The organism is Azospirillum sp. B2RO_4 (genome assembly GCF_051124815.1).
In the GTDB taxonomy this organism is placed as follows: domain Bacteria; phylum Pseudomonadota; class Alphaproteobacteria; order Azospirillales; family Azospirillaceae; genus Azospirillum.
Map to the genome: position 1 here is coordinate 846089 of NZ_CP118485.1, position 112760 is coordinate 958848.

Sequence of the window (112760 nt, forward strand, 5' to 3'; positions counted from 1 at the left end):
ATTTCTCGGACGGCCGCTCCTTCAGCACCTATGTCCCGCCCGAAGCGGGTCTGGTGGAGCGCCTGACCAACAAGAATGTCCGGATCAATGCGGTCCCCGACGACAGCAACGTGCCGTCGCTGTTCTCGGTTCTGCTGTCCTGGTTCCCGATGCTTCTGCTGATCGGCGTCTGGATCTTCTTCATGCGCCAGATGCAGTCCGGCGGCGGCAAGGCGATGGGCTTCGGCAAGTCGCGGGCCCGCCTGCTGACCGAGAAGGTCGGGCGCGTGACCTTCGACGACGTCGCTGGCATCGACGAGGCCAAGCAGGAGCTGACGGAAATCGTCGAGTTCCTGAAGGACCCGCAGAAGTTCCAGCGGCTGGGCGGCAAGATCCCGAAGGGCTGCCTGCTCGTCGGCCCTCCCGGTACCGGTAAGACGCTGACCGCCCGTGCGGTGGCCGGCGAAGCCAATGTCCCGTTCTTCACCATTTCCGGTTCGGACTTCGTGGAGATGTTCGTCGGCGTCGGCGCCTCCCGCGTCCGCGACATGTTCGAACAGGGCAAGAAGAACGCTCCCTGCATCATCTTCATCGACGAGATCGACGCGGTCGGCCGCCATCGCGGCGCCGGCCTGGGCGGCGGCAACGACGAGCGTGAGCAGACCCTCAACCAGCTGCTGGTCGAGATGGACGGCTTCGAAGCGAACGAGGGGGTGATCCTGATCGCCGCGACCAACCGTCCGGACGTTCTCGATCCCGCTCTGCTGCGTCCGGGCCGTTTCGACCGTCAGGTCGTGGTGCCGAACCCCGACGTGCTGGGCCGCGAGAAGATCCTCAAGGTCCACATGCGGAAGGTCCCGCTGTCGCCGGACGTCGACGCCAAGGTCATCGCCCGCGGCACCCCCGGCTTCTCCGGCGCCGATCTGGCGAACCTCGTCAACGAGGCGGCGCTGCTGGCCGCCCGCATCGGCAAGCGCGTCGTCGGCATGGCAGAGTTCGAGGCCGCGAAGGACAAGGTCATGATGGGTGCGGAACGCCGCTCCATGGTGATGACCGAGGACGAGAAGAAGCTGACCGCCTACCACGAGGCCGGCCACGCCATCTGCGCCATCCACTGCGTCGACAGCGACCCGGTCCACAAGGCCACGATCATCCCGCGCGGTCGTGCGCTGGGCATGGTGATGCGCCTGCCGGAAGGCGACCGCATCAGCCTGTCGCAGGCCAAGCTGCTGGCCGACCTGACGGTGGCCATGGGCGGCCGCATCGCCGAAGAGCTGATCTTCGGCAAGGAGCGGGTGACCACCGGCGCCTCGGGCGACATCAAGATGGCGACCGAGATGTCGCGCCGCATGGTGACGGAGTGGGGCATGAGCGACAAGCTCGGCCCGCTGCTCTACGGCGAGCCGACGCAGGAGGTGTTCCTGGGCCATTCGGTGACCCAGCACAAGAACATGTCCGACCGCACCGCCCAGTTGGTCGACGAGGAAATCCGCCGCATCGTGGACGAGAGCTACGACCGCGCCCGGACCATCCTGACCGAGAACATCGACCAGCTGCACACCCTGGCCAAGGGCCTGCTGGAGTACGAGACGCTGAGCGGCGACGAGATCAACCGTCTGCTGCGCGGCGAGCCGATCCTGCGCGACGACGACCGCGAGACGATGCCCGTCCCGCCGCGTCCGACCACCGGCAGCGGCCGCCGGTCCTCCGTCCCGCCCAGCAGCGGGCAGGAGAGCGGCGGCATCGGTCCGGAACCGCAGGGCACTTGAGGGCTTTCAAGGGCTGACATGAAGAAGGCGGCGCTGCGAGGCGCCGCCTTTTTTGTTGGGAGAGTTTCTGAGGTGGAGAGCGCTTTGTCCTCCTGACCCTCAGAGCGCGCCCTTCTGTTCGCGGCGACGGTCCAGTGCGACGTCGAACTGGCGCAGCAGCTTCTGCATGCCCTCGAAGTACAGCTTGCGCGAGGGCGTGTTCTTCATGCAGCGGGCGTCCAGATGGGCGACGCTGGTCAGCGCCGAGACGCAGTAGCCGAGCAGCCAGTAGCGCGAGCGGATGCTGCGCAGGTAGTCGCGGAACGGCTCCGGCTGGCCGTTCATGAAGCTGCTGAAGGCGGTCTCGTAGTCCGACAGGATGGTGCGGATGTCGAGCAAAGTGGTTTCCAGCAGCTTGCCCACCTTCTCGATGTGCATCAGCAACTGGGTCTCGTAGGGCTTGTGCATGCGGATGTCGACCGGGATGCACTCGCGCGACTTCAGCCAGGTCAGGATGACGCGGGCGCGCGGGGCGATGCGGCGCAGCTGGTATTCGTAGAAGGTGGTGCCCTTCCAGGCGCTGAAGATGGTGTCGGCCTCCGACCGTTCGATGCCGAAGGCGGAGACGAACAGGCCGGCCTCTTCCAGATTGGGATTCCAGATGGCCTCGAGGAAGCGTTCGATGCTCTGGGCGTTGCCCTGGCTGCCGGACAGCGCCTTGCGAACGATCGGCTCGATGCGGGCGCGAATCAGGCGGCGGAGCTGGTGGTCCTCCTCGTTGGAGATCAGCCAATGGCGCGGATCGATGTTGACCTTTTCCGCCTCGAAACAGGTCTTCAGCAGGAAGGCGTCGAGCGACGGCACGTCGTCGATCATCGACAGCATCTTCATGTCGCCGATGATGCCGTTCTCTTGCGGACCGTGCTTGATGCCGAATTGCTCTTCCAGCAGCGTATCGCTGTTGCGGCCGCGCAGATAGACGGCGACGCCGCCGGATTCGGGCGACCTGGCGTTGTGCGGCACATAGATTCCGGTTTCGACAGGCCGGCTGCCGCCCTCCAGATCCTCATCCTCGGCGATGGGGTCGCCGCCGTCGTCTTCGCGGTCGTCGAAGTTCGGGTATTTGAACAGGATGCAGTTGTTCAGGCCCTGGGCCTTGAACATGCGCTGCTCTTCCGGAATCTCGCGCGTGATGGCGATGAGATTCATCGACACGCTGGATCCGCCATAGAGGATCTGCTCAAGGATCGGAGAAACCGAGTCCATTTTCTTGCGAGCGCGCATGAATATTACCCAAATCCGCGAATATTGCGCAAATCATAAACGCCGTTTTTGCAAACGCAAAGAGGGATCGGCGGACCGATCCCTCTCTTCATCATGCGATTGCGGGCGCCGTTCTCCGGCTCAACCGACCGGATTTCAGCCGGCCTTCGGCGTGCCGCCCAGCGAGCCCAGCAGGCTGGCGACCTCGGCCGCCTCGTCCACCGCGACCATGCCGACGGTGTGATAGCCGCTGTCGACATGCATCACCTCGCCGGTGACGCCGCTGCCCAGATCGGACATCAGGAACAGGCCGGCGCCGCCGACCTCCTGGATGGTGACGTTGCGCTTCAGCGGGGCGTTCAGCTCGTTCCACTTCAGGATATAGCGGAAGTCGCCGATGCCGCTGGCGGCCAGAGTCTTGATCGGACCGGCGGAGATGGCGTTGACACGGATGTTGCGGCCACCCAGATCGACGGCCAGGTAACGCACGCTGGCCTCCAGCGCCGCCTTGGCGACACCCATCACGTTGTAATGGGGCATGACGCGCTCGGCGCCGTAGTAGGATAGAGTGAGCAGGCTGCCGCCGTCCTTCATCAGCGGCACGGCGCGCTGCGCCACCGCGGTGAAGGAGTAGCAGGAGATGTCCATGGTGCGCAGGAAGTTGGCCCGCGTCGTGTCCAGGTACAGCCCGTCCAGCTCGTTCTTGTCGGAAAAGGCGATGGCATGAACCACGAAGTCCAGCTTGCCCCATTCCTGTTCGATGGCGGCGAAGGTCGCGTCGATGCTGGCCTCGTCCGTCACGTCGCAGGGCAGGACGAGCTTGGCGCCGACCTGCTCGGCCAGCGGCTTCACCCGCTTCAGCAGCGCATCGCCCTGATAGGTGAAGGCAAGCTCCGCCCCGTGCTGGGCCAGGGTGGAGGCGATCCCCCAGGCGATCGAACGATCGTTGGCCACGCCCATGATCAGGCCACGCTTGCCGGCCATGAGCGGCATCGGATTGGACATCGGAACCTCGTGAACGACGGATGTGCTGCGGGACGAGCCGCGAAAAGTGGGGCGCATCCTACACGAAAGCGCCCACCGGTCAAACCGACGCGGGTGGTCCCGCCGCAGGAGGCGCCGCATGGCTCACCCTAAGCACAGTGACGGGCGGGAGGAGGAGGAGCGCAGCCGCATCCTGTCCGGCCTGAGGGAGCTTGGCGGCTTCTTCGGCCATTCGATGCTGCGCTTCTACAACGACAACTGTTTCCAGACCGCGGCGGCGCTGACCTATACCTCGCTGCTGGCCATCGTGCCGATGATGACCATCGGCTTCGCCATCTTCTCCGCCTTCCCGGCATTCAGCGCGCTGCAACTGCGGATCCAGACGGCGCTCGTCAAGAATCTGGTGCCGGAGATCGGCGACGCGATCCTGGAATATCTCGGCCGCTTCATGGCGAACGCCGGGCAGATGCCGATCTTCGGCGTGATCGGGCTGGCGGTGTCGGCGGTGCTGCTGATCTGGACGATAGAGGGGTCCTTCGCCACCGTCTGGCGCGTGCGCGAACCGCGATCCTACGTGACCCGCATCCTGTCCTTCTGGGCGGTGGTGTCGCTGACCCCGCTGTTCGCCGGCGCCAGCCTGTCCCTGTCCAGCACGCTGTGGACCGCGCTGGAGGTGGCGCATCTGCAGGGCGTGGTCCATCCGCTGGCGGGAATCGGCATGCTGCTGCCGTTCGGGCTGCAACTGCTGGGCTGCACGCTGCTGTATCTGGTGATCCCGAATCGCGACGTGTTCTGGCTGGACGCGCTGTGCGGCGGCGCCATCGGCTCGATCCTGCTGGAAGGGTCGAAGGCGATCTTCGGCTGGTACATGCGCGAATATCCGGCCTACCAGACCATCTACGGCGCCCTGTCGGTGGTGCCGATCTTCCTGTTCTGGCTCTACATCGCCTGGTCGACGGTGCTGTTCGGCGCGGTGGTCGCCGCTTCCCTGCCGGAATGGCGCGCCGGAAAGGTCACCCGCGGCGGCATGGAGGGGCTGCTGCCGGCCCAGCGGCTGGCGCTGGCGCTGGCCGTCCTGCACGAACTGATGGAGGCCAGCCGGCTGGGGGTCGGCATGCGCCGGCGCACGCTGGTCGGCCGGGTGCCGGTGGGGACGCTGTTGATCGACGGCATCCTGGAGCAGCTGCGCGACGCCCATTGGGTTGCCCACACCACGCGCGACGCCTGGGTGGTCACCCGCGACATGGGCGAGGCGACGTTGCTGGAGCTGATGAAGGCGCTGGGCATCGGCATGCGCGGCTCCGTCCACGGGCTGGGCGGGCTGGACCTGCCGTGGCAGGAGCGCACCGCCCGCCTGCTGGACGCCGCCGAGGCCCGGCAGAGCGACCTGCTGAACGTGCCGCTGAAGAACCTTCTGAATGACGATCTGCCGCCGGAGGGGCAACCGATGGGGCAGGGGGCAGGGCCGGTGCCGCTGCGGGCGGTTAAGAAGTGACTCCCTCTCCCGCCCCGGGAGAGGGAAGGGGCCCAAGCATAGCTTGGGAAGGGTGAGGGGGGGCACGAAGCCATGCGCTTCGGGATTCTTGGATCACCCCTCACCCTCCCCACGCCTTCGGCGCGGGTCCCCTCCCTCTCCCGGGGCGGGAGAGGGCACCTATCCCTCTACTCCAGCCCGGCCTTCTTGCGGACGTCGTAGCTGCGGGTCTTGGCCCATTGCTCGACGAACTTGACCAGTTCGGCGTCGGGCGGGTCGGGCAGGACAACCTTCAGCTTCACATACTGGTCGCCGGGCTGCTTGGTGGCCTGATTGACCACGCCCTTGCCGCGCAGACGCAGGACCGAGCCGGTGTTGGCGCCGGGCGGAACCTTCACCGCCACCTTGCCGCTGATCGTCGGGACGTTGACGGTGGCGCCCAGAACCGCCTCGTTCAGGGTGATCGGCACCTCGACATGGATGTCGCTGTCCTGCCGGGTGAAGTAGGGGTGCGATTCGACATGCACCTCGACGATGGCGTCGCCGTTGGGCATGCCGCCCATGCCGGGCAGGCCCTGGCCCTTCAGGCGCAGCTTCGTCTCGTTCTCCGTCCCGGGCGGGATGGCGACGTCGATGCTCTTGCCGTTGGACAGGTTGATCCGGCGCTTCGACCCGTTCGCCGCCTCGACGAAGGGGACGGTGACGGAATAGGAGATATCGCTGCCCCGCACCCGCGGCCCGGTGGAGCCGCCGGTTCCCGCACCCGCTCCGGCCCCCGCGCCCGGGCCGCCGGGGCGGCGCCGGCCGCCGCCGAACAGGTCGGAGAACCAGTCGTCGCCGCCGCCGAAGAAGGTGTCGTCGGCCGTGCTGCTGTAGGCCCGGCCGCGGCTGCCGGATGAGCGGCCGCGCGAGCCGAAGCCCGCGTGCCGTTCCTGCCCCGACGGGTCGATCTCGCCACGGTCGTAGCGGGCGCGCTTCTCGGCATCCGACAGCAGCGTGTAGGCGGCCGAGATTTCCTTGAACCGTTCCTCGTTGGCGGCGTCGCCCGGCTTCAGGTCCGGGTGATGCTGCTTGGCGAGCTTGCGGTATGCCTTCTTGATGTCGTCGGCACTGGCGGACCGGCTGACGCCGAGAACGCTGTAGGGATCGCGCGTAGCCACGGGCAGAGGGTTCCCGCCCCAGGGGGGCTCAGAGGTTGCGAGTGCGGGGTGCTGGTCGGCGAGTTACGAGTTGCCGATGATCTTCCACGTACCGTCGGCCTGTTTGCAAGCGGTTCCGTACGCCTGCTCCGTCCGGCCCTTCACGACGATGGTCTGCTGGAACTCGCGGCAATAGGTGCCGGCGCTGCTGTAGCCGTCGCGGGTGGTGACGATCGTCCCGGAATTGCCCGACTGCGGGTTGTTCCAGTTGATGCGGTCGCCGATCGGGGCGGCGTAGGCCTGACGGGCCGCGGTCTCGGCATAGCCGGCGTCGGCGCGGTCGAGCGAGCTGCCGATCTCCTTGCCGATGAAGGCGCCGAGCAGGGTGCCGACGCCGGTCGCCACCAGCTTGCCGGTTCCGCCGCCGATCTGCGAGCCGATCAGGCCGCCGGCGACCGCGCCGCCCGCCGTGCCGATCGTTTCCTTCTGGCCACCCAGCTGGCAGCCGGCCAGCAGGCCGGCGACGATCATGGCCGGAACGACTTTCTTCACGAACATCCTTGCGCCTCGAAAAGGTTGGTTGCCGCGGCACCTTATCGGTGGCTTCGCGGTGGACAGTGATATAAGCGACCCTATGCTTGCTGTGAATTGTGATGAGGCTGTGACCCTTACGCTTTTGCACGGAATCCAGCTCGCGCTCCCCCGGCCGGCCGGCGGCGCGGGCCCTATCGATACAGGACCACAGGCATGACGGACAGCACCGACCGCGACCCCTACGACCTCTTCGCCGAATGGATGAAGGAGGCGGAGCAGAGCGAACCGAACGATCCCAACGCCATGGCGCTCGCCACCGCCGACGCCAACGGCATCCCGTCGGTGCGGATGGTTCTGCTGAAGGGGATCGATCCGCGCGGTTTCGTCTTCTACACCAACACCGAAAGCCGGAAAGGCGCCCAGCTGCTGGCGAATCGGAACGCCGCCCTTTGCTTCCATTGGAAGAGCCTGCGCCGTCAGGTGCGGGTGGAGGGGCCGGTGGAGGTCGTCACCGATGCCGAGGCCGACGCCTATTTCGAAAGCCGCCCGCGCGAAAGCCGCATCGGCGCCTGGGCCTCGCTGCAGTCGCGCCCGCTGGAGGGGCGGTGGGAGCTGGAGAAGCGCGTGGCCCAGTTCGCCGCCAAATACGCCATCGGCACCGTGCCGCGGCCGCCGCACTGGACCGGCTTCCGCGTGCTGCCGTCGCGGATCGAATTCTGGCGCGACCGCCCGTTCCGCCTGCATGACCGGCTGGTCTTCCTGCGCGCCGAGGGGACCGACGGCACGCAGACGGGTTGGACCACCGAGCATCTTTATCCGTAAACCGGGGCGCCGCAGGCACACGCCGGCCGTAAGCGACCCGTAAGGATGGGCCGCTACGGTCGCGCGCCGGCCGGGGCGGCCGGACAAATCGATGGGGGGGAGCATTGAGCGACAGTGCGCAAGACGCGGCATCGGCGGACCGGCTGCGCCGCTATGCCACCTATGCCAGCGTGTCGGTGGCTTCCACCCTGATCGCGGCGAAGCTGGCCGCCTATCTGCTGACCGAATCGGTCAGCATCCTGTCGTCGCTGATCGATTCCTGCACCGACCTGATGGCGTCGGTGGTGACGCTGCTGGGGGTGCGCCACGCCCTGCGCCCGGCCGATGCCAACCACCGCTTCGGTCACGGCAAGGCGGAGGCGCTGGCCGCGCTCGCCCAGGCGGCCTTCATCGGCGGCTCCGCGGTGCTGTTGAGCATCGAGGCGGTGCGGCGGCTGATCCGGCCGGAGCCGATCACCGAAGGCACGATGGGCATCGCCGTGATGCTGCTGTCGATCGTGCTGACCGCCGGGCTCATCACCTTCCAGCGCCGGGTGCAGTCGGCCACCGGCTCCGTCGCCATCGGGGCGGATCGGCTGCACTATTCCGGCGACCTGCTGATGAACAGCGCGGTCATCGTCGCCATCCTGCTGACCGAGGCGACTGGGCTGACGGTGGTCGATCCGCTGTTCGGCATCGGCATCGCCCTGTTCCTGCTGAACGGCGCCCGCGGCGTGGCGCGCGACGCGCTGGACGTGCTGATGGACCGCGAACTGGCCGAGGAGGAGCGCGGGCGCATCGTCGAACTGGCGCGGGCCGAGCCCGGGGTGCGCGGCCTGCATGACCTGCGCACGCGCAATGCCGGCACCGGCTGTTTCATCGAACTGCATCTGGAACTGGATGGCGACCTGAGCCTGACCGCCGCGCACGAGATCGCCGACCGGGTGGAGCGGCGGCTGCAGGAGGCCTTCGCGAATTCCGACGTCATCGTTCACCAGGAGCCGGCCGGGCTGGCCGACGAACGGCTTGATCATCGGATCGCCGGCTGAAGCACCGGTGGTTGTGGGCGGTGCAGCCGGCGATACGGGGCCGTAGTGCGGGATAACCCGCATTTCGCGTCGGGCGAGGGGTATCGCACAATCGCCGGGCGTGTCCTCCCCTTAGGGTATCCTACCAAAGGACAGGGGTGCCTGGCATCAAACCGGCACCCCGTTCGTTGCGAATCTGTATCAAAAGCGCAATAATAGTTCTTGGGAGAAAGCGCTCGGCTACAAAACAGCAAGAATGGTGGACAAGATGGATGGTGGCTTTGGGCTTCGTCCGCATCTGATCGCGGACATTGCGCAGGAAGCAGGCAATCTCGGAATCGAGATCGCGGATATCGCCGGCCATATCGAGGATGTGAACGCCCGCGTCACCCACCAGTCGGAGGTGTTCACGCAACTGCGCGACACCGGCGCCAAGATGTCGCGCAGCACGCAGCGTATTTCGGAGGCGTCGGCCGTCGCGCGCTCGGTCACCGAGCAGGCGCGGCAGGAGGTCGACAGCTCCCACGACCGGGTGCAGCAGTCGCTGTCCGACATCCATGCGCTGGTGTCGTCGGTGACGGGGATCGAGGGGCAGATCGCCGGGCTGCGCGAGGCGCTGGACCGCGTCGGCAAGGTCGCCAAGGAGATCTTCACCATCGCCAAGCAGACCAACCTGCTGGCACTGAACGCCACCATCGAGGCCGCCCGCGCCGGGGAGGCCGGGCGCGGCTTCGCCGTGGTGGCGAACGAGGTGAAGTCGCTGTCCACCAAGACCAGCGAGGCGACGACGGAAATCGACTCGACGCTGAAGGTGCTGAACGAGCAGGCCCAGCGCCTGATGGCGGAAAGCGCGGCCAGCGCCGCCAAGGCCCGCGCGGTCAGCGAGGGCACCACCGCGATCGGCACGGTGATCGAGACGGTCGGCCGCGCCATGCGCGAACTGAACGGCGAGACCGACAAGATCGACGCCGCCTCCGCCGAGATCGGCGGCAACTGCGGCGAGCTGGAGCGCGAGATCACCGATCTGGCGGCGGGCGTGAAGCTGTCCAGCGACAATCTGGCGCAGGCGCGCGACCGGGTGAACAATCTGGTCGGCATGAGCGAGCGTCTGATCGGCATCACCGCCGAACTGAACATCGAGACGGTCGATACCCCCTTCATCGCCGCGGTCAAGGATGCCGCCGCCAAGGTGTCCGCCGCCTTCGAGGACGCGCTGGCCCGCGGCGACATCAATGAATCCGACCTGTTCGACCGCAATTACCAGCCGATCGCCGGATCGGACCCGCAGCAGATGCTGACCCGCTACACCCAGCTGTGCGACCGCGTGCTGCCGGGAATCCAGGAACCGGTGCTGGCGGCCAACAGCCGCATCGTCTTCTGCGTGGCGATCGACGAGAACGGCTATCTGCCCACCCACAACCGCCAGTTCAGCCAGCCGCAGGGCCGTGACCCGGTGTGGAACGCCGCCAACTGCCGCAACCGCCGCATCTTCAACGACCGCGTCGGTCTGGCCGCCGGGCGCAACACCAAGCCCTTCCTGCTGCAGACCTATCGGCGCGACATGGGCGGCGGGAAATACACCCTGATGAAGGACGTCTCCGCCCCCGTCACCGTCCGCGGCCGCCATTGGGGCGGGCTGCGGCTGGCCTACAAGGTGTAGCGGCACGCGCAACGCGTACGGCCAGGCTCACGGCCAAGCGAACGGAAAGCCGAACTTCCCTCTTGATCCGTATCAACGCATACGATCAGCCTTGCGGGTGAAATGGCGGGGCAGAGGGAGCGACCATGAAATATGTCGATGAGTTCCGCGATCCGGTGCTTGCCCGCAACGTCGCCGCCGCCATCGCGCGGGAGGTGCGGGCTGACCGCTCCTATCACCTGATGGAGTTCTGCGGCGGCCACACCCACGCCATCTCCCGCTATGGCATTCCCGACCTGCTGCCGGACAATGTGCGCATGATCCACGGGCCGGGCTGCCCGGTCTGCGTCCTGCCGGTCGGGCGGATCGACGACGCCATCGCGCTGGCCCGCCGGCCGGAGGTGACGCTGTGCACCTACGGCGACGTCATGCGGGTACCGGGGTCGGGGCGGCTCAGCCTGCTGAAGGCCAAGGCGCAGGGCGCCGACGTGCGCATGGTGGTGTCGGCCGACGCGGCGGTGCGCATCGCCGCTGAGAACCCCGACCGGCAGGTGGTGTTCCTCGCCATCGGCTTCGAGACGACGACTCCGCCCACCGCGCTGGCGGTGCGGGCGGCGGCGGCGCAGGGGCTGACCAACTTCTCCGTCTTCTGCAATCATGTGCTCACCCCCTCGGCCATCCAGGGCATTTTGGCGGGGGCGGACGAGGGGCTGTCGCTCGACGGGTTCGTCGGGCCGGCCCATGTCTCCGTCGTCATCGGGTCGGAAGCCTACGCCCCCGCCGCGGTCGAACACGGCAAGCCGGTGGTGATCTCCGGGTTCGAGCCGCTGGACGTGCTGCAATCCATCCTGATGCTGGTCCGCCAGATCAACGACGGGCGGGCGGAGGTGGAGAACCAGTTCACCCGCGCCGTCACCGCCGACGGCAACCGCAAGGCCCAGGCGCTGGTGCTGGAGATCTTCGAGACCCGGCCGAGCTTCGAATGGCGCGGCCTGGGCAGCATCCCGCACAGCGGGCTGAAGCTGCGCGAGGCCTATGCCGCCTTCGACGCCGAGCGGCGCTTTCCCATCGCCGGGGCCAGCGTGCCCGACCACAAGGGCTGCGATTGCGGCGCCATCCTGCGCGGGGTGAAACGGCCGGTCGACTGCAAGCTGTTCGACACCGTCTGCACCCCGGAAAACCCGATGGGGTCCTGCATGGTCTCGGCCGAAGGCGCCTGCGCGGCGCACTACACCTATGGACGGTTCCGCGACGCCTGACCGCCGCCGGGCGATGCGTCTCAGCCGTTGCGACCTTTCACCGCAGGCTGGACGATGGCTGCTGGACGAACGCCGCGCGGTTAAACATGATGCATATGAAACAATCCGTTGGGCCGGCCATCCACCCCATGGCATCGGCCCCACGGAAAACGGCAGACGTCGCAAGACTTCGCACTTCATACCGGGAGGACCCGCATGACCTACAAGCATATCCTCGTCCATCTCGACAGCAGCCCGCATGTCGAGGCGCGACTCGACGCCGCCATCGCGCTGGCGCAGAGCCACGGCGCCTTCCTGCGCGGTCTGTTCGCGCAGGGCGACCGCAACGCCAGCAGCGTGATCGCCCGCCGGTCCAGCGACCATCTGGTCGAGGCGGCGGCGCGCAGCGAGGCGCTGTTCAACGAGAAGCTCGCCGCGTCCGGCCTGCAGGGCCATTGGCACGGTCTGACCCACGGCGAATACAACCACGTGATCCGCGAGGTCATCATCTGGTCGCGCTTCGCCGACCTGACGGTGCTGGGCCAGTATGACCGCGAGGCCGGATCGCAGGCCGCGCCGGAGGAACTGAACGAGCAGGTGGTGCTGAACTCCGGCCGCCCGGTGCTGGTCGTCCCCTATGCCGGCCGCTTCCCGGTGATCGGCAAGCGCGTCGCCGTCGCCTGGAATGCGGAGCGCGAGGCCGCCCGCGCCCTGTCCGACGCCATGCCGATGCTGGAGAAGGCATCCGAGGTAACGGTCATCACCGTGTTGACCCAGGCCTCGAACGCCGCGCCGGAAGCGCCGCGGGTCGGGCTGCTCGACCATCTCGCCTTCCATGGCGTGAAGGCGGAACAGACCCACTTCACGGTCAACGACATCGGCGCGATGGACGCCCTGCTGGCCCGTGCCATGGACACCGGCGCCGACCTGCTGGTGATGGGCGCCCACGGCCATTACGGCTTCCCGTTCCTGCATCGCGGCAGCGGGACGCGCCACGTCCTGCGCACCTGCCCGGTGCCGCTGCTGCTGTCGCACTGAGGCATTGCGGGGGGAGGGGCAAAACTCCTCCCCCCAATTCTCCCCTCACGCCGCCTTCACCCCGCTCAGGAAGCTCTCCACCTCCTGACGCAGGCGGGTCGATTCGGTGCTGAGGTGGTCGGCGACGCTGCGGACCTCGCCGGCGGCGCGGCCGGTGTCGCCGGCCGCGCGGGTGACGCCGACGATGTTGCTGGTCACCTGCTGGGTGCCCTGGGCCGCTTCCTGGACGTTGCGGCTGATTTCCTGGGTCGCCGCGCTCTGCTGTTCCACCGCCGAGGCGATGGTCGCCGAGATCTGGCTGATCTCCGTGATGATTCGGCCGATCTCCTCGATGGCGGAAACCGCCTCGCGGGTCGCGCCTTGGATGGTGGCGATCTGGCCGGTGATATCCTCCGTGGCCTTCGCCGTCTGGTTGGCCAGGCTCTTCACCTCGCTCGCCACCACCGCGAAGCCCTTGCCCGCTTCGCCGGCGCGCGCCGCCTCGATCGTGGCGTTGAGCGCCAGCAGGTTGGTCTGCGCCGCGATGTTGTTGATGAGGTCCACCACCTCGCCGATCTTCTGCGCGCCGTCGGCAAGTCCGGAGACGACGCCGTTGGCCCGGCTGGCGCCGCTGACCGCCTGTTCGGCGACGCGGGTCGACTGCGAGACCTGACGGCCGATCTCGGCGATGGAGGAGGACAGTTCCTCCGCCGCGGCGGCGACGGTCTGGACGTTGGCGGAGGCCTGCTCGGCGGCCGACGCGACCGTGGTGCTCTGCCGGTTGGTCTCGTCGGCGGTGCTGGTCAGCATGCCGGCCGACTGCTGCATCTGGGTCGCCGCCCCCGACAGGCTCTGCACCACCGCGGTAACATTGCCTTCGAAGCTGCGCATCAGCTCCTCCAACCGGGCGGCGCGGCGGGCCTTGGCTTCTTCCTCGGCGCGCTGGGCGGTTGCGAGGCTGTCGGCCTCGATGGCCTTGCGCTTGAAGACATCCATGGCTTCGGCCATGGCGCCGACCTCGTCCTTGCGCCCGACGCCCGGGACCTCGACCGTCCGTTCGCCGCCGGCCAGACGGCCCATGGCGGCGGTCATGGCGACGATGGGCGAGGCGATGGCCCCGCGCAGCACCATTCCGGCGGTCACGGCGACCAGAACGGAAACCAGCGCGCCGACGATGGCGGTGAGATAGCCGGCCGAGAAGGCGGCCTTCTGTTCGTCCTTGCGCAGGGTCAGCAGCGCCCGCTCGGTGTCTTCGATCTGCGTGACCAACGCGCGGATACTGTCCATCGAGGCCTTGCCCAGCGCCTTCGCTTCCATCGCGCGGGCTTCCTCGCGCGATTCGGCCTTGGACATCAGGGCGATTTCCTTTTCCGCCACGGTCTGGCGCCAGGTGGCGGCGTGTTTGCGCAGTTCTTCCAGCCGGGCCTGCTGCTGCGGGTTGTTGGAGGTCAGCGACTTCACCTCCGCCAGGGCGCGGTCGAACGCCTGTTCACCCTTGCGATAGGGCTCCAGGAATGCCTGGTCGCCGCTGACCAGATAGCCGCGCAGTCCGGTCTCCTGGTCGACCATCGCCGCCAGCACCGCGTCGGTGGTCTGGATCACGCGGTAGGTGTGGATCGTCCAGCCGATGGAGGATTGGATGGACGACAGCGTGGTGTAGTTGGCAAGGCTGATCGCACCGATGATGACGATCAGGGTGCCGAATGCCGTCAACAGCTTTCCGCCGATGCGGAGATTGGTGAACCAGGACATGTCTTGCGCCTCATGTGACCGGACGAGCTCGATTCTTGCGGACTGCCGCCTCGCCTTGCGGAGGTGCGCTTGATCGGGGGGCACCCAAGCCGTTCCGATGCAGCCATTCGGCAAGGCAGGAAAATCGACTTCGATCATAGAAAATTTCACGCATGGCGAAATCTTCCGTCCGCCACATAAGGCCTATACCTGCCTTGCAAACAAAGCGTTAACGGCGCAAGGTTGTTCTACCGATGGTAACTGAATGGAGCGCCGCAATTGCCGCCGCGCGCATGCGGCTTCGCGACGCAGCAACCTGTGCGTATCGGATGGCCGCTTTTGCGGTCAGCGACGCAGGCGCATGTCGATGTGCGGAATGCCGAAGTCGTCGTAGGGTTCGGTGACCCGAGCAAAGCCGAAGCTGCCGTAAAAGCGCTCCAGATAGAGCTGTGCGCCGATCAGCACGTCGCGGTCGGGCCAGCGTTCCGCCAGCACCGCCAGCGATTCCGCGACCAATGCGCGGCCCAACCCGGTGGAGCGTTGCGACGGGTCCACCGCCAGCCGGCCGAAGGAAACCGGCGCGTCGGCATCTTCGCCATCCGGCTCAAGGCAGCGGGCGCAGCCGACGATGGCGCCGGTGCCGTCCCTCGCGATCAGGTGAAGCGCGCCGGGGTCGCGGCCGTCGATGTCGGGATAGGGGCAGGCCTGCTCGACCACGAACACGCGGCTGCGCAAGGCCAGCAGGTCGTGCAGATCGGTCAGCGACAGGGCGTCGAAAGCGACGCGGCGGATCGGCGGAGGGAACATCCTGGGCGGCTCAGGCGATCGCGTTGCGGATCATGTAGTCGGCGATGTCCTTGGGCTTGACCTTGACCTCGGTCAGCGGCTCGTCGGCGGTCATCGCCTTGGCGACCAGCAGGCTGTTCTGTACGTTGGTCAGGGTGATGCGGTAGACGCCGGCGGCGCCCTTCAGGCGCGGGTAATAGGTGGGGTCGATCACCTTCTCGCGCCGGCCCAGCCGGGCCAGCGCGCCGTCCTCGTCCAGATCCTCGACCTGTTTGGACTGCACCAGCTTCCAGTCGGATTCGCCACCCCAGCCGGCGGCGACGGCGGCCTTCGCCGCGGCCTCGTCCTCCGCGACTCCCAGCTTGTAGATGTGCTTACCCTGGCCGACGTCGGACGCCCATTTGGTCAGGGCGGCGCTGCGCGCGACATAGACGACGGGCATGACGACTCGATCCTCCCGGCACAGGCTGGTGGAGTTGGGTTATTGCAGCGACGACTGGCGGGCGATGGGCGTGATCAGGATGCGGCTGACGACGTCCTTGCCGAACATCGCGATCACCGATTCGTCGATCCGGCGGCGCAGAGCGGGGACGTTCGCGATGTTGCCGCGGACGATCCAACCCTCGTCGATGCCCTTGTAGATGGCGGTCAGGATGGCGTCGTGCAGGCGGGGGATGCTCAACTGCACCTCGCCCAGCTTCAGCGCGTCGCCGATTTCCAGGTTCACTTCGACCTGGGTGTATTTCTCGATCCGGCCGGCATTCACCACCGGGACCATCAGCGGCTTGATCCGCACCGACGGCGGCAGGGCGCCCGGCGCCCCTTCGTTCGCGGCGGCCGGCAGCGCCGACGGCAGGGTCAGGAACAGGGCAAGGCAGAGGGCAGGCAGAAAGCCGCGCATGACAGACACCGCGAAGGACCGGATGGCTGGGATGCTACCGGTCCGACGCGGCGGTTGCAACCGCCGCCCGGGTCTTTTGCCGGCCCGGGGGCGATTGGTCACGGTCTGGCTGGGATCAGGCGGCCTTCCTGCCGCCGGCGGTCATCGCCTTCTTGTTGATGTCGCCGATCGCCAGCTTGTTCAGCAGGGAGTCGGTGTCCTTTTCCTCCTGCAGCGTCTCGTCCAGCAGCTTGGCGACCTTGTCGAGGCCGCAGGCGGTGGCGTAGGCGTGGAGCGTGCCGTAGCTGGCGATCTCGTAATGCTCCACCTTCTGGGCGGCGGCGAGCAGGGCGGCGTCCTGCACCTCGGGCGCCAGACCCATCTCCAGGATTTCCTGCGCCTCGCTGATCAGCCCCTCCATCGCGTCGCAATGCTTGCCGCGGGGGCGGGTGTCCAGTTCCTCGAACACCTGCTGCAGCCGCTCGATCTGGCCGTTGGTCTGTTCCAGATGGGTCTCGAAAGCCTTGCGCAGCTGGTCGGAGCTGACGGCCCTGGCCATCTTGGGCAGGGCCTTCGCGATCTGCTTCTCGGCGTGGTAGATGTCGCGAAGATCCTCGATCAGCAGATCCTGCATCGTCTTGGCGGCCATTATGATGGTCCTTCCTCGCTGTGGGTGTTGGCGGAGCGGGGCTCCTGCGCGCCGAATGGCAGCGGGAACAACAGCGGCGGCCACCGGGCGTTGCGGTCTCGAACGGAGATCGGCCTTCGGACAGGGGAGGGGATGGGTCATGACGGCAGCGGGCGGCGACGGCGAGGTGCTGTTCGAGTTCCAGCGGGTCGGCAGCTATCTGAGGGTCACCGCCATCGACGCGAAGACGGGCGTCGAGGTGACGGTGGCCGGCCCGGCGACCGGCAGCCAGGAACTGCTGAAGCGGACGGCGATCAACAAGCTGCGCTTCGTCCAGAACAAGAACGCGGAAGGCGGAAGCCCGGCCGGTGGTGCGGGCAGGCCGGGACCGAAGGGGCGCGGCGGCCTCTACTGACCAGCCGCCGGAGCCTGCCAAAGAAAACGCGCCGCCGGACGGGGCCGGGCGGCGCGGATCGAAGTCTGGCTTTTGCTGATGGTGAGCGCCGGCATGCCTCCGCCGGCAACCCCGCAGGGGACATGGCCGCAATGGACATGGCCCAAGGCCGGATCGCCGGTCGTAGAGCGAACCGCTCGACCCAGACAGTAGACCTATGCCTGCCCGTTGGCACTGGCGCAGGGGGTGTAACGCTTGTAGAACCGCGCATCTCTGAACGAATGGCGCATAGAAATGGCCCTTCTCCCGTGCCGTCGGGGCGGGTAAGCGAAGAAAGGTTCCGGCCGTTCTCCGGCCGGCTTTCGGACAGAGGAACGAATCACCAGGGGATCGAGGCCATGTTTGGTGTGAGGGCGCTTCGTGTGACGGCTTTCCTGCGCGTGTCGGTGATGTCGGCGGTCTTGACGGCAACCGCCCTGTCGGCGGCCCTTCCGGTGCTGGCCACCGCGCGGACGGCAACCGCCGCGACCTCGCAGAAGCCGGGCCATGGGACGCAGGATCATGGGGGACGGACTGCCGCGCCCGCCGCCCCGTCGCCCGGCACGCCGGCCGGCGGGTCGGCATCGACGGCGCTCCAGCCCACCAGTCCGGCGGCGGGCTGCCTGAAGCCGGGTGTGCCGCTGTGCATGGACGACCAGTCGACCTTCCTCAGCGCCGACAAGATGTCGTCCTGTCAGGGTGAGGTGAAGGAGTATGTCGACAAGTCGATGGCCTACCTGACCTGCCTGAACGAAGAGAATGTGGCGACCGGGCGGGAACTGGGTCGCAATGTCGATCGGTTCAACTGCCGCCTGTCAGGCCGCAAGGGCTGCGCCAACTGAGCCTGGGGCCGTCTGGGGGCGATCGGGGCGGCGCCGCCCGGGACCATGGCCGCCGGGATGCGGCAGGACGGCTGCGATGTTGGCTTTGGTCGGTCTACCGCAACTTGCGAGTGTGGACGGCTTGCAAAGCTTCAATCAATCCGATGGTTTCGCCGCTATTTCCAACGCTTTGCCATCGTTCTGACATGCACACGGGCCGCATCCCATGGGACCGGCCCGCGCTGCATACGGACTTTACGCGATCAGCCGGCCTTGCGGCGGGTCTGGCGGCCGGAGCTGCGGCCGAGGCCGATGCGCTTGGCGAATTCCGAACGCTGGGCGGCATAGTTCGGCGCGACCATCGGATAGTCGGGCGGAAGTCCCCAGCGGGCGCGATACTCGTCCGGCGACATGTTGTAGGTGGAGCGAAGGTGCCGCTTCAGCATCTTCAGCTTCTTCCCGTCTTCCAGGCAGACGATGTATTCGGGCGTCACCGACTTGCGAATCGGAACGGCAGGCTTCAGCGGTTCCGCCGCGACCTCGCGCGGCTGACCATTCAGGCCAGTCAGCGACGAGTAGACCGTATTGATCACATCGGGGATTTGCTGAGCAGGCAACACGTTCTTGCTGACATACGCCGATACGATGTCGGCGGTCATCCGCAGCAGCGCATTGTCCGGTACATCGGCGCGAAGCTGGTCGCTCATTGCACTGTGTCCTGGTTTTTCATTTGTCCGTACGAACCAAGTTGCATACCGTGATTTGGGTGTCAATATAATTTCGGCAAGCTTCAAATTAGTTGCTCTTGGCTGCCAGAACAAAGGAGCGCGGTGCAAATCAGCCTTCGCTGAAAATCGTTGCGCGGTTGTGGCTGTGCCGCGGCTTTTGCGGCGGTCTAGTAAGCCGGGGCTTGTGATTTTCCGCCGAGTCCGCCACGGCAATTGGGCGTTTTCCCACTCCTATAACGAACCGGCTATCTCCCTTGTTTCGGCGTCTCGGCAACGCAGAGGTGAAATCCGTCTCCAAACCTTCGCGGTAGCGGGGTGCCATGGTTCGGCGGGAGCCGGAAGCCGGGAAGGACGGCCTGCGTCACTGCGTCACTGCGTCGTCCGCTGCCGCCGGAGAGGGCGCCGGAATTAACCCCGGAGTTAGCTATGCATCCACGTCATGGTGTGGCAGTGGCGGGCGGCACCGACATCTGGTAGGGTGCGGGCGTCTTTCGCCGCATTGCCGGCGCTGTCGTCGTTTGTGCATCCGCTACCGCACGCACCGGAGTTTTTGCCGTCATGACCGTCCGCACCGTGGCACTCGCTTCCGATCACGCCGGCTATGAGCTGAAGGCCCAGATCGCCCGGCAGCTCGAGGACGCCGGCTACACCGTCCTCGACCTCGGCACCGACGGGCCGGCCTCGGTCGATTACCCGGATTTCGCCGCGGCGCTGGCCGCCGCCGTCACCGACGGCCGGGCGCAGCGCGGCGTGCTGATCTGCGGCAGCGGCATCGGCATCAGCATCGCCGCCAACCGCCATCCCGGCATCCGCGCCGCCCTGGTCCATGACGTGACCACCGCCCGCCTGTCGCGCGAGCACAACGACGCCAACGTGATCGCGCTCGGCGCCCGCGTCATCGGGCCGGAGATCGCCAAGGACTGCGTCGACGTCTTCCTGAAGTCCGGTTTCGAAGGCGGCGAGCGCCACAGCCGCCGCATCGCCAAGATGGGCTGAGCGCGCCGTCGCGCCGCCCTCTCCTGGCCCCTCATTTGGCCGCCAAGGCCCGCAACCGGGACGCGACAGGGCCCGGAAAGACCCAACGCGAGCCGCCGGACCGGGCGTCCGGCCGGCTTCGCGCCCTTCGATCGAGGAACCTTCCGCCATGACCAGCAGCAACACCGCCGAGATCGGCCGCTTCTTCGCCGCCTCGCTCGCCGAGACCGATCCCGAACTGGCCCGCGCGGTGCGCGACGAGCTGGTCCGCCAGCAGGAGCAGATCGAACTGATCGCGTCCGAGAACATCGTCTCGCAGGCGGTGCTGGAGGCGCAGGGCTCGGTCCTGACCAACAAATATGCCGAAGGCTATCCGGGCAAGCGTTACTACGGCGGCTGCGAGTTCGTCGACATCGCCGAGAATCTGGCGATCGAGCGCGCCTGCAAGCTGTTCGGCTGCGAGTTCGCCAACGTGCAGCCGAACTCCGGCTCCCAGGCCAACCAGGCGGTGATGCTGGCCCTGCTGCAGCCGGGCGACTGCGTTCTCGGCATGTCGCTGGCCGCCGGCGGTCACCTGACCCACGGCGCCGCCCCCAACATGTCGGGCAAGTGGTTCAAGGCCGTGCAGTACGGCGTCCGCAAGGACGATCATCTGATCGACTTCGATCAGGTCGAGGCGCTGGCCCGCGAGCATAAGCCGAAGCTGATCATCGCCGGCGGCTCCGCCTATCCGCGCGTCCTGGACTACCAGCGCTTCCGCGCCATCGCGGACGAGGTCGGCGCCTATCTGATGGTGGACATCGCCCACTATGCCGGCCTGATCGCCGGCGGCGTCTATCCGAACCCGTTCCCCTATGCCGACGTGGCCACCACCACCACCCACAAGACCCTGCGCGGCCCGCGCGGCGGCATGGTGATGACCAACAGCGAAGAAATCGCCAAGAAGATCAACTCGGCGGTGTTCCCCGGCCTGCAGGGCGGCCCGCTGATGCATGTCATCGCCGCCAAGGCCGTCGCCTTCGCCGAGGCGCTGCGTCCGGAGTTCAAGGCCTATGCCCAGGCGGTGGTCGACAACGCCCAGGTGCTGGCCAAGACGCTGATCGGCGGCGGGTTGGACATTGTGTCGGGCGGCACCGACAGCCACATCGTGCTGGTCGACCTGCGTCCGAAGAACCTGACCGGCAAGGCGGCGGAAGCCAGCCTTGAGCATGCCGGCATGACCTGCAACAAGAACGGCGTGCCGTTCGACCCGCAGAAGCCGATGATCACCTCCGGCGTCCGTCTGGGCAGCCCGGCGGCGACCACCCGCGGCTTCGGCACCGCCGAGTTCAAACAGGTCGGCGAGATGATCGTCGAGACGCTGGACGGGCTGGCCGCCAGCAACTCCGGCGACAACACGGCCGTCGAGGCCGCGATGCGCGAGCGGGTGCGCGGCCTGTGCCGTCAGTTCCCGATCTATCCCACGCTGTAATTAACGGGGAATCCACCAGATGCGCTGCCCGTTCTGCGGAAACGAGGACACCCAGGTCAAGGACTCGCGCCCGACCGAAGACAACTCGGCAATCCGCCGGCGGCGCTTCTGTCCCAGTTGCAGCGCCCGCTTCACCACCTTCGAACGCGTCCAGCTGCGCGAGTTGACGGTGGTGAAGAGCAACGGCCAGCGCGAAGCCTTCGACCGCGAAAAGCTGTTGCGGTCGATGCGGATCGCGCTGCGCAAGCGCCCGATCGACGCCGACCGCATCGACCGGGTGGTGAACAGCATGGTCCGTCAGCTGGAATCCTCCGGCGAGAGCGAAATCCCGTCGAAGCAGATCGGCGAGAAGATCATGGAGGCGCTGCAGACGATGGATCAGGTCGCGTATATCCGCTACGCCTCCGTCTACAAGGACTTCCGCGAAGCGTCCGACTTCAACGAGTTCGTGGAGCAGCTGGCTCCGGAAGCGTCGCCGGGGATGTGAGTGGTGTGGTGCGGGGCGGATGGTTGTCCTGCCCCGCACCAACCCGTCAGCTGAACTGTGCCAGGATGGCCAGCAGCAGGATCGCCACGATGTTGGTGATCTTGATCATCGGGTTCACCGCCGGGCCGGCGGTGTCCTTGTAGGGATCGCCGACGGTATCGCCGGTCACCGCCGCCTTGTGGGCGTCGGAGCCCTTGCCGCCGTGGTTGCCCTCCTCGATGTATTTCTTGGCGTTGTCCCAGGCGCCGCCGCCCGACGTCATCGAAATGGCGACGAAAATGCCGGTGACGATGGTGCCAAGCAGCATGGCGCCCAGCGCCGCGAAGCCCGCCGCCTGCCCGCCGATGGCCGTGATGACGAAATACAGAACCACCGGTGCCAGCACCGGCAGCAATGAGGGGATCACCATCTCCTTGATCGCCGCCTTGGTCAGCATGTCCACCGCGCGGCCGTAATCGGGTTTTGCGGTGCCCTCCATGATGCCAGGGATCTCGCGGAACTGGCGACGCACCTCCACCACCACCGATCCGGCGGCGCGGCCGACGGCGGTCATGCCCATGGCGCCGAACAGGTAGGGCAGCAGGCCGCCCACCAGCAGCCCGACGACGACATAGGGGTCGTTCAGCCGGAACTCCACCGGGATGTTCGGGAAGTAATGGCCAAGGTCCTGGACATAGGCGGCGAACAGGACCAGCGCGGCCAGACCGGCGGAGCCGATGGCATAGCCCTTGGTCACCGCCTTGGTGGTGTTGCCGACGGCGTCCAGCGCGTCGGTGGTGACGCGGATGTTGGCGGGCATGTCCGACATCTCGGCGATGCCGCCGGCATTGTCGGTGACCGGGCCATAGGCGTCGAGCGCCACCACCATGCCGGCCAGCGCCAGCATCGTCGTCGCGGCGATGCCGATGCCGAAGACGCCGGCCTGCCCATGGGCGATCAGGATGCCGGCGCAGATGACGATCACCGGCAGGGCGGTCGATTCCATCGAGACGGCAAGGCCCTGGATGACGTTGGTGCCGTGCCCGGTCTCCGACGCCTTGGCGACGCTGCGCACCGGGCGATAGGCGGTCGAGGTGTAGAACTCGGTGATCCAGACCAGCAGGCCGGTGACGCCCAGCCCGACCAGGGCCGAGACGAACAGGTTGACGCCAGTGATCACCGTGCCGTCGGTCATCGGAATGGTACGGGTGAAGCCGAACAGGATCGCGGTGACGATCAGGATCAGCACCAGCGACAGGCCCGCCGCGACGGCCAACCCTTTATACAGTGCCTTCATGATGGCGTTGTCGGCGCCGAGCTTCACCGCGAAGGTGCCGGCGACCGAGGCCAGGATGCAGACCGCGCCGATCAGCAACGGATAGACCAGCATCAGCCGCAACACGCCGCCGGTAAAGAAAATCGCCGCCAACAGCATGGTGGCGACGATCGTGACGGCGTAGGTTTCGAACAGGTCGGCGGCCATACCGGCACAGTCGCCGACATTGTCGCCGACATTGTCCGCGATGACCGCAGGGTTGCGCGGGTCGTCCTCCGGGATGCCGGCCTCCACCTTGCCGACCAGATCGGCGCCGACGTCGGCGCCCTTGGTGAAGATGCCGCCGCCCAGCCGGGCGAAGATGGAGATCAGCGACGCACCGAAGCTGAGCGCCACCAGCGCCTCCAGCACGGTGCGGACCTCGACCGGGTCGTTGACGTGGTAGACCAGCGTCAGGATGCCGAAATAGCCGCCGACGCCCAGAATCCCCAGCCCGACCACCAGCATGCCGGTGATCGCCCCCGATTTGAAGGCGATGTCGAGTGCGGGAGCCAGCCCGCGGGTCGCCGCCTCCGCCGTGCGGACATTGGCGCGGACCGACACGTTCATGCCGATATAGCCGGCGCTGCCGGACAGGACGGCGCCGATCAGGAACCCCAAGGCCACCGGAAAGCCCAGCGTCACCCACAGGATCAGCAGCAGGACGACGCCGGCGATGGCGATGGTGGTGTATTGGCGGTTCAGATAGGCGCGTGCCCCTTCCTGCACCGCGGCGGCGATGGCCTGCATCCGCTCGGACCCCGGCGACGCGGCCATGACTTCTTTTCCGGTACGAAAACCGTAGGCCAGCGCGAGCAGGCCGGCGGCGATGATGACGATGAACGCTAGAGCCATCGCATCCCCCGATTGCTTTTAAGGACGCGCCCCGGAAAGGCTGGTCCCACCACGCATTCAAGTGGGGGAGAAGTCGGGCGCAAGTATTTTCCCGAAAAGCATGCGCCCGGTGCCGCCGCTTTGCAACCGCCGCACGGGGAGCGGCGACGCGGCGAAATGGCCGAGGGTGATCCTGACCTTTATGGGTAGTGCAGGGCTTCTGCACCGCAAAATGGGTGCAAGTCGCGGGTGTTGTGCGGTGCGGTCAGAGATTGCGCTGCGTAACCGCCTGAACCAGCACGTCATAGACCGCGTCCTTGCCGACCACTTTGATCGCAGCCTCCTTCAATTTCGCCTTTACGGCAGGAATATTGACCAAAGCGCCGTTCAGGATCGACTTGTCGGCGATGCCGCCATAGAGCGCGGTCAGGAAGGCGTCGGTTAGGCGCGGCTGGTTGGCCTGGACCATCGGCTGCTGCTCCAGAATCACCTCGACCGCCACCACCACGGTGACGAACTGCTCGACTCGGGACGGGCCGATCATCGGCACCACCAACGGGGCCAGGCGGACGAAGGCGGTGGGGGGCTTTGGCGGCGGCTCCACCTTCTTCGGCTCTTCCGGATGCGGGGTGAAGTATTTCTGATAGACGAACCAGCCGCCGAAGCCGGCGCCGCCCAGCAGCACGATGCCGAGCACGAGGACGATCAGGGCCTTGACCACGGCAGCACACCTTACGCAAAAGAATTTCCGCCGCACCCTGCGCCGGGGATGCTTTCGATTGTCTTAAATGCGCGGGATCGAGCCGAGGGGCCTCACAAATGGGACCGGTCAGAAATGGTCCCAGCCGCGCCGGGTCAGCGTCAGGGGCGCATCGGCCGCATCCAGCACGACGACCTCGCCGGGCGTGCCGGGGCGGAGTTCGCCGACCTCTGCGATCGCGACGCCGCACTCGGCGGCAAGATCCGCCAGGGCGTCCCGGGCCGAGGGCGGGGCAGCGAACAGAAGCTCGTAATCGTCGCCGCCGGTGATGGCCAGCGCCAGCCGGGCCGGGTCGCCGTCGATGGCGCCGCGCGCCGCATCCGACAGCGGCACCGCATCGGCCCGCAGCAGGGCGGCGCAGCCGGATTCCTCGCAGAGATGGCCGAGGTCGGCGACCAGACCGTCCGACACGTCCATGGCGCCGCTGGCCAGCCCGATCAGCCGCGGCCCGACGCCCATGCGCGGGTCGGGCCGGCGCATCCGGCGCAGCAGATGGGCTCGGGTCTCCTCGTCCGGGACGTCGAGGCGGCCATAGGCGATCTCCAGCCCCAGGGCGGCATCGCCGATGCTGCCGGTGACGAAGACGCGGTCCCCCGGCTGCCCGCCCCAGCGCGGCAGGGCGCGGCCGGTGGGCACCAGCCCGAAGGCGGTGACCGACAGCGTGATCGGGCCGCTGGTGGAGACCGAATCACCGCCGGCCAGCGCGATGCCGAATTGCCGCTGGTCCTCGCCCAGGCCGGCGGCGAACGCCTCCAGCCAGGATTCGTCCAGGCCGCGGGGCAGGGCGGTCACCAGCGTGTAGGCCAGCGGCTCCGCCCCCATGGCTGCGAGGTCGGACAGGTTGCTGCGCATCAGCTTGGCGGCGATGTCGGCCGGCGCGTCGTCGGGGAAGAAATGCACCCCGGCCACCATGGCGTCGGTGGTGACGACCAACTCCCGCCCCTCCGGCACCCCGAACACGGCGGCATCGTCCCGCAGGCCGCGGGCGCCGGGGAACCCGGCGGCCAGCGGCTTGAAGAAGCGGGCGATGCGGCCGAATTCGCCGAGGGGGGGAGTGGTCATGGGGAGCCCTTGTGCTCCCTCTCCCGTCCCGGGAGATGGAAGGGGCCCAAGCGAAGCTTGGGAAGGGTGAGGGGTGAGGCAAGGATCAGAATCCATGTCCGGATCACCCCTCACCCTCCCGCCTTCGGCGGGTCCCTCCCTCTCCCGGGGCGGGAGAGGGTGAGTTTTGGTTTTACTCCTCAGCCGTGCTACGGCCGGGGTCGGGCTTGGCGAGGTCGTCGGCGCGCAGCGCGCGGGCGACGTGGTCGAGAACGCCGTTCACCATCGCCGGCTCGCGGCCGGAGAAGAAGGCGCGGGCGACGTCGACATACTCGCTGATGAGGATGCGCGGGTGGGTGTCCATATGGACCGCGATCTCGTAGGCGCCGGCGCGCAGGATGGCGCGCAGCAGCAGTTCCAGCCGGTCGAGCGGGAAGCGCGGGTCGAGCGCGGCGCCCAGCACGCCGTCGACCTCGGCCCGGCGGTGGACGACGCCGCGGACGATGTCGGCGAATAGCTGCGGATCGCCGGCAACGAACTTGTCGCCGTCGATCTCCTCGCCCAGCCGGTGGGCGACGAACTCGCCGACGACATTCTCGACCGGGGCCTGGGCCAGATCGATCTGGTACAGCGCCTGGGCCGCGGCCAGACGGGCGGCCTTGCGGCGCGCCTTGGCGGAGCCGCCGCCGGTCTTGTTCTTGCGGGACTTCGATTTGCCCTTGGAGTCGCCGCCCTTGGGGGCGTGATCGGGTGTCACGGGGCTGCCCGCGTCGTCGTTGCTCATGATCTGCAGTCGCTAAAAGAGAGGAGATGTCGGGATCAGCGCGGATAGAGGCGGAATTTGCGCTTCAGGTCAATCATGTCAAGACAGGCCCGCGCGGCACGGCCGCCCATATTGACCGATCCGACATTGGCCCGCGCCCAGGCCTGCTCGCGGTTTTCCACCGTCAGGATGCCGTTTCCGACCGCCAGACTGTAGCGCAAGGCCAGATCCTGCAAGCCGCGGGCGCTTTCGGCACAGATCGTTTCGTACCGCGTCGTCTCGCCCCGGATCACGCAGCCCAGCGCGACATAGCCGTCGAAGCGCTTGCGGGCGGTGAAGAAATCCATCGAGCGGATGGCGTACATGATCGCCGCCGGAAGCTCCAGACAGCCGGGCACGCCATAGCGGATGTGCGTGGCGCCGGCGCGGTCCAGTTCCGCGACGGCGCCGCGCGCCAGCTCATCGGCGATGTCCTCGTGGACGCGGGCGTCCACGACCATGATGTGGGGCGTGTCGGTCATCCGGCGGCGACCAGTCCCTTTCTCAGTCGTCGCCCGGCTCGGCGGCGCCCGGATTGATCGCGCGGTGGCCGACCACGGTCAGGCCGTAGCCCTCCAGCCCGATGATCGGCTTCTTGCGGTTGGAGATCAGCTCCATCTTGCGCACGCCCAGATCCAGCAGGATCTGCGCGCCGATGCCGTAATCGCGCAGCTCCGGCACGCTGCTGCCCTGACCCTCCAGCCGGGCCTTCAGCGTGACCGACAGGCCGTTCGGGTTCGGCTCGCGCAGAAGCACGATGACGCCGCGGCCTTCCTTGGCGATCAGCTCCATCGAGGCGTGCAGGTCGTTGTCGCGGCCGGAGTTGCGGTCGCCCAGCACGTCGTCCAGCACCGATTGGGCATGCATGCGGACCAGCACCGGCTCGTCGCCGGAGATGTCGCCGCGCACCAGCGCGATGTGCTCCGCATACTGGATCTTGTTGACGTAGACATAGCTCTGGAACCGGCCGCCGTAGCGGCTGTCCAGCGTGCCGGCCAGCACCTGCTCGACGATGGTCTCGGTGCGGCGGCGGTAGGCGATCAGGTCGGCGATGGTGCCCACCTTCAGCCCGTGGAACTGGGCGAACTGCACCAGATCCGGCAGGCGGGCCATGCTGCCGTCGTCGTTCATGATCTCGCAGATCACGGCCGAGTTGGAATGGCCGGACAGGCGTGCGATGTCGACCGACGCCTCCGTATGGCCGGCGCGGACCAGGACGCCGCCGTCACGCGCCAGCAGCGGGAAGATGTGGCCGGGGGTGGCGAGGTCCTGCGGGCCCGACGCCGGGTCGATGGCGACGGCGATGGTGCGGGCGCGGTCGGCGGCGGAGATGCCGGTGGTCACCCCCTCGCGCGCTTCGATCGAGACGGTGAAGGCGGTCTGGTGGCGCGAGGCGTTCTGCTGTGCCATCAGCGGCAGGCGCAGCCGTTCGATGTTCGGCCGGTCCATGGTCAGGCAGATCAGGCCGCGCCCATGCTTGGCCATGAAGTTCACCGCTTCCGGCGTGGCGCAGGAGGCGGGGATCACCAGATCGCCCTCGTTCTCCCGGTCCTCGTCGTCGACCAGGATGAACATTCTGCCCTGACGCGCCTCTTCGATGATCTCTTCGGCCGTCGACAGGTACTTGTGAAACTCGGACGTCATTCCTGCCCCGCGAGCCGGGCGACATAGCGCGCCAGCATATCGATTTCGAGATTGACCGGATCGCCCTCCTTCAGCCCGCCGAAATTGGTGGCGGTCTGGGTGTGGGGGATGATGTTGACGCCGAAGCGGTTGCCCTCGACCTCGTTGACGGTCAGCGACACGCCGTCGATGGCGACCGAGCCCTTGGGCGCGATGTATTTGGCGAGGGTGGCCGGCGCCTCGAAGGTCAGGCGCAGCGACTCGCCTTCGGGACGGATCGAGACCAGCCGGCCGACGCCGTCGACATGGCCGGACACGATGTGCCCGCCCAGTTCGTCGCCGACCTTCAGCGCGCGTTCCAGGTTGACGCGCGTGCCGGGTTCCCAGCCGCCGAGCGTCGTCTTCGACAGGGTTTCCCCCGACGCCTGGATGACGTAGGTCCCCGGTCCCTTTTCGATGACCGTCAGACAGACGCCGTTATGGGCGATGGACGCCCCGATCGCGATCGTCTCCGTGTCGAAGGCGGTCTCGATGGTGAACCGGGTGTCGCCCTGCCGCTCCACGGCCCGGACGCGCCCGACATCGGTGATGATTCCGGTGAACATGGCGAGGAATTTAGCAGGTTTCGCGGCCAGGGGAAGCGCGCGCGACACCGCGGGCGGCGCAACGGTCTGTTGCGCGGGCTAGACCGGTGGCCAGACCGATGCTTTGGCGGGGATCCGGCGGTAGCTTTCGGCCAGATCGGCACCGGCGCTGCCGACGGCGGTGCGCTCGAACCGCGCCATCGCGGCCAGCGCCTCGACTCCGAAGCCGGCGACCGCCGGCAGCCCGTCGCCGCCGATCAGCGACGCGGCGCGGAACCATTCCAGCCGGTCGACCAGACCGGCACCGAGCAGGGCGCCGGCGATGGACGCTCCGCCCTCCACAAGCACGCGGGTGATGCCGCGGGCGGCGAGGGCGGCCATCGCCGCGGCTGGATCGATGCGGCCATCTTTACCGGCGGCGACCGGGATCACCTCGACACTGAGAGCGGTCAGTGCCTCGGCACGGGCGGGATCGGGGGTCGGGCCGGTGACGACCCAGGTCGGAATGCGGGAGGCCCCGGTGGCGAGCTTCGCCGTCGGCGGCAGGCGGAGTCTGCTGTCCAGCACCACGCGCACCGGACTGCGGTCTTCCAGGCCGGGCAGGCGGCAGGTCAGCTCGGGATCGTCGGCCAGCGCGGTTCCGATGCCGACCAGGATGGCGTCGTGGCCGGCGCGCAGCCGGTGGCCCCAGGCGCGGGCGGTCGGGCCGGTGATCCATTGCGACTCGCCGGTTGCGGTGGCGATGCGGCCGTCCAGCGTGCTGGCGACTTTCAGCGTGACCAGCGGGCGGCCCAGCGTGATGCGATTGAAGAAGCCCTCGTTGAGCGCCAGCGCCTCGGCTTCGCAGACGCCGGTGACGACCTCTATGCCGGCATCGCGCAGCCGGGTCAGGCCACCGCCGGCGACCCGAGGATCCGGATCCTGGCAGGCCACGACGACGCGCGCCACCTTCGCCTCCACCAGCGCCAGGGCGCAGGGCGGCGTCTTGCCATAGTGATTGCAGGGTTCCAGCGTGACGTAGGCGGTGGCGCCTTCCGCTCCGCCGGAAAGGCTGCGGGCGCGGGCCAGCGCCTCCGTCTCGGCGTGCGGCCGGCCGCCGGGCTGGGTCCAGCCGCGGCCGATGACGGCGCCGTCGCGGACCAGAACGCAGCCGACAGCCGGATTGGGCCAAGTCCGCCCCAGCCCGCGCGCGGCGAGCGACAGGGCGGCGCGCATGTGGCGCAGGTCGGTATTGGCGTCGGTGGGCACTGTGGGCCGCTTTGTCAGCTGCCGGGGCCCTTGCCCTTGGTGTCCTTGGCCGAGAAGCGGCCGACGTTGCCCATCATCTGTTCCAGGAAGCCCATCTCCCGGCCGGCCGTGGGGGTGGTGCGCTCCACCAGATCGACGTCCTGGCCTGCCGACTTGTCGAGCGTCTTGATCTCGCGCAGGACGCCATTGTCGTCGAAATGGGCGACGACGACGCGGCGCTCGGTCACTTCCGGCTCGAAGAAGGCGGTCTTCTCGGTCTTCTGGCCGATGTAGTACCAGACGTTCGGATCGAAGGTTCCGACCGAGGTCGGCGTGCCCAGCACCGCGGCGACGTCGTCGCGCCGGCTCTGGCCCGGCTGCAGCTCTGCCACCAGCTGCGGGTCCGTCAGGTTGCCGCGGGTGGCGACGATGGGCGAGCATCCGGTCGCGGCGAGGCCGGCGAGCAGGATGCTGCCCAGCAGGGCGGTGCGAATGACGGTGCGGGGGGCGGAAAAGTTCGATCTGGTCATGGTGCTCGGGCTATGATGGAGCCGGCGGGGCAGAGAGGCCGTCCACGGCTGTGGACAGTCTCCGGGCGGGACAATCGCACCGGCTGCTTCGCCCTGTCAACGAGACTCCGAGTCGGGGAAGGGCTGCCGTTCGTGTCAGGAAGCTTTATCGGCCGTCTGCTGGCCCCTTTGATGTCCGGCATCGGCGGCGGCACCCGTGTCCGCAACGCCACGGCGGTGGGCGGACTGTTCACCGCCATCGTCGGCCGGGCCCGCGAGCCGGCCTTCTACAGTGCGCTCGCCGTGCCCGACACGCTCGACGGGCGGTTCGAGATGGTGGCGCTGCATCTGCTGCTGGTCATGCGGCGATTGAAGGGGCAGGGCGCCGAGGCCGCCAAATTGTCGCAGCGCCTCTATGAGACGATGGTCGACGATTTCGAGAAGTCGCTGATGGAGATGGGCGCCGGCGACAGCGGCATTGCCCGCAAGGTCAAGACGATGGCGCGCGGCATGGCCGGGCGAATCCGCGCCTATGACGAGGCGCTGGCCGAGCCCGGCGACGGCAGGCTGGAGGTGGCGCTGGACAACAACCTCTACGGCACGGTGGACCCGGTTCCGGACGGGGTGCTGGCGGCCATGACCGCCTATGTCCGCGCCTGCGCCGCGGCGCTCGACGCCCAGCCGCTGGAGTCGCTGATGCGGGGGGAGGTCCGCTTCGCGCCGGTGCCGGCGTGAGCTTCATATAATGCGTGAGGCTCACACTATATATGTTGGGCGCTGAGGGCCGTCCGATGCCAGAGGGCTTGCCTTTCCGGCCCGTCGGCTGCATGTGACTCGAGCAGAAGCCGGTTGCGCGAGCGCGCCGGCCGTTTTGGTTTCCGATCAGAGAGTCTTTCGCCATGAGTCCTGCCAACGGCGCCCTGCCGGCCCCGGAATTCTCGCGCATCGTCCCTGCCGACGCGGTGCGCCGCGCCGACATGACGGAGACCATCGAAGCGACGGAGGCGGAGCGCAAGGCGCTGGCCGAACGGCTTGAGCTGGAGGCGATCGGCAGCCTGACCGCCACGGTGAAGCTGCGCGCGGTGCGCGGCGGCCAGATGATCCGCGTTTCCGGGCAGTTGGAGGCCGACGTGGTGCAGACCTGCGTCGTCACGCTGGAGCCGGTGCCCGCCCATGTCAGCGAAAGCTTCGATGCGCTGTTCGCGCCGCCGTCGATGATCGAGGACCAGGGGCTGGAGATCGATTTCGACCCGTCCCTGTCGGACGAGGACATTCCCGAGCCGATGGAGAACAACCGAATCGACATCGGCGAGCTGACGGCGCAGCACCTGTCGCTGGGCCTGGACCCCTATCCGCACGCCGAAGGGGTGGAATTCGAAGGCTATGACGAGGAACCGGCCGAGGAAGAGGTGGCGCAGGAGCCCGAGAAGCCCAATCCCTTCGCCGTTCTGCAGCAGTTGAAGTCGCGGAACTGATCCTGCTGTTGCTTTCCCTGCCGCGGCTTGTATAAGAGCCGGCATTTCCACCCCCACCAATGAGCGGCGCGGGGTTGCGAAAAGGGGGTTGTTCGGGCTTGCCCTTTGGGGGCATTTGCCTTATTGAATGCCGCTCGCGCTGGGCGGCCCCTGTTCGGGCCGCCCTTTCCAATGAAGAGAGTTTACGGTCATGGCTGTTCCGAAGAAGAAGACCTCCAAGTCGCGGCGCAACATGCGTCGTTCGCACCACGCTCTGCCGACCTCGGCCTACAACGAGTGCCCGAACTGCGGCGAGCTGAAGCGTCCGCACCACGTCTGCGGGTCTTGCGGCCATTACGACCAGCGTGAAGTGGTTCAGAGCGGCACCGCGGCCGCTTGATCCGGATCGCGTTGTCTAAGGTCCCGATGACCGGGGGCGCTGGTCGCCCCTGCCGGGGTCCAAGCCGGGGAGCCTGTTCGCGGTGAGCCAGCGCCTGACCATCGCCCTGGATGCCATGGGTGGCGATCACGGTCCCGACATGGTCGTGGCCGGGGCGGACATCGCGCGGGAGCGCCATCCCGACGTGCGCTTTCTGCTGTACGGCGACCAGCAGCGGCTTGAACCGCTGCTGAACCAGCGGCCTGCGTTGAAGGCGGTGGCGGAAATCCGCCACACCGCCGACTTCGTGGCCGGTGACGCCAAGCCAGCAGTCGCGCTGCGCGCGGGACGCCAGTCCAGCATGCGGCTTGCCATCGACGCCGTCGCGGCGGGCGAGGCTGCCTGCGTGGTGTCGGCCGGCAATACCGGCGCCCTGATGGCGATGGCGAAATTCGTGCTGAAGACGCTGCCGGGCATCGACCGGCCGGCGATGGCCTCCTTCTTCCCGACGCAACGGGGCGAGAGCGTGATGCTGGACCTCGGCGCCAACGCCGAATGCCAGCCGGAAAACCTCGTCCAGTTCGCCGTGATGGGGGCCGTCTTCGCACGCGCCATCCTGGGCCTGCCGGAGCCGTCGATCGGTGTGCTGAACATCGGATCGGAGGACATGAAGGGCAACGAGGTGGTGCGTGCCGCGGCGGCCAGCCTGCGCGACATGCCGCTGCCCGGCCGTTTCCATGGCTTCGTCGAGGGCACGGACATCGGATTGGGAACGGTCGACGTCATCGTCACCGACGGCTTCACCGGCAATGTCGCGTTGAAGACGGCGGAGGGCACGGCCAAGCTGTTCTCCGAGTTCCTGCGCCGGACCTTCGCGACGTCGCTCCTGGCCCGGATCGGCTATCTGCTGGCACGGGGCGCCTTCAAGCGCTTCCGCGAGCGGATCGACCCGCGCCGCTACAACGGCGCGATGTTCCTGGGCCTGCGCGGCGTCTGCGTGAAGAGCCATGGCGGCACCGACGCGGTCGGCTTCGCCAATGCCGTTGCGGTCGCCGTCAATCTGGCGACGCATGGCTTCAACGAACGCATCAAGGAAGAGATGGGGCGCATAGCCGACGCGAACCCTCTTCCCGACACGAAGGCGGCGGCGGGCTGAACAATGGTCATGCGTTCCCGAGTTCTGGGTTGCGGTATCTTCCTGCCGTCCAACGTCGTCACCAACCAAGATCTGGAACAGCGGGTCGACACGTCGGACGAATGGATCGTCCAGCGCACCGGCATCAAGTCCCGCCACATCGCCGCGGAGGGGGAGAAGACCTCCGACCTCGCCATCGCCGCGGCGACCCGCGCGCTGGAGCATGCCGGCGTGCCGGCCTCCAGCATCGACTGCATCATCCTGGCCACCACCACGCCCGACAACACCTTCCCGGCCACCGCCACCAGGGTGCAGGCGGCGCTGGGGACCAGGGGCTTCGCCATGGACATCCAGGCGGTGTGCGCCGGATTCGTCTATGCCATGTCGGTGGCCGACAATTTCCTGCGCAACGGTCAGGCCAAGCGCGCCCTGGTGATCGGGGCGGAGACGTTCTCGCGCCTGCTCGACTGGAACGACCGCACCACCTGCGTGCTGTTCGGCGACGGCGCCGGCGCCATCGTGCTGGAAACCTATGAAGGCAAGGGCGATGCGTCCGACAGCGGCGTGCTGTCGACCCACCTGCATTCCGACGGCAGCCAGTACGACCTTCTCTATGTCGACGGCGGCGCGTCGTCGACCGGCACCATCGGCCATGTCCGCATGCACGGGCAGGAAATCTTCCGCCACGCCGTGTCCAAGCTGTCGGCGGTGGTGGAGGAGGCTCTGGCCGCCAACGGTCTCGAGTCGACCGACATCGACTGGATGGTGCCGCACCAGGCGAACCGCCGCATCATCGACGGGCTGGCCCGCAAGATGAAGCTGTCGCCGGAAAAGGTGGTGCTGACGGTGGACCGCCACGGCAACACTTCGGCCGCGTCGATCCCGCTGGCGCTGGGCGAGGCGGTGGCCGACGGCCGCATCAAGCGCGGCGACCTGATTCTGATGGAAGCCATCGGCGGCGGCCTGACCTGGGGTTCGGCGCTGATCCGCTGGTAAGTCGCCGGCGTCCCTTCCCCGTCTTCCCGTCAGCATGCTGCGCTGCAACCCCGGCCGGACTTCGGCCGGGCCGTTTGCGGCTGCCAAGCTTTTGAATTGACGGACCTTCTTCCCCCGGATTACCGTCTTCGCAATGGTTGCGGGGGGAGGTCGAACAATGTCGCAAAACACCGTCACGCGCGCGCAATTGAGCGAGGCCGTCTATCAGGAAGTCGGTCTTTCGCGCAATGAATCGGCCGACCTGGTCGAAACCGTCCTGGACGAGATTTCCGATGCGCTCGCCCGGGGGGAGATGGTGAAGATCTCCTCCTTCGGCAGCTTTCAGGTCCGCCAGAAGGGCGAGCGAATCGGCCGCAATCCCAAGACCGGGGAAGAGGTGCCGATCCTGCCGCGCCGCGTCCTGGTGTTCCGCGCCAGCCATGTGCTGAAGAACCGCATCAACGAGGTTCAGGAGGGTGGGGCGCCGACGCCCGCGCGGGCGCTGTCCTGACGCCGGCCGTTTCCGATGATCCGGATGTGCCGTCCATCGCCGTGCCGTGCCACCCCGCGGACTGTCGCCGCCGATCGTCGTCGGATGGCGGCCTGATCCGGTCATGAAATCCGCCACGGCCTATCGCACCATCAGCGAGGTGTCGACCGACCTCAACGTGCCACAGCATGTGCTGCGGTTCTGGGAGACGAAGTTTCCCCAGATCCGCCCGCTGAAGCGCGGCGGCGGCCGGCGCTATTACCGGCCGGAGGATGTCGAGCTTCTGCGGCGCATCCAGGCGCTGCTGTACGAGGACCGCTACACCATCAAGGGCGTCCAGCGCCTGTTGAAGGAAGGGCGGATGTCCGATCCGACACCGCCGCTGCCTGAGGACACCGATGAGGGCGGCGACGCGGCGGATGTCGAGGCCTTCGCCGTCGACGAGTCCGATGACGGCGGGGAGAGCGGCGCCGATCATCCGCCGTTGTCCGATGCAGTGCGTCACGAGATCACCATGGTGCTGGATGAACTGAAATCGCTGCGATCGGTGCTGTCCCGCCTCTCCGAAATGGGGGGCAAAAAAAGCTGAAAAATCATCACGGGAGATGTTGCATCGGCAAAAGCCCGCGGCTATAGTCCCGTTCCCTTCCGGAGCCAAGCCGCAAGCACTGCGGTGAAGTTGACGGAGCGTAGCGCAGCCTGGTAGCGCATCAGACTGGGGGTCTGGGGGTCGCAGGTTCAAATCCTGTCGCTCCGACCAGTTCCGGAAGGACCGGAAAAGCCTTGGAACCCAACGGTTCCAAGGCTTTTTCTTTGCCCGCGTCATCGGCTGCTTTCGCCGCTGCTGCCCCGTCCGATTGCGACTCCTGTTTGCGACTTGGGGCTGCCGCAGCGTTGGCGAGGGCCTTCATCGGAATCGCCTCCACCGACTTGCACGGCGCTTCAGTGCGGCACGGGCAACCAGCCGAGATCGCGACATTCCGGACAGCCGCCGCCGTCGCAGGATGGGCAGACGATCCAATCCTCGTTGCGCCATCGGGCAACGACCTCGCCGTCGCATCGGCCGGCAGACGTTCGGGTCCTGCACCCGTCCGTGATCGGTTCCAACCCGAGGTAGGGCGTTCCGCATTCCAGGCAGATCGCCACGGGCTGCGGCTTCTGGGACATCCCGATCCTGCTGGTCCTGAGCATGGCGAATGGCCGGCATTGCAGTGTGCGTTCGGGCGACCAGTGTCGCCCGCCGAAGGCGCGCCGGCAGTGATGGCCGTCACACCTTGAGTATGATTGAAATCGCCGATTCGCGGTTCCGGGTCATCGTCATGGCTGTGGATGTCAAGGTGGGGGAGGTGGCCAAGTATCGGCGCGCGCGGCGGCGCCATGCTCGGCTCCTCCCCCGCCTGATCCAGGGTGCGAGAGGGCGAGACCGGTCAGGCGGCGCGGATGCCGCTCAGGAAGGTCTCCACCTCCAGGCGCAGCAGTTCCGACTGGCGCGCCAGCTCGCCCGAGGCGCCCAGCACCTGGCTGGCCGCGGCGCCGGTCTGGGCCGCCGCTTCGCTGACGCCGCCGATGTTGGCGCTGACCGACGCGGTGCCGCTGGAGGCCTCCTGAACGTTGCGGGCGATCTCGGCCGTTGCCGCCCCCTGCTCCTCGATGGCCGACGCGATGGAGGTCGCGACCTCGCTGATCGTCGCGATGGTACGGCTGATGCCGCCGATCGCCTGGGCCGCGCCGTTGGTGGCGCCCTGCATGGAGGCGATCTGGGTGCCGATGTCCTCGGTCGCCTTGGCCGTCTGGTTGGCGAGGCTCTTCACCTCCGACGCCACCACGGCGAAGCCCTTGCCGGCCTCTCCCGCCCGTGCAGCCTCGATTGTGGCGTTCAGCGCCAGCAGGTTGGTCTGGGTGGCGATGCCGTTGATCATCTGCACGATCTCGCCGATCCGCTGGGCCTGTTCGACCAGCCCCTGGACCTGGGCGTTGGTCTGCTGCGCTTCGCTCACCGCCCGATCGGCGATGGCGGTGGAGCGCGACACCTGACCGCTGATCTCGGTGATGGAGGCGGTCAGTTCGTCCGTCGCCGCCGCGACGGCCTGGACGTTGGACGAGGCCTCGACCGCCGTTCCTGCCGCGGCCGATGCGCGGGCATTGGTCTGGTCGGCGATGCCCGACATGCTGTGCGCCGTCTGGCTCAGTTCGGTGGCGGCGGACGACAGCGTGTGCAGGATGCCGCTGACGGTCGCTTCGAAATGGCGGACCAGACGCTCGACCTCGGCCGTGCGGCGTTCCTTGGCGGCGCGGTCGGCCGCCTGCTCGGTCTCCAGCCGGTCGGCGGTCTGCAGCGCGTCGCGGAAGGTGACGACCGCGGTGGCCATGGCGCCGACCTCGTCACCGCGCGCCGCGTCCGACAGATCGACGCCGTAGTCCTTGCGGGCAAGGCGTCCCATGCTCGCGGTCAGGCGGGCCAACGGCCCGACGACGCTGCGGCGGGCGATCAGCAGGGAGAGCAGGGCGCCGGCGAGAATGCCGATCAGCCCGACCGTAGCCACGGTGACCTTCACGAAGCTCTCGGTCTCCTCCACCGCGTCGGTGAGTTGGGCGATCCGTTCCGTCCCCGTCTCGATGATCGGATCGGTCAGGGCGGAAGCCGCTCGCTCGCTGCTGCGGACATCACTGCGAAACAGGGCGGCTGCGGCATCGCGCTGCCCAGCCAGCGCGAGATCCTGCGTCTTGGCCAGAGCATTCATGACCTTGACCTGCAGCGGGCCGATTTTCCCGGCGGCCGGATTGCCCGACGCGGCGAGAAGCCGGTCGAGCCGGCGGTTGGCTTCAGCCATGTCTTCGATGCGGTCGCCGAACCGCTCGCTGATCTTCGCCTGCGTCGCAGCGTCCTCGGAAATAAGGTTCAGGGCGTCGCGCTGCAGGGACCGGCTGATCGACCGCAGTTCCGATGCGGTCAGGACCATCCGATCCGTCCGGATCAGGGCTTGGTTGGCAGCGGCGATGCGGTTCAGCCCCCATACCGAGGTGCCGCCGATGGCGGCCGACACGATGGACAGGACCAGGACCGGCAGCAGGATTTTGCTGGAAAGTTTCATGGCACTCTCATGGGGCGGAATGAGCGGCCGGAAGGCACGACGCCGACACAAGCTAGGCATTAACCGTGGCGTCGTTAACAAATGGCGATACGCCGGTATGCGGGCTAACCCGCACCCAGCATGGCTGATCCGGCTCCGGGGCTGCGTCATGCGCCACACACATTGCACGCAATCTGATTGCGCACGATAAAATCGATTGCGCGCAATTCCATCGTGCGCCATAGTCCGTCTCACGAGATCGACGGGCTGCCGGTTCGAACGGCCGCCCCGGAAACCAGAACCCGCTACCCAAATCCGAAATCCAAAGTAAGGAGCACACGCCATGAAGACCCTGTATTCGACCAAGGTGACCGCGACCGGTGGCCGTGACGGCAAGGCCGTCAGCGAGGATGGACTGCTGTCGGTCGCGCTGGCCGCGCCGAAGGAACTGGGCGGCCAGGGCGGCGCCACCAACCCGGAGCAGCTGTTCGCCGCCGGCTATTCGGCCTGCTTCATCGGCGCCATCAAGTTCGTCGGCAACCGCGACAAGATCGCCGTTCCGGCCGACCTGACGGTGAACGCCACGGTCGGCATCGGCGCCCGCGACGACGGCGAGGGTTTCGGCCTGACCGTCGACTTCGTGGTCTCGCTGCCGGGCATGGACAAGGCCGCCGCCGAGGATCTGCTGGCCCGCGCCCACAAGGTCTGCCCCTACAGCCACGCCACCAAGGGCAACATCCCGGTCACCACGACCGTCGCCTGACGGTTGGGGCGAGGGTGGGAGCCGTGGGCCGGACCTGAAGGCATCGCCCGAGGCGAATGGTCTTCGGCATTGCGCCGCCGGGCTGTTGCGCGCGATTGTGCAGGGCGCACGATCACGCGCGGCATCCCGGCGGCGCGCCGTCTTTTAGAGCGCCGTCTTTTCAGGGTTCACACATCATGGCAGCCGACAAGGACGACCCGCTTCTGCTCTCCAACCAGGCGTGCTTCGCGCTCTATTCGGCCAATCTGGCGATGAGCCGCGTCTACCGCCCGCTGCTGGAGCAGCTTGGCCTGACCTATCCGCAGTATCTCATCATGCTGCTGCTGTGGGAGCAGGACGGGCAGTCGATGAAGCTGCTGGGCGAGCGGCTGGGGCTGGACAGCGGCACGCTGACTCCGCTGCTGAAGCGGATGGAAGGGCAGGGGCTTCTCACCCGCGCCCGCGATCCGCAGGACGAACGGCTGGTGCGCATCGGCCTGACCGCCGAGGGCGCGGCTCTGCGCGGCAAGGCCGAATGCCTGCCGACGCGGATCGCCGCCGCGGCCGGCGATTCGGCCGAAGAACTGATGTCGCTCCGCGATGCGCTGCTGCGGCTGCGCGACGACCTGAACCGCGCCGCCGATCAGAGTTGAGCGGATCGGGGCTGAACAGATCAAGGCTGAACGGGCCGCTTCGCACGAAAGGGGCTGGAAATCCGCGGCGGGAGGGCCTCTTCTATTCGGCCGCTCTCCTGATCGCCCTCCTGATCGCCCTCCTGATCGAAGGTTCCTGCCGTGAGCCCTGCCTTGACTGACGACCGTCTCCGCATCCGCCCGGCCGATGCCGACGACGCCCCGGATCTGGCGCGGCTGATCGACATCGCCGGGGGCGGGGTCTATGAATTTCTGCTCGACGGGGTGATCCCGGGCATGACGGCGGCAGAAATGCTGATGCCGGGATTGGCCGGGCGCAGCGGCTCGCTGTCGCACCGGCAGAGCGGGGTGGCGGTACTGGACGGGCAGGTGGTCGGCGTCGCCCACGGCTATCCCACCGACTGGATCCGGACGGAGGATTACAGCGGCCTTCCGCCCGACCGGGTCGCCCATATGGCCGAATTTTCCGAAACGCTGGATTGGGGCAGCTATTTCCTGTCGGCGCTGGCGGTCGATCCGGAGCGGCGGCGGCAGGGCATCGCCGGGCGGCTGCTCGGCTGGTTCTACGAACGGGCGAGGACCGGCGGCTTCGACCGCATCACCCTGCATGTCTGGGCCGACAACGAGGCCGCCCGCGGTCTCTATGCAGGAGAGGGATTCGAGGAGATCGGCCGCGCCGACATCCCTTGGCATCCCCGCCTGCCGCACCGGGGCGGCAGCATCCTGTTGCGGCGCTACCTGTGAGCGGAGAAGGCCCGCAAGACCAACAGTTCAATACCGAAAGACCGGGGGAGGCCATCCTTCAATCCGGTGAAGGCGCTTCCCCGTCCTCTCCCGCAACGTGGGAAGAGGGAGGGGGCGCCACCGTCGGCACCACCCTCCCGCCATCCGGTCAGCGCTGAGACGGGAACAGGAAGCGCGCCTTCAGGGTGCCTTCGATGGCGCGCAGGTCGTTGACGACCTCCAACTCGTCGACATCGCCGTTGACGTCGACCACCACATAGCCCAGCTCCGGATCGGTCTGGAGATACTGGGCGGCGATGTTCAGGTCGCGGCCGGAGAACACCTCGTTCACCTTGCGCAGCATGCCCGGCCGGTTCTCGTGGACGTGCAGGAAGCGGGTGCAGCCGGCCTGGACCGGCAGCGCCACCTGCGGGAAGTTGACCGCGCCGACGGTGGAGCCGTTGTCCGAATATTCGAGCAGCTTCTGCGCCACCTCGGTGCCGATGTTGGCCTGCGCCTCCATCGTCGAGCCGCCGATGTGCGGGGTCAGGATGGCGGTCTTGATGCCGCGCAGCGCGCTCTGGAACTCGTCCTTGTCCGAACCGGGTTCGACCGGGAAGACGTCGATGGCGGCGCCCAGGACGTGGCCGGAGTTCATCGCGGCGGCCAGCGCCTCGATGTCCACCACCTGTCCGCGGGCGGCGTTGATCAGGTGGCTGCCCTTCTTCATGGCGGCCAGTTCACGCTCGCCGATCATGTTGCGGGTCTGCGGGGTATCCGGCACATGCAGGGTCACCACGTCGGACACCGACAGCAGTTCCTCCAGCGAATCGCAGGCGCGCGCGTTGCCGAGGGCCAGCTTGCGCACGGTGTCGTAGAAGCGGACCTGCATGCCCATGGCTTCGGCAAGGATCGACACCTGGGTGCCGATGTGGCCGTAGCCGACGATGCCCAGCGTCTTGCCGCGGATCTCGTAGGAATCCTTGGCCGACTTCATCCAGCCGCCGCCATGGACCAGCTGCGACTTCTCGAAGATGCCGCGCATCAGCATGATGATCTCGCCGATCACCAATTCCGCCACCGACCGGGTGTTGGAATAGGGGGCATTGAACACCGGCACGCCCTGGCGGCGCGCCGCCTTCAGGTCGACCTGGTTGGTGCCGATGCAGAAGCAGCCGACGGTGATCAGCTTGTTTGCCGCCTCCAGCACCTTGGCGGTCAGGTGGGTGCGCGAGCGGATGCCCAGGATATGGACCGAACCGATGCGCTCCAGCAGCTCGGACTCGTCCAGCGCGCGCGGCAGCCGCTCGACGGAGGCATAGCCGCCGCGGGCCAGCTCTTCGATGGCGTTGTCGTGGACACCTTCCAGCAGAAGGATGTTGATCTTGTCCTTGGAGAGCGAGAGCTTGGTCACGGCCGGCATCCGTATCTGGGCATCGGATCAGTTCCGCATGGCCCGCCCACCGGCATACGGCGCGCACGGGCCTTCGGAAAAGCGAGCGCGCAACGTAATACCAAAGCCATCCCTTGTCACCTGAGCGATGTTGCGCCGCGGCGTCCGTTTCCGCATGCCGGATTGGCGCGGAACGCGGGTTGGGTGTATCAGTCTGACCGCTCTTCAAATCGACAAAGCAACCAAGGTCGGGAAGTCTGGCATGAGCGACGTGACGATCTATCACAACCCGCGCTGCAGCAAATCGCGCGAGACGCTGGAGCTTCTGCGGTCGCGCGGCGTCGAGCCGACGGTGATCGAATATCTGAAGACCCCGCCCAGCCCGGCGGAGCTGTCGGCCATCCTCGCCAAGCTGGGCAAGGGGCCGCGCGACATCACCCGCGCCAAGGAAGCGGCGGAGGCCGGCATTGCCAAGGACCTCGACGGCGAGGCGCTGGTCGCCGCCCTGTCCGCCAATCCGGCGGCCATCGAGCGCCCCATCGTGGTGAAGGGCGACCGCGCCCGCGTCGGCCGTCCGCCGGACTCGGTCCTCGACCTGCTCTGATCCAACATCCCCGCCCCTGACCGGAGCCAGCGCCCCGTGACCAGCAAGCACACCGCCGCCACAGCCGCCGCCGAGCTGTCGACCATCCGCGATTTCCTGCGCTACGGCGTCAGCCGCTTCAACGAGGCCGATCTGGATTACGGCCACGGCACCACCACGGCCTTCGACGAGGCGGTGTTCCTGGTGCTGGAGACGCTGCACCTGCCGGTCGATCAGCTCGACCCCTATCTGGACTCCCGGCTGACCGCGGCGGAGCGCGAGGCGGTGGCCGGCATCCTCCATGCCCGCATCGACACCCGCAAGCCGGCACCCTACCTGCTGAACAAGGCCTATATCCAGGGCATCCCCTTCTATGTGGACGAGCGGGTGATCGTCCCGCGCTCCTACATCGGGGAACTGCTGTTCTCCGACCTGTTCGGCGGCGACGACTTCACGCTGGTGGAGGATCCGACCTCGGTGGAGCGGGTGCTGGATCTGTGCACCGGCTCCGGCTGCCTCGCCATCCTGGCCGCCCGCATCTTCCCCGAGGCCCAGGTGGACGCCGTCGACCTGTCGCCCGACGCGCTGGAGGTGGCGAAGCGCAACGTCGCCGACAGCGGCTTCGAGGACCGCATCACCCTGCACCAGGGCGACCTGTTCGCGCCGCTGAAGACGCGCAAGTACGACGTCATCATCACCAACCCGCCCTATGTCGATGCCGAGGCGATGGACGCCCTGCCGCCGGAATTCCGCGCCGAGCCGGAGATGGCGCTGGCCGGCGGCGACGACGGGCTGGACATCGTCCGCCGCATCCTGAAGGAAGCGCCCAAGCACCTGACCCCCGAGGGCGGCCTCCTGTGCGAGTTCGGCACCGGCCGCGAGATTCTGGAGGCGGAGTATCCGCACCTGGATTTCCTGTGGCTGCAGACCGCCAACAGCTTCGGCGAGGTGTTCTGGCTGACGCGGGAGCAGCTGAAGGCGGGGAAGTAGGCGGGTGGGGCGCATCCGCCCTTCCATATCTCTTGTCGGCGAACGGTTTCCCGGTAACAGTGCTGGGATGACCGTTCGCCTCCTGTTCCTTAGCCTTTTGGGGCTCCTGCTGGGTCTCCCTCTCGCGGCGATGCCGGCTGCGGCGCAGTCAAGCGGCTGCGGCGGCTTTCCGCCGACCAAGCTGACGCTCGACACCGTGCTGGCGCCGATCAAGCGCGACGACAGCCTGTCGATCGCCCAGCTCACCCGGCTTCCGGGGCGGACGCCGGGGCCGGTCAGCACCGCCGACAGCCATGTGCTGGGGCTGACCCAGGCGCGTTATGGCGAGCAGTCACAGGTGCAGGCGCTGTTCAAGTCGATGGGCGACGGCACCTATTGTGCCTCGGCCAGCACCCTGACCATCAGTTTCGGTTTCCAGCAGCGCATCGTCCATGTCGCCAGCGAAATCCCCGCCGACTCCTGCCTGCATGGCGAGGTTCTGGCGCATGAGATGCGCCATGTCGCGGTGGACGAGGCGTTGCTGAACGAGATGATGCCGCAGATCCGCAGCCGTCTGGAGCAGGTGATCGACGGGATGAAGCCGGTGCGCTCGCGCAGCCAGACCCAGGCGATGGCGGCGATCCGCCGTCCGCTCGAATCGGCGATGCGGCGGATCATGCAGGAGTTCGGCCGCGAGCGCGACCGCCGGCAGGCCAAGGTCGACACGGTGGAGGAGTATGAGCGGGTCAGCCGCGTCTGCAACGGCGAGGCCCGCAACTATCTGCCGAAGCCGGCTGCGCGTCGGGCGATGCGCCACGGCTAGAGTGCGATCGGTTCAGACGGAATCGTCTGAAGCGTGGTCAGCGCTTGCGCCGCCGCCGGTCGGTGGCATGGCCGTCGACGAACTCCGGCGGCTTGCGGCGGACCCAGCCGATGAAGGCGGCGATGTCGGGATGGCCGCGCAGCGCATCGATCTCGTGATACTGGTCGCGCAGCTGCTGTTCGGTCAGCACCGCGTGGATCTTCGCATGACAGATGCGGTGCATCGTTACCGTTTCCCGGCCGCCATAGGTGCGCGGGATCAGGTGATGCTCGTTCAGGCTGGCGCCCGGCACCATCGGCCGGCCGCAGAGCGGGCAGGCAGGGCAATCGGACTCGGCGGCCGGCGGTGGCTTGTGGGAAAACGGATGATCCGGAAGACGCATATCTGTTGGAACCGCTGATCGCTGCCTATGTTGGCAATCTAGGAGAGACCATATTCCATATGGTCCGCAACCTCCGGGAGGCCACTGTGGACGATCCCAAATCACAGCCCCGTGAACAGAAAAGCGGCAACGAGAAAGCTGCCGACTGCACCCAATACGGCCAGGCCGCCGGATCGCCCGGCGGGCGTGGCGGCACCAGCTGCTACGGCGGCATCCAGCGGGTCCAGCCGCGCACGGCGACCGCGACAACGCTGGCCCCTGACAAGGACCGCAACCCCAAATAGGAAAAGGGGGAGCCGCGCGAACGGCTCCCCCTTTTTTCATGACCTGCCGACGATTGGAGGTCAGGCCGCCTTCTTCTCGGCGATCAGCTGGACGAAGCGGTCGAACAGGTAATGGCTGTCCTGCGGGCCGGGCGAGGCTTCCGGGTGGTACTGCACCGAGAAGACCGGCTTGCCCTTCAGGCGGATGCCCTCGTTGGTGCCGTCGAACAGGCTGACATGGGTGACCTCGGCGTCGGCCGGCAGGGTCTCCGGAACGACGACGAAGCCGTGGTTCTGGCTGGTGATCTCCACCCGGCCGCTGGCGAGGTCCTTGACCGGATGGTTGGCGCCGCGATGGCCCAGCGGCATCTTGGTGGTCTTGGCGCCCAGCGCCAGCGACAGCATCTGGTGACCCAGGCAGATGCCGAACATCGGCACGCCGGTGTCGAGCAGGCCCTTGATGGTCGGCACGGCATATTCGCCGGTTGCGGCGGGGTCGCCGGGGCCGTTGGACAGGAAGACGCCGTCCGGCTGGTGGCGCATCACGTCCTCGACCGAGGCGGTCGACGGCACCACCGTCACCTTGCAGCCGGCCGCGGCGAGGCAGCGGAGGATGTTGCGCTTGGCGCCGTAATCGATGGCGACGACATGGTACTGCGGCTTGTCCTGGGTGGCATAGCCGCCGCCGATGGTCCAGCCGGCCTCGGTCCAGTCGTAGGTCTGGCGGCAGGACACGTCCTTGGCCAGATCCATGCCTTCCAGGCCCGGCCAGCCCTTGGCCTTGGCGACCAGCGCCTCGATGTCGAACTTGCCGTCCGGCGCATGGGCGACGACGCCGTTGGGCGCGCCCAGGTCGCGGATGCGGCGGGTCAGGCGGCGGGTGTCGACGCCGGCCAGACCGACGAGGCCATAGCTCTTCAGCCAGTCGTCCAGGTGGCGGGTGGCGCGCCAGTTCGACGGGTCGGTGATGTCGGCGCGCAGGATCAGGCCGCGGGCGGCCGGGGTGACCGTCTCGATGTCCTCAAGGTTGGCGCCGGTGTTGCCGATGTGCGGGAAGGTGAAGGTGATGATCTGGCCGGCATAGCTGGGATCGGTCAGGATCTCCTGATAGCCGGTCATGGAGGTGTTGAAGCACACCTCGCCCACCGAATCCCCCGTGGCGCCGATGCCTCGGCCGCGGAACACCGTGCCGTCGGCCAGGACCAGGACGCCGGTGTGAACCGCATTGTCGGAGGGGGGAGTGGCGAGAGTCATTCCTGTGAACCTTCCCAAAAACCGCGGCCGGCGACGGATCGGGTGATCGGCGGAACGGCGACGGCCTAGCGTCCCGCCGGGCGCGCACACGCAACCGCTCGCACCCCATATCCGCCCTGGAGGGCGACGACGTGGGATCGAGTGGGCTGATCGGGTGGGCCGGACATCCTATATGACGATTGGCCGCCGGATTTCCAGCAATAGCTTTGCAAGGCGGCCCTGATCCGCCGACAAGGACGGAGGGTTCCGGGCGGCCATTCGCCGGATGGGGCTTTTGCCATGGAAATCGGCGGCCGTTTTCGGAATAGTCGGCTGTCCGGCCGGAGCCTTTCGATCCCGGCCCGCTCCCGGCCCGCTCCCGGCCCGACGAACCAAGGAAGACAGGACATGACGCTGCGCACGCAGTTCAACGACAGCCTCAAGGATGCGATGCGCGCGAAGGACCAGCGCGCGGTGTCCACCATCCGCATGATCCTCGCCGGCCTGAAGGACCGCGACATCGCCGCCCGCCCGCGCGGCGTGACCGACGGCATCGACGAGGCGGAGATCCTGTCGATGCTGCAGGCCCTGGTGAAGCAGCGCAACGAATCGGCGGTGCTGTACGATCAGGGCGGCCGTCCCGAACTGGCCCAGCAGGAGCGCGAGGAGATCGCGGTCATCGAACGCTTCCTGCCCAAGCAGATGAGCGAGGAGGAGTCCGCCGCCGCCATCGACGCCATCGTTACCGAACTGGGCGCCGCCAGCATCAAGGACATGGGCAAGGTGATGGCCGAACTGAAGGCCCGCCACGCCGGCCAGATGGACTTCGCCAAGGCCGGCGCTCTGGTGAAGGCGCGGCTTTCGGGCAAGTAAGGCCGGGCAAGGAAGGGGTGCTGGCCGCCGCGGGGCGACTCAGGCTAGGCTTGAGGTCCGATGCCCCGCGCGGCAGACGGGCAGGAGGACGGTGGAATGGTCGCGGTCCGCAAATCCAGCTTCTCGGGCATGACCGTCGCGGAGTTCCTGGACTGGAACGGCGACGGCACCGACACGCGCTATGAACTGGTGAACGGCGAACCGCGCGCCATGGCGCCGGCGAGCATCACGCACTGCATCCTGCAGAGCACCGTCGCCCGCCTGATCGGCAACCATCTGGCCGACCGCGCCCCCGGCTGCCATGTCGTGACCGCGCCGGGCGTGCAGCCCCGCGTCCGCTCCAGCCACAACATGCGCATCCCCGATCTGGGCGTGACCTGCACCCCGGATGAACGGGGACTGCGCACGCTGCCCGATCCGGTCCTGCTGATCGAGATCCTCTCGCCCAGCAACGAGGCCGAGATCTGGGAGAATGTCTGGACCTACACCACGCTGCCGTCGGTTCGCGAGATCCTGGTGCTGTGGACGGCCGGGATCGGTGCGGAGCTTCTGCGGCGGCAGGCGGATGGCAGCTGGCCGGAGAGCCCGTTGGTGATCATGGCGGATGACGTGCTGGGTCTGGAAAGCATCGGCTATGAAGTCCCTCTGCACACGCTCTACGCCGGGACGCATCTCCTCAGGCTGCCGGACTGACCTGCGCCATCTGCCCCCTTGGGGCCGGCGGCGCTGGTTCCCATACTATGCCTCTGCTATAGCCTAGCGCCCATTGCCCATCCCTTGCTCCCGCCCATCGTCCTTCGTACCCCGGTGACCGTTCGACCATGGCCTTCCCGCCCCAATTCCTGGAAGAACTGCGCACCCGGCTGACCCTGTCGGAAGTGGTTTCCAAGCGGCTGCGGCTGATCCGCGCCGGCCGCGAGTACAAGGCCCCCTGTCCCTTCCACAATGAGAAGTCGCCGTCCTTCTACGTCAACGACCAGAAGGGATTCTTCCATTGCTTGGCGGCGGAAACCCCAGTGATCCTGCCGGATGGGGTACGTCCGATAGCGGAGCTTGCGGGCACAACCCAGACGGTTCTGACGCGCGGTGGGAAATGGGTTTCGGCGGACTTCAAATCCTACGGCATTCAAAAGCTCATGCGTGTCACATTGACACGCAATGGGCAGACCAAGGTGTTGCACGCTACCGCAGGTCATCGGTGGTTCGTCCGAGGCGTTATTGGCGACGTGTTGACCAGCCAGCTTCGCCGTGGCCACCGGTTGGAGGCGGTTCTGCCGGAGCCGCGGTGCGACTGGTCTCTCGATCCCAACGGTATTACCCATGGCATCGTGTTTGGCGACGGTTCCGTCGTAAAAGGATACGGCCATGTTCATCTGCATGGTGAAAAGGACAAGGTGTTGGCCGGTTGGTTTCCGGATCGGACGCCGCAGCCAAAGCTGACCGAGCATGGCAAGCCTTATCTGCGCGTTTACGGCGGCAAGGCATTCGGACACATGAAGGCGCTGCCGGCTCTGAACGACAGCACCGATTCTTACTTGCTTGGTTTTTTGGCAGGCTACATCGCTGCCGACGGTCATGTGGCGAAGGATGGCACTGTTATGCTCCACAGTGCCAACCGGGCACATCTGGAGTGGGTCCGCACCGCCGCTCTTCGTTTGGGGATCGGTACTTATGGCATAACCGCAGCGAATCGCCGCGGGTTGGCGGCGGAACCCTGCGACATCTTCCGCATCCATTTTGTGCCGTCCACCATGGACGCGTCGCTGTTCCTCGGCGATCAGGCGCGGGAACGGTACGAGCAAGCCCGAAAGTCCTTTGCCCGTCTGCGCTGGGTCGTGGAATCCGTCGAGGAAACCGATCGGGAGGAAGAGGTGTTCTGCGCCGAAGTTCCCGGTGAGCATGCCTTCGCGCTGGAAGACAATATCCTCACCGGCAATTGCTTCGGTTGCGGCGCCCATGGCGACATCATCGGTTTCGTCATGCGCCACGACAATCTCGGCTTCCCCGACGCGGTCGAGCATTTGGCCGGCGAGGCCGGCTTGCCGGTTCCGCGCCCGACGGAGGAGGACCGGCAGCGCTACGAGCGGCGCAAGACCCTGCATGACCTTGTCGAACAGGCGGCGCGCTGGTTCGAGCAACAGCTGCACACGCCCGCCGGGCGGCCGGGGCTGGACTATTTCATGCGGCGCGGGCTGGACGGCGAGACCATCGCCCGCTTCCGACTGGGCTATGCCCCCGGCGATTCGAACGCGCTGCGGACATATCTGGGCAAGCAGGGCTTTTCCGACGAGGACATGGTCAATGCCGGACTGCTGAAACGGCCGGACGACGGCCGGGCGCCCTACAGCTTCTTCCGCAACCGCGTGATGTTCCCGGTCACCGACCGGCGCGGGCAGGTGGTCGCCTTCGGCGGGCGCATCCTGGAGGGCGACGGGCCGAAATACGTCAACACTGCCGACACCCCGCTCTTCCACAAGGGCACGCTGCTCTACGGCCTGTCGCGGGCGCGGCAGGCGGCGGCGGACGGTAAGCCGGTGATCGTCGCCGAAGGCTATATGGATGTGATCGCGCTGGTCCGCGCCGGCTTCGAGGGCGCCGTGGCGCCGCTGGGCACCGCCCTGACCGAGACCCAGGTGCAGGAGCTGTGGAAGCTGATCCCGGCGGCGGAGAAGGTGCCCTTCCTGTGCTTCGACGGCGACAATGCCGGCCGGCGTGCGGCGTGGCGGGCGGTGGAGCGTATTTTGCCGCACCTCGCCCCCGGACAGTCGGCCCGCGTCGCCTTCCTGCCGGAGGGCGAGGACCCCGACAGCCTGATCCGCGCCCAGGGGCCGAAGGCGATGGGCGCGGTGCTGGAGGCCGCCATCCCGCTGTCCGACGCCCTGTGGCGGATGGAGAGCGAAGGCCGGCCGACCGACACGCCGGAGGCCAAGGCCGCGGTGAAAGCGGCGCTGGAGGCGCGCGTCGCCACCATCGCCGACCGCGACGTCCAGAGCTTCTACCGCACCGAGATGCGCCGCCGCGTCGACGAGGCCTTCGCCCCGGTGCGCCAGGGCTACAATCGCGGCCCCTGGGTGCCGGGGCAGGGACGGGGCCGTTTCGGCGAGGCGCCGCGCCGCCATGTGCCGGGGACGCCGGGCCGCCTGACCTCCAAGCCGGTGGGGGAAGGGCGGGGCCGCGCCTCGCGCCTCGCCTCGATGCGGGAGCGGATCCTGCTGGCGACGCTCATCAATCATCCGGACTTGTTCGGCGAACTGGCCGAGCCGCTGGGTCTGTTGCCATTCGGTGACCCGGAGCTGGAAAAACTGCGCTGGGCGGTCATTGAATGCCTGTCAGACGAGCGCAATCACGACTCGACACTTGACGCCGCTGCGCTTTGTCGCCACTTGTCATCCGCCGGCCATGAGACGATGGTCGGTGCTTTGCTAGGCGAGTCGACCTATGTCCATGCCGGCTTCGCCCGTCCGGACGCCTCTACGGAGGACGCCAGGAAGGGATGGTGGCCTGCGTGGCGGCATCTGCATCACGAGCGGGTGCTCGACGATCTTAGGGAAGCGAAGGCGGCTCTGACCCGTGACAACAGCGAGGCCAACTTCGCGAGGGTCGTGGCTCTTCAGCAGGAGGTCATAAAGTCCGGTCTGGGTATCGCGGACGACAGTGACTTTGACGATGTCTGACGGTTGATGACTCATATCATCGGCAATCGGGCAACGGTTGATGGGACGCAGGGCAACAGGACGGGGCCGCATGACAGTTTCTGTGATGGCGGGTTCTGGGTAGATACATGGTTGGGGGTGGGGCGGACGGGCCGGGCAACCGGGACCGGGCGCTCCTTTCGTCTTTATTCAATGGGGTAATGCGGGGGCACCGATCGCATGGCCACGAAAGCTGCGAACAGCGTGGAAGTTTCCGAAACGCGGGAGGAATCCGCAGACGGTCCTCTGATGGACGGCATGGGTTTGGCCGTCAAGAAGATGATCGCCCGCGGCAAGGAGCGCGGGTATGTCACCTATGACGAGCTGAACGCAGCGCTGCCGCAGGATTCGTCCTCGTCCGAGCAGATCGAAGACACGATGGCGATGCTGTCCGAGATGGGCATCAACATCGTCGAATCGGAAGAGCAGGATTCGGAGAACAGCGGCGAAGGGGCCGGCGAGGGCGAAGGCCGTTCGTCGGGCAACCTCGACGACGACGACATCGGCCGCACCGACGACCCCGTGCGCATGTACCTGCGCGAGATGGGTTCGGTGGAACTGCTGTCGCGCGAAGGCGAAATCGCCATCGCCAAGCGGATCGAGGCCGGCCGCGAGATGATGATCGGCGCGATCTGCGAATCGCCCCTGACCATCCGCGCCATTCTGGAGTGGCATGATTCCCTGATGGAAGGGAAGATGCTGCTGCGCGACATCATCGATCTGGACGCCACCTATGGCGGCGGCCCGGACGGCGAGGAGATGCCGGAGGGGCTGGCCGAGGCGGTCGAGACCGCAGGATCCGCCGGTGCCGCTCCCGCGTCCGAAGCGCCGGCCGAGGAGGAAGGCGACGAACCGCGTCCGCCGCGCGCCGAAGGCGAGGGCGACGAGGGCGAGGAAGGCGACGAGGGCGAGAACAGCCTGTCGCTCTCCGCGATGGAAGCCGCGCTGAAGCCGCAGGTCATCGAGACCTTCGAGAACATCAAGGCGACCTACGACAAGCTGCACAAGCTGCACGAGGCCCGCATGGCCGCGATGCAGCGCGGCGAGGATGTCGGCAAGCAGACGGACAAGAAGTACGACAAGCTGAAGCTCGAAATGGTCGAGCTGATGAACACCGTCCGCCTGAACAACCAGCGCATCGAACAGCTGGTCGAGCAGCTCTATGGCCTGAACCGCAAGCTGACCGGCTTCGAAGGCCGCCTGCTGCGCATGGCCACCGAGTGCCGGGTGAAGCGTGAGGACTTCCTGAACCAGTATTTCGGCCACGAGTTGGACCCGAACTGGCTGGAGCGCATCCGCGGCCTGAACCCCAAGACCTGGGGCAAGTTCGCGGAGAAGTACGACGGCGACATCCGCAAGACGCGCGAGGCGATCTCCAACGTCGCCGAGGAAGCGCGCCTGCCGATCAACGAGTTCCGCCGCATCGTCTCCACCGTCCAGAAGGGCGAGAAGGAAGCGAGCCGCGCCAAGAAGGAAATGGTCGAGGCCAACCTGCGTCTCGTCATCTCCATCGCCAAGAAGTACACGAACCGCGGCCTGCAGTTCCTGGACCTGATCCAGGAGGGCAACATCGGCCTGATGAAGGCGGTCGACAAGTTCGAGTACCGGCGCGGCTACAAGTTCTCGACCTACGCCACCTGGTGGATTCGTCAGGCGATCACCCGCTCCATCGCGGACCAGGCGCGGACCATCCGCATCCCGGTCCACATGATCGAGACGATCAACAAGCTGGTCCGCACCAGCCGCCAGATGCTGCACGAGATCGGCCGCGAGCCGACCCCGGAAGAGCTGGCCGAGCGTCTGATGATGCCGCTGGAGAAGGTCCGCAAGGTCCTGAAGATCGCCAAGGAGCCGATCTCCCTCGAAACGCCGATCGGCGACGAGGAGGATTCGCATCTCGGCGATTTCATCGAGGACAAGAACGCGGTCCTGCCGCTCGACGCCGCCATCCAGGCGAACCTGCGCGAGACGACGACCCGCGTCCTGGCCTCGCTGACGCCGCGCGAGGAGCGCGTGCTGCGCATGCGCTTCGGCATCGGTATGAACACCGACCACACGCTGGAAGAGGTCGGCCAGCAGTTCAACGTGACCCGCGAGCGCATCCGCCAGATCGAGGCGAAGGCGCTGCGCAAGCTGAAGCACCCGTCGCGGTCGCGCAAGCTGCGCAGCTTCCTGGATACCTGATTGGAAGCGTTCCGGTATGAGACGAAGCGGGGGCCGTTTGGCCCCCGTTTTCGTTTTCGGACTTCCGCGTCGGAACGATGAACGAGGGGTTGCATTTCCCCGAAGCTTTGTCGCAAAGTGCGCCCCGCGGTAGGGCCTGTAGTTCAGCGGTTAGAACGCGCCGCTCATAACGGTGTTGTCGTCGGTTCGAATCCGGCCGGGCCCACCACGCTTTCCAGAGGTTTCCGACAGGCTGTCGGCCCCTCGTCCCCGTCGCGGATCGCGTCGGATAAGACACCCCATCTCCTTGGACTTGATCTGGCAGCCTTCCGGTTGGCCTGCGGCGGTTCGCCCCGGTGCGTCGGTGACAATCTCACCGACGCGGGCGCGTGGCGGGGTGTATCGTTTGCACAACGGGGAACGGGCGAAGGGAATCCGGACATGCGTCGGCTGCGGCTCGGGCTCGCGCTGCTCCTGATTCTCGGCCTCCTGGCCGGCGGGGCCTGGGCGTTGTGGCTGCGTCCGCTGGCGGTGCCGGTCGCGGCGGCGGAGGGCGAGGTGCCCTTGGAGGTCTACGGCATCGGCACAGTGGAGGCGCGGGTGCGCTCCGCCGTCGGGCTGGAGGTCGCCGGCACGCTCACGGAGCTGTTCGCCGACCACGGCGACCGCGTGCCGCAGGGCGCTGTGCTCGCCCGCCTTGACACCAGCCAGCAGGACGCCCGCGTCGCCGAGGCCAAGGCCGCCGTCGGGCAGGCGCGCGCCGCGCGCGCCAGGGCGGAGGCCACCATCCTCAAGGCGCATTCACTGCTCGACAAGCGCCGGCAGGCCGCCGGACGACGGCAGCAACTGCTGGTCAAGGGCAGCGTGTCGGTGGAGGTGGCGCAGGACAGCGCCGCCGACCTGCGCGTCGCCGAAGCGGAACTGACGGTGGCGCAGTCGGATCTCGCGGTGGCCGAAGCCGCCATTGCCGATTCCGAGGCGCGGCAGCGTTACGAATCCGCGCGGCTCGACCGCTACACGCTGACCGCCCCGTTCGACGCGTTGGTGATCGCCCGCCACAAGGAATTGGGTGCCGCCGTCAATCCGGGCGAGCCGCTGTTCACCCTGATCGCCCCGGACAGCGTCTGGGCGCTGGTCCACATCGATGAGGCCTCGGCCGGCGACCTCGTGGAAGGGCAGGTGGCGACGGTGCGGCTGCGTTCGCTTCCCGGCGGGACCTTTCGGGCGCGCGTGACGCGCATCGAGCTGGAAAGCGACCGTGTCACCGAGGAGCGGAAAGTCTATCTGAAATGCGAGGTCTGCCCGCCGCGCGTCTACCTTGCCGAGCAGGTCGAGGCGACCATCGCGGTGGGCCGCCTGCCGCGCGCCGTGCTTGTGCCGCAGGTGGCGGTCGACCGCTTCGACGGACGGAGCGGCACGGTGTGGACCGTCGAGGACGGCCGCCTTGCCCGCCGCGCGCTGAGTTTCGGCCGGCGCACGCTGGACGGCCGGCTGGAGGTGACCGGCGGCCTCCCCGATGGCGCGCGGCCGGTGGTCGCCGCGGTGCCCGGCCTGCGCGAGGGCCGGCGCGCCGATCCGCTGGGGACGCCGCCATGAACCTCGCGTTGCGCGATGTCCGCCACAACCTCGGCCGCTTCCTGCTGACCTGCCTGGGGCTGAGCCTGTTGCTGGGCGTCGTTCTGTCGATGATCGGCATCTACCGTGGGCTGGTGGACGAGGCGCTGATCCTGGTGCGCGCGCCCGGCGCCGAGCTGTGGATCGTCGAATCCGGCACCCGCGGCCCGTTTGCCGAGGCCTCGCGCATTCCCGGCGACACGCGCGACGCGGTGGCGCGGTTGGCCGGGGTGGCGGCGGCGGGGTCGCTCACCTTCCAGTCGGTGGAAACCGCGCACCGCGGGCGGACGTTGCGCCTGTACGTGGTCGGCTACGAGCCTGGCCGGCCCGGCGAGCCGAAGCGCCTCGCCGCCGGGCGGCCGATCACCCGCAGCCACTACGAGATGCTCGCCGACCGCCGCGCCGGTCTGGAGATCGGCGAGCGGGTGCGGCTGGGGCGGGATTCCTACGAGGTGGTGGGGCTGACCGAGGGAATCGTCGCTTCGGGCGGCGATCCGGTGGTCCATCTGACGCTGAAGGACAGCCAGCGCCTGCAGTTCGAGCTGGACCCGCCCGCCGCCCGGCGCGAATTGGCGCGCGGCGCCCGCCCGGCCGGTCTCGACACCGTGAACGCGGTGGTGGCGCGGATGCTGCCCGGCATGCCGGCGGCCGGCGTCGCGGCGGAGGCGGCGCGCTGGAAGCATCTCGGGGCGCTGACGCAGGAGGACCAGGAAGGGCTGTTGCTGAAATCGGTGGTCGAGAAGGCGCGCCGGCAGATCGGTCTGTTCACGGCGATCCTGCTGGCGGTATCGGCCGTGGTGATCGCGCTGATCCTCTACACGCTGACCATGGACAAGGTGAAGGCCATTGCCACGCTCAAGCTGATCGGCGCACCGGACCGCACCATCGTCGCTCTGATCGTGCAACAGGCGCTGGCCATGGGGATCATTGGCTGGAGTACCGGCACGCTGCTCATTCTGGTCGCCAAGGATCACTTTCCGCGCCGCCTGCTGCTGCTGCCGGAGGACGCGCTGATGCTGGGCGCGGCGGTGCTGGTCCTGTGCGTGGCGGCGAGCGGACTTGGCGTGCGCCTGGCGCTCAAGGTCGATCCGGCCACGGCGCTGGGAGGGTAGGGCGATGGCGCCGCCGCTCGTCGAGCTTCGGGGAATCGCCAGGACCTATGGCCGCGGCGAGACCGCGGTGCATGCGCTGAAGGACACCGACCTGCGGGTCTATCCGGGGCAGGTGGTCGGGCTGCTCGGCCCCAGCGGATCGGGCAAGACGACCCTGCTGAACCTGATCGGCTGCATCGTCGAGCCGACGCGGGGCCGCCTGGACCTCGATTGCGAGACGGTCTACGACGGCCGCTGGCTTCGATCCGACCTGCGCCGGCTGCGGCTGGAGAAGATCGGTTTCATCTTCCAGTTCCACAACCTGCTGCCGTTCCTCACCGCCGAGGAGAATGTCGCGGTGGCGCTCGACCTTGCCGGGGTTCCCGGCGTCGAGGCGCGGCGCCGCGCGCGGGCGTTGCTGGACTATCTGGAGGTGGGACACCGCGGCGCGACGCTGCCGTCGCGCCTGTCGGGTGGGGAGGCGCAGCGCGTCGCCATCGCCCGCGCGCTCGCCAATCGACCACGCATCATTCTGGCCGACGAGCCGACGGCGGCCCTCGACTCCGGGCGCGCCGCCATGGTGATGGACCTGCTGCGCCGGCTCGCCATCGAACAGCAGGCCGCGATCCTGGTCGTCACGCACGACGAGACGATCTTCGGCCGTTTCGACTGCACGGTGACGTTGCGCGACGGGCAGGTCGTCTCCAGCGGGTGAAGGAATACGGCACGGTCCACATCCGCATGATTGCCGCCGTTGCCGAAGGCCGAAGACCCTCCACTTTTCCAGGGCAACTCCCGGGTGGGCATATCCCATCCGATCATCGACCCAGCCGCCCCTGAAGCCTTTTCGGCACAAGCGTGGCCGTACCGCACAAATTTTGCTGCAAGCCTGACAAAGTCTGGAATAAAGGATGCGCGGCGCGCGTTCGCACCCATATGCATCGGGTCCCCATTTCGGCCGCAGGGTCGAGTGAGCCGGCCCGGCCCTGGAGTTGCGGCGCCCTCGTCGTCCCGTCCGGCCTCTCGCTGGAAGGGGGAGTCCATGGCGTGAGCCTTGGCGTTACCGGTAAGGAACGGGTGCGCGGTTGAGCAAATTCGGGGTCGATCTGGAAGTCCACATCGCGTCCTTGCGGCGCTACGCGCGTGCGTTGCTGCGCAACGGTGCGGATGCGGAGGATCTGGTGCAGGAGGCGCTGACGCGCGCGGTGGCGCGCGCCGACAGCTTCCAGGCGGGGACGAACCTGCGGGCATGGCTTTTCACCATCCTGCACAACGTTCACGTCAATCAGGTCCGTTCCAAGGCCGCCCGGCCGCAGGAGGTCGACGTCGCCGACGTCGAATCGAAGCTGGTCAGCCCGGCCCGGCAGGAAGAGCGTGTCGAACTGCGCGAGATGATGCGCGCGGTCGACGAGTTGCCGGAGGAACAGCGCAAGGTGCTGCTTCTGGTGGCGCTGGAGGGCCTGAAATATGACGAGGTCGCCGACATGCTCGGCGTACCGATCGGGACCGTCATGTCGCGCCTGTCACGGGCGCGCGAGGCGGTGCGGGCGAAACTGGCGAACGAGGGTGGCGTCACCCTCCGGCGGGTGAAGTGATGAACGCGCATCAAGCGACTGGACGGGTCACGGAGGACGAACTCCACGCCTATGTGGATGGCCAGCTGGACGGCAACCGCCGCCTGGCGGTGGAGCGATGGCTTGCCGAGGATCCGGAGGCGGCGCGCCGGGCGGAGGATTACCGCGCCCAGGGGCTGCTGCTGCACGAGATGTTCGACACCGTCCTGCGCGAGCCGCCGAGCGACACGGTGCAGGAGCTGTCCGACAAGCTGAAGGGCCGCATCGCCCTCAACGACAACCGTCCGGCTTGGCATGCCCGCCCGCTGGTGCGGTTCGCCGCGGCGGTGATGCTGGTGGTCGCCGGTGCCGCCGGCGGCTGGATGGGCCGTGGCGAGGAGCAGCGCGCCGCCGCGCCGATCGCCCAGCAGCGCCAGACGCTGGCCACCTTCGCGGAGGAGGCCACGGAGGCCCACCGCTTCTACACCTCCGACGAACGCTTCCAGGTGGAATTGGGCGCCGACAATCAGGACGAGCTGAATGGCTGGCTGTCGAAGCGGATGGGCCGCGACGTGTTCGGCCCGGACCTCGGCCGCGTCGGCTTCCGGCTGATCGGCGGCCGCTCGCTGCCGACCGATCTCGGCGCCGGTGCCCAGTACATGTATGCCAACGACGCCAACAAGCGGATCACCCTGTTCGTCGGCGCGCCGCAGGCCGGCAACCCGTCGAAGTTCAGCTTCACCCAGAACGGCGACGTCTCGACCTTCTATTGGGTCGAGGGTCCGCTGGCTTATGCGCTGGCCGGCCGCCTGTCGAAGGAAGAGCTGCTGAAGATCGCCGAGGCCGTCTATGCCGACGTGAAGGCCGGCCCGCCGCGCCGCGAACCGCCGCCGGAGCAGCAGCCCCAGCAGCAACAGCAGCAACCGCAGCAGGACCATCCGCCGGGCGTGCAGCCGATCAGCGACACGCAGAAGGCGAAGGAAAGCTGAGGGAATGGGGGGAGCCGATGGCTCCCCTCAGCGTTTCTGCAGCAGAATCTCCTTCAGCCAGTCGCGCACCTCGCGGCAGACCGCTTCCGAGGTCTCGTCCAGGGCGTGGCCGGTGCCGGGGACCAGCACCAGCTTCTTGGGCTCGCGCGCCTTGCGGTGGACGTGAATGGAGCAGCTGGGCGGCAGGATCTCGTCCGCCTCGCCGTGGATCAGCAGGATGGGGCAGGACAGGTCGCCCACCGGGTCGGTGCCGTAGCCCTGGGTCGCCAGCGTCACCACCGTGCAGACGGCGCCGCGGTTCGATGCCGCCGCCTGGATGACCACCGCCCCGCCGAAGGAATGGCCGACCAGCGCCACATGGTGGATGCCCTGGCGGCCAAGAAGGCTCAGCCCGCACAGCAGGTCGTACACCGCTTCCTCCAGGTCTCGCGGGTCGCGGAAGCGCAGGCGCAGCGAGGCGATGCCGTCGGCGGTCAGGTCGGCGGCCAGCCGGGGATAGAGCCCGCGCGCCGGCGTGTCGAAGCCGCCGCCGACCCCGCCGACCCACAGCACCGCCAGTTCCCCGCCCGGCACCGGGTAATAACGGCCCTCGATCGGGCCACGGTCGGTTTCCAGCGTCACCGGCTGAATGCCTTCGGCGTCGGCGATGCCCATGGTGGCGTCCAGAAGCGGCACGGCCATTCTCCCTTCCGATCTTTGCTGCTGTAGATGCTAACAGTGGGAACGCCCCGCGGTTGCCGCATAGCGGGGCGGGCGAGGCAACGAAGCCGCAACCCGGCTGTTCTCTGTCGACAGGCATTGGACATTCGGGAAAGGAGCGGCGATGGCGTCGAACAGTTTGACCGGAGACGGCCGCTGGCCGCGGCCGGACACTCTCGGCTCGGGCTTGAGCCGGATCGGCGACCGGTTTGGGTCGGGCGAGGCCGCGACGGGCGGACGTTGGCTCGCGATGATGGGCGGCACGGCGCTGGGCGTGATGGGGCTGCAGCGGTCTGGTTGGGGCCGGGCGATGCTGGCGCTGGGCGGCGCCGGCCTGTTCGCCGTCGGCGCGCTTGGATTGCGGCCCTTCGGCGAGCGGTCCCTGCATGCCGCACCGACCTCGGCCTCCTGGCGTAGCCATGTCCCGGCCTCCCGCCGGCGGTCGCTGACGCCGGAGCGCACGCAGGCGGTCGTCACCATCGCGTCCGACCCTGGCGCGGTCTTCCGCTTCTGGCGCAACTTCGCCAACCTGCCGAAGCTGATGCCGCAGCTGGAGCGGGTCGACGTGCTGTCGGCCACCGAAAGCCGCTGGATCGCCAAGGCCGTCTCGGGCGGCGAGGGGCCGAGTTGGCGCTGCGTGCTCGACCGCGTCGACGAGGACCGGCTGCTGACCTGGCACACGGCGGGCGAGACGGCGCTGCCGCACCGCGCCTCGCTGATGCTGAGCCCGGCGCCGGGCGACCGCGGGACGGAGGTGCGGCTGACGCTGGTCTACCGCGTTCCGGCCACCGAGGTGGCGGCGCTTCTGGGCGTGACGCCGGAAGGGCAGGCGGAAGAGGCGCTGCGCCGGCTGAAACAGCGGGTGGAGACCGGTGAGCTGTCGACCATCGACCGGCAGCCGCGCGGCAATGGGTCGGGTAGTTTCCGGGAGGCGACGGAATGAAGGCGCTCTGCTGGAACGGAACCAACGACCTGCGGGTGGAGCGGGTGCCCGACCCGGTTCTGGTCAATCCGCATGACGTGATCGTCAAGGTGGCGCTGTCGTCGGTCTGCGGGTCGGACCTGCATCTGATCGACGGCTATGTCCCGACCATGCGGCCCGGCGACATCATCGGCCACGAATTCCTCGGCGAGATCGTGGAGAAGGGGCCGGAGGTCCGCTATCTCAACCGCGGCGACCGGGTCATCACCGTGTCGATCATCGGCTGCGGCCATTGCGGGCACTGCCGGCACGGCGAAAGCTCGCTGTGCGACAACTCCAACCCGAACCCGGACTATGCCCGCACCGCCTATGGCCATTGCGGCGCCGGCATCTTCGGCTACAGCCACGCCTTCGGCGGCTATGCCGGCAGCCATGCCGAGTACATCCGGGTGCCCTACGCCGACTTCAACGCCTTCCGCGTGCCGGAAGGGGTGAGCGACGAGAAGGCGGTCTTCGTGTCCGATGCCGTGCCGACCGGCTACATGGCCGCCGACATGGCCGGCATCAAGCCGGGCGACGTGGTGGCGGTGTGGGGCTGCGGCGGCGTCGGCCAGATGGCGATCCGCAGCGCCTATCTGCTGGGGGCGGAGCGGGTGATCGGCATCGACCGCGTTCCCGAACGGCTGCGTGCCGCCCAGATGAAGGCCGGGGCCGAAACGCTGGACTACAGCCGGGTCGACGTCTTCGACGCGCTGCAGGCGATGACCGGCGGACGCGGTCCCGACGTCTGCATCGACGCCGTCGGCATGGAGGCCGACAGCGCGTCGAACGCGGTGGAGGACCTCTACGACCGGGCCAAGCAGGCGGTGGGTCTGCAGACCGACCGGCCGGCGGTGCTGCGCCAGATGATCGAGAGCTGCCGCAAGGGCGGCACCCTGTCGATCGTCGGCGTCTATGGCGGGGTGATCGACAAGTTCCCGATGGGGGCGGCGATGAACAAGGCGCTGACCTTCCGCATGGGCCAGCAGAACGGCCAGCGCTATGCCGATCGCCTGTTCGAGCACATCCGCAACGGCGACCTCGACCCGTCCTATCTGATGACGCACCGGCTGCCGCTGGACGACGGTCCGCAGGCCTACCGCATGTTCAAGGAGAAGGCCGACGACTGCCTGCGCGTCGTCTTTGCCCCACAAGGCTAGAGTGAGAAGGGAGAGCCGCCATGGAACTGGTCTACGCTTATCCGGCCGAACGCGGCCGGGGTGTGGAGGCCGAGATCGTCGGCAGCCTGCGCGACCGCTTCGGCGACGTCGTCCAGCGGGGACGGGAGGAGCGCGACGCCGAACGCGGCGACCGTTCCGACGTGGTGGTGACGCTGGAGGTCACCGACGACAAGGTCGAAGCGGCGCTGACCGCGTTGCGCGCGCACCCGCTGGTGATCGACGCGGCGGCGCGGAGCTTCGGGGAGCGGGTGTGAGGAAGGTGGTTGGGTTCTTGATAAGTTAGACCCCCACCTAACCTCCCCCGCTCTCAGCGGACCTACGGTCCGCCTGCCGCGTCAGCACAAAGCAGAGCTTTGTGCGAGAGCTGGGCGGGGGAGGGACTGCCGCCGCTTTTCCGAACAAGCACTTACTCCCTCCCCCGCCCAGCGGGGGAGGGTTGGGGTGGGGGCATCGCCAGCCGACACTCCACCCCAAAACCCCAGCCCTGAAACAATTTTCAGCCCCTCCGCGACTACGCCACCCCACTCCTGTTGACCATCGCCACGAGGCAAGTCCGCTTCACTCATCCGGGGGACCGACCGCCGTGAAGATGTCCGCCGAAACACCGCCTGTCGAGCAGGCGCAGGCCACCGTCAAACGCCGCTGGCCCATCGGTGTGGAGTTGCTGCCCGGCGGCGCCCATGCGCGGGTCTGGGCGCCGAAGGCCGGGCGGGTGGAGCTTGTCACCGAACCCGACGGGCGGGCGACGGCGCTGGAGCGCGAGGGCAACGGCTATTTCTCCGGCACCGTGCCGGGGCTGGAGGCCGGCGGGCTCTACCGCTTCCGGCTGGATGGCGGCGACATGCTCTATCCCGACCCGATGTCGCGCTTCCAGCCCGACGGGCCGCATGGGCCTTCGCAACTGGTCGACCCGCACCGCTTCGCCTGGACCGACCAGGACTGGCAAGGCCGCGCCATCCGGGGCCAGGTCATCTACGAACTGCACATCGGCACCTTCACGCGGGAAGGCACCTGGGACGCGGCGCTGCGGGAGTTGCCGGCGCTGGCCGATCTCGGCGTGACGGTGCTGGAGGTGATGCCGGTGTCGGAGTTTCCCGGCCGCTTCGGCTGGGGCTATGACGGGGTGAACCTGTTCGCGCCGACGCGGCTCTATGGCGATCCCGACGCCATGCGGCGCTTCGTCGACGGGGCGCACCGGCTGGGCCTCGCCGTCATTCTCGACGTGGTCTACAACCACTTCGGCCCGGACGGCAATTACCTGAAATGCTTCGCCGACGATTACTTCACCGACCGCTACAAGAATGATTGGGGCGAGTCGATCAACTTCGACGGTCCCAACTCGGAGCCGGTGCGGGAGTTCTTCCTGTGCAACGCCGCCTGCTGGGTCGAGGAATACCATCTGGACGGGCTGCGGCTGGACGCCACCCAGTCGATCTTTGACAGCGGAGAACCGCACATCCTGACCGAGATTTCCCGTGCCGTGCGCAAGGCGGCCGGCGGGCGCGCCACCATCCTGGTGGGGGAGAACGAACCGCAGCATGCCAGCATGGTGAAGCCGGCCGACGAGGGCGGCTGCGGCCTGTGCGCCATCTGGAACGACGATCTGCACCATTCGGCGATGGTGGCGCTGACCGGTCGGAACGAGGCCTACTACAGCGATTATCGCGGCACGCCGCAGGAGTTCGTGTCGGCGATGAAGTACGGCTTCCTCTATCAGGGGCAGTGGTATCGCTGGCAGGGCAAGCGGCGCGGCATGCCGGCCTTCGCCATGCCGCGGCCGGCCTTCGTCAATTTCCTGCAGAACCACGACCAGATCGCCAACTCCGCCCGCGGATCGAGGCTGCATGCGCTGGCCACGCCGGGGCTGCTGCGGGCGATGACGGCGCTGATCCTGCTTGGTCCCGGCACGCCGATGCTGTTCCAGGGGCAGGAGTTCGCCGCCAGCGCCCCCTTCCTCTATTTCGCCGACCACAAGCCCGACCTCGCCGCGCTGGTCGAGGCGGGCAGGGCGGAGTTCCTGGCCCAGTTCCCCAGCATCGCGGGACCCGCAATGCGCACCGGCCTGCCCAAGCCGCAGGCGGAGGACAGCTTCACCCGCTGCAAGCTCGACCACCGGGAGCGGGAGACCAACGCCGAGGTGTGGACCATGCACCGCGACCTGCTGCGCCTGCGCCGGGAGGATCCGGTGTTCGCCGCCCAGCGCACCGGCGGGCTGGACGGCGCCGTGCTGGACGACGAGGCGTTCATCCTGCGCTTCTTCGGGGAGGAGGCGGGCGACGACCGTCTGGTCCTGGTCAATCTGGGCCGCGACCTGACGCTCCGCGCGCTGGCGGAGCCGCTGCTGGCCCCGCCGCTCGATGGCGCATGGCGGGTGCTGTGGTCCAGCGAGGAGCCCGTCTATGGCGGCAGCGGCACGGCGGCGGTGGAACAGCCCGACGGCGCGTGGCGGCTGCCCGGCCATGCGGCGCTGGTTCTGGGCCCCGCGCACGATTTTCCGATGAAAAGCGACCCAACAAAGAGCAACGAGGGCGGAGGCAACACAACCCCGGTCATCGTGGTTTCCCAAGGGTCGGAAACCGCTAGCTGAGCATAGGTCCATCATGGCTGATTTCGTCCGAAGGCTGTCGCGCGAGGTTCTGAACACCGGTCCGAACGGCGCGGAAACCCGTGAATGGCTGGTCGCCAACGGTCTCGGCGGCTATGCCTCCGGGTCGGTGTCGGGGGCGGTGACGCGGCGCTACCACGGGCTGCTGATCGCGGCGCTGCCGGCCCCGCTCGGCCGCGTTCTGATGCTGAGCCAGCTGAGCGACGTGGTCATCGACGCCGACGGCCGCAGCTATCGCCTCAGCAGCCGCGATACCGGCGGCGAACCGGACGATGGCGGGTCTCGGGAAGAAGGGCAGACCGCCGCCCTGCAGGAATTCCGCATGGAGGAAGGGCTGCCGGTCTGGCGTTTCCGTGCCGGCGGGGCGGTGATCGAGAAGCAGGTCGTCCTGCCGCACGGCCAGAACATCGTCCACGTCACCTATCGGGTGATGGAGGCGAAGGCGCCGGTGCAGCTGCGCCTGCGGCCGGTGATGGCCTTCCGCACGCTGGAATCGGCGGTCGACCGGCCGCTGGCCCGGGACTACCGCATCAGCGCGGCCGGGCAGCGCTACGAGGTCTCCGCCGGAGCCGACCTGCCGGTGCTGCGCATGGCGATCGAGGGCGGCGATTTCCCGATGACGCTCGACGGCGGCATCCGGCGCGACGTCTATTACCGGGTGGAGGACGAGCGCGGCTATCAGGCGCGCGGTTCGCTGTGGACTCCCGGCTATTTCAGCGGCGAGGTCGGGCCCGGCCAAAGCATCACCTTCGCCGCCGCGACCGAGGACTGGTGGCGGCTGGAGGCGCTGCCGCCGCCGGACGTTCTGGTGTTCGAGATGGAGCGGCGGCGGCGCATCATCCACAACGCCAATCCGGCCCTGCGCGACGGGGCGATGGCCGAACTGGTGCTGTCCGCCGACAGCTTCCTGTTCGTGCCGGCCGGCCGCGTCGCCGACCAGATGCGGGCGCGGGCCGAAGGCGACGAGGTGCGGACTGTGATCGCTGGCTATCACTGGTTCACCGACTGGGGCCGCGACACCATGATCGCGCTGGAAGGGCTGACGCTGGCCACCGGGCGCCATCTGGAGGCGGGGTGGATCCTGCACACCTTCGGCCATTACATCCGCGACGGCCTGATCCCCAACATGTTCCCCGACGGCAAGGACCGCGGGCTGTACCACACCGCCGATGCGACGCTGTGGTTCTTCCACGCGCTGCACCGCTATCTGGCCGCCACCGGCGACCGCGACACGCTGCGCCTGCTGCTGCCCAAGCTGCGCGAGGTGATCGACTTCCACCGCCGCGGCACCCGCTTCGGCATCGGCGTCGATCCGAAGGACGGGCTGCTGCGCCAGGGGCAGGAGGGCTACCAGCTGACCTGGATGGACGCCAAGGTCGAGGATTGGGTGGTGACGCCGCGCCGGGGCAAGGCGGTGGAGATCAACGCGCTGTGGCACAACGCCCTGCGGCTGATGGCCGGCTGGCTGCGCGAGGAGGACGGCGAGGCCGCCGCCCGCCCGCTGAGCGAACTGGCCGATCAGGCATACGCCTCCTTCAACGCGCGCTTCTGGTGTCCGTCGGCCGGCCACCTGTTCGACGTGGTGGATGGGGAGCATGGCGACGACATCGCCTGCCGGCCCAACCAGATCTTCGCCATCTCGCTCGACCATCCGGTGCTGGAGCGCGAGCGGTGGGAACCGGTGGTGGAGACGGTGCGCAGCCGCCTGCTGACACCTGTGGGCTTGAGGTCGTTGGCGCCGGGCTGCCGCGACTACAAGGCGAAGTATTTCGGCGACCTGCGGGCGCGTGACGCCGCCTATCACCAGGGCACCGTCTGGGGCTGGCTGATCGGCCCCTATGTCGATGCGTGGCTGAAGCTGCACCCGGAGGACAAGGCGGGAGCGCGGCGCCTGCTGGAGGGCTTCCTGCCGCATCTGGACGAGGCCGGCATCGGCACCATCAGCGAGATCTTCGACGCCGAGGCGCCCTTCACCCCGCGCGGCTGCATCTCCCAGGCCTGGAGCGTGGCGGAGGTTCTGCGCTGCTGGGCGAAGACGGAGAGCTAGGGGTTTCAAGCGGTTGCGGAGACCTTGCCTCTCCGAAGGTCATAGGGCGGCCGAAGAGGGCCGCCCCACCCGCAACGATGGTGGAATGCCCTTGGGAGCAGTTGTCAACAGGGCACAACAGGGTGTGAAATCGCAGGGTCGACCGGAATGTGACAGATTTCGGTTGACACGCGGCCAGGGCTCCAAGAGCCGGAAAATAGCGTTTTCTCTTACAAATCAGGCGCTTGCGTTATTTGCCTGATTTTTGGGCAAACACCGTAGCCCCCTTGAATCGCCTAGCGCGAATCGGGACTGCCCACGGCTTGCCCACACAGTTATCCACAGCCTCTGTGGAGACCGTCGGCTTTGCCGGCGGCCATGCCTTCCGTCGTGCCTGTTGGCCGGACCTGTACTTTCGATGCCCATGCTTTGGGCGGGGGCAGGGGTGGGGCTCTGCACAAGGGGGTAATCGTATTGGATTTTAGCCAGGCCGGAGAAAGCATCCTATAGTTCCCGCGTCGGTTCTCTCGGTACCCCGACTGAACCATCCTGAATGCAGCCGTACGGAGTGCGGAAAGACAGCCAGAGCGGAGGAGCCAATGCGGAGCGTTGTGCGGGGCGTCGCCGGCATGCCTTACCCGGCGGGCCGGTCGGGATGGGCGGCGAAGGATGCCGCCACGGCCGGACCTTCCGGACGCCCGCGGCGTGGCACCCTCGGCCTCCTGCCGTCCGTCGTCGGTCCCCTGCTGGCGGTATCGGTGCTGGGGGCGCTGATCCTGCATCTTCTGGCCGGTCTGGTTGCCCGGCTTCCCGCCACCGATGCGCTGGGCGCCTTGTCGGTGATGGTCGGGATGGCGGTCGTCCTGGTGACCCTGCTGCCCTTCGCACTGCTGTCCGTCAGGCGGGCGCAGCGGGCCTGGGCCGCCATGCAGGAGTCCTTCCGCCGCTGAGTCAGCCGTCCATAGGATTACCCCCGATAAGGATTCCGTTGCTCCGCGAGGCGTGCCCGCGTTTAATCGCGGGTGAGGGCGGCATTCGCCCTTCCTCCCGGCGAACCGGGACGGTTTTCCGGGGGCGCGGGATGGGGCTTTTCGATTTCCTGAAGGTCGCAGTGAAGGACAAGAAGGCGGCCAAGCCGGCTGCCCGCATGCCGGTCAGCGTCATCCAGTGCGACGGAAAAAGCTTTCCCATCGTGTCGCTGACGCCGAAGGGTTTCGTCGCCCGCGGCTTCGACGGGTCGCTGATCGTCGGCCAAAACGCCAAGGTGTCGGTGCGTGTCGACGATCCGGCCGGAAAATTCACCTTCAACGCGACCGTTTCGGTTGTCGAGGTCAAGGGCGACACCGTCGGCGCCACCTGGTCGATCCTGCCGACGGAAGTCGACGCGGTGATCCGTCAATATGCCCAGAACCGCAAAAAGCAGGACGGCAAGGCCGCCCGGTAAGGGAGCGGCCTACCCCTTACCGGCGGCCGGTTACTGGCGGTCGGTTGGCGTTCCGGCCACCGGCGAGGGCATGCCGGCATTGACGATCTTCGGCAGTGCCAGGACGCGCGCCCGCTCCAGCCATTCGGACAGGGTGACGAACTCGCAGCCCTTGGCCCGCAGCTCCGCGATCACGCGGGGCAGCGCCTGCGCCGTGCTGGCATAGGTGGAGTGCATCAGGAAGACGTTGCCCGGCAGGCCGCCCAGCTTGATCTGGCTGACGATCTTGTCGGCGTTGCGCACCTGCCAGTCGCGCGTGTCCACCGACCACAGGACGGAGCCCATATGCTCCTCCCGCACGATGGTCAGCAGTTCGTCCGAATAGCGGCCGTAGGGCGGGCGGAACAGCACCGGGTTGGCACCGAACTCGCGCAGGATGCGGTTGGTCTCCGTGATCTCGTAGCGGGCGCCGGCGGCGTCCATCTTGCGCAGGTCGGAATGGGTCAGGCTGTGGTTGCCGATCTCATGTCCGCCGGCGACGAAGTCGCGGATCAGATCCCCCTGCCGTTCGGCGATGCGGCCGACCGGGAAATAGGTGGCGCGCACGCCCTCGCGGTTCAGGATGTCCAGGACCTGACGGGTGACCGTGCGGTGCGGCCCGTCGTCGAAGGTCAGGGCGCAGAGGTTCCAGTTCTCCCGCTTCAGCGTCGCCGGCATCACGTCGTAACGCGAATCCGGCATCACCGAGCGCAGCCGGCCCTTGCGGCGGCTGTGCTGCTCGATGTCCGCCATGGTGCGGGCATCTTCCTCGTTGTAGATCACCAGGCCGTCGGCCGGCGGCAGGGCGGCGGCGACCGAGGGCGGCGGCAGCGGAGCGGCATTGGCGGAGCCGATCGGCGCCAGGACCGACGTGGTCGTCGTCGTCACCGTCTCGCGCTCCACGGCCGGCTGCGGCGGCTTGGCTTCGGGCAGCGGCGGCGCGACGGCCACGGTCACGGCCGGCGGCTTGGTCGCAGGCGACGGAACGAAGGCCGGTTCCGCCGGTGTCGCCGTCTGCACCGGGGCAAGCTCGGGAGCAGGCACGGTCTTTTCGGGAGCGGACTTTTCGGGAGCGGTCTTCGCCACCGTGACGGGTGCCACCGCGACGGGCGCCACTGTCGCGGGCGCCAGCGTGACGGGCGCCGGCGTCGCGGCCGGGGCCGGGCGGTCGACGACGAGGCAGCCGAAGCCGGCGCCGACGATCCGCCGGCACAACGCCCGCGCGTCGGTGCCCTTGGCGACCTGGGCGTAGAGCGCGACGCCGCCGGCCTCGCTCTTGCCGTCCAGCAGCATGACAGAGGCGGTCATCCCGGCCGTCAGCTCGCGCTCGCGCCGCTGCAGGTTCTTCCAGCTCCACCAGGCGTCGCCGTCGCCGGAATAGATGCCCAACTGCAGGACCGGGCCATCGGCTTGGGTGGTGGCCGGGGCGGCGGCCGGGGTCGGCGCCTTCTGCTCGACCTTGGCGGCGGTCTGGCGTTTGGCGGGCGATTCGGCGGCGTGGACGGGCAGGGCGGCAGGCAGTGCGATCGCGCAGGCCAGCAGTGCGGCCTTGAGAAGCACGCCGTGGCCGCCGGCCATCCGGAGGCTGGAACTTGGGGATGCGGCGTTCGGCCAGGAAATGCGCAACATATCGGTCCCGTTGCTTGGCCCAGCCACACTTTGCGGACCGCCGGTTGATGGCGGTGCAATATCATCCCGAAGGGGTTAATTCAAACGACAAGCGGCGAAATTATGGCGGCTTCGCCGCTTTTCACAGGGGCGTTGCCGTTCGGAAACGGTACCTCGACCGGCCATGCCCAAGCGGCGGGCACAGGCGTGCGAAGCGGCATGCCGGAACCGGTGGGGGAGCGGCGGGGTTCATAAGGGGACAGGCGGATCGCCGGGCGTCGCAACAGGCGCCGCCGGCCACGCCGCTTACCCTTTTGGAAGGTTTACCCGTGAAGGAGACGACTCGTATGGCCGAGGATTTGGAAAGCCGCATCCGTCGGCGCGCGCATGAGATCTGGGAACGCGAAGGCCGCCCGGAAGGCCGCGACGCCGCCCATTGGGAACTGGCCAGCGAGGAGATCGCGATCCAGGACAATTACCGCGACACGCTGAAGCCCAACCCGGCCGGCGGACCGGAAGCGACCGCGATGCGGACGGAGCCGGTGGAGCCGGTGCTGAGCGTCGCCAATCAGGGCGAGCAGCCCGGCCTCGCCGACCAGGGCGACGAGATGGGCATGCCGATGCGCGGCGACCGCGATGTCTGGCCGACGCCGGAGGAGGCGGCCTCGACCGCCGTGCCGCCCAACCGCAGCAAGAAGACCCGCCGCCGGGCCTAGTCTCCTCAGACGGGGGATTTGCCGGCCGTGCCGCTCACCGTGCCGTCCGCCGTGCCGCTCCTGCCCTCGGGCATGGCGGCGCGGCCGGTGTCGGCGGGCGTCACCGCCGGGGTGGTCGCCGGGACGGTCGCGGGCGAGACGGCCGGAAGCGAACCGGGCGCCGGTTCCGCCGCCGGAGCGGACACGCCGACCGGGACGTCGTCCAGGCGGTCGTAGATGTCCGGATGCAGGCGCACGGCGCCGTCGGCCTCGACCGTGGCGATCCAATAGACGAACTGGACCGGCATCGGCGTCGGCAGCTTGACCCATTGCGGTTGCGGCTTGTCCAGCATGCGGTCGATTCGCGCCGGGGTTACGCTGGTCCCCTGCAGCAGCAGCTCCGCCAGCCGGCGCGGATCCTCCAGCCGGACGCAGCCGGAGCTGATGGAGCGCAGTTCGCGCGCGAACAGCCGCGGCTCGTTGGTGCCGTGCAGATAGATGTCGTAGGGGTTGGTCAGGTTGAAGCGGAAGCGGCCCAGCGCGTTGTGGTCGCCCGGCTGCTGCACGATGCGGACCCGGCCGGGCGTGACGTCGTGCCAGTCGACCGTTTCCGGCGCCACCTCCTGCCCGTCGAGATAGACGACGGCGTTCTGGATGCCGGGCACGCCCTTGGCCCGCAGCATCGGCAGCTTGTCTTCCTTCAGGACGGTGGGCGGCACGGTCCAGGTCGGGTTGACGATGACGTGGGTGATGCGGTCGGTCAGCAGCGGCGTCTCGCGCGACGGCCGGCCGACGATGGCGCGCATCGTCAGCTCCTCCTCGCCGCCGCGCACCAGCGTGGTGGTCTGGTCGGTCAGGTTCACCACCAGGACATTGTCCGGGGCGGTGTCGCGGAAGCTGCGCATCGCGGCGGCGCTCTGCCGCATCAGCGCCGCGGCCTCCGCCGGCGTGCGGTCCAGCGCGGCGCGGGTGCCGGCGCCCACCAGCCCGTCCTGCTTCATCCGCTGGGAGAGCTGGAAGGTCTTGACCGCAAGGTCGACGTCGGCGGTGAAGACGTCCGACGCCTTGTCCGCCGGCAGCAGGCCGAGTTCGACCAGCCGCTGCGACAGCCGGCCGACGCGCTCGCCGCTGCTGCCGCGCTTCAGCAGGCCGCCTTCGCCGATTCGGGTCGACAGCTGCACCGGGCTGCGGTCCAGATCCACCGCGGCGGCGTCCAGCCGGTCGGCCCATTGCGTCAGCGTGTCGCGGTAGGGCAGGGCGTCCGCGGGCCCGACGCCGAGCAGCGCCAGCGCCGATGCGGCGGCGAGCGCCAGCATGGCCAGCTTGCGGGGCTTGCGGAGGTCGGCGGATACGGTCATGTCGGATACCCTCTGTCACTGTGGGCCGGCTGCGCATACGAATGAACGCGCCACCGCCCTTCCGAACAATTTATGCAACGCAATAATGGAAGGCGAGGCGTGCGGCGCGAAATTCCGTCGATCATTCTCCCGGTGTGATCTTCCTGCCGCCGTCCTATGACCTGCCTATGCAAGAAGGTCACAGTACAAAATTTTTTGGTTGCCTCGGCCGATGACCTTCCCTATACGAATATCCGTCCGGAGACGATTCACACCAGACGGGACGCTCCGGACCAGCGTTGGTCATAAGGTTATACCAGCCGCGGGCGCCACGCGACCCGCCAAACGCCGAACGGCCACAGCGTAGAACGGCCAAGAACGTAAAACGACGAGGTTCGGGGATGCATTTGGGGGATGACGAGCGTGCCGCTCCGACCATCGGGCGGCGCGGGTTCCTGGGTTTTGCCGCTGCGGCGGTGACGTCGGCCCTTCCGGCCGCTTCGGGATTGATGACGGGGGTCGCCACCAGCGTGGCGACGGGCGTGGCGACGGCGCCGGTCCTTCTGGGGTCGGGCAGTGCGGAGGCCGCTCCCCTGGCCGGCAGCGTCCGGCGCATCAGCCTGCACAACATCAACACGCATGAACGGTTCGACGGCGTCTATTGGGCCGACGGCCACTACAAGCCGGATGCGCTGCGCAAGCTGGACGTGCTGCTGCGCGACCATCGGGCCAAGCAGGTCTGCCGTTACGATCCGCGCCTGTTCGACCTGCTCGCCCGCGTCCACCAGAGCGTCGGGTCTGACGATCCGTTCGAGGTGATCTGCGGTTACCGCTCCCGCCGCACCAATGCGATGGCGCGGCGCCGGTCGCGCGGGGTGGCGAAGGAAAGCTATCACACCCGCGGCATGGCCATCGACATCCGCCTGCCGGACACCCAATTGCGCGCCATCTCCGAAACCGCCAAGGCGATGCAGTCGGGCGGCGTCGGCTTCTACCCGCGCAGCGGCTTCGTCCATCTCGACGTCGGCCCGGTTCGCAGCTGGTAGTCATCGGAACGGCGGCTGTCTCGGCCGCCGACCCGGATGCAGCATTCCATACAAAAAGGCATTGGGCAAAAAAGGCTCCGCATCGACCGATGCGGAGCCTTTTCGATGTGCAGATGAAATGCGGTCGCTGCCGGTCGTCCCGGCGCCGTCAGCTTCGCGGCGACGATTTGGTCGCGCGCAGGATGTCGGTCGGGTCCCAGACCGCGCCGTGACGGCGGCGAGCCTTGCTCTCGCTGGAGCCGTCGGCGGATTTCGCGGTCTTGATCCGCGGGGCATCGCTACGAACCGTGCGGCCGGGCTTGCGGACATTTTCCTCGCCCGGAGCCGCAGCGACGATTTCGCTGCCTGCGAGGCTGCTGCCGCCGCCGGATGACTGCGTGGGTTCAAGGGACGGCGATGAGTCGGCATCGCCGTCCTCCCCCTCGTCGGGGCCTTCCGGCGGCTCTTTGATCTCGGGTGACAGGGCGGAGAGCAGCGACAGCATCTCGTCCGACACATGGGAGGGGGCGGCGCGCCACAGGCGGAGAAGCCGCGCCTCGCGCCGGCTGATCTGCGTGTCGTCGTCGTCCGACTCCTGAAAGCCGCCGCGCGAGCGGCGCAGGCCGTCGGCATCGCTGTAGGTGTCGAAGAAGAAGCTCACCGGAACATCCAGCACCTGTCCCAGTCGGTACAGGGTTCCCGCCGAAATCCGGTTGGAGCCGCGTTCGTATTTCTGGACCTGCTGAAAGGTCAGCCCGATCGCCTCGCCAAGTTTTTCCTGGCTCATTCCCAGAAGGGTCCGGCGCATCCGCACGCGCTGCCCGACATGGGCGTCCACAGACCAGGATTCCGGCGATCCGCGTCGTCCTCTTTTGCGCGCCGTCGGTTCACTCATGTCCATTGGTCTCCGATGCCCAGTCTTCCGCAGCCTCTCTTTGCGAGAATGAAAGGATTGTTCACACATTCCTTGCTGATGTTCAAGAGAAAACTTTTGAATATTGGCGCATGACCCTCATATTCCGATAGGCATCGATGGTGTGGCAACATTCGCGAGAGTTGTCCTGTTACAGCTTTGTATTATTTCGCAGGTGATGAGGATCAATTGCCAGAAGGGCTTGTCCGATCCCTGCACTCAACCCTTTTGCGGAAATCTCCGAATCTTTCGGCTCGCCCAATGGTTGGGTCGACAGCTTTTTGTTTACAGCAGTTCGACGTTCGGGACCAGTTAGGGTTTGCACCGCTACAAATGGTGATCAAAAACCTTCTGGTTGTGGTAAATATTCGGATGCTTGTGGGAAAACTTTATGTTCGACAGCTCGATACACCGTGTCACGCACCGGCGGCGGGCCGCCATGGGCCGCCATCGTTGGGCAGACGATCTTTAATACATAATTAACCATATCAGCGCAGCACCGGCCGGCGCCGGACAGGGCAGATTCAGTACCGCGAGGGGCGTGGTGCGTGACCGCCCGTATCGGCCTTCCCGCCATTCCCCTTCCGGGCGGCGACGGATCTGGAAGCGGCTCCGGAAGGGGGCGGCTCCGCCCAGGGACCGCCGGCTGCGGCGAACCCCTCCACATGGTCGCGCAGCTTCTGGACCTGGGACGGGGTGACGCTGCGGCCGAAACGGGACTTCAGCAGGGCGGCCAGCGCACCGCGTGTCGGGCGGACGCCGTCGGCCGCCAGGATGCGGTAGGCGACGAAGGTCTCGGCATAGAGGAGGATGCGGTCGGGCCGCGCGCGCAGCTGTGCCGCCTGTGCCGAGGCGCTGCGGTGCAGGTGCGCGGTCAGCCGCTCCGCCGCCTGCGCCTGGGTCAGGTCGGGAAGGCCGGCGGCCGGCTGCTCCGGCGGTTCGGGACGGCCGATGGAGTCGCGCAGGCGTCGTCGCCGCTGGCGCTCGCGGTCACCGGCGCGCAGCCGCTCGGCATAGGCCGGGTCGGCGGCGCGCCGTTCGGTGCGGCTGCGGTTGGAGCGGGCGGCGCGCTCCGCCTCGCGCGCCTGCAGCATCGGGTCGCGCAGCAGGAAGGCCAGTTCCTCCGCGGTCAGCCGATGCTCCTGCTCCGGACCGGCGGGCGCGGAGGGGGAGGGGCTGTCGCGGTCGCCGTCGGTGTCGTCCATCGCGAGGCAACGCAAAGGCCGCCCGCGATGTTCCCGTGCGCTTTCGGACGCCCGGCCGGAGTCTCCGCATGGATGATGAGGGAGATTTCATGTCCGGTGCCGGTGCCGCCCGTGCTAGAGAAAGGCCATTCCCATCCGGGCCGCCGTCCTGTCTCCGGCCCGTCTTCCCGGCCCGTGCAACAGTGGAATTCGCCCGCCCATGACCCCCCGGCAAGCCCTTCAGCAGCGCCTTGCGGCCTTGGATGCCCATCTGCGCGCGGAAAACCCCAACCTGCTGCCGGTCCTTCCGACCTTCCGCGCCTTCGACCGCATCCTGGCCGGTCTTGGGCTGATCGACCGCCATGAATCGCTGACCACCCGCATTCCCTGGTGGCCGATGGTCGCGGTGCTTGGCACCTTCTCGGCCGGCAAGTCGACCTTCCTCAACGGCTATCTGGGCGAGGTGCTGCAGAACACCGGCAACCAGGCGGTCGACGACAAGTTCACCGTCATCTGCCACGGGCCGGAAACCCGCAAGGAGGCGCTGCCCGGCACCGCGCTGAACGCCGACCCGCGCTTTCCCTTCTACCGCATCGCCGACGAGATCGAGAAGGTGGCGGCCGGCGAGGGCAAGCGCATCGACAATTACCTGCAGCTGAAGACGCTGGCCGGGCCGCGGACCAAGGGCAAGATCTTCATCGATTCTCCGGGCTTCGACGCCGACGACCAGCGCCGGTCGGTCCTGCGGTTGGTCGACCACATCGTCGAGCTGTCGGACCTCGTGCTGGTGTTCTTCGACGCCCGCCATCCCGAACCGGGCGCCATGCAGGACACGCTGCGCCATCTGGTCGCCAAGACGGTCAACCGCGCCGACGCCCGCAAGGTCTGCTACATCCTCAACCAGGTCGACACCACCGCCAAGGAGGACAATCTGGAGGCGGTGTTCGGCGCCTGGCAGCGCGCCATCGCCCAGGCCGGTCTTGTGTCGGGCCGCTTCTACGCCATCTACGACCAGCGCTCCGCCGTGGAGATCGGGGATGACGGCCGCCGCGCCCGCTACGAAGCCCGCCGCGACCACGACCTTGCCGAGATCCACACCCGCATCAACGAGGTGGAGGTCGCCCGCGCCTATCGCATCATCGGCTCGATCGACAGCCTGACCAAGGAACTGGAGGGCGAGGTGCTGCCCAAGCTGCGCGAGGCGATGGCGACGTGGCGCCGCCGCGTGCTGACCGGCGACGCCGTGTGGGGCGCGCTGCTGCTGGTTCTGCTGGGGGCGGTGGTGCAGACGGTGGGCGGCGGCTTCGGCGCCTTCCTCGGCTGGCTGTTCGACAATGCCGACGGCGGGTTGCCGCTGCACCTGATCGGCACCGCAGTGCTGCTGGGCGGGCTGTTCCTGGCCGGGCATTTCAAGCTCCGCCAGTTCTTCGCCCGCCGCATCGCCTTGTCCTTGAGCGACCGCTTCGGCGACGTCGACCTCGACCTGCGGGCGGCCTTCCTGAAGAACACGCGCTTCTTCCGCTCGATCTTCGCCAAGCAGCCGGCCGGCTGGGGCGGACGGGCGCGCAGGGCGATCTTCGCCATCCGCGAGGCGACGGCGGTGCATGTCCAGCGCATCAACGATCTCTATACCGATCCGGCCGGCCGCCGCGCCCGGGAGGCCGCCACTGGCCCTGCCGCCGCGGCGGAATGACCGCGGGCCGCATAGGACCTCGGCCGCCCTTTACAGCGCGGCGGATGGGTCGTTAGATCTGCGCTCCACCGCCGGACGGCGGTGCGGGACTCAGGCGGTGGACGGCCAGTGGACTTGCGGGACTCAGTGGGCGGCGTTGCAGGCGGGGCGGTACGGGCGGCGCTGGGCACCGTCCTGGCCGGGCTGCTGTTGTGCGCGGCCCCGGTCCGGCCGTCGGCGCTGGAGGCCCAGTCCGGATCCGCGCCCGGCCATTTGCCCGGCATGGCGCCTGCGCCCGCTCCCTACACCGGACTGGATCTGGTGACCGGCAACGACTACGCCCCCTACACCGGCGAGGATCTGCCGGGCGGCGGGCTGGTGACGGAGCTGGTCCGCCAGGCCTTCGCGGTCGGCGGGCGCCGCTTCGACGTGCGTTTCCTGCCGTGGAAGCGGGGCTATGACGGCGTGGTCCTGGGCCGTTTCCTCGCCACCTTCCCCTATGTCCGGACGCCCGAGCGGGAGCGCGAGGTGCTGTTCTCCGACCCGGTGGTCGAGGTGCGGCAGTTCGTCTATCTGTCGAAGCGATCGGCGATGGAGGTCCATGGCGGCGGCACCGGCGGCGACTCCGGCGGCGCGGCGGACTTCCGTGGGAGGACCGTCTGTCAGCCGGCCGGCTATGCCCTGCCGGCCGAACTGGAAGAGCTGGTGCAACTGGGGCGGCTGACCCGGCACACGCCGTCGGACCTCGGCGCCTGCATGCGGATGGTGGCGGCCGGCCGGGCCGACGCCCTGGTGATCGACGAATACAGCGCCGCCGCGGTCATCGCCCGCGCCGGTCTGGCCGAGGAAATCCGGGTATCGGAGCGGCCCTTCGCCGTGGTGACGCTGCATCTGGTGGTGGGCCGGGCCACGCCGGGGGCGGACGCGATGGTCGCCGCCTTCAACGACGGGCTGAACACGCTGAAACGGCAGGGGATTTACGGCCGGCTGCTGTCCGCCCACACGGTTCAGCCCGCTCCCTAGATTTCGTTCGGTGCTACGCGGTCTTTGCGGCGGCCGGGACGATATTCCGGTCCGATGCCGCGCTTTTCCGCGCCATAGGCCCCCGTCGCCATGGACAGGACGGTGCTTCGTGCTATAAACGCGCGGTTTCGATCATGGAAAAGGGGCGCGGGCCGTGGCCATCGACGCGTCGATTCTGGTCCTCAACGGGCCGAACCTCAACATGCTGGGCGTGCGGGAGCCGCAAATCTACGGGTCGATGACCCTGGACGACCTGGAGGCCGCCTGCCACGAGCGTGCCGATCAGCTGGGTCTGACCGTGGATTTCCGGCAGTCCAACCACGAAGGCGAACTGGTCTCGTGGATCCAGCAGGCGCGGACGGAGAATGACGGCATCGTCATCAACGCCGGCGCCTACACCCACACCTCGGTCGCGATCATGGACAGCCTGATCCTGTCGGAGCTGCCGGTGATCGAGGTCCATCTGTCGAACATCTTCAAGCGCGAGCCGGTCCGCCATCACTCCTACATCTCGCCGGTGGCGAGGGGGATGATCTGCGGGTTCGGGCCGCACGGGTATCTTCTGGCGCTGGACGCCATCGCGAACATCATCGACCGCGATTAAGGAAACGGGAACGACTGACATCATGGCGAGCTTCGACATCGACGGCGATCTGGTCCGCAAACTGGCGGACCTCCTGCGTGAGACGGGCTTGAGCGAGATCGAGTTCGCCGAGGGCGAAAAGCGCATCCGCGTCACCCGCCCGACCGCCGCCCAGACGGTCGCCGTCCAGGCCGCCCCGGTCCTGGCGGCCGCCCCGGTCGCCGCCGCGGCGGCTCCGGCGGGCAAGCCGGCGAGCCATCCGGGCGCGGTGACCTCGCCGATGGTCGGCACCGCCTATCTGGCGGCCGAGCCGGGCGGCACGCCCTTCGTCCGTCCGGGCGACGTGGTCAAGGCCGGCCAGACCATCATGATCATCGAGGCGATGAAGGTCATGAACCCGATCAAGGCCCCGCGCGGCGGCACCGTCGCCGAGGTGCTGGTGTCCGACGCCCAGCCGGTCGAGTTCGGCGAAGTTCTCCTCATCATCGAGTAAGCGGGGCATTCCCTTGGCGATGTTCGAAAAGGTCCTGATCGCGAACCGTGGTGAGATCGCTCTGCGCATCCACCGCGCCTGCCGCGAGATGGGGATCCAGACCGTGGCGGTGCATTCCACCGCCGACGCCGACGCCATGCACGTCCGCCTCGCCGACGAAAGCGTGTGCATCGGCCCGGCGTCCGCGCGCGAAAGCTACCTCAACATTCCGGCCATCCTGTCGGCGGCGTCGATCACCAATGTCGACGCCATCCATCCCGGCATCGGCTTCCTGTCGGAAAACGCCCAGTTCGCGGAGATGGTGGAGGAGCACGGCTTCACCTTCATCGGCCCGACGCCGGAGCATATCCGGATCATGGGCGACAAGGTCACCGCCAAGAAGACGGTGATGGAGCAGGGGCTGCCTGTGGTGCCCGGCTCCGACGGCCCGGTGACGTCGCTGGAAGATGCCGAGAAGATCGCCCACGAGACCGGCTATCCGGTGCTGATCAAGGCGGCGGCGGGCGGCGGCGGCAAGGGCATGAAGGTCGCCCGCAACCCCGACCAGCTGAAGGAGGCCTATCAGCTGGCCCGTGGCGAGGCGCGCGCCGCCTTCGGCAACGACGAGGTCTATCTGGAGAAGTATCTCGGCCATCCGCGGCACATCGAGATCCAGCTCCTGGGCGACACCCACGGCGCCTGCGTGCATTTCGGCGAGCGCGACTGCTCGGTCCAGCGCCGGCACCAGAAGGTGATCGAGGAGGCGCCGAGCCCGGCGCTGAACGCCGAACAGCGCGCCTTCATCGGCGATCTGGCGGCGAAGACCGCGGCGGCCATCGGCTATCGCGGCGTCGGCACGATGGAGTTCCTCTACGAGGACGGGCAGTTCTATTTCATCGAAATGAACACCCGCCTGCAGGTCGAACACACCATCACCGAGATGATCACCGGCATCGATCTGGTGCGCGAGCAGATCCGCGTCGCCGCCGGCGCGCCGCTGGGCTACGGCCAGTCGGACATCCGCTTCGAGGGCCATGCCATCGAATGCCGCGTGAACGCCGAGAATCCGGAGACCTTCATCCCGTCGCCGGGCAAGATCGACGGCTATCACGCGCCGGGCGGCCTGGGCGTGCGCGTCGATTCGGCGCTGTATGACGGCTACAAGGTGCCGCCGCACTACGACAGCCTGATCGCCAAGCTGGTCGTCCACGGCACCACCCGGAACGAGTGCCTGATGCGCCTGCGCCGCTCCATTGAGGAGTATGTCATCGGCGGCATCCAGACCACGCTGCCGCTGCATGACCGCATCATCGCCCAGCAGGCCTTCATCGACGGCAATTACGACATCCATTGGCTGGAACAGCTGATGGCGAAGTCCTGATCCCGCCGTATCTATATTGCATACCCGCAAATGCTGCGGCAAAATGTCGCAGTGTTGAAAGCCCCTCCCTCAAGTCGAGAGAGGGGCTTTTCTTTTATGACATTTCGCTGATATGGCGGGTTCTATTCACCGGCTGCGATTCGGTTCTTTGCAATATGGCAATCCCGCGGCTCGCCTGCGCTTTTTCTCGCAAACTGCGACGCCGAATGCATATGACGGCGCCGGGCGGCGGCAATCCCCATTCCCTCCGGTCCCGCCGTCCATAGGGGTTTCCCCGGAATGCCTGCTTCCGGCCGTTTTGGTGTGCATGGCACATCTCTTGCTGACTTGATCTGCATCAGTGCGGGGCGGTGCCTACCCAGAGTAGACGAAACTCCATTCCGTTAGCTGTGCCGTACCATCGCTCGATTTCGGCCTCGAATTCGGCGATGTCGCGTTTCCCTGGTCCGCATCCCGGCAGCGCGCCCATTGCGCTGCCGAACCCGCCTCTTGCCCGACGAGGTTCCGTCCATGCGTCTCAATGAACCGATCACCGACCGCGAAATCGAGATGGAAGACGGCGTGCTGCTGGTGTCGCGCACCGACACCGGCGGCCGCATCACCTTCGTCAACAAGGCCTTCGTCGACATCAGCGGCTATGCCGAAGACGAGTTGATCGGGGCGCCGCACAACCTGATCCGCCACCCGCACATGCCGAAGGAGGCCTTCGCCGACCTGTGGGCGACGATCAAGGGCGGGCGGCCGTGGGAAGGGCTGGTGAAGAACCGCACCAAGTCCGGCGACTACTACTGGGTCCGCGCCAACGTCACGCCGGTGGTGGAGGACGGGACGGTGACCGGCTTCATCTCCATCCGCACCAAGCCGTCGCGCGAACAGGTGGCGGCGGCGGAGCGTCTCTATGCCGACATCCGCGAAGGACGGGCGGGAAATCTGACGGTGCGCGACGGACGGGCGGTGGCCCGCGGCGGCGCTGCGCGCCTGCGGCGCTGGATGACCAGCATCACCGGGCGCCTGACCCTGATCTTCGCCTTCATGGTCCTGTCGATGCTGGTGGTCGGCGGCGTCACGCTGCGCGGCATGGCCGACAGCAACGCCTCGCTGAAGACGGTGTACGAGGACCGGACGGTTCCCGCCGTGCAGATCGGCGAGATCCTGGACCATATGCGCGACAATGTGCAGACGTTGCAGCACCTGATCATCGACGCCCGCGACGGCACCGATCCCAAGGTGATGGCCGGCCGGGAGCAGCGCATCTTCGCCAATGCCGCCACCATCGACCGTCTGTGGGCGGACTATCTCAAAACCTTCCTGACACCCGAGGAAAAGGAGCTGGCCGACCGTTTCGCCAAACAGCGCGCCGCCTTCCTCGACGAAGGGCTGAAACCGGCGGTCGAGCTGGCGCGCCAGGGCGATTCGCTGCGGCTGGAGGTGCTGGTCCGCGACCGCATCGATCCGCTGTTCCAGGCCGCCTTCCAGACCAACAAGGACCTGCTGCAGCTGCAGCTGACCGTGGCCCGCACCGAATATGAGGGGGCGCTGGCGGATTTCCGCTGGCATCTGGTCTTCGCGGTGGCCGCCGGTCTGGCGGTGCTGGTGGCGGCCGTGCTCTGCGGCTTCATGCTGCTGCGCACCGTGCGCCGGCCGCTGTCCGACTTCTCGGCCGATTTCGACGCCATCGCCCGCAACGACCAGGCCCACATCATCGACCTGCCGGCGGCGGTCGAGTTCCATCCCATCGCCGGGCAGCTGCGCGGGTTGAAGGCCCGGCTGTGCTACGCCGTGCAGGAGCGCGTCGAGCGCGCCCGCCACGCCGACGAGGAGCGGCGCCGCGCGCTGGAGGCCATGGCCTCCACCGTTGAGCGCGAGGCCGGACGCGCGGTGGAGGAGGTGGCCCAGCGCACCGGCGCCATGGCCAACGACGCCGAAGGCATGTCCGGCTCGGCCGAGCGGGTCAGCATCAACGCCCAGACCGTGGCGTCGGCCGCCGGGCAGGCGCTGGCCAACGCCCAGACCGTCGCCGCCGCCAGCGAGCAGCTGGCCGCCTCGATCCGCGAGATTTCCTCTCAGATCGCCCATTCCAACGCGGTGACCCGCCGCGCGGTGGAAAGCGGCCACCACACCCAGGCCACCATCCGCTCTTTGTCGGAAACCGTGGCGAAGGTGGGCGAGGTGGTGAACCTGATCCAGTCCATCGCCGGCCAGACCAACCTGCTGGCGCTGAACGCCACCATCGAAGCGGCCCGCGCCGGCGAGGCCGGCAAGGGCTTCGCCGTCGTCGCGCAGGAGGTGAAGAACCTCGCCAACCAGACCGCCGCCTCGACCGAGGAGATCACCCGCCAGATCACCGCCATCCAGGCGGTGACCGATCAGGCGGTGCAGGCGGTCGAGGAGATCGGCCAGACCATCGCCGAGATCGACCACATCGCCGGCTCGATCGCCGCGGCGATGGAGGAGCAGTCGGCCGCCACCCAGGAGATCAGCCGCAACGTGGTGGAGACCTCCACCGCGGCGCAGGAGGTGTCGTTCCGCATCGCCGCGGTGTCGGAGGAAGCCGACCGCACCGGCGAGCAGGCGACCCAGGTGAAGCACGGCTCCGGCGACGTCGCCCGCTCCATCGAAAGCCTGCGGATGGTGCTGGTCCGCATCGTCCGCACCTCCACCGGGGATGCCGACCGCCGGCGCAAGCCGCGCTATCAGGTGGAGGAGACCGGCACGCTGCTGATCGGCGGCGACCGTCTGGCGGTGACCGTGCGCAACCTGTCCATCGGCGGCGCCATGATCGACCCGGTGACGGCGACCGACGGCCGTTCCCTGGCGGGCGCCACCGGCACGCTGCGCTTCGACCGCTACGGTGCCGAGGCGACGGTCGCGGTCAAGGCGGTGGAGCATAACCGCATCCATCTCGCCTTCGATGGCGAGACGATGCCGCGCGACTTCGTCCGGGCCGTCGAAATCGCCACCAAGGATCGTCCGACGGTCGACATGGCCGCCTGAGCGGTTCCGGGCGTATCCGACGCCCCGCCAACAGTGTTCGGCACGGAACTTTGCGTGTCGTCTCCATTCCCGGAGGTTGAGGTCTGCTCCCATGTGACAATTTCGTAGGGGAGTCCTTAGGGAGTGAAGGAGTATTATTGGGCTTGTTGCAGGGATCCCGTGCTCGTTCACGTATCCCGCGCCTGCACGGAATCGAGGGCCGGCCGCATCCATGGTCAACACCACAGCCTTGTCCCCCCTGAAGGAGTGTCCCGAGCCGCAAGCTCCGCGAACCGGACGGACGCTCCGCACCCGCCTGCGGTGGCGGCGCGGCCGGCAGGCATCCGCGGTTCCCCGCCTGTATCTGGCGACCGACGCGGCCGGCGACGGGCTGTGGGACTGGGACATGGCCAGCGGCGCGGTGTGGTACAGCCCGCGCTGGCAGACGATGCTTGGCTTCACGCCGGGCGAGGTGCCGCCGCATGTCGATTTCTGGCGCTCCCGCGTGCATCCCGAGGATCTGCCGCTGGTCGAGTCGGCGCTGGCGGCGCATCTGGCCGGCGAGCGCCCGGTCTATGAATGCGAGCACCGCGTCCTCACCAAGTCGGGGGCGTGGCTGTGGATTCTCGACCGCGGCCGGGTGGTGGCCTGGGATGCGGAGCGCCATCCGTCCCGCATGATCGGCACCCATGTCGACATCTCCGCCCGCAGACGGATCGAGGAGCAGTTGGCCGAGAGCCGGATGCAGCTGGACGCCATTCTCGACAACGCGCCGGTGGGGGTCCTGCTGGTCGACCGCGACAGGGTGATCCGCCGCGTCAACAAGTCGGTGGCCGCCACCTTCCAGCGCAAGCTGGAGGACATCGTCGGCTGCAGCGCCCGCGTCATCTACGGCGACCACCGGGTGTTCGAGGAGGTGGGCCGGCGCGCCTATCCGCGGATGCAGGCCGGCGGCCAGTTCGATGAAGAGGTGGTGATGCGCCGCGCCGACGGCGCCGACATCCGCTGCCGCCTGATCGGCCGGTCGGTGAAGGCGGGCGATCCCGACCGCGGTTATGTCTGGGTGGTGGAGGACGTCACCGTCCGCTGGCGTGCCGAACAGGCTCTGAACGACCGCGCCGGCTTCCAGCGCGTGCTGCTGGACACGGTTCCGGTGCCGATCTTCGTGCAGGACGTGATGGGCCATTACGTCGACGCCAACAGCGCCTTCGAACGCTGGATGGGCATCGACCGGCAGGCGCTGTTCGGCCGCACCGTCTTCGATCTCGCCCCGCCGCACGTCGCCGAGGCGGACGAGGCGGCGGACAAGGCCCTGCTGGCCGACCAGAAGCCGCAGAGCTACGAGACGCAGTTGCGCTCCGCCGACGGGACGCTGCGCGACGTGCTGTTCTCCAAGGCGGTCTATTGCCGGACGGGCGGCAAGCCGGCCGGGATCGTCGGCGCGGTGATGGACATCAGCGAGCGCAAGCATGCCGAACAGGCCCTGCTGGAACGGCAGCAGCTGTTCGAGCAGATTTTCGTCGCCAGCTGCGCGGTGAAGCTGCTGATCGACCCGGCGGACGGGCGGATCGTCGACGCCAACCCGGCAGCGGCGGCGTTCTACGGCTATCCGCTCGACCGGCTGCGCAGCATGCATATCCAGGACATCAATGCCGCCCCGCGCACCGCGGTGGAGCGGGACCTGCGCCACGCGGGCAGCGCCGGGCAGCGGCATTTCCAGTTCCGCCACCGGCTGGCTTCCGGCGAGATCCGCGATGTCGAGGTCTATATCAGCAACATCGTCGTGCATGGCCGCACCATGCTGATGTCGCTGATCCACGACATCACCGACCGCTGCCTTGCCGCCGACGCGCTTCGCCGCAAGACGCGGGAGCTTGAACGCTCCAACGCCGAGCTGGAGGCCTTCGCCTACGTCGCCTCGCACGACCTGCGCCAGCCGCTGCGCGTGATCACCAGCTACCTGACGCTGCTGGAACGGGGCCTGGGCAAGTCGCTGGACGAGGAGGGGCGGGAGTGCATCGACTTCGCCCGCGACGGCGCCCAGCGCATGGACCGGCTGATCGTCGACCTGCTGGAATATTCACGGGTCGGGCGCAAGGCCAAGCCCTTCCGCCCGGTGCCGCTGGAAGAACCGCTGCGTCTCGCCCTGCTGAACCTGGAGGTGGCGGTACAGGACGCCGGCGCCACGGTGACCGTCGAGATGGACGGCGATGGTATGACGCCGGCGGTGGCCGGCGATGACAACGAGCTGATGCGGCTGTTCCAGAACCTGATCGGCAACGCGGTGAAGTACCGGGAGCCCGGCCGTCCGCCCATCGTGCGCGTCGCCGTCGCGGCGGATCGGCAGGACGGCGCCGCGGTCTGGCGGATCGACATCCGCGACAACGGCATCGGCATCGCCGCCGAGGACCGCGAGCGCGTCTTCGGCATCTTCCAGCGGCTGCACCGCCGCGACGAATATGAGGGCACCGGCGTCGGCCTGGCGGTCTGCAAGAAGATCGTCGAGCATCATGGCGGCCGGCTGTGGGTCGACGACGTTCCCGGCGACGATCTGTGCGGGGAGGACGGGCGTCCCTGCGGCAGCCTGTTCCGCATGGTCCTGCCGGCCCTGGATGGAAAGGTGGAAAAGGGCGAAGGAGCCCCGAGCCCGCCATGACGGTGCAGCCATCGCCCGCCATGCGCCGGGCGCTTCCGGCCCCTCTGCGCCGGCTGCTGTCCGCCGGACGGCGCATCTGGAAGCTTGCAGCCCTCCAATCGGCGGTGACGCTGGTGCTGGCGGTGGGCTATGTCTGGATGAGCGACGTCTACATCCGCGTCGAGGTGGCCGAATACCGGGCCGGCGCGGCGCTGACCGCCTCCTCGCTGGCCAGCACGCTGTCGAGCGCGCTGAACGAGCGTCTCGCCCTGGTCCGCGGCCTGACCGCCTTCGTCGAGGTGGCCTCCGGCGCCGGGAACTTCGCCGACCAGTTCCCGCGCTATGCGGAAAGCCTGCGGCGGTCGGTGGTGGGGGTGCGCAACATCTCCGCCGCGCCGGATTTCGTCGTCCGCATCGTCTATCCGCTGGAAGGCAACAGGAAGGTCCTGGGCAACGACCTGCTGAAGGATCCCCGGCCGGGCTTCGCCGAGACGGTGCAGCGCGCGATCATCAGCCGCGACGTGACCATCCACGGCCCGATCGGCCTGCTGCAGGGCGGGCAGGGGCTGATCGCCCGTCAGATCGTCTATGGACCGGACAAGCCGTGGGGCGCCGTCGGTCTGGTGTTCGACGTCGGCGCCATTCTGGACGAGGTGCGTTTCGACCGGGTACCGCCGCACCTGGGCTTCGCCCTGGTGACCGATTCCGGACAGCGGGTGGCGGGCGACACGTCGGTGCTGGGGAACGACCCGCTGGTCGAGCGGATCAACCTGCCGGAAGGCCATTGGGAACTGGCGCTGGCCCCCCGCAGCAGCTGGGAGACGCTGGCTCATGCCGACCCGACCTTCCGCGGCTTCCAGGCCGCCTTCCTGCTGCTGTCCCTGCTGACCGAGGCGATCACCTTCATGGCGGTCAGCCGCCGCTATTCTCTGGAACGGCAGGTCGATCTGCGCACCGCCGAGCTTGGCCGCACCAAGAACGAGCTGGAACAGTTCGCCTATGCCACCGCCCATGACCTGCAGGAACCGCTGCGCGCCATCGCCAGCTATGCCCAGCTTCTGGAGAAGCAGCAGAAGGGCAGGCTGGACGAGGAGAGCGAAGGCTTCATCCGCGAGATCGTCGACGGCGCCGGCCGGCTGAAGATGCTGCTGCGCGACGTGCAGCTGTTCCTGGCGGAGGACCGGGTGCCGCTGGGCGGCGTCGTCGTGCCGGCGGGCGACGCGCTGAAGGCCGCCCTGACCGCGCTGAAGCGGCGCATCGCCGAAGCCGGGGCCAGCGTGACCGCGGAGGACCTGCCGGAGGTGCAGGGTGACGAGCGGCGCCTGCGCGAGATCTTCATCGTGCTGATCGGCAATGCCATCGAATACCGCCATCCCGGCCGCGCGGCGGAGGTTCACGTCTCCCACCGGCGGGTGGACGGCCACGACGTGATCGACGTGCGCGACAACGGCATCGGCATCGACCCGCGCTACCGCGACCAGATCTTCGAGGTGTTCCGGCGCCTGCATTCGCGGGACGAGCATCCCGGCACCGGCATGGGTCTGGCCATCGCCCGCAAGATGGCGGAGCGGTTGGGCGGCCGCATCACCGTCGCCTCCAGCCCCGGCATCGGCAGCGTCTTTTCCATCCATCTGCCCACCCCCGCCTTCCGAGGATTCCCCTGATGCAGGACCTGACCACCCCCTTCGAGATCCTGCTGGTCGAGGACGATCCGGCCGACGCCGGCCTTGCCAAGCGCGCTTTGCGCGACGGGCGCATCCTGTGCAACGTCGCCCATGTCCGCGACGGGGTCGAGGCGATGGAGTATCTGCGCCGCCAGGGCTCCTTCGCCGGAGCCGCCCGCCCGGATCTGATCCTGCTCGACCTGAACATGCCGCGGATGGACGGCCGGGAAGTGCTGCAGGAAATGAAGGCGGACGACGAGCTGAAGACCATTCCGGTGGTGATCCTCACCACATCCGACGTCGACCGCGACGTCAACGCCAGCTATCTGCTGGGCGCCAACAGCTTCATCACCAAGCCGATGGACATGGACGCCTTCTTCGATGCGGTGAAGAGCATCGAGGAATACTGGTTCCGCGTCGTCCGGCTGCCGCGGTGAGGGAGGTCCGCCATGTCCATCGCCTTATCCGTCAAGCCGCTCTTATCCGACAACTCCCACCGGGAGGACGGCCGCACCGCCATCCTGCTGGTCGAGGATGACGATGCCGACGCGCGGCTGGTCACCCGGTCGCTGACGCCCTATGCCCGCCGCGCCGGCGTGTCGCGCGCCACCTCGCTGAAGGAGGCGCGGGCGTGGCTGCACCGCAATGCCTGCGACGTCGTGCTTCTCGACCTGTCGCTGCCCGACAGTTTCGGGCTGGAGACGGTGACGCGCCTGCACGCCGACGCGCCGTCGCTGCCGCTGGTGGTGCTGACCGGCTACGACGACGAGGACTTCGCGCTGGATATCCTGGCCCACGGTGCCCAGGACTATCTGGTCAAGGGACAGACCGACGGGCCGCTGATGTGGCGCGCCGTCCAGCACGCCATGGCCCGCAAGCGGCTGGAGGAGGAGCTGCGCCTGTCGGAGGAGCGGCTGCAGGGCATCATCGGGCTGGCGCAGGACGCCATCCTGACCACCGACGCCAACCTGAACATCACCCTGTTCAACCGGGCGGCGGAAAGCCTGTTCGGCTATGACGCCGACGACATCCTGGGCCGTCCGCTGGCCCTGCTCATTCCCGAACGCTTCCGGCCGGATCATGAGGCGCACATCGCCGATTTCAGCGTGTCGGAGCTTCAGGCCCGGGTGATGACCAACCGGCGCGAGGTCACGGGCCTGACCGCGGCCGGGCAGGAATTCCCGGCGGAGGTTTCGATCGCCAAGCTGCACCACGCCCACGGCCTGCTGTTCACCGCCGTGATCCGCGACGTGTCGGAACGCAAGCGGGTGGAGAGCGAACTGCGCCGCATGGCGACCACCGATCCGCTGACCGGGCTGAGCAACCGCCGCCGCTTCATGGAGTTGGCGGAGGTCGAGATGGCCCGTCTGCGCCGCTATGGCCGGGCGGTGTCGGTGCTGATGCTGGACATCGACCGCTTCAAGGCGATCAACGACACCCACGGCCATGCGGTGGGCGACCATGCCCTGGTCACGCTGGCGGAGATCTGCCGCGACGAACTGCGCGATACCGACCATATCGGCCGGCTGGGTGGCGAGGAGTTCGCGATCATCCTGCCCGAAACCCCGCTGGCCTCGGCGGCGGAAGTGGCGGAACGGCTGCGCCAGCGTCTGGCGCTGGCCGAGGTGCCGGTCGTCCCCGGCGACCATGGGCACGGTTGCCTGCGCATGACCGTCAGCATCGGCGTCGCCATGTGCGGCGACGAGGACGCCAGCATCGAACGCGCGCTGGGCCGCGCCGACCGGGCGCTCTACGAAGCGAAGGCGGCGGGCCGCAACCGCGTGGTCGTCAGCGACGGCTATCCGGGACCGGCCTTCGCCTCCGCGTCCGGCCCGATCTCGATGGCAAGCTGACGGCATGTTCGAGGAAAAAGGACCGATGGAACCTTGACCCAGCGGACGACTGAAATGGCGGTGAACCCGGAGCCGGTTCTTCTGGTGTCCTCGCAGGCGGCGCTCGCTCACCGTTTCGCTCCGGTCTTCGGGGCCTTGGCGCGGGTGGAGACCGTGGCCGCGGCGCTGGACCGCCTGCGCGGCGGCGGTGCGGCGTCGGGCGAGACGGTCGTGCTTCTGGATGCCCCCGCCGCGGCGGCGGTCGAGGCGCTGGCCCGGCTGGACCCGGCACCGGCGGTGGTGGTGCTGCTGCCGGACGGTCAAAATGGCGCGCAGGGGCAGGACGTCGCGGGGTTCATCGCGGCGGGCGCGCAGGACGCCCTGCCGGCCGGCGCCGTCACCGCCGAATGCCTGCGGGCCGCGGTTTCAGCCGCCCGCCGGCGGCAGATGCGGGAGAACCGGCTGCGGCTGGCGCTGGCCGAGGCGGAGCGGGCGCGGGGGGAGGCGCTCTCCCTGCTCGACGCCGCGGTGGCCGCGGTGGCGGCGGCGCTCGACCCGATGATGGCGTTGACCTCGGCCGCGCTGGAATCGCCGCTGTTGCCGCGTCAGCAGGACCGGCTGGTCGCGGTCCAGATGGCGGGCGCCGCCCTGGGCGCCACGTGCTCGGCCCTGCGCCCTGCCGGGCGGGAGGCCGCTGTGGAGGAAAGCCTGACTCTCGCGGCGCTGGCGGCCGGCGGCCGGGCGGTGTCTGTGGAGAACGGGGCGGAGGAATGCTTCACCGGCGATGCCGCCGCGCTGCGGGCGCTGCTGTCCCTGCTGACGGCGGAGGCGGGGGCTGTCGTGTCGCTGGCCTTGCACCCGGCCGGCGAGGGCGCCGAGCTGTCGGTGCGGCGCCGGGGCGATGCGCGGCTGCGCCCGCTGCTGCTGGCGGCGATCCAGCCGGCGCTGCGGCGGCTGCAGGGGCGCCTGCTGTCCGACGGCCCGGTGAACGAGGCGGGGGAGGGGGCCAGGGAGGGGATGGTCATCCGCATCCCCGTCCGCCGGATGGAGCGGCCGGCCGCCCTGTCGGTGCTGCTGGTGGAGGACAACCCGATCGGCCGGCTGGTCGCCGCCGGCTTCTTCAAGGCGCTGGGCCATGACGTGACGACGGCGGAAGACGGGGCGCAGGGGCTGGCCGCCGCGACGGAGACGCGGTTCGACCTGATCGTGATGGACATCCAGATGCCGGTGATGGACGGCCACGAGGCCACCCGCGCCATCCGTGCCCTGCCCGGCGAGGCCGGCCGCGTGCCGATCGTCGCGTTGACCGCCGGCACCGATGGCGAGGACGACGCGCAGTGCCGCGCCGCCGGCATGGACGACTGCCTGCACAAGCCGCTGACCATGGACCGTCTGCGCGCAGTGCTGGAGCGGCTGTTCCCCGGCCGGGTGCAGGTCGGCGGGTAGCGGCGCGCGGCACAAATTGTCGAATACTTTACAGAACCAAAACCATATTCCACTCCATGGTAACCGAGCATCGGTTGCCGGCCGCCGGTTCGGACGGTATCAGTGGAAAGCGGTGATCCGGCTGGAGGGTTGGGGATGGATTTGCGGGCGGTCGACTATTCCCGGCATCGTATCCTGGTGGTGGAGGACCAGCCCTTCGTCCGCCGCACCATCGTCCAGATCCTGGGCCAGATCGGCTTCCGCGAGGTGGCGGAGGCCGAGGACGGCGAGACGGCGATGCAGGAATCGATCCGCGTCAATCCCGACCTGATCGTCTGCGACATCGACATGAAGCCGGTGTCCGGCCTGCAGTTCCTGGCCCGCCTGCGCGCCAGCACGGAGGCCGCCAACCCGCGCGCCCCGGTGGTGTTCCTGACCAACCACACCGAATCGGAGATCGTGAAGCAGGCGATGGCGCTGGGCGTCAACGGCTTCGTGGTCAAACCGCCCTCCTTCTCCGCGTTGAAGGAGCGGGTGGACCGGCTGCTGGGGGGACGGTGAGGTCCGCCATCCTGCTCGCCACGCTGCTGCTCACCGCCTGTTCGGGCGAGCCGTCGGAAGGCGACATGCGCAAGCTGGTGGAGGCACACACCCGCCGCACGCTGGAGCGGCAGGGCAATGCGGCTTTCCGCGCCTTCGACGAGTTCCGCAAGCAGGGCTGCGTCGACGCCAAGCTGAAGGGCGGGCAGGACAACAGCGGCCAGTATGACTGCTATTACGCCGCCACCTTCGTGCCGCAGCCGGGGCAGCAGCCGCTGACCGTCAACGGCAAGGGCCGCTTCCGCCGCACCGACAAGGGCCTGACCTTCGAGGATCTGGGCGCGCAGCCGCGCTGACCCCCTTTACCCGCCGCGCGCAAGGCGGGAGAGGGTGGATAGCGGATCGCCAGCCTCCTCGCCGAAGCAGACCTCGACGTCGTCGCACACCTCGCAGTTGGGGGATTTGCACAGCATCAGCCCCTCGCGCTCGCAAAGCTGGCGATAGAAGAACTTCTTCCATTTCATGTCGCCGGCATTCATCGCCACCAGTGCCGGGAAATGCCGCCGGAACAGGAGGTTGAGTTCGCCGCGGTCGTGGAAGCCCATGTCCTGCCAGAGATGGTTCGGCTCCAGCGACCGGCGGGCCAGGATCGCGGCCAGCCAACGTTCCTCGTCGGCACCGCGCGCGCCATGCTCGGCCAGGAAGGCGCGCAGGTCGGCTTCCTCGATGGCGTCCTCTCCCGACCCGTCGCCGTCGGGCAGGGCGGCGACTGCGTCGGTCAATTGCGGAGCGTGACGCGCGGCGATCTCCGCCAGATCGGCTTTGGTCAGCGCCAGCGCCTGAACCATCGTCCGCACCGGATCGACGGCGGCCAGCGCCAGGATGCGGCCGAAGATCAGGCGATCGGCGGCCGGATCGTCCGGAGTCGGCGTTTGGGCAGGCGACTGGGCAGTGGGCTGGGACAGGTCCACTCGGCATCTCCACCAGCTGATAACGCCCGCGACGCCTGTTATCCTGACCCATGATGCTGCAGTTGCGAAAGGCGCTGTCCGCTTGCCGGGCCTGCGGCATTGCGCCGCATCAGCCGGCGCGCCCGCCGGTCTCCTCCGTGATTTCCTCGGCGAAGCGTTCGAAGAAGCCGGCGAGCACGCGGTCGGTCTTGGCCTGCACCAGCTTCACCGCCATCCGGCCGACGGCGCCGCCCAGCGCCACCGACAGGCTGTAGGTCAGCAGGGTGCGGCCGTCCGCCTCCTCCAGCACCACCAGCGCCTCGCCCTTCACCGCGCCGGCCAGCCCGCCGCTGCCCTGGGCGAACAGCCGGTAGCGGTGGGCGCCGTCCTCCGGCTCCAGCCGCAGCCGTCCGGAGAAGCGCGCCTTCATCGGCCCCAGCGTGGTCCGCACCCGCGCGGCATAGTCGGTGGCGGACAGCCGCTCCATCTCTTCCAGGACGGGGATGCAGCGCATCAGCACCGCCGGGTCGCAAAGCGCCGCGAACACGCGGTCGCGCGGTCCGGGGACGCTGTGGGTGCCGGTGATGTCCATGCGTGCTCTTCCTCCCTTGCCGTCCCGGTACAACAGCCGGCCATGGGAAATCATCCGTGCAAGGCCGTCCGGGCAGAGACATCTGGTATTGCTTCCCCGCCGAGCCAAGCCAGCGAAATCCGAGGAGATCAGGAACCATGCGACAAGCCGCCACCACGCTGACCGTCCCCACCCGCGGCGCCGGGCTGGTCGAGGTGACCGCCCAGGTGCGGCGCTGGGTGGCGGAGCAGGGGATGGACACCGGACTGCTGACTGTGTTCTGCCGCCACACCTCGGCGTCCCTGACCATCCAGGAGAATGCCGACGCCGACGTGCAGGCCGACCTTCTGCGCTTCTTCCGCCGTCTGGTGGCGGAGGACCCGTCGCTCTACGCCCACACCACCGAAGGGCCGGACGACATGCCCGCCCACATCCGCTCGGCCCTGACCGGGGTCAGCCTGTCGATCCCGGTGATGGAAGGGGAGCCGGCGCTGGGCACCTGGCAGGGCATCTACCTGTTCGAACACCGCGCCCGGCCGCATCGGCGGGAGATCGCGCTGCACCTGATCGGGGACTGAGGCGGTTTCCTTGCCTGAAATATCTTTCATCCGGTCGCAAGGCGGCGGTGAAGGGCGGTTCCCTATGTTCTGGACAACAGCGGTGAGGCAGTGCGGCGGACAGCGGGCCGTCCATCGCCTCCCGGCAGTCGGAATCGCCTGATTGGAGTGTCGCCGTCATGACCACCCTTCCTCCCACCCAGAGCCAGTCCCCGAACCAGAACCAGTCCCAGGCGAAGCGTCCGGGCCGCCTGCGCCGGACCGTCGCCGCCCTGCTGCTGGGTTCGACCGTGCTGACGGCTCCGGCGCTGACCGGCTGGGCGGTGTCGCGGGCCGAGCAGAACGGCGCCGCGCCGCCTGCCATCACGATGACGCAGGACGCCCCCTCGACCTTCGCCGACCTCGCGGCCAAGGTCAGCCCGGCCGTCGTCAACATCGCCGCCACCCAGGAGGCCAAGGCCGAACCGAGGGCGCAGCGCGGCCCGCAGATCCCGGGATTCCCGCCCGGCTCGCCCTTCGAGGAGTTCTTCCGCCAGTTCCAGGACCAGATGGGCCAGAATGGCGGCGGCCAGGATGACCAGGAACAGGCGCCGCGCGGCAAGATGGGGGCGCTCGGTTCCGGCTTCATCATCGACCCGGCCGGCTATGTCGTGACCAACAACCACGTCATCGACGGCGCCAGCGAGATCACCGTCACCCTGCAGGACGGCACCGCCATGCCGGCCAAGCTGATCGGCCGCGACGCCAAGACCGACCTCGCCCTGCTGAAGGTGAAGTCGGACAAGCCGCTGCCCTCGGTCGATTGGGCGGACAGCGACAAGACCCGCGTCGGCGACTGGGTGATGGCGGTCGGCAACCCGTTCGGGCTGGGCGGCACCGTCACCAAGGGCATCGTGTCGGCCCGCGGGCGCGACATCCACAGCGGTCCGTACGACGATTACTTCCAGCTCGACGCCGCCATCAACCGCGGCAATTCGGGCGGCCCGACCTTCGACCTCAGCGGCCATGTGATCGGCATCAACACCGCCATCTACTCGCCCAACGGCGGCTCGGTGGGCATCGGCTTCGCCATTCCCTCCAACCTCGCCAAGGAGGTGGTGGCCCAGCTCAAGGAGAACGGCAAGGTCGAGCGCGGCTGGCTCGGCGTCAAGATCCAGGAGGTGACGCCGGACATCGCCGATAGTGTGGGCCTGCCCAGCGCCAAGGGCGCCCTGGTGGCCGACGTCACCGCCGACAGCCCGGCCCAGCGCGCCGGCCTGCACCAGGGCGACGTCGTGCTGTCCTATGCCGGCAAGCCGGTCAACAACCTGCGCGACCTGACCCGCAACGTGGCGGAGACCAAGGCCGGGGATACGGTCGAGATGAAGATCCTGCGCGAGGGCCGGGAGAAGACGGTTCCGGTGCGGATCGACCGCCTGTCCGACCAGACGCAGGTCGCCTCGGCCGACACCGGCAACGGCTCTGCCGAGCAGGAAGAGGTCGCGCCGGTGAAAGGGCTGAAGCTCGCCCCGCTCGACCGGGCGGCGCGCAAGCGGCTGGGCATCGACGACAGCGTCCACGGCGTGGTGGTCACCGGCCTGTCCTCCAGCGTCGACGTGCCGATCCGCCCCGGCGACGTGATCGAACGGGTCGGCGACAACGACGTGAAGAGCCCGGCCGACGTCCGCCACCGGGTGGCGGAGGCCGAGAAGGCGGGGCAGAAGGCGCTGCTGATGCTCATCAACCGCCAGGGCAACGAGTCCTTCGTCGCGCTGAAGCTGAAGGCGTGAGGCAAGGCCCGGTCCCCTCTCCCCCCCGGGGAGAGGGTTAGGGTGAGGGGGTCGCAAGGCGAGGATTCTCGAGAATCCATGCGATGCATCTCCCTCACCCCGACCTTCTCCCCGCTCTCAGCGGACCTTCGGTCCGCCTGCCGCGACAGCGCAAACTTCGTTTGCGCGAAAGCGGGGGGAGAGGGGGCATCTTGTCGTGCTTGGCCGGGCTGTTTTGGGAGGCTACACTCGTGCTCATGAAGATTCTCGTCATCGAAGATGATCGCCAGGCCGCCAGCTACCTTGCCAAGGGGCTGAAGGAGGCGGGCCATGTGGTGGACGTCGCCAACGACGGGAAGGAAGGCCTGTTCCTGGCCGGGGCCGAGCATTACGACGTGATGATCGTCGACCGCATGCTGCCCGGCCGCGACGGTCTGTCGCTGGTCCAGGTGCTGCGGGCGGCCGGTAACGACACGCCGGTGCTGTTCCTGTCGGCGCTGGGCAGCGTCGACGACCGGGTGAAGGGGCTGAAGGCCGGCGGTGACGACTATCTGACCAAGCCCTTCGCCTTTTCCGAACTGCTGGCGCGGATCGAGGTGCTGGTACGCCGCCGCGGCGCCGGCCAGCCGCAGACCCGGCTCAGCGTCGGCGACCTGGAACTCGACCTGCTGTCGCGCAGCGTCAAGCGCGCCGGCAAGGCCATCGACCTGCTGCCGCGCGAGTTCTCGCTGCTGGAATATCTGATGCGCAACGCCGGCAGCGTGGTGACCCGCACCATGATGCTGGAGAATGTGTGGGACTATCACTTCGATCCGCAGACCAATGTGATCGACGTGCACATCGCCCGCCTGCGCCAGAAGATCGACAAGGACTTTCCCACCCCCCTGATCCACACCGTGCGCGGCGCCGGCTACAGCCTGCGCGCGGCGGAGGCGTGAGCCCCGGTGCATCTCCATGAAACATGACGGCGCGGCCGCCGGCCTGCACGGCTTCGTCGCCGCGGGCTTCCGGCTGGTGCGGGCCACGGCGTTCCGGCTGGCGCTGCTCTATCTGGCGATGTTCGTCCTGTCGGTCGGGCTCATCCTCGGCGTCGTCTACCGCACCACGGCGGGCTTCCTCGAACAGGAGATCGGCGAGACCATCGCGCTGGAGGTCTCCGGCCTGCAGGACCATTACCGCAACTACGGACTGTCCGGCCTCGTCGACGTGGTGCGGACGCGCAGCGCGGTCGCCAACAACAACTCCATCTATCTGCTGACGACGGCGGCGGGGACGATCCTGGCCGGCAACCTGTCGGGCTGGCCGGCGGCGGTGCCCAACGCCAGCGGCTGGACCCATTTCAAGGTCGCCGACTATGGCGGCGTCACCGACCGCCCCTCCACCGCTCAGGCCGTGACCTTCACGCTGCCGGGGCAGTTCCGCCTGCTGGTCGGCCGCGACATGAGCGAGATCGACCAGCTGCGCACCCGCATGGTCCGCTCGCTGGGCTGGATCCTGGGCTCCACCGCCTTGCTGGGACTGGGGGGCGGGCTGCTGATGAGCCGCGGCGCCATGCGGCGGATCGAGGCGATCAACCGCACCACCCGTCAGATCATGAGCGGCGACCTCAGCGACCGCGTTCCCCGCTTCGGCGGCGGCGACGAGATGGACCGGCTGGCCGGCAACCTCAACGCCATGCTGGACCGCATCGAACGGCTGATGACCGGCATGCGGCAGGTGACCGACAGCGTCGCCCACGATCTGCGCACGCCGCTGACCCGCCTGCGCTCCCGCATCGAACTGGCGCTGCTGCACGAGACGGAGGACCCGGAGGTCTACCGCAACGTCCTGCAGGACACCATCGTCGAGGCCGACCGGCTGCTCGCCACCTTCACCGCCCTGCTGTCGATCGCCGAGGCGGAATCGGGGGCCAAGCGCCAGGACTTCGTCCCGGTCGAACTGGCGGAGGTGGTGGAACTGGCCGCCGACCTCTACGAGCCGGTGGCGGACGAGCGCGGGCAGCGCCTGTCGGTGGCCGTCCGCGGCAAGCCGACCGTCCGCGGCAACGGCCAGCTTCTGGCGCAGGCGGTGTCGAACCTGCTGGACAACGCCATCAAATACACGCCGGAGGGCGGGGTCATCACGCTGGTGCTCGACGGCCCGGCCCCCGGCCGCGGCGCCAGCATCGAGGTCGCCGACAACGGTCCCGGCATTCCGGCGGAGATGCGCGACAAGGTCCTGCAGCGCTTCGTCCGGCTGGACGCCTCCCGCGCCTCGCCCGGCAACGGGCTGGGGCTCAGTCTGGTGGATGCGGTGGCGACGCTGCACGGCGCCCGGCTGGAGCTGGGCGACAACGGGCCGGGGCTGAAGGTCACCCTGATCTTCCCGCCGGAAGCGCGGCGGTAGATCGGGCAGCCCAAAAAAAAGCCCGCCGGGGAGGCGGGCTCTTCAAGTGACATCAGCGAGAATGACTCCTTGGCGTCACATTTGATATGGGGCGGTGGCCGGTGGCTTCCATACCCATTTTCGGACTATCGCCGACGACCTAGCCTGCTGACCTTCCGCAACGTCGGCGGGCTTTGCGCGTTCTCCCCCGAAGGCCGTCCATCCGGCGGCGCCAAGCGCGGGAGATCCGAACAATGGCGATACCCAGCAGGCCCACCGCTCACCATGCCGCCAAGCCGGGCGGCGGGGCGGCGCAGGACGAGCCGCCGCCCGGTTCGTTGAAGGGCGCCGGGCGCGGGGAATTGGCCGTCTTCACCTGGAAGGTGCTGATCGTCGCCGGGGTGGTGGCGCTGGGGATCTTCCTGTGGAAGGTGTCGGGCACGCTTCTGCTGATCTTCACCGGCGTGCTGTTCGCCATCCTGCTGCAGCGGCTGACCGGCTATGTGCGGCGCTGGACCGGGCTCGGCCATGGCGTGGCGCTGGCCATCGTGCTGCTGTTGCTGGTGCTGCTGGTCGGCGGCGGTGTCTGGCTGATGGGCACATCGATGGCGGCGCAGTTCGACCAGCTGCGCGATCAGGTCGTCAACGCCATCGGCATGCTGCCGGACAGCTGGCGCCAGCGCCTCATGGAGGAGGGCAAGAACTGGCCCTGGATGAACCAGCTCGGCAGTTTCGCCTCCACCTTCGTCTATATCGTCGGCGATGCCGTGGTGGTGATGTTTGCGGCGCTCTATCTGGCGGCGTCGCCGGGGGTCTATCAGAACGGTGTCGTGCTGCTGGTGCCGCCGCGCGGCCAGAAACGGGCCTGCGAGGTGATGGACGTGGTCGGCGACAGCCTGTGGAAATGGCTGATCGGGCAGCTGGTGGCGATGGCCGCGGTCGGCATCCTGACCGTCGTCGGGCTGATGCTGCTGGGGATTCCGTCGGCGCCGGCCCTGGGGCTGGTGGCGGCGCTGCTGGAGTTCATTCCGCTGATCGGCCCCTTCCTGGCGGCGGCGCCGGCGCTGATGATCGCCTTCGCCCAATCGCCGCAGGATGCGCTGTGGGTCGCCGGGCTCTATCTGATCATCCAGCAGATCGAGGGGAATCTCGTCACGCCGCTGCTGCAGAAGCGGGTGGTCGATCTGCCGCCGGTGGTCACCATCGGCGCCATCGCCGCCGGCGGCGTGCTGTTCGGCATCCTCGGCATGTTCCTGGCGACGCCCTTGGCCGTGGTCGCCCTGGTGATGGTCAATCTGCTCTACATCGAGGACAAGCTGGGGCAGCCCAGGCACTTCCCCAGCGATAAGTCGGAAGACGACAAATCCTGACCGATCAGCCCTTCGCCGCTTCTTTCGTCGCCTTCTCCGTGCCGGTCCGTGTTGCATTGGCGGAACGCAGCGGCAGCTCCTTCAGGAACAGCGTCATGGCGAAGGAGACGACCGCCAGCGCCGCGGCCAGCAGAAACAGGGTGGCGAAGCCATGCTCCAGCGTCGCCACCACGCCGATCCGGGCGGCGGGGGCCAGGGCGGCCAGGGCGGAGGCGCCATGGTCCAGCACGGCGCGGCCGGACAGGCCGGCACTCTCCAACCGATCCGACACCACCGCGTTGAAGACGGCGCCGAACACCGCGACGCCGACCGACCCGCCGAGCGAGCGGAAGAAGCCGACCGACGCGGTGGCGGCGCCGAGGTCGCGCTGCTCCACCGCATTCTGCACGGCCACCGTCATCACCGGCATGACCAGCCCCAGACCCATGCCCAGCGGCACCAGGATCAGCGTCGACCACAGACCGTCCGCTGCCAGTTCCGGCAGGGTGCCCAACAGCGCGTACATCACGCCCGACAGCGCCAGCCCGACCAGCGGGAAGACCTTGTAGCGGCCGGTCTTCGCGATCAGCCGGCCGCCGCCGACCGACCCGAAGGTCATGCCCAGCACCAGCGGCAGCAGCAGCAGCCCCGACACGGTGGCGCTGGTCCCCTGCACCAGCTGGAGATGCAGCGGCAGATAGACGATGCCGGCGAACAGGACCATGGCCGACACCGCCACCACCGGCGTCGCCACCGCCACCACCGGGCGGCGGAACAGGTGCAGCGGCAGGATCGGCTCCTCGATCCGGCGCTCGTGCCACAGGAAGACCGCCAGCATGACGAGGCCCGCCGCCAGCAGCGCGAGGGCCGCCGGGCTGCCCCAGCCCATCGATTCGCCGCGGGTGGCATAGACCAGCAGGCAGGTGACCGCCCCGGTCAGCAGTGCCGCGCCGGCCACGTCGATGCGCGGCTTCGCCCGGCCGGCGGGCAGGCGCGACAGGGTGCTGCGCGTCATGGCGAAGGCCGCGACGCCCAGCGGCAGGTTGATCAGGAAGATCCAGTGCCAGCCGATGGTCTCGGTGAAGATGCCGCCCAGCAGCGGCCCGGCGACGCTGGCCAGCGCGAAGACGCCGCCGATCATGCCCTGGTAGCGGCCGCGTTCGCGCGGGGCGACCACGTCGCCGATGATGGTGAAGGCCAGCGACATCAGCCCGCCGCCGCCCAGACCCTGCAGGCCGCGGAACAGGATCAGCTGGGTCATGCTCTGCGCCATCGCACACAGCAGCGAACCGGCCAGGAACAGCAGGATCGCCGTCTGCAGCACCCGCTTGCGGCCATAGAGGTCCGACAGCTTGCCGTAGATCGGCGTCGTGGTGGTGGAGGTCAGCAGATAGGCGGTGACCACCCAGGGCAGCATCTCCAGCCCGCCGAACTGGCTGGCCATCGTCGGCAGCGCGGTGGCGACGATGGTCTGGTCCATCGCCGCCATCAGCATCGCCAGCGCCACCCCGCTGAACACCCGCAGGATTTCCTGGTGGGTGAAGACGGGATGCTCGGCGGCGGCTCGCGACGGGCTGGCGGCGGTCTCTGTCATGGTCGGTCGTCTCGGACGTTGATGTCTTTGAGCGGAACTATCCCCCTATCCCCGGGGGGGAGAGGGGATCTGGTCCATGCGAACGCGTCACCGCTCCAGCGTGATCGCCGGCATGCGGGCCTGCACGCCGTCGGCCTGGGCGGCGGCGAGCAGGGGGCGCAGATGGGCCAGCAGAGGGCGCAGTTCCGCCACGGCGGCCAGCGCGCCGACAAGCTCGCCCTTGCCGGACGCCAGATCCAGGATCTGGTCCGTCATCGATTTCGGCGGCGGGTAGGGGGCCAGCGTCACCGGGGCGTCGGGCGACAGGCCGGCGGCGGTGCGGGCCAGGGTCAGCGCCTGCTCCTGCCCGCCGAGATCGTCGACGAGGCCGAGTTCGCGGGCCTGGGCGCCGGTCCAGACGCGGCCCTTGGCGACGCCGCGCGCCTGTTCGGGCGTCATGTGCCGGGCATCGGCCACCCGCTGCAGGAAGTTGGCATAGGTGTCGTCGATGATGGCGTTCAGCCGTTCGGATTCGCTGTCGTCGAAGGGGCGCAGCGGCGACCACATGCCGGCGTTGCGCGCGCCCTGCACCCGGTCCCACTGGATGCCCAGCTTGTCGGACAGGCCGCCGATGGCGAATTTTCCGGCGACGACGCCGATCGACCCGGTGATGGTGGCGGGGGAGGCGACGATGCGGTCGGCGGCGAGCGCGATCCAGTAGCCGCCCGACGCGGCGGTGTCGCCCATGCTGGCGATCACCGGCTTGCCGCTCTGCCGCGCCCGGACCAGCGCCCGCCGGATCGCCTCGGACGCCGAGACGGCGCCGCCGCCGCTGTCGATGCGGAACAGGATGGCGCGCACGTCGGGATCGTCGGCCGCCTCCTCGATGGCGTCGACGATGGTCTCCGACCCGGCGGAGGTGCCGCCCAGCGCCGGCTTGCCGCTCTCGCCGCCGGTGATGGTGCCGACGGCGTGGATCAGGGCGATGGTCGGCCCCTTGCCGTTCGGGCTGCCGGCGACCGACAGGTAATCGGCCGGTTCCATCGCCTCCGCCCCGGCACCGGCCCGCTTCATCGCCTCGTCGCGCGCCTCGTCGGCATAGCCGAGCCGGTCGACGAACTTCTGGTCCAGCGCCTCCTTGCTCAGCAGCGGCGCCTTGTCGATGGCGGCCCTGACGACTGCGGGGGCGAGGCGACGGCTCTTGGCGATGCCGTCGACCAGCTGGTTGCCGAGATCGGTGACCAGCGCCTCCATCATCTCGCGGTTGGCCGGGGTCATGCCGGACTTGGTGAAGGTCTCGGCGAAGCTCTTGTATTGCTCGCGCTGGGCGAACTCCGGCTGCACGCCCAACTGGTCGAGGGCGCCGCGGGCGAAGGGCAGCTCCGCCGACAGGCCGGTGATGCCGAGCGTGCCCATCGGCTGCAGCCAGACCTCGTCGAAGGCGCTGGCCAGCAGGTAGGAGCGGTTGCCGGCCCCGGCGCCGCCATATTCCTCGGCGAAGGCGACGGCGAACCGGCCGGACGCGCGGAAGCGCTCGATGGCGGTGCGCAGCTCCTGCGTCTGGGCGAAGCCGATGCTGTCGTCGCCGAAGCGGGCCAGCACGCCCTTCACCCGCGGGTCGCGCCGGCCGCCGTCCAGCGCGTCCAGCACCTCGCGCAGGGTGGTCTGGTGTTCGAACAGGCTGCCGATCCTGCCGCTGTCGCTCTCGGCCAGCGGCTTGGTCAGGTCGAGGTCCAGCACCACCGCGTCGGGCAGGGTGGGTTCATGGCGCACCACCAGCACCGCCACCGTCACCGCGCCGGCCACCAGAAGCAGGCCGATGAGCGCGAACAGACGGACGAAGAAACGGACGATCGCCATGATTCCTACCCTGTGTGGCCTCGACGAAGGCGATGAACGGCCTTACCGATCCTGGCTGTGGTACTCGCGGTTCGGGATCATGTCCACCGCGGTCGCCAGACGGTTGGACATGTTGTAGAAGGCGGCGGTGTCGGCAATGTCGAAGATGTCCTCCGCGCTGAACCCGACGGTGCGCAGCGCCTCGCGGTCGGGCTCGCCCACCGACATCGGGTCCTCGGTCAGCTTCCAGGCGAAGTCGAGCATGGCGCGCTGGCGCGGCTCCAGCGGGGCGACGCGGTAGTTGGCGACCAGCATCTCGCCCAGTTCCGGGTCGCCGGACAACTTGCGCACCGCCTGCCCATGGGCGACGAGGCAGTAGTAGCAATGGTTTGCCGAGGAGACGACGACCGCGATCATCTCGCGCTCCAGCTTGCTCAACCCGCTCTCGCCCAGCATCAGCTCATTGTAGAGCATGGCGAAGTTGCGCAGCTTCTTCGGCCGCAGGCTGTAGGCCTGGAGCACGTTCGGCACGAAGCCCAGCTTCTCGTTGCACTTGTCGAACAGGGCCTGCATGTCGGCGTCGAGGTCCGGCTTCTCCGGCAGGGGCAGGGCCATGACGTGATCGGGTTGCGGCATCGGGCGTTTCCTCTCCTGATTGATTGTTGGGTCCTGATTGATTGTCGGGCCTTCCGGCGGGGGGAGGGTAACCGCCGCGAGCCGGTTTGTCTTCCGTTCCGCTTGTCGCTCGCCAATCCGTCGAGCCTGTGCCAGAAATGGAAACTGAATGCGGGGATATGTCCCGTTTGGCGAACCAGTGGACGATGACCCAGCCGAAGCTCGATCTTCTTTCGGTCCTGGTGGTGGAGGACAGCGGCTTCATCCGCTCCGTCCTGACCGCCACCCTGCGCGCCATCGGCATCGGCCGGGTGGAGGCGGTGGCGAGCGGCGGCGACGCCATCCGCTGGCTGGAGGAGCGCCGCGCGGCGCTGCCGCCGGGAACCGCCCCGGTCGACCTGATCCTGTCCGATCTGGTGATGCCGGAGGTCAACGGGCTGATGCTGCTGCGCTGGATCCGCTACAGCCCCAGGAGCCCGGACAAATTCCTGCCGGTGCTGATGCTGTCGGGCGCCGCCGACCGCCAATATGTGGAGCAGGCGCGCGATCTCGGTGCCACCGACTTCATCGCCAAGCCCTTCTCCGCCCAGACCATCGCCAGCCGGCTGCTGTTCGCCATCGCCCGGCCGCGCCGCTTCGTTCTGGCCAAGGGCTATTTCGGTCCCGACCGCCGCCGCGCCGACAAGCCGGTCGCCATCGACTGCCGGACGACCGCGCCGTCGGAGATCCTGATGGTGCACAGCGCGTCGAAAGCGCGCGGCATCGACCGCTTCCCCGTCATCTATTTCGACCTGCCCAACCGGCTGGGCGCCAAGGTCGGCCTCGCCCCGCGCGATCCGGTACCGACCCTGCCGCCGGAGGTGCTGGCCGCCGCCGAGGAGGAAATCCTGAACCGCGCCGGCGACTATGCCGTCTGGATCGGCGCGGAGGTGGAGGAGATGGCCCGCCGCGTCGACCGCCTGCCGCGCGAGCCGGAGTCGGTGCCCGCCCTGCTGGCCCATGTCAACCGCTCCGCCCACGAGATGCGCGGGCAGGGCGGCATCTTCGGCTATCCCCTGATCACCCACATCGCCAAGTCGCTGTACGAGGCCACCCGCAGCGGCCTGACAACGGTGACCGCCAACGAGCACCTGCTGTTCAAGGCCCATGTCGACGCGATCAAGGCGGTGATGACCGGCCGCGTCAGCGGCGACGGCGGAGCGACCGGGCAGCAGCTGCTGGCCTCGTTGGAGGTGGCGAAGAAAAAGTATGCCAAGGCGACCGGGGTGGGGTGAGGAAGGGCTTTTAAGTGTAAATGAGGGCGATGCTTGCCCCCACCCTAACCCTCCCCCGCTGGGCGGGGGAGGGGACAAGCGCTTGATCCGGAAGGCAGCGGCAGTCCCTCCCCCGCCCAGCGGGGGAGGTTAGGTGGGGGCATCCGGAAGTCGACGCCTCTTCACCCAACTCCCCTTACGCTGCCCGGATCTTCCCGATGAAGTCGGCCACGTCGCCGCGCAGCCCGTCGGTGCTCCGCTTCAGCGCGTCGGCCATGGTGAGAACCTCCTTCGCCATGGCGCCGGCGCGGCAGGCCTCGGTGCCGACCAGGGCGGCGTTGTGGGAGACCTGATCGGTGCCGTCGGCGGCCTGACGGACGTTGCGGCCGATCTCCGCGGTGGCGGCGTTTTGTTCCTCCACGGCGGCGGCGACGGCGGAGATGTTCTCCTCGATGTGGGTGACGACGGTGCCGATGTCGCCGATGGCCTGGACGGTGTGGTCGGTCGCCGTTTGGATTTCCGCGACCTTGGCGGTGATGTCCTCCGTCGCCTTGGCGGTCTGGCTGGCCAGCTGCTTCACCTCCTGCGCCACCACGGCGAAGCCCTTGCCGGCCTCGCCCGCGCGGGCGGCCTCGATGGTGGCGTTCAGCGCCAGCAGGTTGGTCTGGCTGGCGATGTCGGTGATCATCCGCACGATCTCGCCCACCTGCTGGGCGGCGCCGTTCAGGTCGGCGATGATGCCGGCGGTGCGGCGGACGTCGGTGACCGCCCGCTCCGCCATTTCGGTCGACCCCGTCATCTGCCGGCCGATTTCAGAGATGGACGCGGTCAGCTGCTCCGTCGCCGCGGCCACGGCCTGGACATTCTCGGACGCGCCCTCGGACGCGCGGGCGACCGACAGCACATGGCTTTCGGTTTGCGATGCGATGCTGCTCATCTGTTCGGCATTGCCGCGCAGGCCGCTGGCGGCGCCCGCCAGCTGTTCGGCAACCGTCTCGATGTGGCGGTCGAACTCCGCCACCAGACGTTCCAGCTGTTCGGCCTCGCGCAGGCGCTCCTCCTGGTGCCGTTGCTGTTCGGCGGCGAGCCGGTCGGCCTCGGCGAGGCTGAGACGGAACTGGTCCAGGCTGCGCGCCATGGCGCCCAGCTCGTCGGCCCGCCCGGCGCCATGGATGGTCAGCTCGCGTTCGCCGGCCTCCAGGCGCCTCATGTCGCCGTTCAGGCGGGCGATCGGCCGGGTGATGTTGCGGGCGACCAGATAGGCGATGAGCGACATCACCACCAGAAGTGTGGCGAGGCCGGCCGCCACGCCGGTCAGCCGCGTCATCGACTCCTGCGCGTCGCGGTTGGCGAGCGCGATCAGGTCGTCCGCCACATGGGTCTCGACGCCGCGCAGCATGTCGATGACGACGGTGATGGTGTCGAACCACGTGCCGGCGTCGGTCCCCTGATTGTCGGCCGCGCCATAGGCCGACGCGATGCCGATGCGCCGCATCCGCTCCACCTCTGCGATGGCCGGGCCGGAGAAGGTCCGGTCGTAGAAAGCCGCCTCTTCCGCGGTCAGCTTCGCCTTCAGGCCGGTCATCAGCGACTTGTACTCGCCGGACAGCTCGATGAAGCGCTCATGCGCGTCGGCGGGGAAGCGGTCCTTGCGGAAGGAGGCGCCGCCGACGGCGCGCTGCTGGCCCAGCCGTTCCTTCGCTTCCGAAAGGGCGACCATGGCGTCGGCGGCGCGCAGCTGGTCGGCGTCGGTGGACAGGATGCGGGCCTGTCCGGCGGCGTCCAGCAGCTTGCGGATCATGCCGGTGTAGCTCTTTACCACCTCCAGCGACGACTGCGACAGGCCGTCGACGCCGGACCGCAGACCGGACAGCTGCGACAGTGCGTCGCGGGCGCCGGTCATCGCCCGGGCCACCTGGGGGTCGCGGAAGTGGACGTCGGCGAACTGCCGGGACAGCTCCGCCAGCTTGGCGTCCGACGCGGTGCGCACGCCATCCATGCGCCGGCGGTCGTCGTCGCGCTTGCTGCTGAGAAAGACGGAGGAGGAGCCGCGTTCCTTCTGAAGTTCATGCACGAGGCTGGTCATGCCCACCGACAGGCGGGTGACGGAGGCGAGATCGGCGGCCCGGCGGCTGGCATCGACCTGTTCCCACACCAGCAGGGACGACAGGACGACCACGCCCCCCATCGGGACAGACAGGGCAAGCGCCATCTTCCGCGAAAAGCGCATGTTTCCAAGCAGGGTATCGGCGAACTTCAGAAGGGAAATCATCATACATCTCCGTCGAACGGAACCGGCGGGAACCGGGTACGGTCCTGTCGCGGGATGGTATGCAAGCTAATAAGTTAAGGCACAGTTAGGTTTAACCATGACATCGTTGAGGAGATTGATAGGTTATTCGTTGAGCGCAGCCGATGCCCGGTCCTCGCCGGCCGGGGAGGGCGAAGCAGGGTTGCGACGGCGCGTGACGCGAAATTTGCCTCGCTTCCGTCGCGTCGGGGCGGTAGAACGTCAGTCCCGGTCCGCAGGTCTCTTGGGTTCGTGGCGTGACCGGAGCGGTCTTCCGGAGCGTCCATGTCGAACAACGAATTCCATCGCATCAAGCGCCTGCCGCCCTACGTCTTCGCCGAAGTGAACGCGATGAAGGCGCGAGCTAGGGCCAATGGCGCCGATATCATCGACCTCGGCATGGGCAATCCCGACCAGGCGACCCCGCAGCACATCGTCGACAAGCTGGTCGAGGCCGTGCGCGATCCGAAGACGCACCGCTACTCGAATTCCCGCGGCATCCCCGGCCTGCGCAAGGCCCATGCCGCCTATTACAAGCGCCGCTTCAACGTCGATGTCGATCCGGAGACGGAGTGCATCGTCACCATCGGCTCGAAGGAAGGTCTGGCGAACCTCGCCCAGGCGATCACCAGCCCGGGCGACATCATCCTGGTGCCGAACCCGTCCTACCCGATCCATCCCTTCGGCTTCATCCTGGCCGGCGCCTCGGTGCGCCATCTGCCGGTGGGCATGGAGAACGGGGCGTCGACCGACATCGACAGTTTCATGATGATGCTGGAGCGCGCCGTGCGCCACAGCGTGCCGAAGCCGCTGGCGCTGGTGCTGAACTACCCGTCGAACCCGACGGCCGAGGTGGTCGGGCTGGATTTCTACCGCCCCATCGTCGAGTTCTGCCGCAAGCACGGCATCTACATCCTGTCCGATCTGGCCTATGCCGAGATCTTCTTCGACAACGACCCGCCGCCCTCGATCCTGGAGATCCCGGAAGCGCGCGAGATCGCGGTCGAATTCACCTCGATGTCGAAGACCTATTCGATGGCCGGCTGGCGCATCGGCTTCGCCACCGGCAACAAGACGCTGATCACCGCGCTGGCCCGCATCAAGTCGTATCTGGACTATGGCGCCTTCACGCCGATCCAGGTCGCCGCCGCCGCCGCGCTGAACGGCCCGCAGGATTGCGTGCAGCAGGTGCGCGACATGTACAGGCAGCGCCGCGACGTCATGATCGAGGGGCTGGCCGCCGCCGGCTGGGAGGTCCCCAGCCCGAAGGCGTCGATGTTCGCCTGGGCGCCGATCCCGCCGCAGTTCGCCCATCTGGGCTCGCTGGAATTCTCCAAGCTGCTGCTGCAGCAGGCGGAGGTTGCGGTGGCGCCCGGCATCGGCTTCGGCGAGTACGGCGACGGCCATGTCCGTCTGGCGATGGTGGAGAACGTCCACCGCATCCGCCAGGCGACCCGCAACATCAAGGAGTTCTTCCGCTCCAACGCCGGCGGCGTTGCGGCGAGCAAGGACCCGGTGGCCCGCGCCGCCCTTCTGGAATCCGAGAAAGCGAAAGCCTGATGCCGAACGCCCAGCAAGCCCCCCTGAAAATCGCCGTCGCCGGCCTTGGTACGGTCGGCGCCGGTGTCCTGAAGCTGCTGGACGCCCAAGCCTCGCTGATCGAACAGCGCTGCGGCCGCCGGATCGAGGTGGTCGCGGTCAGCGCGCGCTCCAAGGGCAAGGACCGCGGCGTCGACCTGTCGCGCGTCCAGTGGTTCGACGATCCCGTCGCCATGGCCGCCCAGGCCGGCGCCGATCTGGTGGTGGAGCTGATCGGCGGGTCGGAAGGCCCGGCGCGCGACACCGTCGCCACGGCGCTGGAGACCGGCAAGCATGTGGTCACCGCCAACAAGGCGCTGCTGGCCGTCCACGGCACCGAGATCGCGCAAAAGGCCGAATCGCGCGGCCTGACCGTCGCCTTCGAGGCGGCGGTGGCCGGCGGCATCCCGATCATCAAGGGGCTGCGCGAGGGTCTGGCCGCCAACTCCGTGTCGGAAATCCACGGCATCCTCAACGGCACCTGCAACTACATCCTGACGGAGATGCGGACCACCGGCCGCGACTTCGCCGATGTGCTGGCCGATGCCCAGGCGCTGGGCTACGCCGAGGCCGATCCCAGCTTCGACATCGACGGCGTCGATGCCGCGCACAAGCTGGCGATCCTGGCCTCCGTCGCCTTCGGCACGCCGGTCGATTTCTCCGCCGTCTACATCGAGGGCATCCGGCAGGTCTCGGCGGTCGATTTCGACTATGCCGACCAGCTGGGCTTCCGCATCAAGCTGCTGGGCATCGCGCGCCGCACCGACAAGGGCGTCGAGCAGCGCGTGCATCCCTGCATGGTGCCGAAGAACGCGCCGATCGCGTCGGTCGACGGCGTCTTCAACGCCGTGGTCGCCCAGGCCGACTTCGCCGACCGCGTGCTGTTCGTCGGCCGCGGTGCCGGTGCCGGCCCGACCGCGTCGGCGGTGGTGGCCGACCTGATCGACATCGCCCGCGGACGGTCTACGCCCACCTTCGGCGTTCCGGCCGATCGGCTGGGCGCGGCAACCCCGTCGCCGATGGAAGCGCGCCGCGGGTCGTACTACGTCCGCCTGATGGTCGTGGACCGCCCCGGTGTGATAGCGGATATCGCAGCGGCGATGCGCGACCAGAACGTCTCCATGGAGCAGTTCCTGCAGCGCGGCCGCTCGCCGGGCGAAGGCGTTCCGGTGGTCCTCACCACCCATGACACCGACGAGGCGGCTATGCAACGCGCGCTTGCGACCATCGCGGCCAGCGACAACGTGCTGGAGCCGCCGCGGATGATCCGCATCGAACAGTTCTGAGAGCCCTTTCCCGAACAGGACAGTCCTGACCTGCCCCGTTTCCCAGAATAACCAATATCAGCCTGATACGACCGAAGAGTCGGGGGGAGCACACGATGTCTACGCCGTCTACGCATGTCGATCTGTCCCATATGGACCGCAACCTCGCGCTGGAGGCCGTCCGCGTGACCGAGGCCGCCGCCCTGTCGGCTTCGCTGCTGATGGGCCGCGGCGACGAGAAGCTGGCCGACCAGGCCGCGGTCGATGCCATGCGCCAGGCGCTCAACACGCTCTACATCGACGGCACCGTCGTGATCGGCGAGGGTGAGCGCGACGAAGCCCCGATGCTCTACATCGGCGAGAAGGTCGGTGCCGGCATCGGCTCCGGCCCGAAGGTCGACATCGCGCTCGACCCGCTGGAAGGTACCACCATCTGCGCCACCGGCGGCCCGAACTCGCTGGCCGTGATCGCCATGGCGGAGGAGGGCGGCTTTCTGAACGCCCCCGACGTCTACATGGACAAGATCGCCGTCGGCGCCGGCCTGCCGGACAACATCGTCGATCTGGACGAGACGCCGGCCAACAACCTGAAGGCGCTGGCCGCCGCCAAGGGCACCGAGGTGCAGGAACTGCTGGTCTGCATCCTGAACCGTCCGCGCCATGCCGAGCTGATCGCCCGCGTCCGTGAAGCCGGCGCCCGCATCATGCTGATCAACGACGGCGACGTGTCGGGCGTCATCGCCACCAGCCAGGCCGGCACCGGCGTCGACATGTATGTCGGCTCCGGCGGTGCGCCGGAAGGTGTGCTGGCCGCCGCGGCCCTGCGCTGCATCGGCGGTCAGTTCCAGGGCCGCCTGCTGTTCCGCAACGACGACGAGAAGGCCCGGGCCGCCAAGTGGGGCGTCACCGACCTCGACAAGAAGTACAGCCTGCACGAGCTGGCGCGCGGCAACGTCATGTTCGCCGCAACCGGCGTCACCGACGGCGCCATGCTGAAGGGTGTCCGCCGCTTCCCGGGCGGTGCCTACACCCACTCGGTCATCATGCGCTCCAAGTCGGGCACGGTCCGCTACATCGAGGCGCACCACAACCTGTCGCGCAAAGTCAGCGTGAAGTAAGCGGATCGGCGGCTAAGCCGTTGTTCCGAAAGACGCGCGGGGGGGAGACCCCCCGCGCGTTTTTTTATGCCCGCGTTGATATGCCTACGAATGTTCTATCGAATTCGCGCAGGTCTGCCGACGCCGGGCCGCAGAGGGTCCGCCATTGATTTCGCGGGTGCGAAAGGCAAAATAGGCTCATGTAATCGGCGCCAAGCGCAGGAGATCAACATGGCCTACTCTTCGATGCAGTCTTCGTCCGGTGAATTGTTTGTCGCCGGAACAAAGGAAAACACCCTCTTTCAACGTGTCGTTCATTGGGTCCGCGAACGGATTGAACTTCACCGTGCGGAAGATGAGCTGCACCATATGTCCGACGCCGAACTGTCCGACATCGGACTGACCCGCGGCGAGATCCACATGGCGGTCCGCCGGGGGTTCTGACGGGCCGGGGGTTCTGACGGGCCGGCCTCTCGAAAGGTTTGCCCACGACGTTTGGCGCAGGACCGCTTATCGAGTCCCGAATGCGGAGAGCCCCGGAAAAATGCCGGGGCTTTCGCATATGAACCACCATTAACCTTTTCTTCATGGACCCTGCCCATGCGACGCATATGCCTGGGAAGGCTTGCGCGCTGCAGCATGATTATGGTTAATGCATTTTAACATTACCCCCGGTTCTGTTCGAAAATGGAAACGGGGCGCCTTCGGGAACCCCATCATCCTCCGTGAGAGCCGTGGACGAAGCATGAGTCTCATTCATCGCCTTCAGTCGCTGGAAGCGGAGCGCGATGCCGCCCGGGAGGAAGCCGAGCGCGCGAATCTCGCGAAATCGAAGTTCCTCGCCGCCGCCAGCCACGACCTCCGCCAGCCGCTCCAGGCCCTGTTCTTCCTGTCCGCCGCCCTTGCCCGCCATGTCGGCGACCACAGCGGGCGCGACCTGCTGTCCCGGCTCGATCAGGGGCTGGACACCATGAAGGGCCTGCTCGACGGGCTGCTGGAGGTATCGCGGCTGGAGGCCGGGGTGGTGACCCCGGTGCTGGACACCTTCGAGATCACCGAGATCACCGATGCGCTCGACGCCGCCTATGGCGAGCAGGCGACCGCCAAGGGGCTGGTCTGGCGGGTGGAGAGCTGCGAGGCGGTCCTGCGCAGCGACCGCGGCCTGCTGATGCAGCTGCTGCGCAATCTGGTCGACAACGCGCTCCGCTACACCGAGGCCGGCGCGATCCGCATCCGCTGCCGCATCGACGCCGCGCCGGGCGGCGACCGGCTGGCGATCGAGGTGCAGGACACCGGCATCGGCATCCCGCCCGAACATCTCGACCGTATCTTCGACGAGTTCCATCAGGTCAGCAATCCGGAGCGCGACCGGCTGCGCGGGCTGGGGCTCGGCCTCGCCATCGTGCGGCGGCTGTCGCAACTGCTCGACCATCCCGTCGAGGTCCGGTCGGTGCACGGGCAGGGGTCGGCCTTCCGTGTGCTGGTGCCGCTGGCCCCGGCCCGCTTCCTGGCCGGACGGCCGGGTGGTCCGGAACGGCCGCCGGCCATCGACCGGCCGCGTCTGGCGGTTCTGGTCGACGACGATGCGGTGGTGCTGCTGGGCTTGCAGACGGTGCTGACCGAATGGGGTTTCCGCGTCGTCGCCGCCGACAGCGCCGACCGGGCGATGGACCGGCTGGAGTCGCTGGGGCGGGTGCCCGACATCGTCATCGCCGATTACCGCCTGCGCGAAGGGCGCGTCGGCACCGAGGTGATCCGCCGCGTGCGCGGACGCTATGGCGCCGAGGTTCCCGCCCTGATCCTGACCGGCGAGACCGGGGCCGACACCCTGGCCGATGCCTCCGCCCATGGCGTCGCCGTCCTGCACAAGCCGGTGACCCCGCGCCAGCTCCAGGCCGAGGTCGACCGCCAGCTGCGGATCAAGCGGGGAAACGGGTTGGCGGAAGCGGCGACACCGTAGGCCGGACCTTCGGGCCAAGCGCGGCTTTTCCTGCTTAGATCAGCGCGCCTTGACGCGCGTCGTCCTGCGCCTCGCCGGCCGGAGCGGCGTCGCCGTGACCATGCCCGCCGAGCGCGGTGCGGCCGGTCTCGGTCAGGCGGCAGACCAGCCAGTCGGGCTTCAGCGGGTTGTCGAACCAGCGCTCCGCCCAGCCGGCCTTCAGGCAGGCTTCCACCGTCGCTTTCTTCACCCGCTGGCCGCGCTCGTCGAACAGCGGCAGCTTGCCGCCCGGCTGGTCCAGACCGCGGCGCAGCCATGCCCCTTGAACGTCGGACGGGGCGCTGCGGGACGAGGAACGGCGGGACTTGGCCATGGGACGGGCTGCTCTTGCGGATACGGGATCGGACTGGGGATTGCCGGCCCCCACGGGGCCTGTGGCAAAGTGCGGGCATCCTACGCGAAAGCGCCGTGCAGGTGCATCGAAAAGGAGGCGGCTTTCCCCATGCCGGAAACGCGTTACAGCGATCTGGTCTTATCGGCCGAATTGCCGCCATGCCCAAACGGAGCCTTGACGCCGATCAAAGTCGTGGGCTGCAGTTGGCGGTAGGAAAGGCGCCGCCACACCCTATCAAGGACACCGAGACCATGGACGATTGCTCCGCACACGGCCCCATTCCCCTGTCGCTGGACGAGGCGGTCGCGCGCGTCGCGCAGGGCTATGGCGCGGTGACCGGAACGGAGGAGGTGCCGCTGCGCCAGGCGCTCGGCCGCGTGCTGGCGGAAGAGGTGGTGGCCCCGGTCAATGTGCCGCCGGCCGACGTCTCCGCCATGGACGGCTGGGCCTACGCCGCCGCGGCCGGGGAGGGATTCCGGCGCTTGGACGTGGTCGGACGCGTACCGGCCGGCTCCAAGTTCGAGGGAACCGTCGCGCCCGGAACGGCGGTGCGCATCTTCACCGGCGCGCCGATCCCCGCCGGGGTCGACACCGTGGCGATGCAGGAGGATTGCCGGACCGAGGGCGACGCCGTGCTGGTCCCGGCCGCGCTGAAGCGCGGCTCCAACATCCGTCCGGCGGGGGAGGATATGACCGCCGGCGCGGTGGTGCTGCATCCCGGCCAGCGCCTGCGCGCACAGGAGGTCGGGCTCGCCGCCGCCGTCGGCCGCTCCGCCCTGACCGTGCGCAAGCGGCTGACCGTGGTGCTGTTCTCCACCGGCGACGAGCTGCGGGAGCCGGGAACGCCCAAGCCCGACCATGCCATCTATGACGCCAACCGCTACACGCTGGCCGCCCAGCTCGACGCGCTGGGGGTGGAGGTGCGCGACCTCGGCATCCTGCCCGACCGGCCAGAAGCCACCCGCTCCGCCCTGGCCGAGGCGGCGGGCAACTGCGACCTGATCGTCACCAGCGGCGGCGTTTCGGTCGGCGAGGAGGACCATGTCAAGGCGGCGGTCAACGCGCTGGGTTCCATCGACCTGTGGACGCTGGCGATCAAGCCGGGCAAGCCGCTGGCTCTCGGCCGCGTCGGCGATACACCCTTCCTCGGACTGCCCGGCAACCCGGTGTCGGCGATGGTGACCTTCCTGCTGGTCGGCCGTCCGCTGGTGCTGCGCCTGTCCGGGGCGACCGGCATCGCCACGCCGCGCAGTCTGGTCGTCGCCGATTTCACCTTCACCAAGAAGCCCGGCCGCCGCGAGTTCCTGCGCGCCCGGCTGGAGCGCGGCCCCGACGGCCGTCCGGTCGCCGTGAAGTTCCCCAGCAACAGCTCCGGCGTACTGACCTCGATGGTGGAGGCCGACGGGCTGGTCGACATGCCGGCGGAGGCGACTGCGGTGAACCCCGGCGATCTGGTCGATTTCCTGCCCTTCACCGGTCTGTTCGCGTGACGCTGGAACAGCTGCGCATCTTCGCCACGGTGGCGGAGATGCTGCACTTCACCCGAGCGGCGGAGGTGCTGCACCTGTCGCAGCCGGCGGTCAGCGCTGCCATCGCCGCGCTGGAGGCGGAGCATGGCCTGCGCCTGTTCGACCGCATCGGCCGGCGGGTGGAGCTGACCGCCGCCGGGCAGCTTCTCCACGGGCAGGCCCGCGCCATCCTGGCCAAGGTGGAAGAGGCCGGGACGATGCTGGCCGAACTGTCCGGCCTGTCGCGCGGCTCGCTGAGGCTGGCGGCGAGCC

Annotated in this window: 104 protein-coding genes, 2 tRNA genes and 3 pseudogenes (2 of these 109 running past the window's edge); 74 read left to right on the plus strand and 35 right to left on the minus strand. The window is 68.2% G+C overall.

The features are described 5' to 3' along the window. Positions 1-1748, plus strand: partial view of an ATP-dependent zinc metalloprotease FtsH gene (gene ftsH / locus PWS46_RS03925; protein WP_434618318.1) — the 3' portion only. The gene continues 190 nt to the left of window position 1, outside the view; only the last 1748 of its 1938 coding nucleotides appear in the window; the start codon falls outside the window, past its left edge; the stop codon is at positions 1746-1748. A gap of 99 nt (positions 1749-1847) precedes the next feature. Here the strand turns inward: ftsH and PWS46_RS03930 are convergent, their stop codons facing one another. Then, entirely contained in the window at positions 1848-2936 is a 1089-nt protein-coding gene (locus PWS46_RS03930; RefSeq protein ID WP_434619892.1) for a hypothetical protein, read from the minus strand. A gap of 210 nt (positions 2937-3146) precedes the next feature. After that, the gene (fabI, locus tag PWS46_RS03935; RefSeq protein WP_434618321.1) at positions 3147-3995 is read right to left on the minus strand and encodes an enoyl-ACP reductase FabI; all 849 of its coding nucleotides are present in this window, start codon (positions 3993-3995) and stop codon (positions 3147-3149) included. A 118-nt stretch (positions 3996-4113) separates the two neighbouring features. On the opposite strand from fabI, the gene PWS46_RS03940 reads away from it, so the two are divergent. Continuing rightward, positions 4114-5469, plus strand: coding sequence for a YihY family inner membrane protein (locus PWS46_RS03940; RefSeq protein ID WP_434618324.1), 1356 nt, complete (start codon positions 4114-4116; stop codon positions 5467-5469). 167 nt (positions 5470-5636) lie between these two features. Here the strand turns inward: PWS46_RS03940 and PWS46_RS03945 are convergent, their stop codons facing one another. Then, positions 5637-6608, minus strand: a complete 972-nt coding sequence (locus tag PWS46_RS03945; RefSeq protein ID WP_434618327.1) for a DnaJ C-terminal domain-containing protein — start codon at positions 6606-6608, stop codon at positions 5637-5639. A 63-nt stretch (positions 6609-6671) separates the two neighbouring features. After that, positions 6672-7145 (minus strand): RT0821/Lpp0805 family surface protein, encoded by a 474-nt coding sequence (locus PWS46_RS03950; RefSeq protein WP_434618330.1) that lies wholly within the window; start codon positions 7143-7145, stop codon positions 6672-6674. A gap of 189 nt (positions 7146-7334) precedes the next feature. Between PWS46_RS03950 and pdxH the strand changes: the two genes are divergently transcribed. From pdxH to PWS46_RS03975, 5 genes are all read left to right on the plus strand, one after another. Continuing rightward, positions 7335-7943, plus strand: a complete 609-nt coding sequence (gene pdxH / locus PWS46_RS03955; protein ID WP_434618333.1) for a pyridoxamine 5'-phosphate oxidase — start codon at positions 7335-7337, stop codon at positions 7941-7943. A gap of 104 nt (positions 7944-8047) precedes the next feature. Continuing rightward, complete coding sequence (locus tag PWS46_RS03960) at positions 8048-8971, plus strand: cation diffusion facilitator family transporter (RefSeq protein WP_434618336.1); 924 nt, start codon at positions 8048-8050, stop codon at positions 8969-8971. A gap of 247 nt (positions 8972-9218) precedes the next feature. Then, positions 9219-10610: a methyl-accepting chemotaxis protein gene (locus PWS46_RS03965; RefSeq protein ID WP_434618339.1), complete on the plus strand. Its 1392-nt coding sequence runs from the start codon at positions 9219-9221 to the stop codon at positions 10608-10610. Between the two features lie 125 nt (positions 10611-10735). Further along, positions 10736-11848 carry a hydrogenase formation protein HypD gene (hypD, locus tag PWS46_RS03970; protein WP_434618342.1) on the plus strand — a complete coding sequence of 371 codons (1113 nt, stop codon included), beginning with the start codon at positions 10736-10738 and terminating at the stop codon, positions 11846-11848. A gap of 195 nt (positions 11849-12043) precedes the next feature. Further along, positions 12044-12865 carry a universal stress protein gene (locus PWS46_RS03975; protein WP_434618345.1) on the plus strand — a complete coding sequence of 274 codons (822 nt, stop codon included), beginning with the start codon at positions 12044-12046 and terminating at the stop codon, positions 12863-12865. 45 nt (positions 12866-12910) lie between these two features. On the opposite strand, the gene PWS46_RS03980 is transcribed toward PWS46_RS03975, so the two are convergent. The 5 genes from PWS46_RS03980 to PWS46_RS04000 all read right to left on the minus strand — a co-directional run bounded on the left by PWS46_RS03980 (position 12911) and on the right by PWS46_RS04000 (position 16890). After that, positions 12911-14596 (minus strand): methyl-accepting chemotaxis protein, encoded by a 1686-nt coding sequence (locus PWS46_RS03980; RefSeq protein WP_434618348.1) that lies wholly within the window; start codon positions 14594-14596, stop codon positions 12911-12913. Between the two features lie 324 nt (positions 14597-14920). After that, positions 14921-15382, minus strand: coding sequence for a GNAT family N-acetyltransferase (locus PWS46_RS03985; RefSeq protein WP_434618351.1), 462 nt, complete (start codon positions 15380-15382; stop codon positions 14921-14923). 10 nt (positions 15383-15392) lie between these two features. Then, entirely contained in the window at positions 15393-15803 is a 411-nt protein-coding gene (locus PWS46_RS03990; RefSeq protein WP_434618354.1) for a hypothetical protein, read from the minus strand. A 39-nt stretch (positions 15804-15842) separates the two neighbouring features. After that, on the minus strand, positions 15843-16262 hold the full coding sequence (locus tag PWS46_RS03995) for a hypothetical protein (RefSeq protein WP_085088861.1): 420 nt from the start codon (positions 16260-16262) through the stop codon (positions 15843-15845). Positions 16263-16377: 115 nt separating this feature from the next. Then, positions 16378-16890 (minus strand): ferritin-like domain-containing protein, encoded by a 513-nt coding sequence (locus tag PWS46_RS04000; RefSeq protein ID WP_434618357.1) that lies wholly within the window; start codon positions 16888-16890, stop codon positions 16378-16380. Positions 16891-17029: 139 nt separating this feature from the next. Between PWS46_RS04000 and PWS46_RS04005 the strand changes: the two genes are divergently transcribed. Both PWS46_RS04005 and PWS46_RS04010 read left to right on the plus strand, forming a co-directional pair. Then, positions 17030-17284: a DUF6898 family protein gene (locus PWS46_RS04005; protein WP_434618360.1), complete on the plus strand. Its 255-nt coding sequence runs from the start codon at positions 17030-17032 to the stop codon at positions 17282-17284. Positions 17285-17685: 401 nt separating this feature from the next. Next, a complete protein-coding gene (locus tag PWS46_RS04010; RefSeq protein ID WP_434618363.1) occupies positions 17686-18144 on the plus strand; it encodes a hypothetical protein in 459 nt (152 codons plus the stop codon). A gap of 242 nt (positions 18145-18386) precedes the next feature. On the opposite strand, the gene PWS46_RS04015 is transcribed toward PWS46_RS04010, so the two are convergent. Beyond that, on the minus strand, positions 18387-18830 hold the full coding sequence (locus tag PWS46_RS04015; RefSeq protein ID WP_014247241.1) for a MucR family transcriptional regulator: 444 nt from the start codon (positions 18828-18830) through the stop codon (positions 18387-18389). 579 nt (positions 18831-19409) lie between these two features. On the opposite strand from PWS46_RS04015, the gene rpiB reads away from it, so the two are divergent. The 3 genes from rpiB (at position 19410) to nrdR (ending at position 21784) form a co-directional block, all read left to right on the plus strand. Further along, entirely contained in the window at positions 19410-19847 is a 438-nt protein-coding gene (rpiB, locus tag PWS46_RS04020; protein WP_434618366.1) for a ribose 5-phosphate isomerase B, read from the plus strand. A gap of 148 nt (positions 19848-19995) precedes the next feature. After that, positions 19996-21297 carry a serine hydroxymethyltransferase gene (gene glyA / locus PWS46_RS04025; RefSeq protein WP_434618369.1) on the plus strand — a complete coding sequence of 434 codons (1302 nt, stop codon included), beginning with the start codon at positions 19996-19998 and terminating at the stop codon, positions 21295-21297. 19 nt (positions 21298-21316) lie between these two features. Next, positions 21317-21784, plus strand: a complete 468-nt coding sequence (gene nrdR, locus PWS46_RS04030; protein WP_149223257.1) for a transcriptional regulator NrdR — start codon at positions 21317-21319, stop codon at positions 21782-21784. Between the two features lie 46 nt (positions 21785-21830). On the opposite strand, the gene PWS46_RS04035 is transcribed toward nrdR, so the two are convergent. The 9 genes from PWS46_RS04035 to PWS46_RS04075 all read right to left on the minus strand — a co-directional run bounded on the left by PWS46_RS04035 (position 21831) and on the right by PWS46_RS04075 (position 30479). After that, positions 21831-23933 (minus strand): sodium-translocating pyrophosphatase, encoded by a 2103-nt coding sequence (locus tag PWS46_RS04035; RefSeq protein WP_434618373.1) that lies wholly within the window; start codon positions 23931-23933, stop codon positions 21831-21833. A gap of 244 nt (positions 23934-24177) precedes the next feature. Continuing rightward, a complete protein-coding gene (locus PWS46_RS04040) occupies positions 24178-24633 on the minus strand; it encodes a hypothetical protein (RefSeq protein ID WP_434618376.1) in 456 nt (151 codons plus the stop codon). A 108-nt stretch (positions 24634-24741) separates the two neighbouring features. Further along, complete coding sequence (thiL, locus tag PWS46_RS04045) at positions 24742-25734, minus strand: thiamine-phosphate kinase (RefSeq protein WP_434618379.1); 993 nt, start codon at positions 25732-25734, stop codon at positions 24742-24744. 172 nt (positions 25735-25906) lie between these two features. After that, positions 25907-26497 carry a transcription antitermination factor NusB gene (gene nusB / locus PWS46_RS04050; RefSeq protein WP_434618382.1) on the minus strand — a complete coding sequence of 197 codons (591 nt, stop codon included), beginning with the start codon at positions 26495-26497 and terminating at the stop codon, positions 25907-25909. Positions 26498-26532: 35 nt separating this feature from the next. After that, positions 26533-26997: a 6,7-dimethyl-8-ribityllumazine synthase gene (gene ribH / locus PWS46_RS04055; protein ID WP_012973639.1), complete on the minus strand. Its 465-nt coding sequence runs from the start codon at positions 26995-26997 to the stop codon at positions 26533-26535. Between the two features lie 22 nt (positions 26998-27019). Further along, entirely contained in the window at positions 27020-28159 is a 1140-nt protein-coding gene (ribB, locus tag PWS46_RS04060; protein ID WP_434618386.1) for a 3,4-dihydroxy-2-butanone-4-phosphate synthase, read from the minus strand. After that, complete coding sequence (locus tag PWS46_RS04065) at positions 28156-28743, minus strand: riboflavin synthase (protein WP_434618389.1); 588 nt, start codon at positions 28741-28743, stop codon at positions 28156-28158. Before PWS46_RS04065 ends, ribB begins: the two co-directional genes overlap by 4 nt. Positions 28744-28821: 78 nt before the next feature. Beyond that, the gene (gene ribD, locus PWS46_RS04070; RefSeq protein ID WP_434618392.1) at positions 28822-29970 is read right to left on the minus strand and encodes a bifunctional diaminohydroxyphosphoribosylaminopyrimidine deaminase/5-amino-6-(5-phosphoribosylamino)uracil reductase RibD; all 1149 of its coding nucleotides are present in this window, start codon (positions 29968-29970) and stop codon (positions 28822-28824) included. 14 nt (positions 29971-29984) lie between these two features. Next, positions 29985-30479: an outer membrane protein assembly factor BamE gene (locus PWS46_RS04075; RefSeq protein ID WP_434618395.1), complete on the minus strand. Its 495-nt coding sequence runs from the start codon at positions 30477-30479 to the stop codon at positions 29985-29987. 132 nt (positions 30480-30611) lie between these two features. On the opposite strand from PWS46_RS04075, the gene PWS46_RS04080 reads away from it, so the two are divergent. The 8 genes from PWS46_RS04080 to PWS46_RS04115 all read left to right on the plus strand — a co-directional run bounded on the left by PWS46_RS04080 (position 30612) and on the right by PWS46_RS04115 (position 35651). After that, positions 30612-31193: a ubiquinol-cytochrome C chaperone family protein gene (locus tag PWS46_RS04080; protein WP_434618398.1), complete on the plus strand. Its 582-nt coding sequence runs from the start codon at positions 30612-30614 to the stop codon at positions 31191-31193. Positions 31194-31357: 164 nt separating this feature from the next. Next, positions 31358-31933, plus strand: coding sequence for a YceD family protein (locus PWS46_RS04085; RefSeq protein ID WP_434618401.1), 576 nt, complete (start codon positions 31358-31360; stop codon positions 31931-31933). Between the two features lie 190 nt (positions 31934-32123). After that, positions 32124-32312, plus strand: a complete 189-nt coding sequence (gene rpmF, locus PWS46_RS04090) for a 50S ribosomal protein L32 (RefSeq protein ID WP_012973646.1) — start codon at positions 32124-32126, stop codon at positions 32310-32312. Between the two features lie 82 nt (positions 32313-32394). After that, complete coding sequence (gene plsX, locus PWS46_RS04095) at positions 32395-33447, plus strand: phosphate acyltransferase PlsX (RefSeq protein WP_085088895.1); 1053 nt, start codon at positions 32395-32397, stop codon at positions 33445-33447. Positions 33448-33450: 3 nt separating this feature from the next. Continuing rightward, on the plus strand, positions 33451-34422 hold the full coding sequence (locus PWS46_RS04100) for a beta-ketoacyl-ACP synthase III (RefSeq protein WP_434618406.1): 972 nt from the start codon (positions 33451-33453) through the stop codon (positions 34420-34422). A 157-nt stretch (positions 34423-34579) separates the two neighbouring features. Next, on the plus strand, positions 34580-34912 hold the full coding sequence (locus tag PWS46_RS04105; protein WP_085088899.1) for an integration host factor subunit alpha: 333 nt from the start codon (positions 34580-34582) through the stop codon (positions 34910-34912). 103 nt (positions 34913-35015) lie between these two features. After that, positions 35016-35480, plus strand: coding sequence for a MerR family transcriptional regulator (locus PWS46_RS04110; protein ID WP_434618410.1), 465 nt, complete (start codon positions 35016-35018; stop codon positions 35478-35480). A 94-nt stretch (positions 35481-35574) separates the two neighbouring features. Next, positions 35575-35651, plus strand: a tRNA-Pro gene (locus PWS46_RS04115). A gap of 667 nt (positions 35652-36318) precedes the next feature. Here the strand turns inward: PWS46_RS04115 and PWS46_RS04120 are convergent. Further along, positions 36319-37983: a methyl-accepting chemotaxis protein gene (locus PWS46_RS04120; RefSeq protein ID WP_434618413.1), complete on the minus strand. Its 1665-nt coding sequence runs from the start codon at positions 37981-37983 to the stop codon at positions 36319-36321. A gap of 322 nt (positions 37984-38305) precedes the next feature. Here PWS46_RS04120 and PWS46_RS04125 point away from each other — a divergent pair, with 322 nt between their 5' ends. The 3 genes from PWS46_RS04125 to PWS46_RS04135 all read left to right on the plus strand — a co-directional run bounded on the left by PWS46_RS04125 (position 38306) and on the right by PWS46_RS04135 (position 40101). Beyond that, on the plus strand, positions 38306-38725 hold the full coding sequence (locus PWS46_RS04125) for an organic hydroperoxide resistance protein (protein WP_012973667.1): 420 nt from the start codon (positions 38306-38308) through the stop codon (positions 38723-38725). Between the two features lie 176 nt (positions 38726-38901). Then, on the plus strand, positions 38902-39357 hold the full coding sequence (locus PWS46_RS04130; protein WP_434618417.1) for a MarR family winged helix-turn-helix transcriptional regulator: 456 nt from the start codon (positions 38902-38904) through the stop codon (positions 39355-39357). Positions 39358-39510: 153 nt separating this feature from the next. Further along, complete coding sequence (locus PWS46_RS04135; RefSeq protein WP_434618420.1) at positions 39511-40101, plus strand: GNAT family N-acetyltransferase; 591 nt, start codon at positions 39511-39513, stop codon at positions 40099-40101. A 148-nt stretch (positions 40102-40249) separates the two neighbouring features. Here PWS46_RS04135 and serA read toward each other — a convergent pair whose 3' ends face one another. Beyond that, positions 40250-41494: a phosphoglycerate dehydrogenase gene (gene serA / locus PWS46_RS04140; protein WP_434618423.1), complete on the minus strand. Its 1245-nt coding sequence runs from the start codon at positions 41492-41494 to the stop codon at positions 40250-40252. A 241-nt stretch (positions 41495-41735) separates the two neighbouring features. On the opposite strand from serA, the gene arsC reads away from it, so the two are divergent. The 3 genes from arsC to PWS46_RS04155 all read left to right on the plus strand — a co-directional run bounded on the left by arsC (position 41736) and on the right by PWS46_RS04155 (position 43848). Beyond that, positions 41736-42077, plus strand: a complete 342-nt coding sequence (arsC, locus tag PWS46_RS04145) for an arsenate reductase (glutaredoxin) (protein WP_434618426.1) — start codon at positions 41736-41738, stop codon at positions 42075-42077. Positions 42078-42113: 36 nt separating this feature from the next. After that, on the plus strand, positions 42114-43046 hold the full coding sequence (gene prmB / locus PWS46_RS04150) for a 50S ribosomal protein L3 N(5)-glutamine methyltransferase (protein ID WP_434618429.1): 933 nt from the start codon (positions 42114-42116) through the stop codon (positions 43044-43046). Positions 43047-43113: 67 nt separating this feature from the next. Further along, the gene (locus PWS46_RS04155; protein ID WP_434618431.1) at positions 43114-43848 is read left to right on the plus strand and encodes a hypothetical protein; all 735 of its coding nucleotides are present in this window, start codon (positions 43114-43116) and stop codon (positions 43846-43848) included. 37 nt (positions 43849-43885) lie between these two features. Here PWS46_RS04155 and PWS46_RS04160 read toward each other — a convergent pair whose 3' ends face one another. After that, positions 43886-44230 (minus strand): HNH endonuclease, encoded by a 345-nt coding sequence (locus PWS46_RS04160; protein WP_434618434.1) that lies wholly within the window; start codon positions 44228-44230, stop codon positions 43886-43888. A 5-nt stretch (positions 44231-44235) separates the two neighbouring features. Here PWS46_RS04160 and PWS46_RS04165 point away from each other — a divergent pair, with 5 nt between their 5' ends. Further along, positions 44236-44514: a hypothetical protein gene (locus PWS46_RS04165; protein ID WP_434618437.1), complete on the plus strand. Its 279-nt coding sequence runs from the start codon at positions 44236-44238 to the stop codon at positions 44512-44514. Between the two features lie 60 nt (positions 44515-44574). Here the strand turns inward: PWS46_RS04165 and carA are convergent, their stop codons facing one another. Next, complete coding sequence (carA, locus tag PWS46_RS04170) at positions 44575-45747, minus strand: glutamine-hydrolyzing carbamoyl-phosphate synthase small subunit (protein WP_434618440.1); 1173 nt, start codon at positions 45745-45747, stop codon at positions 44575-44577. 387 nt (positions 45748-46134) lie between these two features. Here carA and PWS46_RS04175 point away from each other — a divergent pair, with 387 nt between their 5' ends. The 12 genes and pseudogenes from PWS46_RS04175 to PWS46_RS04230 all read left to right on the plus strand — a co-directional run bounded on the left by PWS46_RS04175 (position 46135) and on the right by PWS46_RS04230 (position 57701). After that, on the plus strand, positions 46135-46599 hold the full coding sequence (locus tag PWS46_RS04175) for a GatB/YqeY domain-containing protein (protein ID WP_434618443.1): 465 nt from the start codon (positions 46135-46137) through the stop codon (positions 46597-46599). Between the two features lie 96 nt (positions 46600-46695). Further along, on the plus strand, positions 46696-47292 hold the full coding sequence (locus tag PWS46_RS04180; protein WP_434618446.1) for a Uma2 family endonuclease: 597 nt from the start codon (positions 46696-46698) through the stop codon (positions 47290-47292). Between the two features lie 128 nt (positions 47293-47420). Continuing rightward, positions 47421-47597, plus strand: a pseudogene (locus PWS46_RS04185) (CHC2 zinc finger domain-containing protein); the annotation flags it as partial. 495 nt (positions 47598-48092) lie between these two features. Further along, positions 48093-48212 (plus strand): annotated as a pseudogene (locus tag PWS46_RS04190) (hypothetical protein); the annotation flags it as partial. A 366-nt stretch (positions 48213-48578) separates the two neighbouring features. Beyond that, on the plus strand, positions 48579-50273 hold the full coding sequence (gene dnaG / locus PWS46_RS04195; RefSeq protein ID WP_434619894.1) for a DNA primase: 1695 nt from the start codon (positions 48579-48581) through the stop codon (positions 50271-50273). Between the two features lie 198 nt (positions 50274-50471). Further along, on the plus strand, positions 50472-52475 hold the full coding sequence (rpoD, locus tag PWS46_RS04200) for an RNA polymerase sigma factor RpoD (RefSeq protein WP_434618449.1): 2004 nt from the start codon (positions 50472-50474) through the stop codon (positions 52473-52475). 132 nt (positions 52476-52607) lie between these two features. Beyond that, positions 52608-52683, plus strand: a tRNA-Ile gene (locus tag PWS46_RS04205). 212 nt (positions 52684-52895) lie between these two features. Then, on the plus strand, positions 52896-54050 hold the full coding sequence (locus PWS46_RS04210; RefSeq protein ID WP_434618452.1) for an efflux RND transporter periplasmic adaptor subunit: 1155 nt from the start codon (positions 52896-52898) through the stop codon (positions 54048-54050). Next, positions 54047-55180: an ABC transporter permease gene (locus PWS46_RS04215; RefSeq protein ID WP_434618455.1), complete on the plus strand. Its 1134-nt coding sequence runs from the start codon at positions 54047-54049 to the stop codon at positions 55178-55180. Before PWS46_RS04210 ends, PWS46_RS04215 begins: the two co-directional genes overlap by 4 nt. Before the next feature lie 4 nt (positions 55181-55184). Continuing rightward, a complete protein-coding gene (locus PWS46_RS04220; RefSeq protein WP_434618458.1) occupies positions 55185-55874 on the plus strand; it encodes an ABC transporter ATP-binding protein in 690 nt (229 codons plus the stop codon). 370 nt (positions 55875-56244) lie between these two features. Next, positions 56245-56754, plus strand: a complete 510-nt coding sequence (locus tag PWS46_RS04225; RefSeq protein ID WP_085089022.1) for a sigma-70 family RNA polymerase sigma factor — start codon at positions 56245-56247, stop codon at positions 56752-56754. Then, a complete protein-coding gene (locus tag PWS46_RS04230; RefSeq protein ID WP_434618462.1) occupies positions 56754-57701 on the plus strand; it encodes an anti-sigma factor family protein in 948 nt (315 codons plus the stop codon). Before PWS46_RS04225 ends, PWS46_RS04230 begins: the two co-directional genes overlap by 1 nt. Positions 57702-57728: 27 nt before the next feature. Here the strand turns inward: PWS46_RS04230 and PWS46_RS04235 are convergent, their stop codons facing one another. After that, complete coding sequence (locus tag PWS46_RS04235) at positions 57729-58382, minus strand: alpha/beta hydrolase (protein ID WP_434618465.1); 654 nt, start codon at positions 58380-58382, stop codon at positions 57729-57731. A gap of 142 nt (positions 58383-58524) precedes the next feature. On the opposite strand from PWS46_RS04235, the gene PWS46_RS04240 reads away from it, so the two are divergent. The 7 genes from PWS46_RS04240 to PWS46_RS04270 all read left to right on the plus strand — a co-directional run bounded on the left by PWS46_RS04240 (position 58525) and on the right by PWS46_RS04270 (position 66617). After that, on the plus strand, positions 58525-59343 hold the full coding sequence (locus PWS46_RS04240; protein WP_434618468.1) for an SRPBCC family protein: 819 nt from the start codon (positions 58525-58527) through the stop codon (positions 59341-59343). Further along, entirely contained in the window at positions 59340-60521 is a 1182-nt protein-coding gene (locus PWS46_RS04245) for a zinc-dependent alcohol dehydrogenase (RefSeq protein WP_434618471.1), read from the plus strand. Before PWS46_RS04240 ends, PWS46_RS04245 begins: the two co-directional genes overlap by 4 nt. A 20-nt stretch (positions 60522-60541) precedes the next feature. Beyond that, on the plus strand, positions 60542-60796 hold the full coding sequence (locus tag PWS46_RS04250) for a hypothetical protein (RefSeq protein WP_149197263.1): 255 nt from the start codon (positions 60542-60544) through the stop codon (positions 60794-60796). A 335-nt stretch (positions 60797-61131) separates the two neighbouring features. Beyond that, positions 61132-63129, plus strand: a complete 1998-nt coding sequence (gene treZ, locus PWS46_RS04255) for a malto-oligosyltrehalose trehalohydrolase (protein WP_434619897.1) — start codon at positions 61132-61134, stop codon at positions 63127-63129. A 13-nt stretch (positions 63130-63142) separates the two neighbouring features. Then, positions 63143-65194: an amylo-alpha-1,6-glucosidase gene (locus tag PWS46_RS04260; RefSeq protein WP_434618475.1), complete on the plus strand. Its 2052-nt coding sequence runs from the start codon at positions 63143-63145 to the stop codon at positions 65192-65194. Between the two features lie 578 nt (positions 65195-65772). After that, positions 65773-66123, plus strand: a complete 351-nt coding sequence (locus PWS46_RS04265; RefSeq protein WP_434618478.1) for a hypothetical protein — start codon at positions 65773-65775, stop codon at positions 66121-66123. 131 nt (positions 66124-66254) lie between these two features. Then, positions 66255-66617, plus strand: coding sequence for a hypothetical protein (locus PWS46_RS04270; protein WP_434618481.1), 363 nt, complete (start codon positions 66255-66257; stop codon positions 66615-66617). A gap of 30 nt (positions 66618-66647) precedes the next feature. Here PWS46_RS04270 and PWS46_RS04275 read toward each other — a convergent pair whose 3' ends face one another. Continuing rightward, the gene (locus PWS46_RS04275; protein ID WP_434618483.1) at positions 66648-68195 is read right to left on the minus strand and encodes a polysaccharide deacetylase family protein; all 1548 of its coding nucleotides are present in this window, start codon (positions 68193-68195) and stop codon (positions 66648-66650) included. A gap of 395 nt (positions 68196-68590) precedes the next feature. Between PWS46_RS04275 and PWS46_RS04280 the strand changes: the two genes are divergently transcribed. Then, complete coding sequence (locus tag PWS46_RS04280) at positions 68591-68959, plus strand: DUF2934 domain-containing protein (protein ID WP_434618486.1); 369 nt, start codon at positions 68591-68593, stop codon at positions 68957-68959. A gap of 5 nt (positions 68960-68964) precedes the next feature. Here the strand turns inward: PWS46_RS04280 and PWS46_RS04285 are convergent, their stop codons facing one another. Next, positions 68965-70296: a L,D-transpeptidase family protein gene (locus tag PWS46_RS04285; protein WP_434618489.1), complete on the minus strand. Its 1332-nt coding sequence runs from the start codon at positions 70294-70296 to the stop codon at positions 68965-68967. 380 nt (positions 70297-70676) lie between these two features. Between PWS46_RS04285 and PWS46_RS04290 the strand changes: the two genes are divergently transcribed. Beyond that, positions 70677-71321, plus strand: a complete 645-nt coding sequence (locus tag PWS46_RS04290; protein ID WP_434618492.1) for a DUF882 domain-containing protein — start codon at positions 70677-70679, stop codon at positions 71319-71321. A gap of 618 nt (positions 71322-71939) precedes the next feature. Here the strand turns inward: PWS46_RS04290 and PWS46_RS04295 are convergent. Beyond that, positions 71940-72195 (minus strand): annotated as a pseudogene (locus PWS46_RS04295) (helix-turn-helix domain-containing protein); the annotation flags it as partial. A gap of 542 nt (positions 72196-72737) precedes the next feature. After that, complete coding sequence (locus PWS46_RS04300; protein ID WP_434618495.1) at positions 72738-73418, minus strand: hypothetical protein; 681 nt, start codon at positions 73416-73418, stop codon at positions 72738-72740. 199 nt (positions 73419-73617) lie between these two features. Here PWS46_RS04300 and PWS46_RS04305 point away from each other — a divergent pair, with 199 nt between their 5' ends. The 13 genes from PWS46_RS04305 (at position 73618) to PWS46_RS04365 (ending at position 89953) form a co-directional block, all read left to right on the plus strand. After that, positions 73618-75090, plus strand: coding sequence for a dynamin family protein (locus PWS46_RS04305; RefSeq protein ID WP_434618498.1), 1473 nt, complete (start codon positions 73618-73620; stop codon positions 75088-75090). A 126-nt stretch (positions 75091-75216) separates the two neighbouring features. Beyond that, on the plus strand, positions 75217-76092 hold the full coding sequence (locus PWS46_RS04310; RefSeq protein ID WP_434618501.1) for a substrate-binding periplasmic protein: 876 nt from the start codon (positions 75217-75219) through the stop codon (positions 76090-76092). Between the two features lie 154 nt (positions 76093-76246). After that, the gene (gene aroQ, locus PWS46_RS04315) at positions 76247-76696 is read left to right on the plus strand and encodes a type II 3-dehydroquinate dehydratase (protein WP_014247329.1); all 450 of its coding nucleotides are present in this window, start codon (positions 76247-76249) and stop codon (positions 76694-76696) included. 22 nt (positions 76697-76718) lie between these two features. Further along, a complete protein-coding gene (accB, locus tag PWS46_RS04320) occupies positions 76719-77168 on the plus strand; it encodes an acetyl-CoA carboxylase biotin carboxyl carrier protein (RefSeq protein ID WP_194913687.1) in 450 nt (149 codons plus the stop codon). A 19-nt stretch (positions 77169-77187) separates the two neighbouring features. Then, positions 77188-78528, plus strand: a complete 1341-nt coding sequence (gene accC, locus PWS46_RS04325) for an acetyl-CoA carboxylase biotin carboxylase subunit (protein ID WP_434619900.1) — start codon at positions 77188-77190, stop codon at positions 78526-78528. A 510-nt stretch (positions 78529-79038) separates the two neighbouring features. After that, positions 79039-81522 carry a methyl-accepting chemotaxis protein gene (locus tag PWS46_RS04330; RefSeq protein ID WP_434618506.1) on the plus strand — a complete coding sequence of 828 codons (2484 nt, stop codon included), beginning with the start codon at positions 79039-79041 and terminating at the stop codon, positions 81520-81522. A gap of 211 nt (positions 81523-81733) precedes the next feature. Beyond that, positions 81734-84157: a PAS domain-containing sensor histidine kinase gene (locus tag PWS46_RS04335; protein WP_434618509.1), complete on the plus strand. Its 2424-nt coding sequence runs from the start codon at positions 81734-81736 to the stop codon at positions 84155-84157. After that, entirely contained in the window at positions 84154-85800 is a 1647-nt protein-coding gene (locus tag PWS46_RS04340; protein WP_434618512.1) for a sensor histidine kinase, read from the plus strand. Before PWS46_RS04335 ends, PWS46_RS04340 begins: the two co-directional genes overlap by 4 nt. Further along, positions 85800-86237 (plus strand): response regulator, encoded by a 438-nt coding sequence (locus tag PWS46_RS04345; RefSeq protein ID WP_434618515.1) that lies wholly within the window; start codon positions 85800-85802, stop codon positions 86235-86237. The genes PWS46_RS04340 and PWS46_RS04345 overlap by 1 nt, the downstream gene beginning before the upstream one ends. Before the next feature lie 12 nt (positions 86238-86249). Further along, positions 86250-87653: a diguanylate cyclase gene (locus tag PWS46_RS04350; protein ID WP_434618518.1), complete on the plus strand. Its 1404-nt coding sequence runs from the start codon at positions 86250-86252 to the stop codon at positions 87651-87653. Between the two features lie 33 nt (positions 87654-87686). Then, positions 87687-89078 (plus strand): response regulator, encoded by a 1392-nt coding sequence (locus PWS46_RS04355; RefSeq protein WP_434618521.1) that lies wholly within the window; start codon positions 87687-87689, stop codon positions 89076-89078. Positions 89079-89213: 135 nt separating this feature from the next. Further along, positions 89214-89618, plus strand: a complete 405-nt coding sequence (locus PWS46_RS04360; RefSeq protein ID WP_434618524.1) for a response regulator — start codon at positions 89214-89216, stop codon at positions 89616-89618. Beyond that, a complete protein-coding gene (locus PWS46_RS04365) occupies positions 89615-89953 on the plus strand; it encodes a hypothetical protein (RefSeq protein ID WP_434618527.1) in 339 nt (112 codons plus the stop codon). The genes PWS46_RS04360 and PWS46_RS04365 overlap by 4 nt, the downstream gene beginning before the upstream one ends. Positions 89954-89959: 6 nt before the next feature. On the opposite strand, the gene PWS46_RS04370 is transcribed toward PWS46_RS04365, so the two are convergent. Beyond that, on the minus strand, positions 89960-90568 hold the full coding sequence (locus PWS46_RS04370) for a nitrogen fixation protein NifQ (RefSeq protein WP_434618529.1): 609 nt from the start codon (positions 90566-90568) through the stop codon (positions 89960-89962). 109 nt (positions 90569-90677) lie between these two features. Continuing rightward, on the minus strand, positions 90678-91139 hold the full coding sequence (locus PWS46_RS04375) for a CoxG family protein (protein ID WP_434618532.1): 462 nt from the start codon (positions 91137-91139) through the stop codon (positions 90678-90680). A gap of 137 nt (positions 91140-91276) precedes the next feature. Between PWS46_RS04375 and PWS46_RS04380 the strand changes: the two genes are divergently transcribed. The 5 genes from PWS46_RS04380 (at position 91277) to PWS46_RS04400 (ending at position 97157) form a co-directional block, all read left to right on the plus strand. Continuing rightward, a complete protein-coding gene (locus PWS46_RS04380) occupies positions 91277-91696 on the plus strand; it encodes a secondary thiamine-phosphate synthase enzyme YjbQ (RefSeq protein ID WP_434618535.1) in 420 nt (139 codons plus the stop codon). A 158-nt stretch (positions 91697-91854) separates the two neighbouring features. Next, positions 91855-93444 (plus strand): DegQ family serine endoprotease, encoded by a 1590-nt coding sequence (locus PWS46_RS04385; RefSeq protein WP_434618538.1) that lies wholly within the window; start codon positions 91855-91857, stop codon positions 93442-93444. A 236-nt stretch (positions 93445-93680) separates the two neighbouring features. Then, a complete protein-coding gene (locus PWS46_RS04390) occupies positions 93681-94361 on the plus strand; it encodes a winged helix-turn-helix domain-containing protein (protein ID WP_109151481.1) in 681 nt (226 codons plus the stop codon). Between the two features lie 16 nt (positions 94362-94377). Then, positions 94378-95808, plus strand: a complete 1431-nt coding sequence (locus tag PWS46_RS04395; RefSeq protein ID WP_434618541.1) for an ATP-binding protein — start codon at positions 94378-94380, stop codon at positions 95806-95808. A gap of 233 nt (positions 95809-96041) precedes the next feature. Continuing rightward, on the plus strand, positions 96042-97157 hold the full coding sequence (locus PWS46_RS04400) for an AI-2E family transporter (RefSeq protein WP_434618544.1): 1116 nt from the start codon (positions 96042-96044) through the stop codon (positions 97155-97157). A 4-nt stretch (positions 97158-97161) separates the two neighbouring features. On the opposite strand, the gene PWS46_RS04405 is transcribed toward PWS46_RS04400, so the two are convergent. The 3 genes from PWS46_RS04405 to PWS46_RS04415 form a co-directional block, all read right to left on the minus strand. After that, positions 97162-98730, minus strand: a complete 1569-nt coding sequence (locus PWS46_RS04405) for an MDR family MFS transporter (protein ID WP_434618547.1) — start codon at positions 98728-98730, stop codon at positions 97162-97164. A gap of 87 nt (positions 98731-98817) precedes the next feature. Next, positions 98818-100569 (minus strand): signal peptide peptidase SppA, encoded by a 1752-nt coding sequence (gene sppA / locus PWS46_RS04410; protein ID WP_434618550.1) that lies wholly within the window; start codon positions 100567-100569, stop codon positions 98818-98820. A 42-nt stretch (positions 100570-100611) separates the two neighbouring features. After that, the gene (locus tag PWS46_RS04415) at positions 100612-101184 is read right to left on the minus strand and encodes a peroxidase-related enzyme (RefSeq protein ID WP_434618553.1); all 573 of its coding nucleotides are present in this window, start codon (positions 101182-101184) and stop codon (positions 100612-100614) included. Between the two features lie 158 nt (positions 101185-101342). On the opposite strand from PWS46_RS04415, the gene PWS46_RS04420 reads away from it, so the two are divergent. After that, a complete protein-coding gene (locus tag PWS46_RS04420; protein ID WP_434618556.1) occupies positions 101343-102437 on the plus strand; it encodes a response regulator in 1095 nt (364 codons plus the stop codon). 175 nt (positions 102438-102612) lie between these two features. Here PWS46_RS04420 and PWS46_RS04425 read toward each other — a convergent pair whose 3' ends face one another. Further along, positions 102613-104691: a methyl-accepting chemotaxis protein gene (locus PWS46_RS04425; protein WP_434618559.1), complete on the minus strand. Its 2079-nt coding sequence runs from the start codon at positions 104689-104691 to the stop codon at positions 102613-102615. Between the two features lie 300 nt (positions 104692-104991). On the opposite strand from PWS46_RS04425, the gene PWS46_RS04430 reads away from it, so the two are divergent. The 5 genes from PWS46_RS04430 to PWS46_RS04450 all read left to right on the plus strand — a co-directional run bounded on the left by PWS46_RS04430 (position 104992) and on the right by PWS46_RS04450 (position 110606). Further along, positions 104992-106266 (plus strand): LL-diaminopimelate aminotransferase, encoded by a 1275-nt coding sequence (locus PWS46_RS04430; RefSeq protein WP_434618562.1) that lies wholly within the window; start codon positions 104992-104994, stop codon positions 106264-106266. Beyond that, on the plus strand, positions 106266-107570 hold the full coding sequence (locus PWS46_RS04435; protein ID WP_434618565.1) for a homoserine dehydrogenase: 1305 nt from the start codon (positions 106266-106268) through the stop codon (positions 107568-107570). Before PWS46_RS04430 ends, PWS46_RS04435 begins: the two co-directional genes overlap by 1 nt. Before the next feature lie 95 nt (positions 107571-107665). Further along, a complete protein-coding gene (gene glpX, locus PWS46_RS04440; RefSeq protein ID WP_174757304.1) occupies positions 107666-108667 on the plus strand; it encodes a class II fructose-bisphosphatase in 1002 nt (333 codons plus the stop codon). 210 nt (positions 108668-108877) lie between these two features. After that, entirely contained in the window at positions 108878-109090 is a 213-nt protein-coding gene (locus PWS46_RS04445) for a DUF1127 domain-containing protein (RefSeq protein ID WP_434618568.1), read from the plus strand. 301 nt (positions 109091-109391) lie between these two features. Next, on the plus strand, positions 109392-110606 hold the full coding sequence (locus PWS46_RS04450) for an ATP-binding response regulator (protein ID WP_434618571.1): 1215 nt from the start codon (positions 109392-109394) through the stop codon (positions 110604-110606). 34 nt (positions 110607-110640) lie between these two features. Here PWS46_RS04450 and PWS46_RS04455 read toward each other — a convergent pair whose 3' ends face one another. Continuing rightward, positions 110641-110958 carry a hypothetical protein gene (locus tag PWS46_RS04455; protein WP_434618573.1) on the minus strand — a complete coding sequence of 106 codons (318 nt, stop codon included), beginning with the start codon at positions 110956-110958 and terminating at the stop codon, positions 110641-110643. 272 nt (positions 110959-111230) lie between these two features. Between PWS46_RS04455 and PWS46_RS04460 the strand changes: the two genes are divergently transcribed. Both PWS46_RS04460 and PWS46_RS04465 read left to right on the plus strand, forming a co-directional pair. Next, on the plus strand, positions 111231-112469 hold the full coding sequence (locus PWS46_RS04460; protein ID WP_434618576.1) for a molybdopterin molybdotransferase MoeA: 1239 nt from the start codon (positions 111231-111233) through the stop codon (positions 112467-112469). Continuing rightward, on the plus strand, positions 112466-112760 hold the 5' portion of the coding sequence (locus PWS46_RS04465; RefSeq protein WP_434618579.1) for a LysR substrate-binding domain-containing protein. 611 nt of this gene lie beyond the right edge of the window; only the first 295 of its 906 coding nucleotides appear in the window; its start codon is at positions 112466-112468; the stop codon falls past the right edge of the window. The genes PWS46_RS04460 and PWS46_RS04465 overlap by 4 nt, the downstream gene beginning before the upstream one ends.

Excerpts from the sequence above, each read along its gene's own strand:
- PWS46_RS03930 (WP_434619892.1), bottom strand. The coding sequence starts at position 2,936 with ATGAATCTCATCGCCATCACGCGCGAGATTCCGGAAGAGCAGCGCATG.
- fabI (WP_434618321.1), bottom strand. The coding sequence starts at position 3,995 with ATGTCCAATCCGATGCCGCTCATGGCCGGCAAGCGTGGCCTGATCATG.
- PWS46_RS03940 (WP_434618324.1), top strand. The coding sequence starts at position 4,114 with ATGGCTCACCCTAAGCACAGTGACGGGCGGGAGGAGGAGGAGCGCAGC.
- PWS46_RS03950 (WP_434618330.1), bottom strand. The coding sequence starts at position 7,145 with ATGTTCGTGAAGAAAGTCGTTCCGGCCATGATCGTCGCCGGCCTGCTG.
- pdxH (WP_434618333.1), top strand. The coding sequence starts at position 7,335 with ATGACGGACAGCACCGACCGCGACCCCTACGACCTCTTCGCCGAATGG.
- PWS46_RS03965 (WP_434618339.1), top strand. The coding sequence starts at position 9,219 with ATGGATGGTGGCTTTGGGCTTCGTCCGCATCTGATCGCGGACATTGCG.
- hypD (WP_434618342.1), top strand. The coding sequence starts at position 10,736 with ATGAAATATGTCGATGAGTTCCGCGATCCGGTGCTTGCCCGCAACGTC.
- PWS46_RS03975 (WP_434618345.1), top strand. The coding sequence starts at position 12,044 with ATGACCTACAAGCATATCCTCGTCCATCTCGACAGCAGCCCGCATGTC.
- PWS46_RS03980 (WP_434618348.1), bottom strand. The coding sequence starts at position 14,596 with ATGTCCTGGTTCACCAATCTCCGCATCGGCGGAAAGCTGTTGACGGCA.
- PWS46_RS03985 (WP_434618351.1), bottom strand. The coding sequence starts at position 15,382 with ATGTTCCCTCCGCCGATCCGCCGCGTCGCTTTCGACGCCCTGTCGCTG.
- PWS46_RS03990 (WP_434618354.1), bottom strand. The coding sequence starts at position 15,803 with ATGCCCGTCGTCTATGTCGCGCGCAGCGCCGCCCTGACCAAATGGGCG.
- PWS46_RS03995 (WP_085088861.1), bottom strand. The coding sequence starts at position 16,262 with ATGCGCGGCTTTCTGCCTGCCCTCTGCCTTGCCCTGTTCCTGACCCTG.
- PWS46_RS04000 (WP_434618357.1), bottom strand. The coding sequence starts at position 16,890 with ATGGCCGCCAAGACGATGCAGGATCTGCTGATCGAGGATCTTCGCGAC.
- PWS46_RS04005 (WP_434618360.1), top strand. The coding sequence starts at position 17,030 with ATGACGGCAGCGGGCGGCGACGGCGAGGTGCTGTTCGAGTTCCAGCGG.
- PWS46_RS04015 (WP_014247241.1), bottom strand. The coding sequence starts at position 18,830 with ATGAGCGACCAGCTTCGCGCCGATGTACCGGACAATGCGCTGCTGCGG.
- rpiB (WP_434618366.1), top strand. The coding sequence starts at position 19,410 with ATGACCGTCCGCACCGTGGCACTCGCTTCCGATCACGCCGGCTATGAG.
- glyA (WP_434618369.1), top strand. The coding sequence starts at position 19,996 with ATGACCAGCAGCAACACCGCCGAGATCGGCCGCTTCTTCGCCGCCTCG.
- nrdR (WP_149223257.1), top strand. The coding sequence starts at position 21,317 with ATGCGCTGCCCGTTCTGCGGAAACGAGGACACCCAGGTCAAGGACTCG.
- PWS46_RS04035 (WP_434618373.1), bottom strand. The coding sequence starts at position 23,933 with ATGGCTCTAGCGTTCATCGTCATCATCGCCGCCGGCCTGCTCGCGCTG.
- thiL (WP_434618379.1), bottom strand. The coding sequence starts at position 25,734 with ATGACCACTCCCCCCCTCGGCGAATTCGGCCGCATCGCCCGCTTCTTC.
- nusB (WP_434618382.1), bottom strand. The coding sequence starts at position 26,497 with ATGAGCAACGACGACGCGGGCAGCCCCGTGACACCCGATCACGCCCCC.
- ribH (WP_012973639.1), bottom strand. The coding sequence starts at position 26,997 with ATGACCGACACGCCCCACATCATGGTCGTGGACGCCCGCGTCCACGAG.
- ribB (WP_434618386.1), bottom strand. The coding sequence starts at position 28,159 with ATGACGTCCGAGTTTCACAAGTACCTGTCGACGGCCGAAGAGATCATC.
- PWS46_RS04065 (WP_434618389.1), bottom strand. The coding sequence starts at position 28,743 with ATGTTCACCGGAATCATCACCGATGTCGGGCGCGTCCGGGCCGTGGAG.
- PWS46_RS04075 (WP_434618395.1), bottom strand. The coding sequence starts at position 30,479 with ATGACCAGATCGAACTTTTCCGCCCCCCGCACCGTCATTCGCACCGCC.
- PWS46_RS04085 (WP_434618401.1), top strand. The coding sequence starts at position 31,358 with ATGAGTCCTGCCAACGGCGCCCTGCCGGCCCCGGAATTCTCGCGCATC.
- rpmF (WP_012973646.1), top strand. The coding sequence starts at position 32,124 with ATGGCTGTTCCGAAGAAGAAGACCTCCAAGTCGCGGCGCAACATGCGT.
- PWS46_RS04100 (WP_434618406.1), top strand. The coding sequence starts at position 33,451 with ATGGTCATGCGTTCCCGAGTTCTGGGTTGCGGTATCTTCCTGCCGTCC.
- PWS46_RS04105 (WP_085088899.1), top strand. The coding sequence starts at position 34,580 with ATGTCGCAAAACACCGTCACGCGCGCGCAATTGAGCGAGGCCGTCTAT.
- PWS46_RS04110 (WP_434618410.1), top strand. The coding sequence starts at position 35,016 with ATGAAATCCGCCACGGCCTATCGCACCATCAGCGAGGTGTCGACCGAC.
- PWS46_RS04120 (WP_434618413.1), bottom strand. The coding sequence starts at position 37,983 with ATGAAACTTTCCAGCAAAATCCTGCTGCCGGTCCTGGTCCTGTCCATC.
- PWS46_RS04125 (WP_012973667.1), top strand. The coding sequence starts at position 38,306 with ATGAAGACCCTGTATTCGACCAAGGTGACCGCGACCGGTGGCCGTGAC.
- PWS46_RS04130 (WP_434618417.1), top strand. The coding sequence starts at position 38,902 with ATGGCAGCCGACAAGGACGACCCGCTTCTGCTCTCCAACCAGGCGTGC.
- arsC (WP_434618426.1), top strand. The coding sequence starts at position 41,736 with ATGAGCGACGTGACGATCTATCACAACCCGCGCTGCAGCAAATCGCGC.
- PWS46_RS04155 (WP_434618431.1), top strand. The coding sequence starts at position 43,114 with ATGACCGTTCGCCTCCTGTTCCTTAGCCTTTTGGGGCTCCTGCTGGGT.
- PWS46_RS04160 (WP_434618434.1), bottom strand. The coding sequence starts at position 44,230 with ATGCGTCTTCCGGATCATCCGTTTTCCCACAAGCCACCGCCGGCCGCC.
- carA (WP_434618440.1), bottom strand. The coding sequence starts at position 45,747 with ATGACTCTCGCCACTCCCCCCTCCGACAATGCGGTTCACACCGGCGTC.
- PWS46_RS04175 (WP_434618443.1), top strand. The coding sequence starts at position 46,135 with ATGACGCTGCGCACGCAGTTCAACGACAGCCTCAAGGATGCGATGCGC.
- PWS46_RS04180 (WP_434618446.1), top strand. The coding sequence starts at position 46,696 with ATGGTCGCGGTCCGCAAATCCAGCTTCTCGGGCATGACCGTCGCGGAG.
- dnaG (WP_434619894.1), top strand. The coding sequence starts at position 48,579 with ATGCGCCACGACAATCTCGGCTTCCCCGACGCGGTCGAGCATTTGGCC.
- rpoD (WP_434618449.1), top strand. The coding sequence starts at position 50,472 with ATGGCCACGAAAGCTGCGAACAGCGTGGAAGTTTCCGAAACGCGGGAG.
- PWS46_RS04210 (WP_434618452.1), top strand. The coding sequence starts at position 52,896 with ATGCGTCGGCTGCGGCTCGGGCTCGCGCTGCTCCTGATTCTCGGCCTC.
- PWS46_RS04215 (WP_434618455.1), top strand. The coding sequence starts at position 54,047 with ATGAACCTCGCGTTGCGCGATGTCCGCCACAACCTCGGCCGCTTCCTG.
- PWS46_RS04220 (WP_434618458.1), top strand. The coding sequence starts at position 55,185 with ATGGCGCCGCCGCTCGTCGAGCTTCGGGGAATCGCCAGGACCTATGGC.
- PWS46_RS04230 (WP_434618462.1), top strand. The coding sequence starts at position 56,754 with ATGAACGCGCATCAAGCGACTGGACGGGTCACGGAGGACGAACTCCAC.
- PWS46_RS04235 (WP_434618465.1), bottom strand. The coding sequence starts at position 58,382 with ATGGCCGTGCCGCTTCTGGACGCCACCATGGGCATCGCCGACGCCGAA.
- PWS46_RS04240 (WP_434618468.1), top strand. The coding sequence starts at position 58,525 with ATGGCGTCGAACAGTTTGACCGGAGACGGCCGCTGGCCGCGGCCGGAC.
- PWS46_RS04245 (WP_434618471.1), top strand. The coding sequence starts at position 59,340 with ATGAAGGCGCTCTGCTGGAACGGAACCAACGACCTGCGGGTGGAGCGG.
- PWS46_RS04250 (WP_149197263.1), top strand. The coding sequence starts at position 60,542 with ATGGAACTGGTCTACGCTTATCCGGCCGAACGCGGCCGGGGTGTGGAG.
- treZ (WP_434619897.1), top strand. The coding sequence starts at position 61,132 with ATGTCCGCCGAAACACCGCCTGTCGAGCAGGCGCAGGCCACCGTCAAA.
- PWS46_RS04260 (WP_434618475.1), top strand. The coding sequence starts at position 63,143 with ATGGCTGATTTCGTCCGAAGGCTGTCGCGCGAGGTTCTGAACACCGGT.
- PWS46_RS04265 (WP_434618478.1), top strand. The coding sequence starts at position 65,773 with ATGCGGAGCGTTGTGCGGGGCGTCGCCGGCATGCCTTACCCGGCGGGC.
- PWS46_RS04270 (WP_434618481.1), top strand. The coding sequence starts at position 66,255 with ATGGGGCTTTTCGATTTCCTGAAGGTCGCAGTGAAGGACAAGAAGGCG.
- PWS46_RS04280 (WP_434618486.1), top strand. The coding sequence starts at position 68,591 with ATGGCCGAGGATTTGGAAAGCCGCATCCGTCGGCGCGCGCATGAGATC.
- PWS46_RS04285 (WP_434618489.1), bottom strand. The coding sequence starts at position 70,296 with ATGACCGTATCCGCCGACCTCCGCAAGCCCCGCAAGCTGGCCATGCTG.
- PWS46_RS04290 (WP_434618492.1), top strand. The coding sequence starts at position 70,677 with ATGCATTTGGGGGATGACGAGCGTGCCGCTCCGACCATCGGGCGGCGC.
- PWS46_RS04300 (WP_434618495.1), bottom strand. The coding sequence starts at position 73,418 with ATGGACGACACCGACGGCGACCGCGACAGCCCCTCCCCCTCCGCGCCC.
- PWS46_RS04305 (WP_434618498.1), top strand. The coding sequence starts at position 73,618 with ATGACCCCCCGGCAAGCCCTTCAGCAGCGCCTTGCGGCCTTGGATGCC.
- accB (WP_194913687.1), top strand. The coding sequence starts at position 76,719 with ATGGCGAGCTTCGACATCGACGGCGATCTGGTCCGCAAACTGGCGGAC.
- accC (WP_434619900.1), top strand. The coding sequence starts at position 77,188 with ATGTTCGAAAAGGTCCTGATCGCGAACCGTGGTGAGATCGCTCTGCGC.
- PWS46_RS04330 (WP_434618506.1), top strand. The coding sequence starts at position 79,039 with ATGCGTCTCAATGAACCGATCACCGACCGCGAAATCGAGATGGAAGAC.
- PWS46_RS04335 (WP_434618509.1), top strand. The coding sequence starts at position 81,734 with ATGGTCAACACCACAGCCTTGTCCCCCCTGAAGGAGTGTCCCGAGCCG.
- PWS46_RS04340 (WP_434618512.1), top strand. The coding sequence starts at position 84,154 with ATGACGGTGCAGCCATCGCCCGCCATGCGCCGGGCGCTTCCGGCCCCT.
- PWS46_RS04345 (WP_434618515.1), top strand. The coding sequence starts at position 85,800 with ATGCAGGACCTGACCACCCCCTTCGAGATCCTGCTGGTCGAGGACGAT.
- PWS46_RS04350 (WP_434618518.1), top strand. The coding sequence starts at position 86,250 with ATGTCCATCGCCTTATCCGTCAAGCCGCTCTTATCCGACAACTCCCAC.
- PWS46_RS04360 (WP_434618524.1), top strand. The coding sequence starts at position 89,214 with ATGGATTTGCGGGCGGTCGACTATTCCCGGCATCGTATCCTGGTGGTG.
- PWS46_RS04375 (WP_434618532.1), bottom strand. The coding sequence starts at position 91,139 with ATGGACATCACCGGCACCCACAGCGTCCCCGGACCGCGCGACCGCGTG.
- PWS46_RS04380 (WP_434618535.1), top strand. The coding sequence starts at position 91,277 with ATGCGACAAGCCGCCACCACGCTGACCGTCCCCACCCGCGGCGCCGGG.
- PWS46_RS04385 (WP_434618538.1), top strand. The coding sequence starts at position 91,855 with ATGACCACCCTTCCTCCCACCCAGAGCCAGTCCCCGAACCAGAACCAG.
- PWS46_RS04390 (WP_109151481.1), top strand. The coding sequence starts at position 93,681 with ATGAAGATTCTCGTCATCGAAGATGATCGCCAGGCCGCCAGCTACCTT.
- PWS46_RS04395 (WP_434618541.1), top strand. The coding sequence starts at position 94,378 with ATGAAACATGACGGCGCGGCCGCCGGCCTGCACGGCTTCGTCGCCGCG.
- PWS46_RS04400 (WP_434618544.1), top strand. The coding sequence starts at position 96,042 with ATGGCGATACCCAGCAGGCCCACCGCTCACCATGCCGCCAAGCCGGGC.
- PWS46_RS04405 (WP_434618547.1), bottom strand. The coding sequence starts at position 98,730 with ATGACAGAGACCGCCGCCAGCCCGTCGCGAGCCGCCGCCGAGCATCCC.
- sppA (WP_434618550.1), bottom strand. The coding sequence starts at position 100,569 with ATGGCGATCGTCCGTTTCTTCGTCCGTCTGTTCGCGCTCATCGGCCTG.
- PWS46_RS04415 (WP_434618553.1), bottom strand. The coding sequence starts at position 101,184 with ATGCCGCAACCCGATCACGTCATGGCCCTGCCCCTGCCGGAGAAGCCG.
- PWS46_RS04420 (WP_434618556.1), top strand. The coding sequence starts at position 101,343 with ATGTCCCGTTTGGCGAACCAGTGGACGATGACCCAGCCGAAGCTCGAT.
- PWS46_RS04425 (WP_434618559.1), bottom strand. The coding sequence starts at position 104,691 with ATGATGATTTCCCTTCTGAAGTTCGCCGATACCCTGCTTGGAAACATG.
- PWS46_RS04430 (WP_434618562.1), top strand. The coding sequence starts at position 104,992 with ATGTCGAACAACGAATTCCATCGCATCAAGCGCCTGCCGCCCTACGTC.
- PWS46_RS04435 (WP_434618565.1), top strand. The coding sequence starts at position 106,266 with ATGCCGAACGCCCAGCAAGCCCCCCTGAAAATCGCCGTCGCCGGCCTT.
- glpX (WP_174757304.1), top strand. The coding sequence starts at position 107,666 with ATGTCTACGCCGTCTACGCATGTCGATCTGTCCCATATGGACCGCAAC.
- PWS46_RS04445 (WP_434618568.1), top strand. The coding sequence starts at position 108,878 with ATGGCCTACTCTTCGATGCAGTCTTCGTCCGGTGAATTGTTTGTCGCC.
- PWS46_RS04450 (WP_434618571.1), top strand. The coding sequence starts at position 109,392 with ATGAGTCTCATTCATCGCCTTCAGTCGCTGGAAGCGGAGCGCGATGCC.
- PWS46_RS04455 (WP_434618573.1), bottom strand. The coding sequence starts at position 110,958 with ATGGCCAAGTCCCGCCGTTCCTCGTCCCGCAGCGCCCCGTCCGACGTT.
- PWS46_RS04460 (WP_434618576.1), top strand. The coding sequence starts at position 111,231 with ATGGACGATTGCTCCGCACACGGCCCCATTCCCCTGTCGCTGGACGAG.